This is a genomic window from Paenibacillus hunanensis, from assembly GCF_014645615.1.
GTDB classification, from domain to species: domain Bacteria; phylum Bacillota; class Bacilli; order Paenibacillales; family Paenibacillaceae; genus Saccharibacillus; species Saccharibacillus hunanensis.
This window is the reverse complement of sequence record NZ_BMMB01000008.1, coordinates 288,357-403,699: the sequence shown is the minus strand read 5'-3', so window position 1 is coordinate 403,699 and position 115,343 is coordinate 288,357. Positions and strand designations below refer to the sequence as shown.

The 115,343-nt window shown below is 47.7% G+C and carries 97 protein-coding genes, 2 tRNA genes and 2 other annotated features (1 of these 101 only partly in view); of the genes, 17 read left to right on the top strand and 82 right to left on the bottom strand.

Features of this window, described 5'->3' with window-relative positions; all coding sequences use genetic code 11:
- The 36 genes from thrB to IEX62_RS18805 form a co-directional block, all read right to left on the bottom strand.
- Positions 1–563, bottom strand: the 5' portion of a protein-coding gene (gene thrB, locus IEX62_RS18980; protein WP_188777161.1) for a homoserine kinase. Its footprint begins 436 nt before the window's first position; 563 of the gene's 999 nt are visible here — the first part of the coding sequence; it begins with the start codon at positions 561–563; the stop codon falls past the left edge of the window.
- A gap of 15 nt (positions 564–578) precedes the next feature.
- Positions 579–1,868, bottom strand: coding sequence for a homoserine dehydrogenase (locus IEX62_RS18975; RefSeq protein WP_188777159.1), 1,290 nt, complete (start codon positions 1,866–1,868; stop codon positions 579–581).
- A gap of 106 nt (positions 1,869–1,974) precedes the next feature.
- Positions 1,975–2,412 (bottom strand): ACT domain-containing protein, encoded by a 438-nt coding sequence (locus tag IEX62_RS18970; protein WP_188777156.1) that lies wholly within the window; start codon positions 2,410–2,412, stop codon positions 1,975–1,977.
- Positions 2,413–2,768: 356 nt separating this feature from the next.
- Positions 2,769–4,079 carry a GTPase ObgE gene (obgE, locus tag IEX62_RS18965; RefSeq protein WP_188777154.1) on the bottom strand — a complete coding sequence of 437 codons (1,311 nt, stop codon included), beginning with the start codon at positions 4,077–4,079 and terminating at the stop codon, positions 2,769–2,771.
- Between the two features lie 51 nt (positions 4,080–4,130).
- Entirely contained in the window at positions 4,131–4,943 is an 813-nt protein-coding gene (locus tag IEX62_RS18960; protein WP_229685928.1) for a Spo0B domain-containing protein, read from the bottom strand.
- Positions 4,944–5,137: 194 nt separating this feature from the next.
- Entirely contained in the window at positions 5,138–5,449 is a 312-nt protein-coding gene (rpmA, locus tag IEX62_RS18955) for a 50S ribosomal protein L27 (protein ID WP_188777152.1), read from the bottom strand.
- A 5-nt stretch (positions 5,450–5,454) separates the two neighbouring features.
- On the bottom strand, positions 5,455–5,802 hold the full coding sequence (locus tag IEX62_RS18950; protein ID WP_188777149.1) for a ribosomal-processing cysteine protease Prp: 348 nt from the start codon (positions 5,800–5,802) through the stop codon (positions 5,455–5,457).
- Positions 5,803–5,815: 13 nt separating this feature from the next.
- On the bottom strand, positions 5,816–6,127 hold the full coding sequence (rplU, locus tag IEX62_RS18945; protein WP_188777147.1) for a 50S ribosomal protein L21: 312 nt from the start codon (positions 6,125–6,127) through the stop codon (positions 5,816–5,818).
- Between the two features lie 13 nt (positions 6,128–6,140).
- Positions 6,141–6,226: a sequence feature (ribosomal protein L21 leader region), on the bottom strand.
- Positions 6,227–6,280: 54 nt separating this feature from the next.
- On the bottom strand, positions 6,281–7,528 hold the full coding sequence (locus IEX62_RS18940) for an Rne/Rng family ribonuclease (RefSeq protein WP_188777144.1): 1,248 nt from the start codon (positions 7,526–7,528) through the stop codon (positions 6,281–6,283).
- 348 nt (positions 7,529–7,876) lie between these two features.
- Positions 7,877–9,019 carry an FtsW/RodA/SpoVE family cell cycle protein gene (locus IEX62_RS18935; RefSeq protein ID WP_188777142.1) on the bottom strand — a complete coding sequence of 381 codons (1,143 nt, stop codon included), beginning with the start codon at positions 9,017–9,019 and terminating at the stop codon, positions 7,877–7,879.
- Positions 9,020–9,025: 6 nt separating this feature from the next.
- Positions 9,026–9,820, bottom strand: a complete 795-nt coding sequence (gene minD / locus IEX62_RS18930) for a septum site-determining protein MinD (protein WP_188777141.1) — start codon at positions 9,818–9,820, stop codon at positions 9,026–9,028.
- Between the two features lie 3 nt (positions 9,821–9,823).
- Positions 9,824–10,498 carry a septum site-determining protein MinC gene (minC, locus tag IEX62_RS18925; RefSeq protein ID WP_188777139.1) on the bottom strand — a complete coding sequence of 225 codons (675 nt, stop codon included), beginning with the start codon at positions 10,496–10,498 and terminating at the stop codon, positions 9,824–9,826.
- A gap of 107 nt (positions 10,499–10,605) precedes the next feature.
- Positions 10,606–11,136, bottom strand: coding sequence for a rod shape-determining protein MreD (gene mreD, locus IEX62_RS18920; protein WP_284446301.1), 531 nt, complete (start codon positions 11,134–11,136; stop codon positions 10,606–10,608).
- Positions 11,136–12,011, bottom strand: a complete 876-nt coding sequence (gene mreC, locus IEX62_RS18915) for a rod shape-determining protein MreC (RefSeq protein WP_188777137.1) — start codon at positions 12,009–12,011, stop codon at positions 11,136–11,138. Before mreC ends, mreD begins: the two co-directional genes overlap by 1 nt.
- Before the next feature lie 55 nt (positions 12,012–12,066).
- On the bottom strand, positions 12,067–13,101 hold the full coding sequence (locus tag IEX62_RS18910; protein WP_188777135.1) for a rod shape-determining protein: 1,035 nt from the start codon (positions 13,099–13,101) through the stop codon (positions 12,067–12,069).
- A gap of 39 nt (positions 13,102–13,140) precedes the next feature.
- Positions 13,141–13,830 (bottom strand): RadC family protein, encoded by a 690-nt coding sequence (radC, locus tag IEX62_RS18905; RefSeq protein ID WP_188777133.1) that lies wholly within the window; start codon positions 13,828–13,830, stop codon positions 13,141–13,143.
- Between the two features lie 25 nt (positions 13,831–13,855).
- Complete coding sequence (locus tag IEX62_RS18900) at positions 13,856–14,467, bottom strand: Maf family protein (RefSeq protein WP_188777131.1); 612 nt, start codon at positions 14,465–14,467, stop codon at positions 13,856–13,858.
- Between the two features lie 63 nt (positions 14,468–14,530).
- Entirely contained in the window at positions 14,531–14,773 is a 243-nt protein-coding gene (locus tag IEX62_RS18895; protein ID WP_188777129.1) for a DUF4321 domain-containing protein, read from the bottom strand.
- 194 nt (positions 14,774–14,967) lie between these two features.
- Positions 14,968–16,353 carry a UDP-N-acetylmuramate--L-alanine ligase gene (gene murC, locus IEX62_RS18890; protein WP_188777226.1) on the bottom strand — a complete coding sequence of 462 codons (1,386 nt, stop codon included), beginning with the start codon at positions 16,351–16,353 and terminating at the stop codon, positions 14,968–14,970.
- 6 nt (positions 16,354–16,359) lie between these two features.
- Positions 16,360–17,736: a bifunctional folylpolyglutamate synthase/dihydrofolate synthase gene (locus IEX62_RS18885; RefSeq protein ID WP_188777127.1), complete on the bottom strand. Its 1,377-nt coding sequence runs from the start codon at positions 17,734–17,736 to the stop codon at positions 16,360–16,362.
- A gap of 11 nt (positions 17,737–17,747) precedes the next feature.
- Entirely contained in the window at positions 17,748–20,414 is a 2,667-nt protein-coding gene (locus tag IEX62_RS18880; protein ID WP_308422660.1) for a valine--tRNA ligase, read from the bottom strand.
- Between the two features lie 90 nt (positions 20,415–20,504).
- Positions 20,505–20,817: a binding site (T-box leader), on the bottom strand.
- A gap of 178 nt (positions 20,818–20,995) precedes the next feature.
- Positions 20,996–22,054, bottom strand: coding sequence for an RluA family pseudouridine synthase (locus IEX62_RS18875; protein ID WP_188777125.1), 1,059 nt, complete (start codon positions 22,052–22,054; stop codon positions 20,996–20,998).
- A 15-nt stretch (positions 22,055–22,069) separates the two neighbouring features.
- Positions 22,070–23,371 carry a glutamate-1-semialdehyde 2,1-aminomutase gene (hemL, locus tag IEX62_RS18870; RefSeq protein ID WP_188777123.1) on the bottom strand — a complete coding sequence of 434 codons (1,302 nt, stop codon included), beginning with the start codon at positions 23,369–23,371 and terminating at the stop codon, positions 22,070–22,072.
- A 414-nt stretch (positions 23,372–23,785) separates the two neighbouring features.
- Complete coding sequence (gene hemB, locus IEX62_RS18865; RefSeq protein ID WP_188777121.1) at positions 23,786–24,799, bottom strand: porphobilinogen synthase; 1,014 nt, start codon at positions 24,797–24,799, stop codon at positions 23,786–23,788.
- 185 nt (positions 24,800–24,984) lie between these two features.
- Positions 24,985–26,535, bottom strand: coding sequence for a uroporphyrinogen-III C-methyltransferase (gene cobA / locus IEX62_RS18860; RefSeq protein ID WP_188777119.1), 1,551 nt, complete (start codon positions 26,533–26,535; stop codon positions 24,985–24,987).
- 4 nt (positions 26,536–26,539) lie between these two features.
- Positions 26,540–27,490 carry a hydroxymethylbilane synthase gene (gene hemC, locus IEX62_RS18855; protein WP_188777117.1) on the bottom strand — a complete coding sequence of 317 codons (951 nt, stop codon included), beginning with the start codon at positions 27,488–27,490 and terminating at the stop codon, positions 26,540–26,542.
- 4 nt (positions 27,491–27,494) lie between these two features.
- Complete coding sequence (locus IEX62_RS18850; RefSeq protein ID WP_188777115.1) at positions 27,495–28,247, bottom strand: precorrin-2 dehydrogenase/sirohydrochlorin ferrochelatase family protein; 753 nt, start codon at positions 28,245–28,247, stop codon at positions 27,495–27,497.
- Positions 28,244–28,945, bottom strand: a complete 702-nt coding sequence (ccsA, locus tag IEX62_RS18845) for a cytochrome c biogenesis protein CcsA (RefSeq protein ID WP_229685926.1) — start codon at positions 28,943–28,945, stop codon at positions 28,244–28,246. The genes IEX62_RS18850 and ccsA overlap by 4 nt, the downstream gene beginning before the upstream one ends.
- Before the next feature lie 140 nt (positions 28,946–29,085).
- Entirely contained in the window at positions 29,086–30,471 is a 1,386-nt protein-coding gene (gene hemA / locus IEX62_RS18840; RefSeq protein ID WP_188777111.1) for a glutamyl-tRNA reductase, read from the bottom strand.
- A gap of 991 nt (positions 30,472–31,462) precedes the next feature.
- A complete protein-coding gene (gene yihA, locus IEX62_RS18835; RefSeq protein WP_188777110.1) occupies positions 31,463–32,173 on the bottom strand; it encodes a ribosome biogenesis GTP-binding protein YihA/YsxC in 711 nt (236 codons plus the stop codon).
- A 58-nt stretch (positions 32,174–32,231) separates the two neighbouring features.
- Entirely contained in the window at positions 32,232–34,568 is a 2,337-nt protein-coding gene (lon, locus tag IEX62_RS18830) for an endopeptidase La (RefSeq protein WP_188777108.1), read from the bottom strand.
- 547 nt (positions 34,569–35,115) lie between these two features.
- Complete coding sequence (gene ispG / locus IEX62_RS18825) at positions 35,116–36,237, bottom strand: flavodoxin-dependent (E)-4-hydroxy-3-methylbut-2-enyl-diphosphate synthase (protein ID WP_188777106.1); 1,122 nt, start codon at positions 36,235–36,237, stop codon at positions 35,116–35,118.
- 175 nt (positions 36,238–36,412) lie between these two features.
- Entirely contained in the window at positions 36,413–37,669 is a 1,257-nt protein-coding gene (gene clpX, locus IEX62_RS18820; protein WP_188777104.1) for an ATP-dependent protease ATP-binding subunit ClpX, read from the bottom strand.
- Positions 37,670–37,683: 14 nt separating this feature from the next.
- Positions 37,684–38,274 (bottom strand): ATP-dependent Clp endopeptidase proteolytic subunit ClpP, encoded by a 591-nt coding sequence (gene clpP / locus IEX62_RS18815; protein ID WP_188777103.1) that lies wholly within the window; start codon positions 38,272–38,274, stop codon positions 37,684–37,686.
- A gap of 270 nt (positions 38,275–38,544) precedes the next feature.
- A complete protein-coding gene (gene tig / locus IEX62_RS18810) occupies positions 38,545–39,858 on the bottom strand; it encodes a trigger factor (RefSeq protein ID WP_188777101.1) in 1,314 nt (437 codons plus the stop codon).
- Between the two features lie 280 nt (positions 39,859–40,138).
- A complete protein-coding gene (locus IEX62_RS18805; RefSeq protein ID WP_229685924.1) occupies positions 40,139–41,131 on the bottom strand; it encodes a hypothetical protein in 993 nt (330 codons plus the stop codon).
- A 496-nt stretch (positions 41,132–41,627) separates the two neighbouring features.
- Here IEX62_RS18805 and IEX62_RS18800 point away from each other — a divergent pair.
- Positions 41,628–41,701 (top strand) — tRNA-Arg (locus IEX62_RS18800).
- Between the two features lie 271 nt (positions 41,702–41,972).
- Here the strand turns inward: IEX62_RS18800 and IEX62_RS18795 are convergent.
- Both IEX62_RS18795 and IEX62_RS18790 read right to left on the bottom strand, forming a co-directional pair.
- Positions 41,973–42,986: a DNA-3-methyladenine glycosylase family protein gene (locus IEX62_RS18795; protein ID WP_308422659.1), complete on the bottom strand. Its 1,014-nt coding sequence runs from the start codon at positions 42,984–42,986 to the stop codon at positions 41,973–41,975.
- A 647-nt stretch (positions 42,987–43,633) separates the two neighbouring features.
- On the bottom strand, positions 43,634–44,935 hold the full coding sequence (locus IEX62_RS18790; protein ID WP_188777098.1) for a Gfo/Idh/MocA family protein: 1,302 nt from the start codon (positions 44,933–44,935) through the stop codon (positions 43,634–43,636).
- Between the two features lie 152 nt (positions 44,936–45,087).
- Between IEX62_RS18790 and IEX62_RS18785 the strand changes: the two genes are divergently transcribed.
- Positions 45,088–46,029 (top strand): AraC family transcriptional regulator, encoded by a 942-nt coding sequence (locus IEX62_RS18785; RefSeq protein WP_188777096.1) that lies wholly within the window; start codon positions 45,088–45,090, stop codon positions 46,027–46,029.
- Between the two features lie 312 nt (positions 46,030–46,341).
- On the opposite strand, the gene IEX62_RS18780 is transcribed toward IEX62_RS18785, so the two are convergent.
- Positions 46,342–46,785, bottom strand: a complete 444-nt coding sequence (locus IEX62_RS18780) for a hypothetical protein (RefSeq protein ID WP_188777094.1) — start codon at positions 46,783–46,785, stop codon at positions 46,342–46,344.
- A 69-nt stretch (positions 46,786–46,854) separates the two neighbouring features.
- Positions 46,855–47,268 (bottom strand): phosphate-starvation-inducible protein PsiE, encoded by a 414-nt coding sequence (gene psiE, locus IEX62_RS18775; RefSeq protein ID WP_188777092.1) that lies wholly within the window; start codon positions 47,266–47,268, stop codon positions 46,855–46,857.
- 383 nt (positions 47,269–47,651) lie between these two features.
- On the opposite strand from psiE (IEX62_RS18775), the gene IEX62_RS18770 reads away from it, so the two are divergent.
- Complete coding sequence (locus tag IEX62_RS18770; protein WP_188777090.1) at positions 47,652–47,999, top strand: aegerolysin family protein; 348 nt, start codon at positions 47,652–47,654, stop codon at positions 47,997–47,999.
- A gap of 100 nt (positions 48,000–48,099) precedes the next feature.
- Here IEX62_RS18770 and IEX62_RS18765 read toward each other — a convergent pair.
- Positions 48,100–48,173: transfer RNA gene (locus tag IEX62_RS18765), tRNA-Arg, on the bottom strand.
- 458 nt (positions 48,174–48,631) lie between these two features.
- Between IEX62_RS18765 and IEX62_RS18760 the strand changes: the two genes are divergently transcribed.
- On the top strand, positions 48,632–50,506 hold the full coding sequence (locus IEX62_RS18760; protein WP_188777088.1) for a FapA family protein: 1,875 nt from the start codon (positions 48,632–48,634) through the stop codon (positions 50,504–50,506).
- Between the two features lie 311 nt (positions 50,507–50,817).
- Here IEX62_RS18760 and IEX62_RS18755 read toward each other — a convergent pair whose 3' ends face one another.
- The 7 genes from IEX62_RS18755 to rph form a co-directional block, all read right to left on the bottom strand.
- Positions 50,818–51,726, bottom strand: coding sequence for an STM4011 family radical SAM protein (locus tag IEX62_RS18755; RefSeq protein WP_229685922.1), 909 nt, complete (start codon positions 51,724–51,726; stop codon positions 50,818–50,820).
- Positions 51,723–53,165, bottom strand: a complete 1,443-nt coding sequence (locus IEX62_RS18750; protein ID WP_188777086.1) for an STM4012 family radical SAM protein — start codon at positions 53,163–53,165, stop codon at positions 51,723–51,725. Before IEX62_RS18750 ends, IEX62_RS18755 begins: the two co-directional genes overlap by 4 nt.
- 106 nt (positions 53,166–53,271) lie before the next feature.
- A complete protein-coding gene (locus IEX62_RS18745) occupies positions 53,272–54,060 on the bottom strand; it encodes an STM4013/SEN3800 family hydrolase (protein ID WP_188777084.1) in 789 nt (262 codons plus the stop codon).
- Positions 54,050–55,420, bottom strand: coding sequence for an STM4014 family protein (locus IEX62_RS18740; protein WP_229685920.1), 1,371 nt, complete (start codon positions 55,418–55,420; stop codon positions 54,050–54,052). The genes IEX62_RS18745 and IEX62_RS18740 overlap by 11 nt, the downstream gene beginning before the upstream one ends.
- A 5-nt stretch (positions 55,421–55,425) precedes the next feature.
- A complete protein-coding gene (locus IEX62_RS18735; protein WP_188777082.1) occupies positions 55,426–56,283 on the bottom strand; it encodes an STM4015 family protein in 858 nt (285 codons plus the stop codon).
- 443 nt (positions 56,284–56,726) lie between these two features.
- A complete protein-coding gene (locus tag IEX62_RS18730) occupies positions 56,727–57,356 on the bottom strand; it encodes an XTP/dITP diphosphatase (RefSeq protein WP_188777080.1) in 630 nt (209 codons plus the stop codon).
- The gene (gene rph, locus IEX62_RS18725; protein ID WP_188777078.1) at positions 57,353–58,111 is read right to left on the bottom strand and encodes a ribonuclease PH; all 759 of its coding nucleotides are present in this window, start codon (positions 58,109–58,111) and stop codon (positions 57,353–57,355) included. The genes IEX62_RS18730 and rph overlap by 4 nt, the downstream gene beginning before the upstream one ends.
- A 189-nt stretch (positions 58,112–58,300) precedes the next feature.
- On the opposite strand from rph, the gene IEX62_RS18720 reads away from it, so the two are divergent.
- Positions 58,301–58,879, top strand: a complete 579-nt coding sequence (locus IEX62_RS18720) for a phosphatidylglycerophosphatase A family protein (RefSeq protein WP_188777076.1) — start codon at positions 58,301–58,303, stop codon at positions 58,877–58,879.
- A 378-nt stretch (positions 58,880–59,257) separates the two neighbouring features.
- On the opposite strand, the gene IEX62_RS18715 is transcribed toward IEX62_RS18720, so the two are convergent.
- The 3 genes from IEX62_RS18715 to IEX62_RS18705 all read right to left on the bottom strand — a co-directional run bounded on the left by IEX62_RS18715 (position 59,258) and on the right by IEX62_RS18705 (position 61,763).
- The gene (locus IEX62_RS18715) at positions 59,258–59,911 is read right to left on the bottom strand and encodes a hypothetical protein (RefSeq protein WP_188777074.1); all 654 of its coding nucleotides are present in this window, start codon (positions 59,909–59,911) and stop codon (positions 59,258–59,260) included.
- A 260-nt stretch (positions 59,912–60,171) separates the two neighbouring features.
- On the bottom strand, positions 60,172–61,158 hold the full coding sequence (locus tag IEX62_RS18710; RefSeq protein WP_188777071.1) for an MBL fold metallo-hydrolase: 987 nt from the start codon (positions 61,156–61,158) through the stop codon (positions 60,172–60,174).
- A gap of 173 nt (positions 61,159–61,331) precedes the next feature.
- Positions 61,332–61,763 carry a hypothetical protein gene (locus tag IEX62_RS18705; protein ID WP_188777069.1) on the bottom strand — a complete coding sequence of 144 codons (432 nt, stop codon included), beginning with the start codon at positions 61,761–61,763 and terminating at the stop codon, positions 61,332–61,334.
- Positions 61,764–62,843: 1,080 nt separating this feature from the next.
- Between IEX62_RS18705 and IEX62_RS18700 the strand changes: the two genes are divergently transcribed.
- Entirely contained in the window at positions 62,844–63,596 is a 753-nt protein-coding gene (locus IEX62_RS18700) for a DeoR/GlpR family DNA-binding transcription regulator (protein WP_188777067.1), read from the top strand.
- Positions 63,597–63,996: 400 nt separating this feature from the next.
- Here the strand turns inward: IEX62_RS18700 and IEX62_RS18695 are convergent, their stop codons facing one another.
- The 6 genes from IEX62_RS18695 to iolA form a co-directional block, all read right to left on the bottom strand.
- On the bottom strand, positions 63,997–65,994 hold the full coding sequence (locus IEX62_RS18695; RefSeq protein WP_229685918.1) for a DUF2961 domain-containing protein: 1,998 nt from the start codon (positions 65,992–65,994) through the stop codon (positions 63,997–63,999).
- Between the two features lie 254 nt (positions 65,995–66,248).
- Positions 66,249–67,127 carry a class II fructose-1,6-bisphosphate aldolase gene (gene fba / locus IEX62_RS18690; protein ID WP_188777066.1) on the bottom strand — a complete coding sequence of 293 codons (879 nt, stop codon included), beginning with the start codon at positions 67,125–67,127 and terminating at the stop codon, positions 66,249–66,251.
- A 194-nt stretch (positions 67,128–67,321) separates the two neighbouring features.
- Positions 67,322–69,235, bottom strand: coding sequence for a 3D-(3,5/4)-trihydroxycyclohexane-1,2-dione acylhydrolase (decyclizing) (gene iolD / locus IEX62_RS18685; protein WP_188777065.1), 1,914 nt, complete (start codon positions 69,233–69,235; stop codon positions 67,322–67,324).
- A 37-nt stretch (positions 69,236–69,272) separates the two neighbouring features.
- Positions 69,273–70,262 (bottom strand): 5-dehydro-2-deoxygluconokinase, encoded by a 990-nt coding sequence (gene iolC, locus IEX62_RS18680; RefSeq protein WP_373289159.1) that lies wholly within the window; start codon positions 70,260–70,262, stop codon positions 69,273–69,275.
- A gap of 99 nt (positions 70,263–70,361) precedes the next feature.
- Positions 70,362–71,183 carry a 5-deoxy-glucuronate isomerase gene (gene iolB / locus IEX62_RS18675; RefSeq protein WP_188777064.1) on the bottom strand — a complete coding sequence of 274 codons (822 nt, stop codon included), beginning with the start codon at positions 71,181–71,183 and terminating at the stop codon, positions 70,362–70,364.
- A 45-nt stretch (positions 71,184–71,228) separates the two neighbouring features.
- Positions 71,229–72,704: a methylmalonate-semialdehyde dehydrogenase gene (iolA, locus tag IEX62_RS18670; protein ID WP_188777063.1), complete on the bottom strand. Its 1,476-nt coding sequence runs from the start codon at positions 72,702–72,704 to the stop codon at positions 71,229–71,231.
- Between the two features lie 365 nt (positions 72,705–73,069).
- Here iolA and IEX62_RS18665 point away from each other — a divergent pair, with 365 nt between their 5' ends.
- A complete protein-coding gene (locus IEX62_RS18665; RefSeq protein ID WP_188777062.1) occupies positions 73,070–73,819 on the top strand; it encodes a DeoR/GlpR family DNA-binding transcription regulator in 750 nt (249 codons plus the stop codon).
- A gap of 662 nt (positions 73,820–74,481) precedes the next feature.
- Here IEX62_RS18665 and iolG read toward each other — a convergent pair.
- The 4 genes from iolG to IEX62_RS18645 form a co-directional block, all read right to left on the bottom strand.
- A complete protein-coding gene (iolG, locus tag IEX62_RS18660; RefSeq protein ID WP_188777061.1) occupies positions 74,482–75,519 on the bottom strand; it encodes a bifunctional inositol 2-dehydrogenase/D-chiro-inositol 1-dehydrogenase in 1,038 nt (345 codons plus the stop codon).
- Between the two features lie 224 nt (positions 75,520–75,743).
- The gene (gene iolE, locus IEX62_RS18655; RefSeq protein WP_188777059.1) at positions 75,744–76,646 is read right to left on the bottom strand and encodes a myo-inosose-2 dehydratase; all 903 of its coding nucleotides are present in this window, start codon (positions 76,644–76,646) and stop codon (positions 75,744–75,746) included.
- 224 nt (positions 76,647–76,870) lie between these two features.
- A complete protein-coding gene (locus tag IEX62_RS18650; protein ID WP_188777057.1) occupies positions 76,871–78,241 on the bottom strand; it encodes an Nramp family divalent metal transporter in 1,371 nt (456 codons plus the stop codon).
- A 403-nt stretch (positions 78,242–78,644) separates the two neighbouring features.
- Positions 78,645–79,769 carry an NAD(P)/FAD-dependent oxidoreductase gene (locus tag IEX62_RS18645; RefSeq protein WP_188777056.1) on the bottom strand — a complete coding sequence of 375 codons (1,125 nt, stop codon included), beginning with the start codon at positions 79,767–79,769 and terminating at the stop codon, positions 78,645–78,647.
- Positions 79,770–80,137: 368 nt separating this feature from the next.
- On the opposite strand from IEX62_RS18645, the gene psiE (IEX62_RS18640) reads away from it, so the two are divergent.
- Positions 80,138–80,566 carry a phosphate-starvation-inducible protein PsiE gene (gene psiE, locus IEX62_RS18640; protein WP_188777055.1) on the top strand — a complete coding sequence of 143 codons (429 nt, stop codon included), beginning with the start codon at positions 80,138–80,140 and terminating at the stop codon, positions 80,564–80,566.
- A 78-nt stretch (positions 80,567–80,644) separates the two neighbouring features.
- Here psiE (IEX62_RS18640) and IEX62_RS18635 read toward each other — a convergent pair whose 3' ends face one another.
- Positions 80,645–81,529 carry a fumarylacetoacetate hydrolase family protein gene (locus IEX62_RS18635; RefSeq protein ID WP_188777054.1) on the bottom strand — a complete coding sequence of 295 codons (885 nt, stop codon included), beginning with the start codon at positions 81,527–81,529 and terminating at the stop codon, positions 80,645–80,647.
- A gap of 479 nt (positions 81,530–82,008) precedes the next feature.
- Between IEX62_RS18635 and IEX62_RS18630 the strand changes: the two genes are divergently transcribed.
- The gene (locus IEX62_RS18630; RefSeq protein ID WP_188777053.1) at positions 82,009–83,373 is read left to right on the top strand and encodes a dipeptidase; all 1,365 of its coding nucleotides are present in this window, start codon (positions 82,009–82,011) and stop codon (positions 83,371–83,373) included.
- Positions 83,374–83,689: 316 nt separating this feature from the next.
- On the opposite strand, the gene IEX62_RS18625 is transcribed toward IEX62_RS18630, so the two are convergent.
- The 3 genes from IEX62_RS18625 to IEX62_RS18615 all read right to left on the bottom strand — a co-directional run bounded on the left by IEX62_RS18625 (position 83,690) and on the right by IEX62_RS18615 (position 87,240).
- Positions 83,690–84,916 (bottom strand): MalY/PatB family protein, encoded by a 1,227-nt coding sequence (locus tag IEX62_RS18625; RefSeq protein WP_188777052.1) that lies wholly within the window; start codon positions 84,914–84,916, stop codon positions 83,690–83,692.
- Between the two features lie 541 nt (positions 84,917–85,457).
- The gene (gene pgmB / locus IEX62_RS18620; RefSeq protein WP_188777212.1) at positions 85,458–86,096 is read right to left on the bottom strand and encodes a beta-phosphoglucomutase; all 639 of its coding nucleotides are present in this window, start codon (positions 86,094–86,096) and stop codon (positions 85,458–85,460) included.
- Between the two features lie 301 nt (positions 86,097–86,397).
- Positions 86,398–87,240 carry an IucA/IucC family C-terminal-domain containing protein gene (locus IEX62_RS18615; protein WP_188777051.1) on the bottom strand — a complete coding sequence of 281 codons (843 nt, stop codon included), beginning with the start codon at positions 87,238–87,240 and terminating at the stop codon, positions 86,398–86,400.
- A 205-nt stretch (positions 87,241–87,445) separates the two neighbouring features.
- Here IEX62_RS18615 and efeO point away from each other — a divergent pair, with 205 nt between their 5' ends.
- From efeO to IEX62_RS18575, 8 genes are all read left to right on the top strand, one after another.
- Positions 87,446–88,366, top strand: coding sequence for an iron uptake system protein EfeO (gene efeO, locus IEX62_RS18610; protein ID WP_188777050.1), 921 nt, complete (start codon positions 87,446–87,448; stop codon positions 88,364–88,366).
- Between the two features lie 127 nt (positions 88,367–88,493).
- The gene (efeB, locus tag IEX62_RS18605) at positions 88,494–89,753 is read left to right on the top strand and encodes an iron uptake transporter deferrochelatase/peroxidase subunit (RefSeq protein WP_229685942.1); all 1,260 of its coding nucleotides are present in this window, start codon (positions 88,494–88,496) and stop codon (positions 89,751–89,753) included.
- 200 nt (positions 89,754–89,953) lie between these two features.
- On the top strand, positions 89,954–91,888 hold the full coding sequence (locus IEX62_RS18600; RefSeq protein WP_229685915.1) for an FTR1 family iron permease: 1,935 nt from the start codon (positions 89,954–89,956) through the stop codon (positions 91,886–91,888).
- A 748-nt stretch (positions 91,889–92,636) separates the two neighbouring features.
- On the top strand, positions 92,637–93,497 hold the full coding sequence (locus IEX62_RS18595; RefSeq protein ID WP_188777048.1) for a MurR/RpiR family transcriptional regulator: 861 nt from the start codon (positions 92,637–92,639) through the stop codon (positions 93,495–93,497).
- Between the two features lie 3 nt (positions 93,498–93,500).
- Entirely contained in the window at positions 93,501–94,232 is a 732-nt protein-coding gene (gene nagB, locus IEX62_RS18590) for a glucosamine-6-phosphate deaminase (RefSeq protein ID WP_188777047.1), read from the top strand.
- On the top strand, positions 94,229–95,605 hold the full coding sequence (gene nagA, locus IEX62_RS18585; RefSeq protein WP_188777046.1) for an N-acetylglucosamine-6-phosphate deacetylase: 1,377 nt from the start codon (positions 94,229–94,231) through the stop codon (positions 95,603–95,605). Before nagB ends, nagA begins: the two co-directional genes overlap by 4 nt.
- Positions 95,606–96,079: 474 nt before the next feature.
- On the top strand, positions 96,080–97,465 hold the full coding sequence (locus tag IEX62_RS18580; protein WP_188777045.1) for an N-acetylmuramoyl-L-alanine amidase family protein: 1,386 nt from the start codon (positions 96,080–96,082) through the stop codon (positions 97,463–97,465).
- A gap of 31 nt (positions 97,466–97,496) precedes the next feature.
- Complete coding sequence (locus tag IEX62_RS18575) at positions 97,497–98,039, top strand: GerMN domain-containing protein (RefSeq protein WP_188777044.1); 543 nt, start codon at positions 97,497–97,499, stop codon at positions 98,037–98,039.
- Between the two features lie 63 nt (positions 98,040–98,102).
- Here the strand turns inward: IEX62_RS18575 and IEX62_RS18570 are convergent, their stop codons facing one another.
- The 17 genes from IEX62_RS18570 to IEX62_RS18490 all read right to left on the bottom strand — a co-directional run bounded on the left by IEX62_RS18570 (position 98,103) and on the right by IEX62_RS18490 (position 114,708).
- Complete coding sequence (locus IEX62_RS18570; RefSeq protein ID WP_188777043.1) at positions 98,103–99,170, bottom strand: DUF4340 domain-containing protein; 1,068 nt, start codon at positions 99,168–99,170, stop codon at positions 98,103–98,105.
- A gap of 65 nt (positions 99,171–99,235) precedes the next feature.
- Positions 99,236–100,645, bottom strand: a complete 1,410-nt coding sequence (locus IEX62_RS18565) for a GldG family protein (RefSeq protein WP_188777042.1) — start codon at positions 100,643–100,645, stop codon at positions 99,236–99,238.
- A 5-nt stretch (positions 100,646–100,650) separates the two neighbouring features.
- Positions 100,651–101,370: an ABC transporter permease subunit gene (locus IEX62_RS18560; protein WP_188777041.1), complete on the bottom strand. Its 720-nt coding sequence runs from the start codon at positions 101,368–101,370 to the stop codon at positions 100,651–100,653.
- Positions 101,370–102,473 (bottom strand): ABC transporter ATP-binding protein, encoded by a 1,104-nt coding sequence (locus IEX62_RS18555; protein ID WP_188777040.1) that lies wholly within the window; start codon positions 102,471–102,473, stop codon positions 101,370–101,372. The genes IEX62_RS18560 and IEX62_RS18555 overlap by 1 nt, the downstream gene beginning before the upstream one ends.
- Before the next feature lie 553 nt (positions 102,474–103,026).
- Positions 103,027–103,740 (bottom strand): pilus assembly protein TadG-related protein, encoded by a 714-nt coding sequence (locus tag IEX62_RS18550; protein WP_188777039.1) that lies wholly within the window; start codon positions 103,738–103,740, stop codon positions 103,027–103,029.
- A gap of 131 nt (positions 103,741–103,871) precedes the next feature.
- Complete coding sequence (locus tag IEX62_RS18545; RefSeq protein WP_188777038.1) at positions 103,872–105,359, bottom strand: S-layer homology domain-containing protein; 1,488 nt, start codon at positions 105,357–105,359, stop codon at positions 103,872–103,874.
- Between the two features lie 80 nt (positions 105,360–105,439).
- Positions 105,440–105,631, bottom strand: a complete 192-nt coding sequence (locus tag IEX62_RS18540; protein WP_188777037.1) for a hypothetical protein — start codon at positions 105,629–105,631, stop codon at positions 105,440–105,442.
- Between the two features lie 54 nt (positions 105,632–105,685).
- Positions 105,686–105,943: a hypothetical protein gene (locus IEX62_RS18535; protein ID WP_188777036.1), complete on the bottom strand. Its 258-nt coding sequence runs from the start codon at positions 105,941–105,943 to the stop codon at positions 105,686–105,688.
- A gap of 47 nt (positions 105,944–105,990) precedes the next feature.
- The gene (locus tag IEX62_RS18530; RefSeq protein ID WP_188777035.1) at positions 105,991–107,787 is read right to left on the bottom strand and encodes a hypothetical protein; all 1,797 of its coding nucleotides are present in this window, start codon (positions 107,785–107,787) and stop codon (positions 105,991–105,993) included.
- 33 nt (positions 107,788–107,820) lie between these two features.
- Positions 107,821–108,264, bottom strand: a complete 444-nt coding sequence (locus IEX62_RS18525) for a TadE/TadG family type IV pilus assembly protein (RefSeq protein WP_188777034.1) — start codon at positions 108,262–108,264, stop codon at positions 107,821–107,823.
- Positions 108,265–108,270: 6 nt separating this feature from the next.
- On the bottom strand, positions 108,271–108,498 hold the full coding sequence (locus tag IEX62_RS18520) for a hypothetical protein (RefSeq protein WP_188777033.1): 228 nt from the start codon (positions 108,496–108,498) through the stop codon (positions 108,271–108,273).
- 363 nt (positions 108,499–108,861) lie between these two features.
- Positions 108,862–109,785 (bottom strand): type II secretion system F family protein, encoded by a 924-nt coding sequence (locus tag IEX62_RS18515; protein ID WP_188777032.1) that lies wholly within the window; start codon positions 109,783–109,785, stop codon positions 108,862–108,864.
- A 7-nt stretch (positions 109,786–109,792) separates the two neighbouring features.
- Positions 109,793–110,734, bottom strand: coding sequence for a type II secretion system F family protein (locus IEX62_RS18510; RefSeq protein ID WP_188777031.1), 942 nt, complete (start codon positions 110,732–110,734; stop codon positions 109,793–109,795).
- Positions 110,724–112,070, bottom strand: a complete 1,347-nt coding sequence (locus IEX62_RS18505) for a TadA family conjugal transfer-associated ATPase (RefSeq protein ID WP_188777030.1) — start codon at positions 112,068–112,070, stop codon at positions 110,724–110,726. The genes IEX62_RS18510 and IEX62_RS18505 overlap by 11 nt, the downstream gene beginning before the upstream one ends.
- Positions 112,036–113,253, bottom strand: a complete 1,218-nt coding sequence (locus tag IEX62_RS18500) for a CpaE/TadZ family protein (protein ID WP_188777029.1) — start codon at positions 113,251–113,253, stop codon at positions 112,036–112,038. Before IEX62_RS18500 ends, IEX62_RS18505 begins: the two co-directional genes overlap by 35 nt.
- A 125-nt stretch (positions 113,254–113,378) precedes the next feature.
- A complete protein-coding gene (cpaB, locus tag IEX62_RS18495) occupies positions 113,379–114,242 on the bottom strand; it encodes a Flp pilus assembly protein CpaB (protein ID WP_188777028.1) in 864 nt (287 codons plus the stop codon).
- Entirely contained in the window at positions 114,235–114,708 is a 474-nt protein-coding gene (locus IEX62_RS18490; protein ID WP_188777027.1) for a prepilin peptidase, read from the bottom strand. Before IEX62_RS18490 ends, cpaB begins: the two co-directional genes overlap by 8 nt.
- Positions 114,709–115,343 lie beyond the last annotated feature (635 nt).

Genomic DNA, 115,343 nt, shown 5'->3' with positions numbered 1-115,343 from the left:
GTAGACAATTGGAAATCAGGAATAATCACCAGCGCTTGTAGCTCTGTTGGCGGTGTAATTCGCAAACAGTTTGCCTGCTGACCATCCCATGTCGCTACTACAATTCCACCATAGAGAGATGCACCCACATTATCAGGATGCTTTTCAAAGGAGGTCGCCATATTCAGCAGCTCTTCATCAGGAAGCGCATGTCCGGTTAAGGCATTTGCTGCGGCTAAGGCACCGATGAGTGCTGATGCGCTACTACCTAATCCCCGAGTGAGCGGAATATCCGAATACATGGTAATTTCGAGCTCCGGCATCGATACGTTTGCTTTACGGAAAACAGCCTGTGCCATTTTATAAATTAGATTCGTTTTATCCGTAGGGATGCCATATAGCTGGTCACCTAGCAATATGATACGAGTCTGCTCTGCTTCTTTCATCTCAATCCAGGAGTACAAGCCGAGTGCCATACCAAGTGTATCAAAGCCAGGTCCTAGATTGGCAGTACTCGCTGGAACAGCAACACGAACTGCTTTACGAGGTGTATATACTTTTTGCAAACCTTCATTCGTCATCATCACTACATTGCTCCTTTAAATATCTTCGACCCGATAGATACTCTTGATGCGCTGAATCACATCGAGATTCTCGAAATGCTGCAATACCCGGTCAAAGCTGGCTTTGCTCGCACGGTGGGTAATGATCACAATCTCTGCATCCGGATTAGTCGCATTGGGCTGCTGAACAACGGATGCCAAGCTTACATTATACTCGGCAAATACCTGAGTGATCTGAGCAAGCACCCCTGCTTTATCATCGACGTGTAGCAGGATAAAGTTTTTGTACATAACCTGATCATCAGATTGAAGCTTCTTCGTCTTATAGGGCACGATCGCCTTTAGTCCATTGACACCTAGCTTGAGATTTTTGATCACAGCGATCAGATCAGCTACAACCGATGTCGCTGTCGGCAATTCACCTGCACCTGCTCCATAGAACATCGTCTCTCCTACGGATTCACCATGCACGTATACGGCATTGAATACTCCGTTGACCGAAGCAAGTGGGTGATTTTTCCGGATCATGGTTGGCTGCACGCTGATCGTAATATGATCATTTTGACTTGTAGCGATACCGAGCAGTTTCATTTCATAGCCTAGATTTTTGGCATAGTTAATGTCTTCCTTCGTAATCGAAGAAATCCCCTGTACCGTTACATCGGACAGCTCCACGTTCGTACGGAAACCCAGCGTACCGAGAATCGCCATTTTACGTGCTGCATCCAGACCTTCCACATCACTTGTCGGATCGGACTCCGCATAGCCAAGCTCCTGTGCTTCCTTCAGCACATCGGCGTACGAGGCACCTTCCTGACTCATTTTGCTCAAAATATAGTTGGTCGTACCGTTGACGATCCCCATAATTTTCACAATACGGTCAGAGGAAAAGCCTTCAATCAACGTACGAATGATCGGAATACCACCCGCAACACTTGCTTCATAAAATACATCACACTGCTTTTCCTGCGCCTTCGCCAGAATTGCACTGCCGTGTAGTGCCATCAGATCTTTATTCGCCGTAACGACATGCTTACCGCGCTCTAATGCTTCTAGAATATATTCACGTGTCGAATCAATACCGCCCATTACTTCAACGATTACGTCAATGTCTGGATCGCGGATCACTTCCCACGGATCCGTTGTCAAACAAGCTGGATCAATATCGATGTTACGCGCCTTATCGATGCTACGTACAGCAATCTTCTCAATCGTAATCGGTGAACCTACCTGACTGCTCAAGTCTTCCTGGTTTCCCTGTACGATACGTACTACGCCCGTTCCTACTGTACCTAATCCTAATAAGCCTACTTTTACTGGTTTCATCTTGCCCTTCCCCTCCTGAGACGATTTCTGCTCATTTGTTGTCTGCTCTGTTATATACGGGATACCATGCTTCCATCCATTGTATAGTAGTCCGCGACAGTCTGCATCAGCCTTGACCAATAATATGAATATGCCGTACACCAGCTACATTTTGCATCGCTTCTACCATCGTATCCAGATCCTCAGTCAAACGCGTCGTCTCTACGGACAGAACAACGTTCGCTCTTCCCTGCAAAGGGATACTCTGATGAATGGTTAGTACGTTTCCTCCATATTCAGCCATCAAGCCCAGCACATGAGACAAAATGCCAGAACGGTGATCCAGATCAAAGGAGACGGTAATGATTCGATCCTTTTCCAAACGGTTAAGCGGATGAATTCCGTCCTTGTATTTATAAAAAGCACTACGGCTGAGACCAATCTTTTCGACTGCTTCATTGATCGTGCGTGTATCGCCGGAAGCTAGAAGCTCCTTCACACGCATCGTCTTCAGCACTGCCTCAGGTAAAATATCTTCACGCACAAGATAGTATTTTTCTTTCACAGCGTCCTCTCCTCAAAGACTCATGTTTTCGTATAGTGGACATTATAAAGTAACTGTCCATGTCAGGCAACCACTTTTTCCTTGATAAGGCTTACATTGTAGCTGAAGTAAGGCAAGCGGTATATCTGGCGGTATATAAAATAAAAAGCACGATCTCTGCGTTACAGTGTGAAGAAGGTCTATTCTTCAACCTGTTATTACAGAATATCGTGCTTTTTAGTAATATAATTCGCTATAGCTAATCAAGCGACTATATATTTAATCTATCGCGTCATCGCCAAGTTGACACTAACATAACGGATCACAGCAAGTAAGCCAAATCTCACTCATGATCTTAGAAATACATGCTAATCGACTTAGAAATAGCTGCTTCCTTCAACGAACTCAAATTCCAGCTCGCCAATTCGAACGACTGTGCCGTCTTTGGCACCGCGTTTACGCAGCTCGTTGTCGACGCCCATATGACGCATCGTACGACCCAGCTTCATAATCGCATCCTCGGAGTTCAGCTGCATACGTTTCATGAGGTTTTCGATCTTCTTGCTCTCCACCACGAAGATTTCGTTCTCGCGGTAGATTTTGAAACCCTCGTCTTCTTCTTTTTCCAAACGATATACTTTACGCTCAGCAACCTGCTGAACCTCTTCAACAGCAACAGCCTCAGGCATTTGATCCAGTTGATCCGCCGCTTTGTAGAGCAGCTCCTGAATACCCTGACGTGTTAATGAAGAAATCGGAATGATCTGGATATCCGGTCTTACTTCAAGCACCTGGCGAGTGAACTCCTCCAGATTTTGCTGTGCTTCTTCCATATCCATTTTGTTAGCTGCTACAATCTGAGGACGCTTTTCCAGCTCCGCACTGTACAGCTTCAGCTCTTCATTGATTTTCACCCAATCCTCAAATGGATCGCGTCCTTCCGAGCCAGATACATCTACCACGTGAATGATAACGCGTGTACGTTCAACGTGACGCAAAAACTCATGACCCAGACCGATGCCTTCATGAGCACCCTCAATCAGACCTGGCAGATCCGCCATAACAAAGCTGCGATCATCGCCTACAGCCACTACACCCAGGTTTGGCGTAATCGTTGTAAAATGATATGCACCGATCTTTGGTTCTGCTGCGGATACAACAGACAGCAGTGTCGATTTGCCGACGCTTGGGAAACCAACCAGACCCACATCAGCCATGACTTTCAGCTCAAGCACAATGTTACGCTCCTGGCCTTCTTCACCATTTTCAGCCAGATAAGGCGCTGGGTTCGCAGGGGTAGAGAAACGAGTATTTCCGCGTCCTCCACGTCCTCCTTTTGCAACGACAATCTCCTGATTGTGGCGCGTCAGGTCAGCCAGCACTTCGCCGCTATCCTCATCAATAATAACGGTACCTGGTGGGATACGAACGATTGTGTCGTCTGCACCTGCACCATGCTGGTTTTTCGTACGTCCTTTTTCACCGCGTTGTCCCTTGAAGTGACGCTGATAACGGAAATCCATCAGCGTACGCAGACCTTCATCTACACGGAAAATGACATCGCCGCCGCGACCACCGTCACCACCTGCTGGTCCTCCGTTTGGAACGTATTTCTCACGACGAAATGAGATCGTTCCGTTACCGCCGTCGCCGCCTTTTACAAAAATCTTCGCTTTATCTACAAACATAATTGCACCTCTATTTTCAAAATACTTTCCCTATTCGCTAAGGGAACCCTACTATTCTATATGCAGTGTAATCGATGACGGATCTTCCTCTAATCGAGAAGCCCGCATATCTGTCGACTGCACATAACGATTCACTTCAAGCCATAGTGTCTCCGCATCAGGATACTCACCCTCTGGCTCGAAAATCACTTCCATGCCATCATCGCTACTACGAATCATAATAAACAGTGTGGGGCATTCACCCCAGGACGATCCTCCATATTGTTCATAAGCGGAGATCGTCTGCTGCATCACTCGGGTCAACGCCTCACTCTGTTCCGGCGTAAGCCGTGCGGCGAGCGTCATTCCATCCTCGATCTCCAATTCTAGCTTAATGTTACGATTAACGGCTGTAAATGTCTGCAAATAAAATATGAGCTGTGGAATTCCCAAGCGAGAAACACGGCTATCCGCATTCATTTGCTCCTTAATACGTTCGATATTTTCAACGAGTCGTTCACGATTACCTAGCTGAACATAGCCATATAACAGCTGTAAATCATTCATCCAATCATGACGATGATGACTGAATGCTTCAATGGCTGTCTCATAAAGCTGCTCCAGATTAGCAGATGACTCTGCTGGGGTAGCCACAGAAAGGGATGCCGTTGAGGCTTCCTCGTTCTTGATCCGAGCTGCCAACCGCTCTAACCGATGCTGCTCTGCCAGTTCACCATGTACCATTTTCAAACCAAGCCAGTAGACGAGTGCGATCCATAATCCCAGCAAAATAAAAGCAGGGAGCGTATTCCAGCGATATGCTGCTGCTAATGGTAAAATAATCGTTCCGGCAAGCACAGCCGGACGCCAGCCAAAATGCTTCATCGTTTCGCTCCAATCGTTAAGTGCTTATTCTCAACACTAAGTATAACACAACCCACGATTTGTCAAACGAGGAAAACGAAGGAGATTACTACGAATCTCATCTCCACCCTACACTAGATAGAGCTTCCATAAATACAACAAGCCTCCGGCACTGACACGTACCGGAGGCTTGCTCATCCTATCCGAAGAAAGGATTATTGTTCGATTGCTGCTGCTACTGGAGCAACGTCAACCGGGTAGACGCTCACTTTTTTGCGGTCACGGCCCCAACGTTCGAATTTCACGACGCCGTCAACTTTTGCAAACAATGTGTCGTCTTTGCCGATGCCCACGTTTGTTCCTGGGTGGATTTTAGTACCGCGTTGACGGTACAGGATGTTGCCACCAAGTACGAATTGACCATCTGCACGTTTTGCTCCCAGACGTTTGGAGTGGGAATCACGACCGTTCTTCGTGGAACCTACACCCTTCTTCGAAGCGAACAATTGCAAATTAAGCTTCAACATGTTGTCTACCTCCTTTTTTCCGTTAATGTAACTTGCTTTATTTTGATATACTCACCGTAAGACTCTTCGATAGTTACAAGCATAACCTGCATTGATTCCAGTAACAATTGAATCTTCTCATGCGGCGCATCCTCTGAAAGATTCCGCAATCGCGCACTTAAAAATCCATCCTTCATCTTCGACTTCATCACTATACCGGTCAGAGATTCAATCGAGTTCACCGCTCCAACCGTAATGGCAGAAACAGCTGCACATACAATATCTTCTCCAGGATCCGCATAGCCTGCATGTCCACGTGATGAAAAACCTTGAATTGTCCCATCCTCAAGCCGTTCTATACGCACGATAATCAATTACCGCACCTTCTTACGCCTGGATTTTCTCGATAGTCACTTTAGTATAAGGTTGACGATGACCTTGTTTTTTGTGGTAGTTTTTCTTAGGCTTGTATTTGTAAACTACAATTTTGTGCCCTTTACCGTGTTTTTCAACTTTCGCTGTTACGGTTGCGCCTTCTACCAGTGGCAGACCTGTTACCAGACCGTCCTCTTTGGATACCGCCAGAACGCGGTCAAAAGTTACGCTTTCGCCGTCAGTAGCTTCCAGTTTCTCGATGAACAATACGTCGCCTTCTTGCACTTTGTATTGTTTACCACCTGTTTCGATAATTGCGTACATTCTCTTGCACCTCCTCATGTCTCAGACTCGCCTAATGCAGGTGTCTGTTATGTAAACATAACAAAACTTATAACCCGATCGGAGCGGTTACAGCATGTGAGGGAGTTATATCCGACACATACCAAATGATTGTAGCACAGCCATCTCAATAAATCAATCCCTAATCCATGATGCAATTTTCCCGGTACCATGACAGACGGAACAGGTCTGATAAGCAAAGCTAGCAGTTTCCTCACGAGCCTTTTTCCGTGTCATTTCCAGTAGTCCAAGCCTTGTCCAGCCTACGATGTGAGCTTTGGTGCGATCCTGTATAAGCACCTTCTCCAGCGCTTCAATAACAAGTCTGCGATTACTGTCCTGATCCATATCGATAAAATCAATAATGATAATACCGCCTGTATCGCGTAACCGTAGCAGGCGAGCAATCTCCTGAGCAGCCGCTATATTCGTCTGTGTAACCGTCTCCTCTAGTGTAGCTCCACCTGTGAACTTACCGGTGTTCACATCCACCACCGTTAATGCCTCGGTCTGATCCCATACGATATAGCTGCCACCTTCCAGCCAGATACGGCGTTGAAAATCATGATACAGCTTCTCTTCTACACCAAAGCGCTGCAAAATCGGCTCGGAATCACGGTATAGCTCAACCTGTGCTGCTTCCTTAGTAGAAGTAATGCCTGATAAAAACTGCTTTACACGCTCCATGCATGCAGTATCATCGGTAATAAATTGATCTTCCTCCGGATGAAATACATCGCGCAGCATTCGCTCTACTAGCCCGAGATCACGATGCAGCTCTGCTGGCGGACGCTGACGCTCAGCTCGAACAACAATTTGCTTCCACAGACCACGCAGCATCAGCAAATCACTAGCTATGGCGTCGTCATGCTCCCCTTCAGCAACCGTTCGCAAAATCAGTCCTTCTTCGTCCTGACGTAGCTTCTCACCAAGATGTCGCAATCGCGTCCGCTCCTGATCGGTGCTTACTTTTTTCGATACTGCAATATAATCCGCATAGGGCATATAAACGAGCCAGCGACCTGGCAAGGAATAATGCGTGGTTAGCTTGGCGCCTTTACTACCAGATGGCTCCTTAGTTACCTGTACGATCAGCTCCTGACCCGGATGAATCAGCTCTGCGATATTCGGCTTCACGCTGGGCTGCTTATCCATATGCGGGTGTAGCACATCATCAATATATAAAAAGCCATTTTTCTTCTGTCCAATATCTACAAATGCCGCCTGAATGCCAGGCAGTACATTCATCACTTTGCCTTTATAAAAATTACCGGCGATTCCTTTGCCAGATGAACGCTCCGAAGCGAATTCTACCAGTTCACCTTTATCCAATAATGCCATCCGTGTTTCATTAGGATCACAGCTCACGATCATTTGCTTCATCAGGATAGTTCACCTCTATCTTCTCAGGCTGTGTTCACATGCTAGGCTAGCCAATATTAAGCAAGAATCGGAAGGATACACGACATGTGCTCAAACAACAATGTCGTCGATCTGTCCCCTTACAGACGACAGTTGTCTCCTTTTACAATAGACGACCAGCGTGTATAAAAGGTTTCAATGAAAACAAGGCTAACACGTGCAGCTACCGGTTCGCAGACGCATAATTATTATATAAATGTATAAAAAAACAGCCGGCTTGGCAGCCGACTGTTCAGTTAACTTTTTGCGTAACGCTATACCGTTGCTATGACACAGCTTGCACCGCGCTACTATGCATTTGTATACACGCTACTCTACTTCATACTTTTCCTGATAAATCTTGATGCTGAGCACTAGCCCGATACTGAACATATTCAGCAACAACGATGTACCACCGTAGCTGATGAACGGAAGTGTAATCCCCGTGATCGGCATCAGACCAATCATCATCCCCACGTTCTCAAAAATCTGGAACACGAACATGCTGACGACCCCGACGATGATATACGAGCCTCGTCGATCATAGCATTGTAGTGCTATCAGAATCATCCGATAAATGAGCAGGAAGTATAGCATTAGTAAGATCGATGCACCAACAAAGCCAAACTCCTCCCCGATTACGACAAAGATCGAATCGGAATACGGGTAAGGGACGAATTTATTGTTTTTCAACTGCCCTTGCATGTAGCCATCACCGAACAGGCCACCTGAGCCTACCGCGATTTTCGCATAGCTGGACTGGTGCTTCGCATCATCCGATGCCTGACTTGGATCAACAAAGGTATTGATCCGCTCGTACCAGTGATACTTGTTATGTGAATAGAGATAGTCATGAATTTGCTGATTAAAGCTTGTAAACAGCACCATGACGAGCACTAATGCACCGATAACCGCTCCAAGCCCGATAATAACATGCGTATACTTTGTATTACCGATCCAGAGCATACCGACGAGAATGATCAGATAGATGATTGCATTCCCAAGGTCAGGCTGAATGAGAACGAGTAAAAACGGTATAAATACGACAAATCCGGTTGGCAGCAAATCCGAGCGAAACCGTAGCGGGTCACCGTCACGTTTACCGAGCAGATAGGCTGTTGATAAAATGACGACGATCTTTACCATTTCAGCAGGCTGGAATTGAAAGCCCGGGAAATTGTACCAGGACTTCGCACCATTAATCTCTGCTCCAAGTGGATACAGCAGCAGCAAGGATAGCAAGCCTACTCCATACCAGTACCAATGCTTACGCAGCAAAAGACGATAATCAAAAATGCTCGTTGCAAACAAAACGACAAACCCAACAATGTAAAAGATTAACGTACGTCCATCATAACCCGCAAACTTTGGATCTGGTGCAATCGCACTGCGTACAAGCAATGTGCTAAATACCATGAACACACCGAGCAGAGCAACAATTCCCCAATCCAGCTTTTTAAACTTGTTAAGCAAAATCCATCAACCCATTCCAAAAAACTTCTTAAAGCGAGAAAAGGCACTTTTCTTCTGATCCATGGGCATGAGTGGAACCGTGTCGCCCAAAATACGACGAGCGATATTACGGTACGCAATGGCAGCTTTGGAGTCAGGGTTCATTACGGTCGGCTCTCCAGAATTGGCAGCCTTAATGACCAGTTCATCATCAGGTACGACGCCAAGCAGGTCGATATTCAGCACCTGCAACACTTCATCAATGTCCAGCATATCTCCCGACTTCACCATGCTATGACGAATGCGATTCACGATTAGCTTGGGTGAGGTAATATGGGAGCTTTCCAGCAAACCAATCACGCGGTCAGCATCACGCACCGAAGCGTTCTCCGGTGTTGTCATGACGATCGCCTGATCAGCTCCAGCAATTGCATTTTTGAAGCCCTGCTCGATCCCAGCAGGACAATCAATTAAAATATATTCAAAATCTTTCTTTAATTCTTCGATAATTTCTTTGACCTGCTCTGGTGAAACGGCATTTTTATCTTTGGTCTGTGCAGCAGGCAGCATATACAGCTCATCAAAGCGCTTGTCTTTAACAAGTGCTTGATTGAGCCGACAACGGCCATCGGCAACGTCACACAGATCATAGATGATCCGGTTTTCCAGGCCCATCACGACATCGAGATTACGCAGGCCGATATCGGTATCAACCAGGCACACCTTTTTGCCGAGCAGCGCGAGCGCGGTACCTATATTTGCGGAAGTGGTTGTCTTTCCGACTCCGCCTTTGCCTGAAGTGACGACAATAGCCTCTCCCATGTACTACACCCCTTTAAACACATTAAAATCCCGACCTAGCCGAGCGATATTTGCCATTTTATCAATCTTCATCACACCATCCTGTAAATACGCAAATTCCATATGGGATTCACGATTCTCGCCTTCATCCGGCGGACGGCTGATCAGATCGGCAATACGCAGCTGTGTCGGTGAAAAGAATGAAGCAGCGATAACCGCATCCTCATTGCCGTTAATACCGGCATGCGCCATTCCACGCAGAGCTCCGAGGATGTAAATGTCATCTGTGCTCGTAATTGTACCTCCTGCATTCACATCACCCAGAAACAATACAGGCCCTTCATGCTGAAGCACCTGACCGGATCGCACCATACCCGTTACGATTTGAACGCGATTACGATCATAAATCTCAGGCTCTGGCTCTGCTAGTGCAGGCTCTTCAAAGGAGCGAACCAGCAAATTACCCTTCTGACTTAAAATGTCGAGCAAAATATCCTTCTGCTCTTCCGTCAATTCTCGTTCACCTGTACGAATATCCACATGCACAAGTGGCCCGGTCAAAATATTCTGATGTGTATGCTCCAGCTTGAAGCGAAGATCGGTGACCAGGTCTTCAAAATCACATGTATCATCAAATTGGAATGTTAATCCATCTTTTATCCCTTTAATCGTTACAAAGCGTGAAGCTCTTACAGCCATTCATCGCTCACCCCCACCTACTATCAGTTCGTGCTGACGGCGGGAAATCCTGCCTGAACCAATAATTAAGACCGCGACCTATAAGGCCACGGCCGCTACGCACGCGCCTATTCCTCTTCGGCAGCGCGTCTGCGCAGCTTTGCAACCTCTTCGAGCTGACGGCGCACAGGCACACAAATGATAAGTGCAAACACAAAATGCAGCAGCAGATTCGGGAACATATAATGTCCGAGTGCCCACGCATAAGGCTCACGCGTCAATCCGAATACGAGATAGATACCGTACAGCAAATGATCCAGCAGCAGGCTGCCGATCAGAACGACTGTCATCATCAGCGGATACGGGGCTTTGGTGGATTGAAAGAGTAGTCCAAGCACATAAGCCGACAACCCCATCGCAAATGCATAAGCCCCGATCATATCACCGTAAAAGACTACATCGTGCAGCAAGCCGAAGATTAAGCCGAGCACAAGTGCAGTATGACGATGATAATAGATCGAAACAAACAAAATCAAAATGTACGCCAGATGTGGAATCAGACGTCCATGCATCGCATCTGGAATAAGCCAGGGCACGATTGTGCCCTCCCAGATAAAGACGAAGAATAACAGCAGCAGCAACACAATACGGCGCACCATTATTCCTGCGCCTCCTTCGTATAAACGACAAACACTTCTTTCCAATCCTTGAAGTCTGCCGAAGGATCAATCGTAGCTGTGTTAGTTAGACCGAAGTCACCCACCTGACGGCTGACGACCTTACCGATGATCATGCCGCGTGGGAACAAGCCACCACTACCGGAGGATACGATCGTATCGCCAACGGCGAGCGGATCATTTTCCTTGATCTGCGTCATTGTGAGCATACCTGTCGCCTTGTCATAGCTCTCTACCATACCGAACGATTCGTTCTCTTTGCCGACTGCGGTTGCAGCAATCGCCTTGGAGTTCGGATCGAGTGGATCCAGTGTAGTTAGCAGCTTAACCGTCGCATGGTAATTGCTCGTCTGACTTACGATACCGACCATACCTTGCAGCGAGATGACCGGCATATCTTTACGCACGCCATCCTTGCTACCCAGATCGATCACAATCGTACCGGTATCTTCATCATTGTCCACACTGGTTACGTTAGCAATGTGTAGATCAAATTTGTTTTGAGCGAGCTGACTTTGTGTAAACTTCAGCTGCTCCTTATAGCGTTCATTCTCCTGCACCAGACGGCTATAGTTGGCTTGCTGCATCATGTATTGTGCAGCCGTCAGCTTTAATTGCTGATTCTCCTCATATACTCCGTTCAGGTCGCTGATATCTTCAAAGAAGCCCGCTATGTAAGAAGCGGGCTTGTAAAATACACCTTGCACAAAACCGACGGTATCCCGGGTGAATTTCTCCGGCCAGGATATCGAGCCGCGGTTGGTCAACGTATATCCCATTAACGCGATGAATAAAATCAGTCCTACCAGCAGGATAAACAGTTTCTTGTTACCCAGCAGCTTAAACAGTTTCAACACCCTCTTAATTAACGGTTATTCTTCCCTGATAGGGGTTGACCATAATGGCCGTAAATTATCGTTTGGAACGGACGGCCGAGCTGCTGCGAGCTTTCAACATGTCGATATTTTCAAGCGCTTTACCTGTACCGATCGCTACGCAATCCAGCGGATTCTCAGCGACGATAACCGGCATGCCTGTTTCACCTGCAAGCAGCTTGTCCAGGTTACGCAGCAATGCGCCGCCACCTGTCAATACAATACCACGATCCATAATGTCGGCTGCCAGTTCTGGCGGACATTTTTCCAGTGTAACTTTGACCGCTTCTACAATTGCAGTAACCGTATCAGACAGCGCTTCTGCAATTTCGTCAGAGGTAATGGTCAGTGTTTTTGGCAGACCTGTTACGAGGTCACGACCGCGAATCTCAAGTGTTTCCACTTTCTCAAATGGAGTGGCAGAGCCAATGTCCATTTTGAGTTGCTCGGCTGTACGCTCACCGATCATCAGGTTGTACTGACGCTTGATGTACTGGATAATCGCTTCATCCATTTCATCACCAGCTACACGCACAGAGCGGCTTGTTACGATACCGCCAAGGGAGATTACCGCAACCTCGGTTGTACCGCCACCGATGTCAACGACCATGCTACCTGTCGGTTCCCATACTGGCAGGTCTGCACCAATTGCTGCTGCAAACGGCTCTTCGATCGTGTACGCTTCACGCGCACCAGCTTGCTTGGTTGCATCCTCAACAGCACGTTGTTCCACAGCTGTAATGCCGGAAGGCACACAAACCATTACGTATGGATGTTGCGGGAACATCGAACGCTGCTTTTGAGCTTGACGAATGAAATATTTGATCATCGTCGCTGTTGTATCGAAGTCAGCGATAACGCCATCCTTCATCGGACGAATCGCACGAATGTTACCTGGTGTACGACCGATCATTTTTTTAGCAGACTCACCAACAGCTTCAATCGTATTCGTATCGGTACGAATGGCTACAACCGAAGGCTCCCTAACAATAATTCCTTTTCCTTTTGCATATACGAGTGTATTCGCGGTTCCGAGGTCAATCCCCAGATATTTTGTAAAGCTCCCAAACATAACTTTTAACTCCCTTTCCTCTGAATCTCGACTATTATATTACATTAGGCCCTGTTCCTTCAAACTTACGAATCTTGTGTCCCCGATTACGAGATGATCCAGCACTTCAATACCGATCAATTGTCCCGCTTCCACGAGTCTACGAGTTAGTGCAACATCCTCCGGGCTTGGCGTTGGATCACCACTTGGATGATTGTGCGCACAAATCACGGATGCGCTGCTGCATTTGATCGCAGCACGAAATACTTCACGTGGATGAACAATCGACGCATTCAGACTGCCCATCGATAACGTTTCCTGGGAAATAATATGATTCTTCGTGTTGAGAAATAGGCATACAAAATGTTCTTTTTGCAAATAACGCATCTGTTCCATTAGAAAATCTGCCGCATCCTTCGGCGAGCGTACAATACGTGCTTCCTCGCGTCCAGTACGGGCAATCCGTCTTCCCAGCTCAATACCAGCCTTGATCTGAATCGCTTTGGCAGTACCGATGCCACGTATGGCGGTCAGCTCCTCAATGCTCATATCGACCAATTGACGTATACTACCGACCTGCTGCAAAATGCGCGCAGCGAGATGAACAGCAGACTCGTCCCTCGTACCGGTTCGAAGCAAAATCGCCAGCAGCTCGGCGTGACTTAGCGATTCCTCCCCATAGCTCATCATACGCTCACGCGGACGATCTTCAAGGGGAATATCGCGCAAAAGATATTGTGGCGACTCCATGCGCGGCCCTCTTCTCTTTAAGGAATCAAGCTTCAAGTACAGATACGCCAAATTCCTCCAGCATATCGCTTAATACAGGTACAGGCAATCCGACCACAGTGAAATAACAGCCTTCAATCCGCTCAACCAGGGTAGAACCTAATCCTTGAATAGCATACGATCCCGCTTTGTCGGCAGGCTCCCCACTACGCACGTAAGCGTTGATTCGCTCAGGCGTAAGAGACTTCATATGTACGGCGGTACGACTGTATTCAGTACGTGTATGTCCAGTTGCTGCGTCTACACAGGCAATGCCTGTATATACATGATGCGTCCGACCTTGAAGCGTCTTCAGCATGTCTGCGGAATCGGCTTCATTCACTGGCTTACCAAAAATTCGCCCATCCAGCACGACAATCGTATCGCTACCGATAATCAGCGCATCCTGCCAGCGTTCAAGCGCCTGTTGCCGTACGGCTTCTGCCTTACGTACAGCAAGCTCTGTCACCACCTGCTGGGGTGACCACTCGGATGGAACGGATTCGTCCGCATCGCTGGGCAATACCTCAAACTCCAATTGCAAAGAGGCCATCAATTCCTTTCTCCTTGGAGACGCGGACGCCAGTACAATCGTGCGACGTGAAGATTGTCTGCTCATAAGAAAGGCCCTCTCCTTTTACCATGTCAGTAAGTTATTCAAGCATTCATGCTTCATCTGTCATCAGAGCTTACGATACAGCCAGATTGAGACAATAACGCCAATCAGACTGAGCAGGCTCATTTTCAAATGAAGATCGATATTGTAACGAATAATGTTCAAATTCGCACTGGGAGACCAATCGATTGTCGTCGATTTGGTCAAAAAAGATAACATCGTTACGGGTTCCAGCAATGTAGACACCCACGTGCCTAGCAGCCAGCCAAGCAACAAAAATAAAATCAACGTTCCTGCATTCTTTTTCATACGAGGATTCCCCTGCCTTTAATTTGACACCACATTATTATACGTTGATTCCAGCGGCAATACAAACAAAAAAGAAAGCTGGCACTTATAAGTGAATACGCAGTGAAAAAGACTGCCAGACGACAGTCTTTTTCGCATATCCGTTCCTATTGTGCATATATCAGCTGATGAATAGCTGATCGATCCGTAACAAATCAATCGATCGTTTCTGTGGATTGCAGCTGATCAGCGAGTGATTTGGCTACTTTCCAGATGTCACCTGCACCCATCGTAATGATCAGATCGCCCGATGTCATACGGGTAGACAGATCATTGATCACGGTCTGCTTATCCGCCACATAGACGGCATTTTCATTGCTATGCTTGCGGATCAAATCGACCAGCACCGATGAGTGTACACCCTCGATCTGCTTTTCACCTGCTGGCGCGTAAATATCCGTAATGATTACTTCATCCGCTTCGCTAAAGGCACGGCTGAATTCATCCAGTAAGAAATACGTACGTGAATAACGCTGTGGCTGGAAAATTGCAATAATGCGCTTGCCCGTCGCACGCGCTGCCTGCAAGGTCACTTCAATCTCTGTCGGATGGTGAGCATAGTCGTCCACGATCAAAATATCGCGCGCTTCGCCCAGCACCTGAAAGCGGCGCTTTGCCCCCTGAAAGCGTACAATCGCTGCCGCTGCTTCGGTAAAGGAAAGTCCAGTTTGCAAACAAGCGATAATCGTTGCCATCGCATTGTACACATTGTGAATACCAGGTACAGATAGATGTACCGTACCAAGCTGCTCTCCCCCATGATGCATGACAAATGAAATGCGACGATCGCCAGGCTCGATATCAGTTGCTGTATAATCCGCATTCTCGTCTATACCGAATGTGATCGTATCGCCTTCGATATTCGGCAGCAGCTCACGGATATTTTCGTCATCTGCATTAACGATCGCTTTACCACCCGGCTGCAATTGACTCAAAAATTGCACATAGGCTGCCTTGATATTAGCAAAATCGCCATCATAGTTTTCCAGATGATCGGCTTCAATATTGGTTACAACGGCAATTGCTGGATGATATTGCAGGAATGTACCGTCACTCTCATCCGCTTCGGCAACGACATAGTCGCTTTTACCCGCCTTGGCATTGGTGCCCAGATTGACGATCTCACCGCCAATAATATAGGTCGGATCGGTTGCACATTCTTCCAGTACGAGTGCAATCATCGAAGATGTTGTTGTTTTACCATGTGCGCCTGCAACAGCGACACCCTTACGTTCATTAAGCAGACGTGCTAGCATTTCCGAGCGATGCAGCACGGGAATGTTCAGCTTGCGTGCTTCAACGAGCTCTACATCATCCTGCGCTACAGCAGAGGAATAGACGAGCAGGTCTGCACCATGCACCATTTCCGGCGAATGCCCAATATGCACCTCTGCCCCTTGTTGCTGTAGCTTTTGCGCCAGTGCACTCATCGCTACATCGGAACCGGTAACTTTATATCCCATTTCCAACAGCACCTTGGCGATCGCGCTCATGCCGTATCCACCAATACCGATAAAATGTATATGTTGTGTTTTATTCATCATGTCTCACCAGCCCTTTTCAGAATCGGTTTGATGCAAAAGAGTCGCTCTTACATCTGAAATTAAATACAGTGTTCCGGTAACGACCCCTAGATCTTCCCGTTCTGTCTGCGACTGTAGCAGCTCGATTGCCTGCTTCCAGTCGGGTTCTACTGTAATTTGTACGTGTGTTCTGCCCATGTCTGCTGCCAGACGGCGCACCAGAACCGCCAGCTCCTCAGCCGACATTTTACGGCGGAAATCCGGCTCCGTCAAAATAATACTGTCTGCAATGGACAGCAGCTGGCGGAACACCGGCTCATGCTGTTTATTTTCAAGCATTCCGGCAAGGAAATGCAATTTGTTATAGGTATACGTCTGCGGAATGCTCTTCACGAGCGATGCAGCACCTTCAGGATTATGCGCACCGTCCAGCACGATATGCGGCTCGGTTCGTACCGTTTCCAGTCGTCCTGCCCAGAAAGTATGACGAAAGCCTTGCTGTAGTGGTTCATCATCCAGCACAAACGCCATATACTGACGCAGCACCTCCAATGTCATCATCGCTAGTCCAGCATTGGCACATTGATGCTCACCCTGCATACCAATCTCCAGCTCCATTTCACGAAACGGGCCTTCAAAACGGAAACGCTGGCTATGCTCATCACCGGATACGCGAGTCGCACGATAATCACGATTTGCCAAATACATACGGCTACGGCATTGGTCTGCGCGCCCAGCCATAACCTCGATGACTTCAGGTTGATCTACACTGGTAACGACAGGAACACCTGGCTTAATAATGCCCGCCTTTTCGAACGCAATCTTCTCCAGTGTATCGCCAAGAATGTCAGTATGATCGTAGCCTACATTCGTAATCACCGATACGACGGGATGCACAATATTGGTCACATCCATACGTCCACCAAGACCGGTTTCCCAGACGACAACATCAGGATAGCATACTTCTGCATAATACAGAATTGCCAGTGCCGTTGCCACCTCGAACATCGTTGGTGAACCAAGCTCGGTTGAGGCAATCTCTTCAACTAGCGGCTTCAAACGATTGGATAGCTGAAGCAGTGTCTCCTCCTCGATATCCTGCCCATTGTACTGAAACCGATTCGTAAACTTCGTAATATACGGTGAAGTGAATGTGCCTACATCATATCCGCAAGAGAGTAACGCACTTGTCAGAAAAGCGCAAGTACTGCCTTTACCATTCGTACCTGCGACATGGACAAACTTCAGTCTGCGATGCGGATGACCGAGCAGCTCCATCAGCCGCTCGATCCGCTCCAGCCCCGGTCTGATACCAAATGGAATCAGTCCATTAATCCATTCCACTGCCTCATCATACGTATGTAGAGGGGCAAGCTGCCCCTCCGCAGAATCATATGTCATCGTCATCACCCTTAACCTTTCAGTTCGGCAATACGGGCAAGAACCTTGTCACGCTTGTCGGAATAGTCAGCCTGCTTGGCGCGTTCTTCCTCGATGACTTTGGCTGGTGCTTTGGATACGAAGCCTTGATTGGACAGCTTCTTCTCCACGCGCTCCACTTCGCTGTTCAGCGTCGCCACTTCTTTTTCCAGACGAGCGATTTCCTGACTAATATCGAGCAGACCTGCCAGTGGCAAGTACAGCTCTACACCTGTAACAACCGCAGACATCGCTTTATCCGGTGCTGCAATATCGAGTCCTGCTGCATATTCAGATGTGTTACAGAAGCGACGGATATAGTGCTCGTTCGACGAGATAATATCCAGAATACGCTGATCGCCTGCTTTTACAAGTAATTCGATCTTTTTGCTCATCGGTACGTTCACTTCAGCACGGATGTTACGAACCGAGCGAATGATCTCGATCAGCAGTGTCATTTCTTCTTCTGCTGCTTTATTTTCCAATGCTGGATCGAAGGTTGGCCATGCTGCCAGTGTAACGGTATTACCTTCGTGCGGCAGATGCTGCCAGATTTCCTCCGAAATAAACGGCATAAATGGATGGATCATGCGCATCGTGCGATCCAGTACATAGGCGAGTACGGATTGCGTCGTTTTCTTCGCTGCTGCATCTTCTCCGTACAGAGACAGCTTGGCAATCTCGATATACCAGTCACACAGATCATCCCAGATGAAGTTGTACAGCAAACGTCCGGTTTCGCCAAATTCATAGGAATCGATCAGACGCGTAATATCGCGTGCTGTTTCATTCAAGCGATGCAAAATCCAGCGATCCGCAGTGCTCAAGTTGCCGGACAGATCGATATCTTCAAAGGTGAAGCCTTCCATGTTCATCAATGCAAAACGGGAGGCATTCCAAATTTTATTCGCAAAGTTACGGGATTGCTCTACACGCTCCCAGCGGAAACGAAGATCCTGTCCTGGTGTGCTGCCCGTCGAAATCATATAACGCATTGCATCCGCGCCATATTGCTCGATCACGTCGAGCGGATCCACACCGTTGCCCAGCGACTTGGACATCTTCTGACCATCAGCTGCACGAACGAGACCATGCATGAGTACATCCTTAAACGGAATCTGATCGGTAAACTCCAATCCGGTAAAGATCATACGCGCAACCCAGAAATAGATAATGTCATAGCCAGTTACGAGCAGATCGGTCGGATAGTAGCGTTTTAGGTCTTCCGTTTGATCTGGCCAGCCTAGTGTGGAGAACGGCCACAGCGCAGAGCTGAACCATGTATCCAGTACGTCATCATCCTGGCGCAGCGTTTTGCCTGCATGCTCTGGCAAGCCTGTTGGGTCTTCAGCCGAAACGATAATTTCGCCAGTTTCCTCACAGTACCATGCCGGGATACGATGTCCCCACCAGAGCTGGCGGGAAATACACCAGTCACGTACATTTTCGATCCAGTTCAGATAGGTTTTCTCAAAACGATCCGGTACAAAGTTCGTACCATTGCCACTGCGTTGTGCTTCGATCGCTTTATCTGCCAGTGGTTTCATTTTAACGAACCATTGGGTGGACAGATACGGCTCAACTACAGCGCCTGTACGCTCGCTATGACCTACCTGATGCAGGTGATCTTCGATTTTGATCAATACGCCAGCTTCTTGCAGGTCTTTTACGAGCTGCTTACGTGCATCGCTGCGATCCATGCCCTGATATTTATCCGCATTTTCGTTCATGATTCCGCCTTCGTCCATCACAACGATCTGTTCCAGATCATGACGTTGACCCATTTCGAAGTCGTTTGGATCGTGCGCAGGTGTGATCTTCACCGCACCACTACCAAATTCGCGATCTACATAATCGTCAGCAATAATCGGAATCTCACGGCCCGTAATTGGCAATACGAGCATTTTGCCGATCATGTCGCTATAACGCTCATCCTTCGGATGAACAGCAACCGCTGCATCGCCCAGCATCGTTTCCGGACGGGTCGTTGCTACGACAATAGAGCCACTGCCGTCTTTGAGCGGATACTCCAGATGATACAGATGACCGTTCACTTCTTTGTATTCAACCTCAATATCGGACAGAGCAGTACGCGCCTGCGGATCCCAGTTGATGATGCGTTTGCCGCGGTAGATCAGCCCTTTTTCATATAGGGTTACGAAGACGTGGCGAACCGCTTTGGACAGACCTTCATCCAGCGTAAAACGCTCACGGGAATAGTCCAGCGAGAAGCCCATTTTCGCCCATTGCTCATGGATCGTCTCGGCGTATTTATCCTTCCATTCCCATACCTTCTCCAAAAACTTCTCGCGTCCCAGATCATGACGTGTGATGCCTTCGGCACGCAGATTTTGCTCAACCTTGGTCTGTGTCGCAATCCCTGCATGGTCAGAGCCTGGCAGCCAGAGTGCGTCATAGCCCTGCATACGTTTCGTACGAATCATAATATCTTGCAGGGTGAAATCAAGCGCATGACCGATATGCAGCATACCGGTTACGTTTGGCGGTGGAATTACGATCGTGTATGGTGTAGCATCCGGGCGCTGACCCGCTTTGAAAAACTCATTTTCCATCCAGTAATCGTACCATTTGCGTTCGGCCGCTTTCGGGTCGTACGTCGTTGGCATCGAGGTTGTTGCTGTGTTGTTCATCTCTGTCATGCAGATCCCTCCATCAAGTTTCGATCTTTAGTATTGGACAAGCGTGTATTCATACCCTTTCGGCGCATAAAATAAAAAAAGCCCTTCGTCTCAAAGGACGAAAGGCATTGCTCTCGTGGTACCACCTTTGTTTCGTTACCTGCTGAAGGGCAGTGCAATTATAGCTTTATCCATATGGATCGCTATACGCGTGGTAACGACACTCGAAGGCAGATAACGGCTGCTACCGGTCTATTCTAGCTCCGTCTGTCGCCTGCCATTTGACTATGCAGGAACAAGGATGGGATTCAAATAAACGACTTCCGGGCGACTTCGACGTCTCGTATCCTGCAGAACCTTTCAGCGCAGCAGTTCCGCTCTCTAGAGGCCGATAACATCTACTATTCCCGTTCATAGTCTGTATGATTGATCAAGCTATATGGTGCAATAATTTCACTCAACATCATAACTTGGTAACCGTGGAAAGTCAATATAAAGCTAACATGAGTACGGATGCTTGTGTACTTCTCGCAGTGCGGTTTGGCTCTCATCACTAGATACACCAATAAAAGAAGTACCTATACCTAGTTCTTTAGCTATCTTTACAGTAATTTCAATACCCTTGCCGCTTGTTCCAGATCAGCAGGCCACGGGTCGTTGATGCTCAACGGCTCGCCTGTCCATGGATGGGTGAAACCAAGCTGTTCGCCGTGCAGTGCCTGACGTGGGAGCAGGTCAGGTTTGCCGCCGTACAGTGTGTCGCCGATTAGAGGGTGACCCACATAGCTCATATGGACTCGAATCTGGTGTGTACGGCCAGTTTCAAGCTCGAGCTGAACAAGACTGGCTTTAGGAGTTGTACGTAAGCATTGGACATGCGTGATCGCTGCCTGTCCGCCAGGTGAGACGCGGCGGCGTTGCTTATGATGGCGGTCTTTGCCGATCGGTTCATCAATCACGTTTAAGCGTTCATTTACTTTGCCATGTACAAGCGCGACATAGCGGCGATGAATGGATTTGCTGCGCATTTGCTCATCGAGCAGGTAGAGTGCAAGCTCGTTTTTGGCATATAGGACGGGGCCAGTTGTATCCTCATCCAGTCGATGCACATGACGAACGGCACAAGATTGACCTGTTTGTTCGTAGTAAGCTGCAACTGCGTGGGCGAGCGTAATCGTTGCGTCATTGGCATCGGATGGATGTACATTCATCCCGGCTGGCTTGTGGACAACGAGTACATAATCATCCTCATATAGCACTTCAAGACTATAGCTATAATCCGGCTGGAAACCATACGGAGTATTAGGAAATACGCGTAGGCGGATATGATCACCCTGTAGCTGAATTTCACCACGTGATTGCAGCAATCCAACAATTTTAGCTGGAAATGCTTCGCTTTTAAGCCATTCCATCATCCGTACATGTCGACCCTCTGGCTGTTCGAGATCAAGGCTACGATCTGGTATGATCTCCAGCCACTCTCCGCGACGAACCGCATGCTCAGTCGGTAGCCAGCGCTCAGGACGAGGTATAGCGACAGGCTTCGTTTGATCCGAACACTGGAAAGAGGCAGTGGGTGCCACTGCCTCTTCCTGTGGTGGATGTCCAGCTACGGATGATGCTGCTTCTTTCGCAGATTTATTTTGATCTGCATCCGTCATTTTCATCTTCCTCCATTAGAGCGACTTCATCACTTCACGATGAGCCGCGATTGTTGCATCAATATCCTCGTCACTGTGTACAGCCGAGACGAACATGCCTTCAAATGGAGATGGAGCAACGCTAATGCCGTGGTTCAGCATGCCGCCAAAGTAGCTCTTAAAGCGCTCCATATCACTCAGCTTGGCTGTATCGTAGTTCGTTACCGGCCCTTCAGTCAGGAATGGGCACACCATCGAGCCTACACGATTGATCGTGAGCGGAATTCCTGCTTCTTTTGCATTTTGTTCAAAACCAGCTTGCAGCCGTGCCGCAGCCGTTTCCAGACGATCATATACTTCCGGTGTGAGCAGGCTAAGTGTCGTAAAACCAGCAACCATGGCCAGCGGATTCCCACTCAGTGTACCTGCCTGATAAATTGGGCCTGTTGGCGCGATCTGCTCCATGATTTCACGTTTACCGCCATACGCTCCTACAGGCAAACCGCCGCCGATCACTTTACCCAGACAGGTCAAATCTGGTGTTACACCGTAGCGTCCCTGTGCACAGTTCATGTGTACCCGGAAGCCAGTCATAACCTCATCGAAAATGAGCAGAGCGCCGTATTGTGTAGTCACATCACGCAGTCCCTGCAAAAAGCCATCCTGCGGTGGAACAACGCCCATATTACCAGCAACGGGTTCAACGATCACACAGGAAATGTCTTCACCGAATCGTTCAAATGCTAGCTTGACCGCTTCCAGATCGTTGTAAGGAATGGTAATTGTATTCGATGCGATCGATTCCGGTACACCAGGGCTGTCTGGCAATCCCAGTGTTGCAACGCCAGAGCCTGCTTTGATCAGCAAGCTATCGCCATGCCCATGATAGGAGCCTTCAAATTTTAAAATTTTATTACGCTTGGTATAACCACGAGCAAGGCGAATCGCGCTCATCGTTGCTTCTGTACCCGAATTGACCATGCGCACAATATCAATCGATGGTACACGCTCTACGACAAGCTTGGCCATCTCCGTTTCGATCTTAGTCGGTGCACCAAAGCTTGTTCCGCGTGCTGCTGTTTCTTGCAACGCCTGAACGACCTTCGGATGCGCATGACCCATAATGAGTGGACCCCATGAACCGACATAATCGATAAACGAATTACCATCAATATCATATAGACGCGAGCCTTCGCCACGTTCAGCATAGACAGGCGTCAGCCCTACCGTTTTAAATGCACGTACCGGACTATTTACACCGCCGGGAATATAATGTTTTGCTTCCTCAAACGCTTCGCGTGAAAGTTCATCACGGCGTACAGATTTCATTTGATTCATTGCACAAGCACCTCCAGAACATAGTTATCATTGCCAGTCATTATAGTTTCATAAATACATCGAATGTGAAGTCAAATCGGGGTTAAAGCATGCCGCTTGTCTGCAAAGCACCCAGACAGTAGCCAGCTATTCCAACACCAATTGCAGCTGGCAATCTGCGCTCATCTTTACCTTTACCCGATTCCTGACACTTCTGCACAATGGATTAGTGCATAAGCTGATTAGCAACTACGCGAATCTAATGCGAATCGGCTCAAGCGGTATGTAATGCGGCGCCTTTACCTCATAAAGGCACCGCTTTTTCTCGTTTGCATCATAGGTGAGGGTTAGCTGATAAAACCAGCCAAGCGCTACCGATCCTTTGCTACCGATCAATATGCTTCTAGCTTAATTGTTGGATATCACAGCTAGAACTTACACCCATTCCTCACGCAGCCAACGTACAACATCCTTGGAAAAATACGTGATAATCATGTCAGCACCGGCACGTTTCAGACCTAGCATCATTTCAGTTACAATGCCGCGCTCATTGATCCAGCCCTGCTGTGCAGCTGCTTTGACCATCGCGTATTCACCGCTCACATTATACGCCACAAGTGGCAGATCGAAGTTGTCACGCACTACACGCAGAACATCCATATACGCCAGTGCTGGCTTTACCATCAGCATATCTGCACCCTGCTGTACATCACTCTCAGCTTCGCGCAGAGCTTCACGCACATTAGCCGGGTCCATTTGATAGGATTTGCGATCGCCAAATTGTGGTGCCGATTGTGCAGCTTCACGGAATGGGCCGTAGAACGCGGACGCATATTTCACTGCATACGACATAATTGGAACGTCTTCAAAGCCTGCTTCATCCAGCGCTTCACGGATCACCTGAACGAATCCGTCCATCATATTGGAGGGTGCAATAATATCAGCACCTGCTTGGGCCTGTGATACGGCTGTCTGCGCAAGCAGGACCAGCGATTCATCATTGTCCACATCCGCATGAATATGACCATCATGCTCATGCGTGTGCACCACACCACAGTGTCCATGATCGGTAAATTCGCACAGACAGGTATCTGCAATCACAACCAGTTCTGGATAGTTTTCTTTGATCATTCGAATCGCTTGCTGCACGATGCCTTGATCGGAATAAGCACCTGTTCCCAGGCTGTCCTTCGCTTCGGTTTCTGGTACACCAAATACCATCACGGATGGGATACCCAGACTTACGATCTCATCAATTTCTTCGCCAAGACGATCCAATGAAAAATTGAATACGCCCGGCATTGAGGAAATTTCCAGCTTCACGTCTGTTCCGTACGTTACGAATACAGGCTGAATAAAATCGTTTTTGTGTAATTGTGTTTCTCTAACCATGCCGCGAATAGCGGGGGTTTTACGTAGACGACGGTGTCTTGCAAAAGATTGACTCATCACTTTATTCCTCCATGTTCATTCTATTTTTAGATGATCGATCACGAAAAAGAAGGCCGACCTGCTTATCGCTCTGGTCGGCATACGAGGATGTCGATCATCAACATCGTTGCTGTTGGTTATAGCGTATCACTCAACCTTTTTCAAAGCTGAGCTATACTCATCGCAATTCTTAGGTATATCGCTTATATCGATGGCAAGCTGTCTTTATTCCAGCGGCATAGCACATCGATCAAGCCATCAATCGTAGAAGATTCAGCTAGCAGGTCTACCTTGAGTCCCTGCTCCTCAGCCGTTCGTGCCGTCTGAGGGCCAATGCATGCAATCGTGCTATGAGCAAGTGCAGCCACTGGATCCTCAAAGCCCAGCTTGCGTAGCGCTGTGATCAGATTGGTCACTGTAGATGAGCTGGTAAAGGTTACCGCATGAATCGCCTGTTGCTCCAGCAGCTTTTTCAGCTCCATGTCCTCTTCGCCCACAAGCACGGTTTCGTACGTATCGATCTCGGTAACATCTAAGCCCATCTTTGCTAGCTCCTGTGGTAACCAGACACGCGCTAGATCGCCACGAGGGAGCAGCACCTTTTGCCCGGCAGATAACTCATCTTGCAGATGCTCAAGCAAGCCCTCAGCATGAAATTTTTGCGGTAAGGCGGTAGCCACAATGCCGTGGCTGCGCAGCGCATCTCGTGTTGCCGGGCCAACCGCTGCGATTCGAGCACGATGCAGTGCACGAATGTCCTGACCTTGCTCCTCCAGATGACGGAAGAAGTACTCGACTCCATTAACGCTTGTGAAAAAGACCCAATCATATTGCTCCAGCTCATTCAATGCCTGCTGAATCTGTACGAGCTTTTCCGAAGAAGTCGGCATGACCGTTTCGATAACTGGATATTCGTAAGGCTCTCCGCCCAGCTCATCAATTCGATCTACCAGTTCGCTCGCCTGGCTGCGAGCACGGGTAACGAGAATTCGTTTACCGAATAAAGGCAATTGCTCTGCCCAGTGCAGTCGCTCACGCAGGTTCACCACCTCGCCGACAACAATGACCGCAGGTGGTTTGAAGTTCGCCGCTTCAACCTTGGCAGCAATATCCTTGAGCGTGCCGACAAGTGTCTCCTGTTCGGCACGCGTCCCCCAGCGTACAAGCGCGACTGGCGTATCCTCGGGGCGACCGTAGCGAATCAGCTGCTCGCTAATATAGCCAATTTTCGCCACACCCATCATGAACACAAGCGTACCCGTTGCATGCGTAACCTTGTCCCAATGAATACTGTGATCCAGCTTATCCGGGCTTTCATGCCCGGTAATGATCGACACGGATGACGCCCAGTCCCGATGTGTAACGGGAATACCCGCATACGCAGGCACAGCAATTGAAGATGTGATGCCAGGGACGATCTCATAAGGAATATCGTGCTGTCGCAAAAGCTCCGCTTCCTCAGCTACGCGTCCGAAAATGGTCGGGTCGCCGCCCTTCAGACGGACAACCACCTTACCTTGCAGCGCCAGATCGACCAGCAGCTGATTAATCTCCTCCTGCTTCATCGTATGACGATCAGGCAGCTTACCGACATAAATCTTCTCCGCTCCCGGCTTCGCCTGCTTGAGCAAACGAGGACTTGCCAGTCGATCATATACGATCGCATCTGCCAATGCGATACATTCCCAGCCACGCAGTGTAATCAGCTTCAAAGCTCCAGGACCTGCGCCTACTAGATACACCTTGCCGGTCATTCCTTCATCCCCTAACTTCCGCCAAAATCTGATCCGCGCCACGACGCTTCAGCTCATCAGCTACAGCTATACCAAGCTGTACAGGATCATGTCCCTGTCGTGTCTCCTTGAGCATCGTTATTCCATCAGGTGAGGCTACCATTCCCGTTAATTGTATAACGTTTTCGTCCTGACCGGAATGGGAAGGATGCAGACGTACTGCATAGGCTCCGATTGGAACCTGACAGCCACCGTTTAACTCTGCCAAAAAGGTACGTTCCGCGATAACCGTTGTTGCTGTAAGATCATCATTATACAGTGACAACAACCCGAGCAACTCCAGATCATCACCGCGGCATTCAATACCGAGCGCGCCCTGACCGACCGCTGGCAAACAAATATCGGCTGGCAAATACGCACTAATACGATCTGTCCAGCCCATCCGCTCTAAGCCTGCCGCAGCCAGCATAATAGCGTCAAAGCCTTCCGTTTCCAGCTTGCGCAAACGCGAGTCGATATTACCACGAATCGATTGAATATCGAAATCCGGACGATATGCCTTGAGCTGGCTCGCACGTCTCAAGCTGCTTGTACCGATCTTAGCCCCCTGTGGCAAGTCGTCCAAGCCTTTATCTCCGCGTGTAATAATACAATCGCGTGGGTCTACACGCTTCGGAATTGCGCCATTCACCAGACCTTCTGGCAATTCGGAGGGCATATCCTTCATACTGTGTACAGCCATATCGATCTCGCCATCGATCAGCGCCTGCTCAATCTCCTTCACGAACAGACCTTTACCACCGACCTTGGACAAGGTTACATCCAGAATGCGGTCGCCCTTGGTGACGATCTTTTTAACTTCAAATTCGAACTCCAGCCCCTGGCTAGCAGCAATCTGCTGTAGCGCATCGATGACATGCCCTGTCTGGGTCAATGCAAGAGCGCTCTGTCGACTTCCTACGATAATTTTGCGCATGACATTATCTCCCCCGATATTGTATGATCCATTGCTCGATCTGTTCTTCATCCCACCATACAAATTGCTTATGTCGGATTTGAGCCAGCACATCAAGTGCCGCCGCCTGTTCAAGTAAGCGTCTGCGCTCCTGCGGATCATGCACCACCCGTTTAATATGGTGACGCAGATGATACATGAACTCCATATACAGCTCATAATCCTCGTAAAAATAGTTTTCCAGCTCGCTCACAATCCGGCGACTAATCGCAGGCCCTGCACCCGAAGTCGATACCGAAGCAACCAATCGTCCACGCCGAATGACCGCTGGATTAATAAAAGTGCCCCGTTCATGTCGATCGGCTACATTGACCGGAATGCCGTAGCGCTGCGCTTCTTCTGCAACCGATTGATTCACATCCGGTAGGGATGTAGCAGCATATACAAGCAGGTAACGCTGTGATTGATCGAGCGAATGGGCTGTTGTATCAGAACGTTCTGCGATACTCGCATCCACTGTTGCTTCCGTTGTTAAAGGTGAACAGATACCTTCACTCAGATCACCTGCTCGATATTCACGCTTCAACCAGTTTAATTGACCCTTTTCAGCCAGTTGCTGTATAGAAGCGGTCACATCTGGACTAATAACGGTCACTATCGCTCCTGCCTCAAGCATATGGATAATTTTACGTTCGGCTACCTTGCCCCCGCCAATGACCAGTATAGGTCGGGCGCGACAATCCAGCATAATCGGCAAATACGGTACATATTCACTCATGAGCCCACCCATTGATGAAACGCTGACCATGAATTGGCTACAAAGTTTAAAATAAACACGATATATCCTGCAATCGCCCAGCGTGCCATAATGACAGGCGAGTAGCTACGCAGTCTGCGTGTTGCAAAATAGGCAATATACACACATAATGCCAGCAGTGTAAATACAACCTTCAAATCAAGTAGCAAAATATACCGACCTTCCGAGAAAATAGACATTAACGCCACGATCAGTGATACGATCAACAGCGGTGTACCGATCAGCATCGAGGTGTAGGTGTATTTTTCCATACTTTCCAGGCTTGGCAATCTGCGTACGGTATTATCCCACTTTTTCCGCTTGAGCTTGCGATGTAAAAATAAATACATTGCCGCAAACACCGCAGACACTGTATAAAAGGCAAAGCTCAAATTCGCCAGTACAACATGCAAAATGAGCAATCCATGCACCGTATCCCAGCCGGACGGCAATGCGCCTTCACCAGGAGAGTGCAGTCGATTTTGCACCATCGCACAAAAGCCGATCACATTTAGTAATAACACCGCATATTCCGTCTTGAGCACCTTTTCGATAAAAAAGGAAATCAAAATCAAAATAAACGTTAAGAAAAAGAAAAAGTCATACGTTGAAAATAGGGGTAATGTCCGTTCATCAATCGTACGAATCGTAATACTAATCGCTTGAATGGCACTTACCATAATAAGAAACCCTGTGCCAATCCGCTTCGCCCTCGGATTGCGACGAATGCAATCCGAGAAATAAAACAGAAGGCTCAGGGCGTATAGGTAGATAATTACATCATATAACAGGTTGAACAGTGTCAACACGAATCACCTGCCTACAGGGTTGCGGAAGCAAAGTAAGCCAGGCTTCCTTCAACAACCGGTGGATGGGAAGAAATCGGTGCACGTTTTGGCACTGCCTTAAGCTCCGCAGCTGGCTCGGATGCAGTCTCCACCTCATCCTCAAGCGCAAACATACGGGTAAAAAGTTCAAGGGTGTCGGCGCCATTTTTCTCGGCTGCCATTTCTTTGATCCGGTTAATCGGATCGTGATTCATCTGGTTCACAATGCTCTTGGTCAGACGGCTGATTACCTTACGCTGACGCTCGTCCAGCTCAGGCAGCTTGTTAAACAAGCTTTCCAGTGTATCCTCGTGAATACGTGCTCCACGCTCCTGCAACGCACGAATGACCGGCTTCACACCGAGTGTTTTCAGCCATTGCTGGAACACCTCGATCTCTTCACGGATCATACGTTCAATCTTGATCGCTTCTGCACGGCGCATCGCCATATTGCTCTCCACGATGCCTTCCAGATCATCAATATCGTACAGGAATACATTCGATACTTCAGCTACCGATGGATGAATATCACGTGGTACAGCAATATCAATCATAAACAGCGGACGCGATTTGCGCTGCTTCATACTGCTGGAGATCACATCCTGCCCCAGTACATAGCCCTGCGCTCCCGTCGAGCTGATCAAAATATCCACTTCATGCAGACGCTGCAAGCCTTCCTCGATCGTACATGCTGTACCATCGAACTTGTGCGCCAGCTCCTGTGCGCGACCAATCGTACGATTCGCCACAATGACCTCTGCCGCACCGTTTGCATACAGATGCTTCACGGTCAGCTCGCTCATTTTGCCTGCGCCCAGAATCATAATTGTTTTGTTATGAAAAGCACCAAAAATCCGCTTGCCCAGCTCGACAGCTGCATAGCTAATCGATACTGCGCTCTCGCCAATCATCGTCTCCGCATGAGCACGTTTGCCCAGCGTCACCGCTTGCTTGAACAGCATATTGAACCATGTTCCAGTCGCCTTGTTTTCTTGCGCGAGCTGGAACGCACGCTTCACCTGACCCAGAATCTGAGTCTCGCCGATCACCATAGAGTCCAGTCCACAGGTCACACGGAACAAATGCTCAATCGCCTGCTCATCTTCATATATATACAAATGCTGGGTAAATTCCTCACGGGAAATACCGAACCATTGCTCCATGAAATTACGGATATAATGACCGCACATATGCAAACGATCCAGAACAACATAGATTTCTGTACGATTGCACGTTGCGACGATGGTGCCTTCCAATACACTTTGCGTGCTTTTCAGCTGCCGGAGAGCTTCCGGTAAATCCTCATCCGCAATGGCAAACCGTTCTCGTACCTCAATCGGTGCTGTGCGGTAGTTGAGTCCGACAACAACAATGTGCATTGCAAGTTCACCTGCCTAGTCTAAAAGTTGTAACTACATCTTCTCACGTTTTAACAATACGTTAATTATATCACATTGATTTGCCCAATTTCGGCGTTTTTATGAAATGTTTATGAAATCCAGATGCAGATTTATAAAATGCCATCAGTTCGTCACACCCATTGTATACGTACCCGAATATGACTTATTTGCTACTTATATCGGCACGCAGAGATGAATAGAACAGAGGGACTGCCGAAAAAAAAGCATCCATTCGTCGATTGATGACGCGATCAGATGCTTTTTTCTTATTTTAACATATTCAATTTGAAGGTAAACCATTTGAGGGAAAACTTCACTGGATATTCAGAATCATATAGTATTCAGAATCATATAAGAATCATATAGGGGTTGTAAGTTTGAGCGTTGAGGTAACTTAACTAATATTATAGAACAACTATATAGAGCAACTTTATATTCATATGTTATATCGAGGCGGTGTGATGACCACTTCGATGCTGAGGCAACCACCACTTCCGGTAAGGAATGAGGGGACATCCTCAGGTGGAGCCCAGGAATCTACCGATTAGGAGTGAATGTAGATTCCCGAGCTCCAAAGAGGTAAGATATTTTGCTTCGCAAAAATCACTTTTTATTGAACCTCGTGTTAGAAGATCACTAACACTGTAAGTCGTCCTTTTCCCTTATTTCCTTTCCTCTGTTCTGTGCGGGTTGCAACATACTTATTCTTGGATAGTTGAATTAGCAACATTATTTCTAAATCATCTTTTTCTTTATCTATTTCACAAAATCAGCTGCTAACTCACCTTAAAATTTAAATCAACATATCTTAGTTTTACAGCATTTATTTTATGATTATGTTATTACGAATATTTAAAACTCCAACTTGATCAATACCTTAAAAATAAGCGGTCGAGGGAATAGTACCCTGACCGCTTATTTTTAATAATCATAACACGTAGTGAACAATTAACTGTACGATATGACTCGCTTATTGATCGGCAGATTTCTCTGCTTTATCATTCAGCTCATCTTCACCATCAGCGATGTCTTCACCTTCAACGGGTTCTTCGTCAACCTGGACATCCTGATCGTCTTCATATTCCTCTTCATCGTTGCCAAATGCGTGGCGTTCGATGATTGCCCACAGCTCGTCTTTGCCCAAGCCTGTTTCTGAGGAGAACATCACGAAGTCGTCTTCAGGGACGAAGCCGAGTGCTTGTTTGACGATTTTGACGTGCTTTGCCCATTTGCTACGTGGGATTTTGTCGGCTTTGGTAGCTACGACGCAGATATTGCAATCGTAGTGCTTGAGCCAGTCGTACATGAGGATGTCGTCCTTGGACGGCTCGTGGCGCAGATCGATGACGAGCAGAACGAGCTTGAGCGGTTCGCGCTCGAGCAGGTAGCGTTCGATCATTTTGCCCCATGCTTCGCGTTGGGACTTGGACACTTTGGCGTAGCCATAGCCCGGGAAGTCGACGAAATACATCATCTCATTGATTTTATAGTAGTTCAAATGCTGTGTTTTACCCGGTGTTGAACTGGTACGCGCCAGATTTTTGCGATTGATCATCCGATTCGTTAGCGAGGACTTACCTACATTGGATCGTCCCGCCAGTGCTACTTCCGGCAAGCCGTCTTCGGGATATTGATCCGGTCTGACGGCACTAATAATAAATTCTGCTTGATTAACTTTCATTCGATTCATTTCCTTCCTGTTCTACGTGGCGCGTTCCCAGCTAACAGCCGGGCTTCCACTAATGCAGTCCGCTTTTCTGAACCAGCGCGTGCTCCAGCACCTGATCCATATGAGCAACCGGCACAAGGGTCAGTTCATCCTTGATGCTTGCCGGAATATCCTTCAAATCACGTTCGTTATCCTGCGGTAGCAGAATTTTTTTGTAGCCTGCACGATGCGCTGCGAGCGTCTTTTCCTTCAAGCCGCCAATCGGCAGCACACGTCCGCGCAATGTAATCTCACCTGTCATCGCTACTTCTTTGGATACGTGACGACCCGTTAAGGCAGAGATCAATGCTGTTGCAATCGTGATTCCTGCTGATGGCCCATCCTTAGGAATCGCACCTTCAGGAATGTGAATATGAATATCATTTTTCTCATGGAAATCAGTTGCAATACCTAGCTCTGCGGCTTTGGAACGTGTGTAGCTGAATGCCGCCTGTGCGGACTCCTTCATCACATCGCCCAGCTTACCCGTCAGCATTAGCTTGCCGCTCCCCGGTACAACGGTCACTTCAATAGTCAGCGTCTCACCGCCAACCTCTGTCCATGCCAGCCCGGTTACACTACCGATCTGATTTTCCTTTTCGATCAGACCATAACGGAATTTTGGCGTGCCGAGGAAGTCCTTCACATCGTCTGGAGTAATCACGACTTTGTCCTTCTCTTCTCCAACGATTGCACGGGCAGCCTTACGGCAGAGCGCTGCGATCTGTTGCTCCAGATTACGCACACCGGATTCGCGTGTATATTCACGGATTACCTTGAGCAGTGTATCTTCGCCTACTTCAAGCTGTTCCTCAGTCAAGCCATGCTCTTCTGTCTGCTTTGGCAGCAAATATTGCTTACCAATCTGTAGCTTCTCCAGCTCTGTATAGCCCGGAATGTACAGCATTTCCATCCGATCGAGCAGCGGTCTTGGAATGCTCTGTACACTATTCGCTGTCGTTACAAACATCACATTAGAGAGATCGAACGGAACTTCGACAAAATGATCGCTAAATGTATTGTTTTGCTCTGGATCAAGCACTTCAAGCAATGCCGCAGATGGATCACCACGGAAGTCAGATGCCATTTTATCGATCTCATCCAGAAGGAACACCGGATTCATACTGCCGGCATTACGCATACCTTGAATGATACGACCTGGCATCGCACCTACATACGTACGACGGTGACCACGAATCTCTGCCTCATCTCGTACACCACCAAGCGAAATGCGTACAAACTCACGCCCAAGCGACTTGGCAATCGAGCGTGCCAGCGACGTTTTACCAACACCCGGAGGGCCGACAAGACAGAGAATAGGGCCTTTAAGCTTCTTAACCAGTTTTTGTACTGCCAGATATTCAAGCACGCGTTCCTTGGGCTTATCCAGACCATAATGATCCGCATTCAAAATATCCTCTGCATGCTTCAAATCCAGATCATCCGTTGTGCGCTGATCCCATGGCAGACTAAGCAGCCAATCCAGATAGTTGCGAATAATCCCGCCCTCCGCAGAATTGGCAGGCGTTTTTTCCAGACGATCGATTTCTTTCTCGATCTTCTCCAGCACCTTCTCCGGTACGGTCAGCTCAGCTAGTTGCGCACGCAGCTCCTCCGCTTCGCCAGCACGTCCTTCCTTCTCTCCAAGCTCCTTCTGGATCGCTTTCATCTGCTCACGCAGATAATACTCACGCTGCGTCTTTTCCATTTGCTTTTTCACGCGCTGGCTAATTTTGCGTTCCAGCTCCAGCACTTCGCGCTCACTATGCAAAATGTCCAGCAGACGTTCCAGTCGAGTACGTACCTCAATCGCTTCTAAAATATGCTGCTTATCCTTGATCTTGATCACCAGATGACTTGTGATCACATCCGCAAGGCGTCCAGGCTCCTCGATATCAGACACAGCAGCCATCGTCTCTGGCGTTACCTTTTTCGACAGATTGATATAATGCTCAAACTCATTCAATACGGTGCGCATCAGGGCAAAGACCTCAGGGTCGTTCGTCTCTACCTCGGACAGCTCACGCGCCTGAACCTCGTAAAATTCATCATTCTCTGTATATTCCAGAATCTCAGCACGCTCCAAGCCTTCAACCAGCACTCGAATCGTACCGTTAGGCAGCTTGAGCATCTGTCTGACTTTAGCTATCGTACCGATTCTGAAAATCTCATCCTCACTCGGTTCCTCAATATTCACTTCAGACTGAGAGCAGAGCAGAATCAGATTATCATCCACCATCGCCTTTTCTAGAGCCTTTACGGATTTATCTCGCCCGACATCCAGATGAAGCACCATGCTTGGATAGACGAGCAGTCCTCTTAAAGGCAGCAAAGGAAAACGACGCGCCTTATTTTTATGTGGTCCCATCGCTTTCTTACCTCCTGTAATGTGCGTATCGTACTGCGTATATAGTTAGCGTGTATGCGATTAGATGCGATAAAGCTTTAAGCACTCTGATAAGAACTAAAGGAACAAGCCCCGTTCCGGGCTACTCGCCGCATACGAATATGCGCACACCGATCGCAATATCCTCCCCAACCGACCTGAGAAATAACGAAAATCAACTCAGACCATTTTATGAGTTTGCGTATAAGCCCTAGTTTATCAAATATCCCATCGAAACACCAATCATTGAGGAAAAAGCAGTATGGATTGAGATTCTATTTTTGGGCTATCCTGCTATGCTTCTGTATCTAGCTATTGCGTCATCGTTTTGATCCACTTGTTTGTTTAAACTTATCCATATAAAAAGGATACTGATGAACGAGTATTCATCAGTATCCTTTGATTATATATAGGATAAAAATCTGTTGCGAAGTTTGCTTCGCAAAAATCACTTTTTATTGCACCTCGTGTTAGGAGATCGCTAACACTTGATACAACCAATTTAAGTAGTCCAATTTTGATCTTTTAATCAGGATTGGACAGCGGGCTGATGGCGTTCTTCGCGACCCGGGATTTTGCCAGTTGCTTCGAAGGCTTCAACGATCGCGTCGATTTCCTTTTTCAGCTCCTGTACCATGTCAGCCTCCGGTACTTTACGGATCATTTTACCGTAACGGAATAGCAAGCCTTCACCACGTGCACCGGCGATACCGATGTCTGCTTCTTTGGCTTCGCCTGGGCCGTTAACCGCACAGCCAAGTACCGATACTTTAATAGGTACCTTCAGCTTGGAGATATACTCCTCTACCTCGTTCGCAATCGAAAACAGATCGATATCCAAACGTCCGCAGGTTGGGCAGGAGACGAGTGTAGCTGCGTTAGAGATCAGACCAAATGTTTTCAGCAGCTCACGCGCTACCTTCACTTCCTCAACCGGATCCGCACTCAGCGAGATACGTACGGTTGAACCAATTCCCATCGACAGCAATGCACCGATACCCGCAGCACTCTTGATTGTACCGGAATGCAGTGTTCCTGCTTCGGTAATACCAAGATGCAGTGGGTACTTGATTACTTCGGCTGCTTTGCTGTAGGCAGCAATCGCCATCGGTACATCAGATGCTTTCAACGATACGATAATATCGTGGAAGTCCAGCTCTTCCAGAATACCGATATGATACAGCGCACTTTCAACCATTGCTTCTGGTGTTGGATAGCCGTATTTCTCCAGCAAATGGTTTTCGAGCGAACCTGCATTCACACCGATACGAATCGGAATATTTTTCTCTTTACATGCACGCACAACCGCTTCGACCTTTTCACGTTTACCGATATTACCCGGGTTAATCCGAACTTTATCGATACCGTTTTCGATCGCCATCAATGCCAGCTTGTAGTTGAAGTGAATATCCGCTACGAGTGGAATATGAATGCGCTTCTTGATTTCCTTGATTGCAGCAGCAGCTTCTTCATTGTTGACCGTTACGCGGACAACCTGACAGCCTGCTTCTTCCAAACGCAAAATTTCGGCTACAGTTGCCTCGACATCTGCCGTTTTGGTCGTACACATACTTTGGATGATAACTTCATTGTTGCCACCAATTGTCAGGTCGCCAACTTTGACAGGTCTCGTGTTTTCTCTCAAAAACATGGTTTCTTCTCCCTTGCATGTGGGCTTAATTGCAAACCAGCCTTTATCCTGCAAAAGGAAAAAGGCCGGCGCAATGTTGTATACATCTATACATACAGAAGAGCCGCACAAAGCGGCGGCATCGTGAGTCCGTTCATACCGTTATGAACACTGTATCCCACGATGCCGTATACGCTTAGGCGCTTTCTTCTTGTTTTTTATCTTTGCCGGTCTGGAGCTCAGGTACAACCTTGCTCTCCACAACCTGCTCTGTGATCACACAGCGAGTCACATCGTCACGGGATGGCACTTCGTACATCACGTCCAGCATAATGCCTTCGATGATCGCACGCAGACCACGCGCACCTGTGTTACGCTTGATTGCTTCGCGAGCGATCGCTTGCAGCGCACCTGGTTCGAATACGAGCTCTACGTTGTCCATTTCCAGCATTTTGGAATACTGCTTGGTCAGCGCATTTTTCGGTTCGGACAGGATACGTACCAGCGTCTCTTCATCCAGTGGCTCCAGAGCGGAGATCACTGGCAGACGACCTACGAACTCCGGAATCAGACCGAATTTCAGCAAATCTTCTGGCAGTACCATGCTCAGGTACTCACCTGGTTTCAGGTCTTTTTGACCCTGATTATCGGAGCTAAAGCCGATAACTTTTTTACCGATACGACGTTTGATGTACTGCTCCAGTCCGTCAAACGCACCACCAACGATGAACAGAATGTTCGTTGTATCGATCTGAATAAATTCTTGATGCGGGTGCTTACGTCCACCTTGTGGCGGAACAGAAGCAACTGTACCTTCCAGAATTTTCAGCAGGGCTTGCTGTACGCCTTCACCAGATACGTCACGTGTAATGGACGGATTCTCGGATTTGCGTGCAACCTTATCAATTTCATCAATATAAATAATGCCACGTTCTGCTTTTTCCACATCATAGTCAGCAGCTTGAATGAGCTTGAGCAGGATGTTTTCCACGTCTTCACCGACATAGCCGGCTTCCGTCAGGGAAGTTGCATCTGCAATTGCAAACGGAACATTCAAAATGCGAGCCATTGTTTGTGCAAGCAGCGTTTTACCGGAACCTGTCGGTCCTACGAGCATAATGTTACTTTTTTGCAGCTCAACATCTTCGATCTTGCTTTGTGTGTTCACACGTTTGTAGTGGTTGTATACCGCTACGGACAAGGATTTTTTCGCTTGATCCTGACCGATAACGTACTGGTCAAGAATGGAGCGAATTTCCTGTGGCTTCGGAATATCCTTCAGATCGAGCTCTTCTTCGTGACCGAGCTCCTCCTCTACGATTTCTGTGCACAGTTCAATACACTCATCGCATATATATACACCAGGACCTGCTACCAGTTTGCGGACTTGATCCTGAGATTTGCCGCAAAAGGAACATTTCAACTGTCCTTTTTCATCGTTGAATTTAAACATGTTTACACCCCTTTTTAGCTTGTGAGCGGACGGGTAATCACCTGATCGATCAAGCCGTATGCTTTTGCATCCTCTGCATCAAGGAAGTAGTCGCGATCGGTATCACGTTCGATTTTGTCCAGCGACTGGCCTGTGCGCTCCACGTAAATCTGGTTCAGCTTCTGACGCGTCTTGATGATCCATTCTGCATGAATCTTCATGTCGGACGCCTGTCCACTGATGCCGCCAAGCGGCTGGTGAATCATAACTTCGCTGTTAGGCAACGCAAAACGCTTGCCTGGTGCACCTGCTGTGAGCAGGAGCGAGCCCATACTTGCAGCCATCCCCATGCAAATCGTGGAGACATCTGGCTTCACAAATTGCATTGTATCGTAAATACCCATCCCTGCCGTAACAGAACCACCCGGCGAGTTGATATACAAATGAATATCCTTCTCCGGATCTTCGGCAGCGAGAAATAGTAATTGTGCAATAACAAGATTGGCTACATGATCATCGATTGCCGTATTCAGGAAAATAATACGGTCCTTGAGTAATCTTGAGTAAATATCGTAAGATCGTTCACCTCTACTGGTTTGTTCAACAACCATAGGTACCAGACTCATACAACCAACCTCTTTCTTATCCAGGAATATGACGACAGATAGTACTTTAAAATACGATGCAGTTCCTATTTTAACATGTACACTGTCCCATGTCATTTTTTCAAAGGTAAAGATTTGGAAAATATTAATGAACAAATGAAGGAACGCGATGAAGATACAGATTATGCGCTACGTTTTATGTCCATATATAGGTAAAAATAAGGCACGCAAGTAATACGTGCCTTATTCCAAATGGTAGCAAAAGACGCTACCGGATTATGAAGTTTGAAATCACTCAGCTTTTTCAGCCACTGCTTCAACTTCTTTGCTGTTATCAACCAGCAGATCGATTGTTTTACGCAGTTTGATTTCTTCGGACAGGCTTGCAAGGGAACCGTTCGCTGCCAGAATGCTGCGAACTTCCTCTGCACTGCGCTGGAATTGGGAAGCCATTTTCTCCAGCTCTGCACTTACTTCGTCTTCAGAAACTTCGATGTTTTCTTCTTTTGCGATTTGCTCCAGAACGAGGTTGTTACGTACACGTTTTGCAGCTTCTTCTTTCATTTGCTCTTTCAGGTCATCTGTTGTTTGACCGGAGAAGCTAGTGTACATTTCCAGGTTCATACCTTGTTGACGCAGACGGTTGTCGAAGTCACGAACCATGTTTTCGGTTTCGGAATTCACCATTGCATCTGGAATTTCGATTTCTGCATTTTCAGCCGCTTTTTCTACAGCAGCAGCCTCTTTTGCAGCTTTTACTTCGTTTTCTTTACGGGAAGCGATTTGTTGTTTCAGGTCTGCTTTGAATTCGTCCAGTGTGTCGAATTCGCTAACATCCTTCGCAAACTCATCGTCCAGTGCTGGCAGGTTTTTGCGTTTGATTTCGTGCAGTTTCACTTTGAATACTGCTTCTTTACCAGCCAGTTCAGTTGCATGGTATGTTTCTGGGAATGTTACCGTTACGTCTTTGAAGTCGCCAGTAGCCATGCCAACTACTTGATCTTCAAAACCTGGGATGAAGGAGTTAGAGCCCAGCTCCAGGGAGTAACGCTCTGCTTGTCCACCTTCAAATGCTTCGCCATCAACAAAGCCTTCGAAATCGATCGATACCGTGTCGCCGTTTTCAGCAGCACCCTCTTCGATTACGGACAGCTCAGCGTGACGCTGTTGCAGACGCTCCAGCTCGCTGTTGATGTCTTCTTCAGAAACTTCAACCGCGGATACAGGAACTTCTACGCCTTTGTATTCACCCAGTTTAACTTCTGGTTTTACAGTTACTTTTGCTTTGAATTTGAATGGTTGACCTTTTTCGAATTGCTCGATTTCGATCTCAGGACGATCAACCGGGAAGATGTCAGTCTCATCGATTGCTTCGGAGTATGCTTCCGGCAGCAGGATGTCGATTGCATCATTGTACAGGCTTTCGATACCGAAGCGTGCTTCGAAGATCGAACGAGGTACTTTACCTTTACGGAAGCCTGGTACGTTCAATGTTTTTGCTACTTTGTTGAATGCTTTATCAAGCGCTGCGCTTACACGCTCTGCAGCTACTTCTACTTCAAGAACGCCAAGGTTCTTTTCTGTTTTTTCCCATTTTGCTGTCATTTCGAGAATTCCCCTCCAAAAAATATTAACATGAATGATTTCGATGAAGTTGTATCGTTTTCACGTGCAGAATAACCACTATAGTATATACAACTATTCGCTTTTTATCAAGTTCGTTTCTTTATCTGCTACGTACAACGAAAATAGCTACGGGATCCAGCTCGGAATGAAGCAAACAAGCGACTGTCGTTCGTTGCTTTATTCCGCATTATGGTAACCCTCTTGCCTTAATAAAAGGTAAACACAGCTTCTGTGATCGCCGCAATGCTACTGGGCAGGATTAGCATGGCATCTGCCCGGAAACGAACTGCTGCAATGCGCGATGCGCCTGCTCATAGCGAAAACGAATACTGTCGGTCACACCGTACAATCCGCGTATCTCTTCTTCATCTGCTGTGCCCTCCAGCGTCATGGCAACAGTCTGGTGCAGCGCTGCTGCCCAGATATCGATCTCCGCATCATCACCGCGGGAGATCCAGAGATAATTTTGCGTACCATAGATGCTCATGATGAATTGCGACCACAGCTCCTGGGCAAAGTAGAATAGATTCGGCGCAGTCACCTCTGCCTTATCTGCCACACGCTCCAGAATCTGAATAAATGGAATCGGAAATTCAGTCGGGTCAAGCGGAACCGTTTCTACTTCTACATCGATACGCTCCTGCTGGTGCATATAATGTACATTTCCACGATATCCGCGTCGACGTAGCGTCTGTAAAATGCGGAACTGAATCAGCGGATGAAGCTGTGTGTCCGTTTGGAGCCATTCGATGATCTGCTCATCGATCTCAGGCTGCTCCAAATACGCAAGCTGCTCTAATGCAAGCAATGTACGCTCCGATACGGGGCGCTCCATCGCAGTACGTAGTAGCTTCTCTTCATAGTCACGATCCTCGGCTTGCTTCAAGCGCACCTTATCACGCATCATATGCTCCTGCGTATGAGTCGGTTCGTCCAGCTCTACCTCGTCGCCTAGCTCGGTAGCCTCGCGGTCATTGTACGCTGCTTCTGGAAACGTCGTTCGCAGCCAGCCGAGCAATGATTGCCACTCTTCCAGCTGGCGCTCATCCTGCCCCTGACATTGCAGTAAAAATTCAAGCAATTCGATCGCTTCATGATAGCGTTCGGTCTCTAGCATACGCGTGAGCTCAATCTGATAAAAGTCGAGCGTCTTGGGAAACAGCACAACATTGCGGTTCTGCCCTGTATGTGAATGGGTTGAATCAGCGATAACGGCACCTCCTAATTCATCACTTCTTGCGCGTGACTTCATGATTATAGCACAGCTGTTCGTTGCTGACAGCCATTGGGGAATGTTCGTGCGGTATGGTTTTATTTACCTTTTAATTAACACGCGCATTAGCGTTGAAACGTGAAGCTGGATGGATGCATAGAGGTGATGGATGAAGATGGTCATTTTCAAATCAGAATCGATAGAATACACAGCCAAGTAATAGCTATTGAAGATTAAAAATTGTAGCTTCGTATGCGTAGTATAGGTATATAAGTTTATACATGTTGTAGCGTATACAAGCACTTCAACAATTTCAAAGCCATCATCTATGTGAGATAACCTCTTTTTAATCCGTCGCACTCTACCTGAATCGGTCGTGCCACTTACGTCATTTTGGCGTTATCACTACTATGTTGTTTGGCATCATGGTAGATGTTTAAGAATGGCAAAAGCTGATTTGGGCAAAAAGAGCTTGCTTTCTTTTTGTGTACATGCTAAGATATTTTTGTTGCGCTCGAAATGGTAATTATAATTTGTCCCAGTAGCTCAGCAGGATAGAGCAACGGCCTTCTAAGCCGTCGGTCGGGGGTTCGAATCCCTCCTGGGACGTCACACAAAAAAGCATTTCCACTTGGTGGAGATGCTTTTTTTCTTTTTCCTGCCTCTTCTATTTTTATACTGCTTAGCTGTTATTATTTCGTATCTTCGTAATTCTTCTTCGACTACCTTATTTACTTGAGCTTGTAGGGCATATGCTTTGATCTTACACATATAGATAAATTTAGATACATGTGGCTGGTCGGGCACAAGAAATGTCCTCGTTTTTAGTTACTATTTTCCAATACCAGACTTGAAAGATGGTGCCGATTACACCCTATCATCAGTACAGCACACGCCATAAATAGAAGGTTGCGTACGACTCCCAGTTGCTCCAGCCTGCGGCAAGCTTTAATAATTCTTCTCGAGTAGGCTTGGCTGTTGAGCCGGTCAGGTGGCGGATTACATTGTGCAGACCTACGTCGTCGATGGGAAATGCTGTCGGGATGCGTAAGCAGCGCATGAGTACATAGTTAGCTGTCCATGGGCCGATGCCGCGAATACGGGTAAGCATCTTTTCGGCTTCTTTGTAGCCACCTGCGGCAAGCAGCTTTTCTTTGCTCAGCTCGCCACTGGCAACTAATCGGGCGGCGTCGAGGATGTATTCGCATTTTTTTACGGTCATATGCATCAATTCCAGATCCGACATCGTCAGGGCTGCAATGCGTTCGGCTGTTGGAAATATCCAATAGCGCTCTCCTTCATAATCGACGTACTCGCCAAATGCTTCGGTCAATCGGCATTTGAGCGTATGCGCATAACCTAGGTTAATCTGCTGACCCAATATGCCCCAGCATAAGGTTTCAAACAAATCCGGTATGCCCATATTGCGTAAGCCATAAAAGGACTCTACCGCATGTCCAAGCAAGGCATCACTGCTGGCTAGCTTGTAAAAGGGCAATAGATCAATCCCCAGATCAAACCAGTCACTCACATAAGCCGCTACTGCGACACGCTCTAGATCATTCTCTGGTGCACTATCGCCGAGAAATTCCACCTCGATCTTACTAGGCTCCTTCTGTGTAATACGCAATAGTGGACGGGAATGACCGACTGCTAGCGCCTTGTATATTTCCTGCTTGTGTACGACAAATAGGCATTCATTAGGTGAGCTTCGTAAAAAGTCCACATTCATCGCAAAGCTGAATTCGGCAGGTACAGGAAGTAGCAGTCGATCCCCTTCATCCTGCCACTTGCCTTGCTGTTGAAATTGCTGGATTTCGTTTAAAGATAAGCCAGCATAATAGGGAGTTTCCGATTCTTGTACGCTTTCTAGATGCTCAGCTTTCGATGTCACTTTCCCATTCTCCACTAGATCTGAATTGGAAGAGACGTTTGCTGATGATGTGATGCTATGTGGATGGAGCGTAGACTGCTCCTGTTCGTTTGAGCTACTGGAAATAGGATCTGCTTGTGATCGCGAATGATGCTCGGTCATGGATGAGTGCCTCCTATGTGATCGGACTAGGGAACAATCGCTGTAGGTGTTGGATGACGAGCAGGTCAGGTCACTGAATAATGGCGTAGTACAGGGTGTTTTATAATCAGGCAAGTGATCGCACTGTACATTATTATTCACCCTGTTTTTGCATTTTTTTATGCTATATTTCTATTCGTGCTCCATCCTGATCGTGCTTCATCGATGTCTGCCGATGCTAATTAAAGTGTGTATTTATGCCGATACGTATTTCAACATTTATATGCATCGCCCAGCGCATCGACATTAGATGATCGTTTCCAACCTATCCTATACAGCCATGCTCCTGTTCTTCCTATATACCCGATTGTCAGCTTCATTCAGCAGACATTCATCCTCACATCATTTTCAAAGTTCTATTCCTATAGTTCAGTCCGTTGCCTCTGTGCAATTCCTTGATCATCCAATTCTTTAATGCCTCATTTAATGACTGGCTTTTAATATCTCACTTACGTCCTTCCATCCTGTCACTTACCTTTATTATAAAAATGCACCAGCTGATCCACCTTCACTGGCAATCCTGTACGAATCGACTGATTGGCAGCAATCCCTGTTAAAATCGAACGTGCTCCATCCGTATGATCGGCTGCACGATGAAAAGGGTCTTCTTCTGGCTCTCCGAACAGATCATTCAGCAGCACCGGATCACCACCGCCATGACCGCCTTCACGTTCCTCCACCTGCACTTCATACGGCTTGCCGAACATCGGATAGACGGTAATCCGTTTCCCCTCAAGCGCGCCTTCATCTGCCTTTTCGCCACCCGCATTCACATAAGACTTCTCCACAATCTCCATTTCAATCCGTCCAGTTGTGCCGTTAAAAGCAATCCGATATCCTTCCCACGGCATATAGGCATTGAGCGAATAGGTGAGCATCGCTTTATTTTTGTAGCGCACTACGACACTCATCGTATCCTCAATGCTAATTCCGTCGCCAAATACACTTTGATCGCGCTGGTAACCATCCTCATGTTCGGCATCGAGATACATCGCTTTTAGATTCGGATTGCGATCCAGATGCAGGGCAAACGGATCATGCTGTGCATTCGCATTTCCAGTTGCGCGATTGTAAAAGTCGGTCTGTCCACGCTGCTCTGCATTTTCTCGTCCATAAAAGAGCAGATCGCCAAACGCAAATACCGTATCCGGCTGCGAATCGATCCAAAAATTAACCAGATCAAAATGGTGGGTTGATTTGTGTACGAGCAGTCCGCCGCTATTACGCTTATCCCGATGCCAGCGACGGAAGTAGTCTGCACCATGCTCCGTATTGAGCAGCCATTCAAAATGTACGGACGTCACCTTACCAATCGCACCGTCACGAATCAGTTCCCGTGCCTTTGTATGATGAGGCGCATAGCGATAATTAAAGGTCACACGTACCTTCTGCCCCGTACGCTCCACAGCATCCAGAATCTGCTGACATTTCTCTTCATCCACGGTCATCGGCTTTTCGGTAATCACGTCACAGCCAAGCTCCAGCGCGCGAATAATATAATGATGATGCGTACGATCCACACTGGTCACGATCACTGTATCTGGTTGCTTGTCCTTAATCATCTGCTCAAAGTCGGACGCCTTATACAGATCAACAGCTGTACCGCCATACTTCTCCTCAATCAAACGATTCGCATACCGCGCACGCGTTTCATTCAGATCGCAAAAGGCGACCAGCTCTGCCGTTGCTCCAAAATCTCGTACCATCGCTCCATAAAAAAATTCTGCACGTCCACCTGTACCTACCAACACATACCGTTTGCGTTCCATATGCTGCTCCCTCCGCTTCGTCTTATTCTTTTTCAGCATAATAAAAAAAGCGGGATCATTCGCCGCTATTCTTGCTTTCTTTTGTTAACCCCGCTTATTTTGTCATGATATACTGAATAAAAGATAACGCTTACAGAAAAGGAGCTGCTGCGATGTCATCTGATCGTTCTGTTATTGATTCTGTATCCTCCTCTAGTACGGACATACGTATAGCGGCTATGGAGACTACGCATACGTCAAGCAATCTAACGGATCAACGGATGCCGGATAGATTGATCGCTGAGCATACATCGCGCAGCGATTATTTTACAATGCCGAGCGATCATCTGCATCCTCATTATGAGCTGTATATATTGTTGTCTGGAGAACGCAGCTACTTTGTACGAGATCGGGTATATGAAATGCATGCCGGTGATATTGTGTTTATCGGCAAGCATGAGCTGCATCGTACCTTACCTGGCAAGCTACCCGAGCATGAACGAATTGTGCTTTATTTTGGTGATGGGTTTGCGGAGCGGCAATTCGGTCAGCATCGCGACTGGCTACTCGCCTTGTTCAGCCAGACCTATCCGGTATTACATACTAGCAGTAAAGATAGCAAGGATTCGATCATCTCCAGCATCATTCAGCAGCTTGTTCGTGAGCTTACCCTACAACCTGAGGGCTATATGCTAATGGTAGAGCAGCTTGCCGTTACATTGCTGCTTCACTGCGCACGTTTGCCAGGTCGTACGGCGACTCCAGCCTCTACGTTGCAGCACGCCGCACAGGAGCAGATTACTGAAGCGGCTCGTTATATTAAGGAGCATTATCATACCGATCTATCCCTGCCCAAGCTGGCAGCCCATGTGCATCTTAGTTCGGCGTATCTCAGTCGTACATTCAAGCGCACGACTGGGTTTCATTTGACCGAGTATGTGAACATGGTACGGGTGCAGGCTGCTCAGCAGCTATTACGAGATACCGATATGAAAATTATTGATGTGGCAGCAGCTACTGGCTTCGGTAACTTTTCTCATTTTGGAAAAATATTCAAGCAGCTCTGTCATGTGAGTCCGCGTGAATATCGGCAGTCTGCAAAAGAACGTAAATAAAGGGGCACTGGTGCTGTACGATGAATACGCTCTACGATGAGCAAGCTTTACTATGATTTATGATGATTCATGGGTAGATAACGCGATCATACAGCATATAACAATAAAAGCGACTGGTGCCGAAGCCCAGCCGCTTTTCGTTTGTATCGCTAATTTGGAATCACCGATGTTCTGTATGATTTTTTATGATGTTCTCTATGATCCTTCATGTCGTTATGCTCTTATGAGCTTCTGCGATTCCATGCACTATAGATTCCATGCACTATACATCCTAATCGCCAGTGACAGATCATTCTCAATCACACTCGTCGATTATTGCAGAGACTTCAACATCAAGGAAGCACTGCCATTTGGCTGACGTACCAGCACCCAGTTCATTGCCATCGCATCCGCAATGCGCTGGAATTGCATTTCGTCCAGCTGCAAGTCATCCATCCGACCTTCCTCCGGTACCGTATAATGCTGCCCTTCCTCTAATCCCAGTGCAAAGCGCAGCCAGTTGCCTGCTCCTGGCACCGTAGTAAATGTCATACGGTATCCCGCTCGTATCGCATCGGCAAGCTGCTCTCCATGCTCAGCAGCATAGTCAATCCATTCATCCAGATTCATCCCGGCAGCTGTTTCTGAGCCTGCCAGTGGTTCGGTACTGCGTTCCTGTATCGCTTGCAGGAGCTGTTCATTTGTAATACCTTCACCGCGCAAACGTTCAATTAGCATTGCGCTACGCTGTGAAATTTTAATGTTAGATTGTGTCATTGTGCTGCCTCCGTCTTCGTAAATAAATGAATAAAATTCCCTTCATGCTCGTTCGATCTTTTTTTACCCTTAATCATGATCTCGCGTTGGACGCGAATTCGCCAGAAATAAAGCACCCAGCAAAATCAAAATCGACAGCGACCACATAACCGTATTCGTCGCATTATCATAGTCGACAATAATAAGCCGAATAATCGCGGTAATACCAATGTAGATAAAATAACGTAAAGGAAAATGAAATCCACTTTTAAAATATTTAATAATGAGGGCAATAAACTCAAAATACAGAAAAAATACGAGCAAGCGCGCAGCCAGCTCATAAGCCGTTACATCCGACTCCTCCAGAAAGATGAAGCTGAAAATGTGCCATGTTTCTTTAAGGAGAAAAAAGCATAGTGTCAGTGCAACTAGAGCGAGCGTCACATTGAGAATTGCTTGCAGGAAGGTTGGAATTTTGTGCACATAACGCATCCACGGATTCATATCGTCGGCTTCTCCTTTTGATAGCATTTAGATATAGAACGATTAGATATGGAAATAATTGAAGTGACTAAAGTATACATTTTACTAAAAAATGCTGCAATGGAATGCTATTTTCGACCGCAAGAAATAGGCAAGTACATTATTGTTATACTGTATGATCTGCGAGCACTATTTAATAGAAGATAGTAGTGGCATGAAAAACTTCCATTTATTCGTTTATGGTTGCTTTGTACCTAATTATGGCTATGATCTTGGGGTGACTATTTACCTAACTAGAATGTTATATATTGTAATTTATAGCTTTATTTTCTTATATATACTTATTATTCTATCTGGATTAAACTGAGCGTGTACGAAAATATAAATCAAGGAGTGATTGGTCAATGTCCCAACGTGAAGTTCATATTTCTGTCATTAATGTAACGGATAGTGAAATGGTACTGGAGAGCAAAACAAACCTTGCTCATGGAGAGTGGGTAGTTTCCCCAACGAATGTTCCGAACAATGCCAAACCTGCTACATTCCAAGCAGATTCAGATGGCTTTGCAACGGGTGCAGAAGGAACAATCTATTACAAGCTCCCACAGGGCGAAGTCAGCCTGTACTTTGATAATCCATTTGTTGGCTCGGACGGATTCTCCGCGCAAAGTAGCTCCCCTGCCTATAATATTCAGGTAATCGGCGGCAGTGGTAATGTATGCAATGTCACATATCTGATTTCCAACAGCTAATTGGACAGTTAGAGCTTCCTTCATCCATAAGATCCTATAGCCTCAAGGCACAGCACACACAAAAAACACCTTCATATCCTATGAAGGTGTTTTGCTTTGACGTCCCAGGAGGGATTCGAACCCCCGACCGACGGCTTAGAAGGCCGTTGCTCTATCCTGCTGAGCTACTGGGACATATTTATGAAGACGTGCGATACATATGTAAAAACAACCTTAGAACAACAAAAGATATTATACATCAACTCATTCATTTTTCAAATAGGATTTTATTTTACGAATCAGGCTAAAAGACCTAGAAATATCTGGACATCCACCTTGTAAACGGTTACGATAACAGAGCACATAAAACTATTTTACTAAGCTTCCTAAAAAAATTAGTGTTTTCTATCCAAATATAAGTTTAAAATGGGAAAATGTGTATTATATTATTCCTATATCCATTTAACTAATTTACATAGTCCGCTTGATTGGTTTTGGCCTACATCATTGTAAGCGTACCCACTACAAAAAGTCGAAGCGATTCAGGCAAGCCGAACCATTTCACTTTACTACAACCTACAGTAAAATATAGAAAATCCTATGCTCGTTTTAACAAATTTATCAAAAAATGATACCAATTGGAGGGATACGCAATGTCTAGGCCCATCTCCGACGAGGAATTGGGACGCATGATTCAAAACGCTGACGTCAATGACATCGATAGCCAACGACGACAACCGAATGAGCAATCATTCGTGGATGGCAAAGATGGCTGGATCAAAATAAAGGACAACAAGATTCATGTATTCTCTCCTAAATCGGGAGGTAGAATGGCTTCTATTCACGCCCTACCTCCCGTCTCACTGATCGTAAACCAGAATATTATTTCCGGTAAGGCTAATGTGAGTGAAGAGGATACGGTTTCGTGGGAGCTTGAGCATACACCGATGTTCGAAATCAGTGTATCCCCAGATCAGATGGAAGCCTATTTGAACTTACACACACGCGAGCGGTTTGAATGGAATCTGGTTGATGCTCCGGCATCCTCTGCGGTGACTGTACGCGCTGTGCCCAATCGCGATCGTGTAGTGGATACAGTGCAATTCAAGCATGTGATCAATGCGCTAGAACACCGTGGTATTTACAAAAATATTGATAAGGCTGCGATTCTGAATGAGCTGGAATCTCCTACGCATCAGCCGATCGTGATTGCGCGTGGTCAGGCATCGGTGCCGGGTACGGATGCACGCTTGGAGCTATTTTTCCCGGAACAGATTGAGACGATATTTCATGAAGCTGGCGGCGTGGTCGATTATCGGAGCCATCGCCGTATTCCTTCTGTTCATGAAGGAGAAGTTATTGCTACAAAGCATGAGCCTGTGGAAGGCATCCCGGGCTTTGATGTATTCGGTAATGAACTGTTACCTCGTGTAGCACAGGATTTAGAGGTGACAGCTGGTGAATTTACAGAGATGAATCCACTCGGTCAGATTGTGGCGCTTCGTCCTGGTCGACCGCGGATGACGGGTAAAGGGAATCGGCGTCAGATTGACATTTCCAATGCATTTATCGTGGATGGCAATGTGGATCTGCGTACAGGCAATATCGTCTTCGCTGGTGATGTGATTGTGAATGGTGATGTGCAGGAGCATATGATTATCGAATCGCTTGGTAATGTATATGTGCACGGTAATGTGTACAATGCTACGATTACCGCGACTGGAAGCATCTCGATCGACGGTACGATCATCAGTGGTAAAATCTATTCTGGTTATTTTGGCGTGATGTTCAACCGGATGTATGCAGCCTCCAAGCAGCTGAGCCATGAGATTCGTCAACTGGATATGGCCGCGTATAAGCTTGCCGAGGAAGTGGCTGCCCGGCAGCAAACGGTTCGTTACAGTCAGATGATTATGCTGCTAATTGAGCGTAAATTCCGTAATGTGCCTGAGCTGGCTCGTGAATTACTACAGGTGTTCGCCAGCATCCAGCATGTGGAGAGTCGGGAATCGGAGCAATTGAAGGAGCTACTGCATCACTTTCTGAATTCGACTACAATCTTAGAGCGGCTGGATGAAGAAAAGCTGTCCGCGGCTCGCACCTTACTGGAAGGACTGTATGCCAGCGTATGCAGCATGCAGGAGGTTGAGGTTCATGTCGAGCTTGCCCGCTGTCAATCCAGCGAGATCAAGTCAAACGGTGATATTATGATCACACGCGAAGGTGTTGTTCAAAGTGATCTGTACTCCGCAGGCAGTATCGCCTTCCTGCTGGAGAACTCCGTATGCCGTGGCTCGCGCTTGCAAGCCGAAGATCGCATTGTAGCGGGTATGGTAGGTAGCGATGCTAATGCTCGCTGTGTACTGGAAGCGAAGCAGCATGTGTATGTACGTAAGCTATATAATGGATACATTATTATCGGCGACCATCGCCATCATGTGTTTGAGACGATGAAGGATCAGCTATTCGACGCTGAATTTATGAAGAGCCGACAGGCATTACATCCATCCGTAAGTGGTCGAGCTTGATCCTTGTTATCAGAGGGCGACTGTAGGATGAAATGAAAACCATTAACTGAGTATACGTATATAGTAGATGTTTATATTACCCGGCGTTTCGGCTGGTCAGCATGATAATAAAAGCCTGTATGGTAGCGGTTGTCGCTGACATACAGGCTTTTGTTTTAGCTTGTTGCTCATGCTGGTTGATTGAGCGTATTGATTATAATTTTGATCAGGAAAGTTAACGAGGCTACAAAGTAAACCTGAGCTCCATTACACAGCATTACCTCTCCTTGTCGATGGATACATTCTCATTCATCCATCGACTTGCTACACGTCTATACCCCGAGAAAACTCCCCTGCTCATGTGCTTGATATTGCAGCGGAATACGCTCCAGCAATCGATCACCATACTGGTGGGCAAATGGCTGGTCGGGCATATGAATATAGCCGATATAGCACCCGCACTGCTTCATGCCACAGGGACGCTCGGCAGCAATGTCTTCAAGCTGGTGTCGATAAATATTACCGATCACTCGTTTATCCTGATAACAGCGCTTGACCATCCCATTACCCTGCACATAAAAGACCGACTCCCCTGCCAGACAGGATTGTCCGAGACTTGCATAATCGGTAAGATTATATCGAAAATACGGATCAATCGTCTCCAGCTCCTCCACCTCGTCCGGGGTATAATACGCTGGTCGATCTTTAAACGCATTAATCCAGACATACACATCCTCCGGTAGCTGATGCCGTAACGAATGAATCGCCGCAAACGATTCTCGCAAGCCAACCGTACCCGCACTAAAAGCAATTCCTCGTCCATACAATGTCATACACTGGCTGACAAACTGCGCTTCACTCGTCTGCCCCGGATGATACGTCGCCCAGAAAGCAACCTTGTCTCGGTTCAGCTCTGCCGTCCAATCCAGCTTGACCGATAAATTGGTCTGCACTGCGACCTTATCCACATGTGGCAAATGAGACAGCTCCACCATCGCACGTCGATACCAGCCATGCACAAGCGCTTCTCCATACGGATTGAAGAAAATCGACAGGCGATAGGGCTTATCCGCTTGCTCACGCACCCAGCCCGTAAAGCGATCCAGCTGCTGCCGATCTCGCTCCAGCGTTTCGCGGCTATCTACTGTTTTGCTAAATGGACAATACGGACAGGCATAGTTACACGAGGACAGACTGCCTCGATAGTATAGCGATACCTTTGCTGGCATATTTATGTTCATACGCCCTGATATCCTTCCATCAGCGTATACACCTCTGGCGAGATCAGCCAATCCCCGATGCTATCGGATAATGCGAATCCGCGAGCTGTCAGGCGAAGTACATCGTTAACCCCAGTTTCATCAGGACGGCTTGGTTCAGAAATAGAAGTTTCTCCCTCTTTATCACCAGGTACAAGTGTAGCCAGACCTGTCCAGATCAGCTGCTTGAGCTGTGGCAGATCAGCTAGCGGATGCGTGCCGAATCGCTCGACATAAGCTGACTGTTCCAGCCCTTCTCGGTGCAGCAGTGCCTTGAGCACGAATCGACGACGACTTTCCTGCTCATTTAATACAAATCCATAATCCGCTAGATCATGACGCTCGGCACTCACGTAATCAGCGATGATACTACGTGTAGCTGCTGCGCTGACGCCATAGCGTGAGGCATAATGCACATTCCGTGTATATGAGCGTGCTCCACAGCCGAGTCCGACCATCCCTTCCTCCTGACAGCTATACGGTAGAAGTGATTTGTCCGAATGGAATGGCTTGGCAAAACGACGCATCGAATATTGCGTATAGCCTGCTTCTACTAATCGATCGCGAGCTGCTTCGTATAGCTCCATACGAATATCATGCTCCAGGCCGGTTTGACCAGGCTTGAGGATCGTATTTTCACGTACATACAGTGGATAAATGAAAATTTCACCTGGATCGTATGCTAGTGCCTCCTGCAAGGAATACAGCCATGAATCGACCGTTTGCCCGGGTAATCCGTAGATCAGATCGACATTAAGCAGAGGGAAATCATACTGCTTGAGCAGCTCCAGCGCTTGCCGCGCCAGATCGGGATTTTGCGGACGATAGATTGCCTTGCTCTCCGCCTCGATAAAGCTCTGAATGCCCATACTCACTCGATCCACACCATATGCTTTTAAAATGTCCAATCGATCACGTGTTACGGTATCCGGTGACGTCTCTACTGAGATCGAGGTCTGATCCAGCTTCGCACCCATCACGCGCTCCGCAATCGTGAATAAGCGCTCCAATTGATCCGGTGCCAGCAGTGTTGGTGTACCACCGCCGATGGCAAATCTCGAAAATGGCGTATCCTGCATCAATGGTGCCCACTGCTCTGCCTGACGCTCCAGTGCGTCTACGTATTCTTTATGTACATCCAATCTTTTATCCGGTAACGTAAACAAATTACAAAATCCACAGCGCGCCGCACAAAACGGAATATGCATATAGAGAAAATAGCTTTCCAGCTGCTCCTGCGCCCATAATGATTCTAATGGAAGTGGAGGATTCAGCTCACGATACGCAGTCTTGTGCGGATACGAATAGAGATAAGAGCGATACGGCGCTGCCGTTAGCTCCTGCTCCCATGTCCGCAGCTCGGGTGTCCATTCTTCTGATGGTAGCGCGTGTAGCGGCAAATGTGCCTGCTTTTGCATCATGAGTGCTCACTCCTTCATTTCAATATTGTATACCTCATTGTGTAGCTGATCGTTATTGCAATGGTGAGGATCACCATCAGCTTACAATGCAGCTCACGATCTTAATTTACAAGAAAAATTCCCGATACGGCACATTCCAAACGACTTCATGAGCGAGTCGATGCCCTTCATAGCCATCCTCACCATACGCGGTGCCATGATCTGAAAACACAAGGCAAAACACCGGACGCTCCCGCTGCCGCAACGCTTCAAATAAACGTCCCAGCTCCCCATCCACATAGCGTAATGCCGCTCGCTGACTATCCACCGAATCACGATGATTACCCGGAATAAAATAATGATTCGGTCCATGAATCGCCGATACATTCATAAATAAAAACAATCGCTCTTGCTCCTCGATCTCATCCAGTAGCCGCAACGCATGATTAACCTGATTCGCAGTCGAATTCGGATTCGTCACGCCAAAGTTCATCCGCCAGTAGCTCTGCTGAAAATAACCGGGTAGAACGCGAGATAGCTTATTTTTCTTCGTAAAAAAGATGACACCACCGATACAAATCGTCCGGTAGCCCTCCTGTGCAAGTCCAGTAACTATATCCGGTGCATCAAACAACCATGTATGCGGATGGGTACGCAGCCCGCTATGCTTACCATGGAACAGACGCACATGAGAGGACTTATCGGTATTTGCAGGTGTCGGCAGGAATCCGCCAAAAAAGGCATGATGCGCCGCATAGGTGAAGCTTCCGGGTGTATGACGCTTCTCCCAGGAGCCGGTGCCGCATAGATTCGGACAATTCGCTTCCTCCAGCACGGCAGCATCATAGCGCAGTGTATCCAGCGTAATCATCACGATATCGTGGCTGCCTACCACTTCATTCATATTAATCGACATCCGTCATTTCCTTTCTCCATTGCTCCAGCCAGCGCGATAGCTCCCACTCATACGTGCCAAGCCCTTCATGCTGGACACGATACAGCAAATCTCCAAATGGATTCACATCCATAATTAGAGGTTCTTTGCCACTTCGAGGCACCAGCACATCCAATCCCGCGCAAAAGGAATCGGGAAAAGCTGCCAGTGCATGCTGTGCCGTACTACGGATCGAAGCATATATAGCTTGAGATAATCCTGCTTCTGCTAGTAGCAAGCGCTTATTACGCAAATGTAAATTCGTGATCGGTGTGCGACTCAGGCGCAGCACGGCATGACCTGCCTGCTCGCGGCAGACAAGCTGGCGCACATCATATGCCTGTCCATCCAGCGATGCCTTACTCACCCAGCGCTCCACATGCATTCCTTCACCAGCCACCCAGTCTACAAGCTGCTCAATATCCGCAGTCTCTGTATAGCGAATAAGCCGACCTGAATTGTAAAAGATCGTCTCGCCGCCAATCTGCTCCTTACCGATCGTCGTCATCGCAATCTCTGCCCCGGTACGAGGCTGATACTGATACGCGATCACACCCGAAGCTGCCGAACCGCAAAACAGCTTTACAAAGACGCGATGCACCCGCTGCGCCTCCATCTGCTGTCGTAGCTCCGCATAACTACGGATCGGCGTATACGTAGTTGCCGTTTGCGATAAGGTCGCTGGAACAGCAATGCCCGCTGCATGTAGATGCAGCGAGCAAGCTCTTTTATCAAACATCAGCGCAATCTCTGCTGGAGCATTCATCCACTGCGCCTGCGGCAAATATTGCTCGACCTGTGCATGAAGCCACGATAACAGACGACAGTATCCACGAAACCATTGTGCTGGATACAAGATTCGACCATATTGTCCTTCCAAACGACGCGCCGCTGTATACGTTAGATCCCCCTGATTCGTATGAGCAGCCAGCGGTAGCAGTGAATCGTCATGCGCATTCACTGCATCGACTGCACCGAGTGCGATTAAGCCTCGCTCGACTGCTGCATTCTCACCGGGCGCATCCAGCCGCAGCAGAACAGGCTGGCTAGCTATCCATTTGTAATCGGATAATAGACCTGGTGCTGTTACCCTACTTCGCCGTATAGCTGTAATGCCTACTGCTTCACGCGACTGCTTATGCTGACTCCGTCTGTACATGCTATCCAGCACCTCGGGCAAAGTTTCGCCCGCGCGAATCGCATGTAGCAGACGAGCGTACGACAGTTCCAGTGCACTCCGCTGTCCCTGTGACCGCAATGCCTGTTGCCAACCCAATGTACGTTTATTGCCCGGGTTACCGATCAGAATCGATGTGATCATAGCTGAATGCGAATCGATCACTGTTATTACTCAGTCACTGATGGATAGCGCCATTCTTCTTCCAGATCCTGCTGCTCATCCATCGTGATCGTAATGCCCGTTTCTTGCGAGAACCGATGTAGCTTATTCATCATGTCATCCGACATATAATGATAATTCAAATTCAAACGCTTGAGCTTACGCACGCCTTCACTATTCAGTAGCGCCTCTGCTCCGGTATCCGATAAGGTTCCTTCAGACAAATCCAGCTCTTCCAGCTGTGCCAGTACCGGAGCTTTCGCTGCTGCCACCGCAATCTCATCCTGAAGGTCGCTATCCTTTAAGCCGAGTGACACGAGCTTAGGGAACGGATTATTGTACAAAAACGGTAAAATATCATCTTCCAGATTGCCATCAAATCCATAATCGTCTACACCGATATACAGCTCTAGCTTACGCAGATTAGGCAGCTTTGCCTTTTGCACCGATTGCAATAGCATAGATGACAAGCCACCACTGATAATGACAAGCTCCTGTAAATTCTCATGCTCCAGTGGCTCCAGTTCCAGATCGACCCCGCCTTTAATATAAAACGATTCAATCTGCGGATAAGCGGATAGTAATGGCCCTAGATTGGTTTGTCTAATCCACGATACTTCACATTGCTCCGAGTCCATATCGCCGATAAATATATGGCGCAAATTCGGAAACTTCGGTGCCGCAGCGATCAAAACAGGCAAAAATTCATCCGGTGTATCTTCATACGCACCGCCCCAATCTCCAATGATGAGGCTGGTCAGCGCTTGACTTTTCTCTTCGTCTGCCACAAGCTGCTCAATTAATGGTGTTAACGTCTGTCCATCCTCGTGTTCCTCATAGCCAATCTCAAGTCTTACTTCTGTCATTATGTATACCTCCCTGTTGCCCGACATCGCGGGCAGTTATGGTTACTCTATGTATATTTTACAACACGTCTATAGCCCAAAGCAAAAGCCTATAGACCGATTACACTGCGTTTTTACACCCTTTTTCTTATGTACTCGATAGGGCTTACAAACTTTATTTCAATAGTGACATAACAACCAACATAACAGAAAAAAAGCCATACGATCTGTGACACTATCGATGGGTTGATCCGTCTGCTCGCTATACAGCTTACAGCAGTGATATCCATCAACAGCTACACAGGATCGTATGACCTCTGTACGCTATAGATCATGCTTCTATATCGACCATTCATGATGCTTGTCTTGTCCAATTCGTCATCTTATCTTATAGGATTAGTGACGATGGTATGATGCTACTGGCTAATGCTGTGAAGACAAGCTGCTCCGTATTCTGTACCGATTCAGCCTGCTTGCAGGGAAGCGATCAGCTTGCGCAGTGCTTCGCCACGATGACTAATCGCCTGCTTTTGCTCAATAGTCAGATTCGCCATCGTCTGCTGTTCATTCGGCAAATAAAACAGTGGATCATAGCCAAAGCCGCCTGCACCGGAAGGTGTAGCAGTAATCCAGCCTTCTACTGCACCTTCTGCTGTCCAGATATGCTCAGTAGCTGGATCATACAGAGCCAGACTGCATACAAAGCGTGCTGTACTGAGCAGCGGCTGCTCGGTATCCTCACCTAGCTGTAGCTCACTTAGCTCGCGCAGCAGCTTGGCGTTGTTGTCCGCATCCGTAGCGCCTTCTCCAGCATAACGCGCCGAATAGACACCCGGTGCGCCATCCAATCGATCTACACATAGACCAGAGTCATCAGCGAGTACGGGTACGCCAAGCGCGTCGGCTACCGTTTTCGCTTTTTTAAATGCATTCTCGGCAAAGGTGGTTCCATCCTCCACAATATCCGGTAGCTCCGGATAATCGAACATGCTGCGAACCTCAAGACCAAGTGCGGCGAACGCGTGCGCGAACTCCTTCACCTTGCCTTTATTTTTGGTCGCCACGATCACGATATTGCTGGTCAGTACACTCATACCTGTGCTCCGGCCTGTCCGCTAGCAATTTTCAGTGCGATCGGTCCGAGCACTTCCTTTTGCAGCTCAATCATGCGCAGTACGCCCTGTTCGCCCAGCTCCAGCATTTCATCCAGCTCCTTGCGGTTGAATGGACGCTCTTCACCGGTGCCTTGCAGCTCGACAAATTCACCTTTGCCCGTCATAACGATATTCATATCGACCTTTGCCTTGGAATCCTCTTCATAGTTCAGATCCAGTACAGCACGGTCACCTACGACCCCTACGCTGACAGATGCCAGATAATCCGTAATTGGGAAACGAGCCAGCTTATGCTGTAACGCAATCTTATCCATTGCAATCGCCAGTGCGACAAATGAACCGGTAATCGATGTGGTACGTGTACCACCATCCGCTTGAATTACATCACAATCGACAGTAATTGTACGCTCGCCCAGCGCTTGCAGATCGACAACCGAGCGCAGTGCGCGTCCGATCAGACGCTGAATTTCCATCGTGCGTCCGCCCAGCTTACCTTTTGCTGCTTCACGCTGATTACGCGTTTGAGTGGCGCGTGGTAGCATGGAATATTCGGCTGTTACCCAGCCTTTTCCCTGCCCTTTCATAAAATGAGGAACGCGTTCTTCAACCGATACCGTACACATAACCTTCGTGTCACCGACCTCGATATAGACAGAACCTTCCGCGTATTTATTCACATTTGGGGTTATTTTCAAGGGGCGCAGCTCATTCGTCTGCCGTCCGTTGATTCTCATGGTTGTATGCCTCCTGCTTCGTATTCGCATTCTTATTCTAACAAACCTCCCCTGCAAAAGCACCCTAAACCGCAAATTGGCTTCCTACTGCTTGATAACCTGGACGGTTGTCGGGTTAAATAAGAGTACGGCTCGTTCTAGCCGCTTTACCCAGCGTTAGCAGTTTATCCGAAAAAGAGGTGTTCAAGCATGGAGCATAATCAACCGGAAAAAGTGCCGTACAGTCTGAGCAGTCTGAACGTAGAGCAAGCTACTCGCGAATGGCTTGAAAAGCGTGGGGTCACCATTCGAGAAATCGCAGAACTGGTGCTATTTCTACAGCAAAGCTATTTCCCTAATCTGACGATTGAGGAATGCGAAGCCAGCGTGGACAAAGTACTAATGAAGCGCGAGGTACAAAACGCATTGCTGACCGGTGTGCAGCTGGATATTCTTGCCGAGCAGCGCCAGCTCATCTCTCCCCTTCAGGAAATGATCGAAAATGATGAAGGTCTATACGGGGTCGATGAAATTCTTGCGTTTGCCATCGTTAATGTGTACGGCAGCATTGGATTTACGAACTATGGATATGTCGATAAATTAAAGCCCGGTGTACTCGGTCGATTAAATGATAAAAGTTTAGGGCCTATTCATACGTTTTTTGACGATATTGTTGGCGCAATCGCCGCGGCAGCAAGTAGCCGCATCGCCCATGGACGCAGACTGGATCAGGAGCAGCAAGCAGACAGCTCGGATATGGAACTGCCTGAGGATGATGAGACTAAGTAAGGCATAGCTGTCGAATGGTTATATCTTGCTATACTGTCTGCATCGATTCTCAATGGAGCTAAGCTGCTCACCGTTAAATGGTTAAAGGATCACGCTATACCGTTATCGTTATATGGAATACTCGCTAACTATCCGCTGTTCCTTTCATTTAAAAATTGTATTAGCGGCTCGATCATCCGCTGCACGATGTACAGATGCGTGACGATGGTACGCGAATCATGATAAAACCAATCGATAAAAGCCCGATTCTTTCCGCTTATTACAGCGATAGAGTCGGGCTTTTCATCATAAAAATAAAGAAGGTATCGACAATATAGCGATACCTTCTTCATATCTACATACTAACTATACGTTCAATGAACCTGTCTACATGTGCACTCAGCGTGGCAACGGACGCGATTCTTCCTCATGCGTCTCATGCTCTTCATTTTCACGACCGGTTAGTCGGATATCTGGACTACGCAGATTGAAGCGACTGCGTTGACGTTCCCGCTCTGTATCATCACTTGCCAGCCAGCGCAGCACAGTCAGCCAGACCAGACATACACCGGTAAATACATAGATAAGCAGTAGCGGCAGCAGACCCTCATAGCTTCGAGTCAGCAAGCCGGACAGGAGCAGCAGCGCCAGTGTTGGAATTAGCAACGCCGATAAAAAGCGCGGCGACAAGCCTGCACGATTACGACTGAATAATAATGTCGGCACGATATACGCAAGCGTGGTATAAAAAGCAATCAGGGCAAAGCCATTACTCAGCCTTCCTGCATAGGTAGTGAACGGAATTAACGCCGCCGACCACCCCTGATAATAGGCAATATTAAGTACACTAACAATCCCCTGCAGTACAGTAAGCATCACACCACAATACACAAGAAGTGTACGTGTTCGATACCACAACGGACGCCGGTTTTCTTGCAGCATCGCCAGACCGCCAAACAAACCAATAATGGCACTGATCAGGAGCGACAGGTACGCGATTAGACGGACGCCTTGTATCGTAATATCGATCCATGTGCTGTCTGCATTGTTCATGATGAAGGCCCCTTTCATCCTCGGGCTAAAATAAAACAAACGTCGGCTACGAATTAACCTTATTATAAAACCATTAGCTTAATCTCTGATGAAATTGGTGTTAATTCCAGTTAAATCCCGTTCCACTTGTTCCAACATCCATTCGTAAAACAAACACTGTTTGCAGTCTATCATTCGGCACAATGAAATTCAACTTGCCACTATTGTGCTTCACAGCGGCAACGTCAGCCTGGACCCGCAACCAGTGGATAGCTTTATAATTAATGCTTCGCAGACTCATAATAAATAATGCTATCACGCTCTATAGCAATAGCGCGCCCGGTTTGCTCCAGCTCAACCAGATGTGCCAGCGTCTCCGACATGGCAAAACGAAGCTGATGCAGCGTCAGCTTGCTACTAAATATACTCATGCAAATGTCATAGCCTGTACGCGGCTGCTCCTCCAGTCTGCCCAGCATTGCATTCAAACGCTCCTCATGATGCTCAAGCAGCTTGATCGTACGTTCACGGAAGCCACCAAATGGACGGCGATGACCCGGTAATGCTTGCTCCACCTCATAGCTTCCCAGTTGGCGTAACCCTTCCAAATACGAGGCAAGCGGCTTGGGATCACTTTCAGGTACAAGGCTAATATTGGGTGAGATTTGCGGGAGAACCGCGTCTCCACACAGCATCAGCTTATGCTGTGGATCATATAGCGATACATGCCCGGCCGCATGACCGGACGTTTCAATCGTCTGCCAGCTTCGTCCACCCATCATTACAGCTTGTCCAGGCAGGATAAAGGAAGGTACGGGCGGTGGTGTCACCTGCAACAAAAAGCTATCCAGATGCGCAGGTAATAGATCAGTAATATCCTGTGGCATTCCATTGTTGCCAAACATCTCTACCAGATCAGCGGAGGCGGTATTGCCAGCTCCCCATGAACGCAAAAATTCACTCCATGCTACCTTAGATATCCAGACAGGAATGCCCGTGCGTTCCTGAAACCAGCCCGATAAGCCAGCATGATCCGGGTGATGATGCGTGAGTACAATCGATTCCAGCGCAGACCACGGAATATCCAACTCCTGTAGCACCTGCTCCCAGGCTAGCTCATTTTCTGGATTACGCGGTCCCGGATCAACAATCGTCCATGCGGTTGTACCACCGATCAGGTAGCTGTTCACCCAGCGCAGTGGATAGGACATCGCGATTTTCACCTGAATGATATGGTCATCCAGCTTTGTGATTTCAGGTAATTGCATTGTAGGTAGCCTCCATACGATCAAGTTGATTATGTATATCGCTCGTGTATTCCAAACGGCGTGTTCCATATTTGTATCTATGCCGTATGTTACACAAAAACCCTTCCGTTGCACAGTCTACAGATGCAGACTGCCGCAGCGAAAGGGTTCGTTATAGCTCAGGTAACGATCAATCAATAGCTTTCTTCCCAAGGATTGAACATTTCGTGCTTGAAGTACGTTGTATCTGCGGACTTGTCTTCCCAGCTCCACATTTTTTGGCTTGCTTTCTCCATCTCTTCGCTTTTGATTTCACGAATTTGATCGAGGATGGTGTATTCCTTACCCATCTCTTTTTGGTGCTCCCAGATCACGAACATGATGCCGTCAAGGTTTTCACCGTAGCCAACCAGGGATACACGGCCAGCAGGATCGTTCAGACCTACATTCAGAAAATCATTTGTTACGATATATTTGTCATTCTCTTTGTGGTAGATAGCAGCCCATTGCTCTTGCTCGTTTTGACCTTTCGTTGTTTCAGTGCTTTCTACAAAGCGGAACCAACCACCAGAAACCGGTTTTGCTTTCTCCATAATTTTCACGTCAGTCAATTGATTATAATTCATAAGGTTAGCCCCCTTGATTGGCATCATTTTATATTGTTGATAGTCAGGTGTCAGATCATCACTTTACTTGTCTCGTCATGTGCTTGTTACTATACTTTATCGGAAAATATTAGATATTCTTTATAGCTTCTTCCTCTTTTTCGTCTTTTTCCGACAATTTATTTGGCGAATCGTGTTTTTGTTTGTGACTTAAGTATGCCTCTAGAACCATAGTTTCTACAATAGGAAATGGTTCTTAATACTTAATAGTAATCAAGCTGCTTTATCCTACCTTTTTCCTTCGCAGCGCGTTTGCGTTATTACTATATTTATAACCAGCATGAGTGAAATCAATCGATTTCAGCGCTTTTCAGGCAAGGAACAGGCTTATTTTACGTACGACCGTACCGTGAAATTAGCCAATTATAAGGGAATTTATTCATATTTTCGTAATTTTTTTAATTTAGGTTCACTTTTAGCGGCAGAATAATGTCGATTGTTTTCTTCATTTTAGAGCTGTGGGGGTACTACTCACTTTCTCTCTTTTTCGACATTTCGCAAAAACGTTATTTTTTTATGCAAATGACGGGTAATCGCCATCTGGATTTTTTGCTAAAAAAGTGGATTTTGCCGCTAATACACGGAGGTTTGAGGGTGAAATCGGCGCTCCTGGGTCATTCTGAAGAGAAATGTAGGAGATTCATCGACTATGGAGAGTTCGAGTAGGAAATAAACGGACTAATTAGTGGATTATAGCGTCTAATATAGTTCCTAGTGCTTGAATGAGGTGGGAGGTGATCATGGACTATATATAATAAGTAGCAGATCAAAGAACGGTACATACTAAGAAATATCCTGAAATTCCGCGGAATGAGGGGCTTTATAGCGATGATGCTTGATTTTACAGCAGTTTCCTATACCAGAGCGGTGGTTTCCTATATTGAAATATACATATAGGTCATGCCCTACCTATAATGAGCATGTAACGCCGTGTACGCTGAGGGGACGATAATCTTTGCCATTTACCAAATAACGTTTACAATAATAGCGGACAGCATTACTTATTCGATATCGTCACTTTGACCATAGGAGAATCAACAGATGATCAAATCGCAACGTATTAATCAGATCAAGGAATATGTATTCGAGCATGAGTCCGTTTCGCTGGAAGAGCTGGTAGAGCATTTTGGTGTATCGAAAAACACGATTCGCCGTGATGTGCGGACGCTCGTCGACTCAGGCATTTTAAATAAAGTATATGGCGGCGTATCCGTCAATCATTCGACTCTTGTCGGCTTCAACGAGCGCAAGGATCGCAATCTGACCAAAAAGCAGGAGATCGGACAGCTGGCAGCACGCTTTGTCGAGGATGGCGATGTGATTTTCGTCGATTCTGGTACGACTACGCTGGAGCTGTTACCGTATATTCGTGAGCGTCAGGTGACTATCGTGACTAACAATTTTGACTTTATTCACGGTGCAAAGCCGTATCCGAATCTGACGATCTTTTCGACAGGTGGGATGTTTGAGCGTCGTACCGACTCGTTCGTGGGATTTCAGAGTGTGGAGCTGCTGAGTAAGTATAATATCAACAAGGCATTTCTCGCTTCAACTGGCATCTCGATTATGAATGGAGTGACCAACTCATCGCCGCTAGAAACGGATATTAAAAGTACAGTCGTGAAAAAGAGCTCCAATGTGCTGCTCATGATCGATGATAGCAAATTCGACAAATACGCACTCACGACGTATTGTGCGCTGAGTGATATTGATTATTTGATCACGAATAGTGAGCCGAGCGAGGAATATCGACAGTATGCAGGACAGCATGGAATTGTGATTGTCACTCCATAAAGCAGTAGAGTGTGTTTAACACATCTATTCATAGCTGTATTCGTAGTTCTATGCGTAGTTTTATTCGTAGTTCTATTTGCAGTTCTATTTCTACTTTTACTCTCAGTTTTATTTTCGCTTTCATTTTTAGTTTTAATTTTACTATGAATGTTTACACGGAATAGTTACTTCCGGGATCAGGGAAGCTTGGAGATGGGCTAACCTGAAGAAGAATAATGAGGCTACATGCGAATAAAGCTATGCTAATCTACCTTGATTTTGGATACAGTAGATTAGCGTAGCTTTATTATTAGTGCCATTGTATGTGGAAATGGTATTCTAGCCTCCAACCGCTTAGGTTAGACCTATCCTTTACAACACATCCTTTAAGACATCCATTCATATTACCCCGGCTTGTCGATCACTTCAGACTGTAGATCCAGTAGTAAAATTCATTCCAAACTCGGGACTCGCCCTCCTGCACGTATTCCAGTCGAATCGTTAACTGCTCCTTGCCTGCTGTATAGGCAATCGGAATATCAAACTCATCCTCTAACCAGCGTTTATACGGATTGCGATCCGCGACATACCAGCTACGCTCCTGCACCAGCTGATCGTCTACATATACCATCGCTCGTTGTCGCCCGGTGATCTGGTCAGAGCGTCGGCGTAGCCGTACACCGGAATGGTCTGGCGATACGGATACTGTAAATTGACTCCAGCCTTCGGTTTCATGCCCTTTATCTGTAATCAGCACATCATCCGCATCGCCCTCATAGCTTGACTCCAGCGTATAATAACCTCGACTGCCCTGCGTATGATACGTATGGATGCCTTCGGATGCCGAATTTCCCACATCCAGCTCATCGGTAAGCACCATGCCCTCTTCATCCTGACCGTAATAAAACAAAATGCCCGAATGCCGCAAATATTGATTGTTGTATTCTCCTGCTTCGATGCCAAATATCAATTCCTTGCGAAACGGATAACAATCACCACTGCATAGCCGTACCATCGACCACGGATTATCAGGCAAGCCATCATAGGCAGTAGCTGGATTCATCTCCGGTGGTGTCGGAAAGCCCCAGCCATAATTCACCCAGCTCTCTGAGCCATCGCTCTCCACCTGCGGTGTAGCATTACCATCAATATAGACGCGTACATCCCCTTCACAGCTAATGATGCCCGGTGTACGTGCGAATGCAGTCACCTGCCCGGCGACCAGATGTCCACGACCCGTAATGCGCCCGATGATACTGTCTGCCCCATGTGTCGCTTGCAATGGATAATACGTAGACGTACGGAAATATCCGGTATCATGCTGTGGATACAACGATTCATTTAATGTAGTGTAGCGAATCTCCCACTGTGCAAACTCCACCGCATTAGCTCCCCGATTTTCCAGCCGAATATGTGCTGCGCTCCAATATGGCATCGGTAAATAGTGATACCACTGCCCATCCTGACGCTGTCCATGCGATAGAATTCCGATCCGATTATAGCCGAGTTCATTACCGAAAAAAGCCCCCAGCGGACATTCCACATCTGGCTGCTCATGACTATCCCAATGCGCCACAATCCAGATGTCGTGCAGCAAAGAGCGCGGAATCTCCAGTGTCGAATCATGATGCCAGCGTGCTTTGATCGATACGATACTGCCCTGCTCACTCTGCTGGAGCAGTGTCGTACTTTGTCCGGCTTCTAGCTGTAGCTGTTCTAGCGCTACGGTCTTCCCTTCCACCTCTGGCTTCGGATCATCCCCTACAGCTCTCCACTGATTCAGCAGCTCGCTATAATCTTCCTGTCCGGTAAAAGTATGAATGCCGATTGCACTGGTATACGTATGGTACATCACATGTCCCCAGCCACCGTCTCCCTTGGCAGCCCCCTTCAAACGAATATCCGTCGTAATCCGGCATGACCGCGCAAATGGCATCGGCACAAAGCTGCGTACGACTCGAATCGGCCCCCTGCCATGATCATCCGGTCCCATATATTGATCGGCGAGCGGCGCAATCAACGGAGCCTTCTGTCCAAACTCCGAATGCCGAAGCTGAAAACGAGGCTGTTCTTCTCCATCAAAATAGAAGAAAAAGGTCGGCTCCTCACTGTCTGGATATCGATGCTGCACCAGATTGTAAATACAGCCTGGCCCATCCACGTCAAAAATCACCCATTCCTTGCCTTCCTTATATAGCCACCAATCCCAATCCGCATTAAAGCCCTGCTTATCAATACTGCCTTCATAACGCACCTGCACATCATGACGTAGGCGTGGCAGCAGCTCCATGCGTAATAAGCTATCGATGCCTGGTATCATGATTGGACGTTCGGGTATCACTTTTGTTAGATGAGCGGTCGCTTCATCTGTTACTGCATGTAGCTGAGATGGTTGCTCATGTATCGTTTCCTTCATCATTCATCACCGCGTTTCTTCATATAAATGCAGCATCGCCACAGAGCACATCCACAGCCATTGGATGGGCGGTGAATCGCTCTGCGGCGACGGCTTTACGGCTCATTATATAGAAGGAAGTGGCGAACGAGATTGAAGGATTTTCAGATTAAATTGAAAATTCTGCTGGTTTTGCGTCCCATGTCTACTATAGATATAGTCAGGTGAACTTCATCCATTATCCAATGGGATGTATAAGCATCATTCGTTCGTTTCATTCACTCCACAAGCTGAGTGGATATGGCGGCTTTACCGCTGGAGCGGAACTCGCGAATTTTGGCGCGAACGCTATCCTCGATCGCCTGACGCGCTGGCGTAAGGATCGTGCGTGGTTCGGTCGTATCGGGATGGTCTGCCAGTGTTTGTCGTAGTTGTAGTGACCAGGCGGTGACACTTTCAGTATTGATATTCACCTTGGCATGACCAAGCTCGATTGCACGCGTAAGCTGATGTAGTGGGATACCGGATGCGCCATGCAGCACGAGCGGGATACCAATAGCCTGCGAAATGGCTTCCATTTCGGTAAAGCCGAGCTTCGGTTCGCCGATATATTTACCATGAACTGAGCCAAGTGCGGCGGCAAGTGCATCAATGCCTGTTTCCTCAACGATGCGTACGCATTCGTGCAGATCGGCATATTGGATGCCACCAATCAATCCGTCCTCTATACCGCCTACGGTGCCAACCTCCGCTTCGACAGAGATTCCATGCGGTGCAGCATATTCAACGACCTGACGCGTCTGCTTGATATTTTGATCAATCGGACCATGTGAGCCGTCGAACATGACCGAGGTGAAGCCAGCATCGATCGCGCGCAGGCAACTGTCGACCGATTTGCCATGATCCAGATGTAAGGCAACTGGTACAGTTATCCCCTTTTCCTCCACCAGTACACGAACAAGTGTGGCAATCGTGCGATAACCGCCAAGAAAGTCGATCAGGCGATCCGATGCCGCTACAATGACTGGCGCCTGTTCTGCCTGTGCCGCATCCAGTATCGCATGTACCCACGACAATCCGTTGACATTAAATTGACCAACTGCATACTGGTGCTCGCGTGCCTGTTGCAGCATTTCCTTCATGGATACCAGCGTCATGCGTGAGCCTCCTCTTTATAGAACAGGCGCAGGTAAGGAATACCGTGCGCCTGTCTCGTTTGCTTATTTGTTTATTTAAAATGAGTTTGTCGCTTGCCTTCATTACAATCGCTAGAACAACAATAGCTGGAATACTGGAACTAGCTATAACACTCCTAATATCTGGTATGCATGTGTTATTCGCCTGATACTGTTTAATACTGCTTCGCCTTCTCCAGCATCTGCTGCTTGCTGGCGTGCGCTGCCTGAATACTTTCACGCTCCGACACAGCCGCTACGCCGACATGCCACCAGCTTTCGTAGCCATCGGTCATCGTTTTCGGCAGAACCTTCATTTCGATCAGCGTGCAGCCATCATAACCTTTTGCATCCTCAATCGCAGCACGAATCTCTTCTGTCGTATTTGCACGATACACCTTCGCTCCATAGCCCTCAGCTACTTTGGCATAATCGATATTCATAATCCGATTGCTCGTATCGCGGAATTCGCAGTAGAAGCTACCGCCACCGTTGCCCATTTGCAGATTGTTAATACAGCCGAAGCCCGAATTATCGAACAGCAGAATGTTAATTTTGTAATTGTACTGCATCGCTGTAATTAGCTCCGAATGTAGCATCAGGAAGCTGCCATCCCCGACAAGCGCATATACTTCGCGTTCAGGATGAGCAATCTTGGCACCGAGTGCGCCAGCAATCTCATAGCCCATACATGAATAGCCGTACTCCAAATGATACGTATTCGGTGAATCTGCCTGCCACATTCGCTGCATATCACCTGGTAACGAGCCTGCCGCTGCGATAACAATACTATCGCTATCTACGGCTTCGTTGACCATTGCAAGCGCGGTCGTCTGTGCGAGCTCCGTTTGCAGTGCATCTGCATATTCATTCAAGCGCTCCTGTGTAAAATGTCCCTTGATCTCTGGATCAAAGCCCTCGCGCTGGAAGCGAATCTCTGCCAGACGCTGGCGCTCTGCTGCCCATTCCTGACGCCATTGTCCGATCTGTCCGCCCCATTCACTGCTATATCCAGTCAGACGCTCCTGCAAGCGCTGAATTGCTTGCTTGGCATCCGCAACGACGGTTACCGCATCCAGCTTGTACGCCTGCACCCGGCTTACGTTAATGTTTAGAAAGCGAGTATGTTCAGGATCGAATGCTGTTTTGGAGGAGGTTGCAAAGTCGGTATAACGCGTGCCCACTCCGATAATCAGATCGGCTTCGCGCGCTGCCTTATTGGCAGATAATGTACCTGTCACACCCAGACCGCCTAGATTGTGCGGGAAACTGTATTCTACTGTCGACTTCCCAGCTTGTGTCTCGACGAGTGGAATACCGTACGTCTCCGAAATGTGAATCAGCTCTTCGCGTGCACCGGAATACTTCGCGCCGCCACCTACGACAATCAGCGGCTTTTTACTGCTACGAATTAATTGCTCGGCTGCGGTCAGCTCACGCTCATTCGGCTCTGCACGATCCAGATAATGAACACGCTTCTGGAAAAAGGCTTCATCATAATCATAGGCTTCACCTTCGGTATCCTGACAGATACACAGTGTGACCGGGCCGCCCTTTGCTGGATCAGTCAGCACCTCAAAGGCGCGGATCAAGCTGCTCATCAGCTGCTCTGGACGGGTAATCCGATCCCAGTAACGCGATACTGGCTTGAGCGCATCATTGGTCGTTACAGCTGGACTGTAATCCTGCTCGATCTGCTGTAGCACCGGATCCGGCTGACGGCTGGCAAACGTATCCGCAGGTAGTAGCAGTACAGGAATGTTATTCGCTAGTGCTGTACCGGCAGCTGTCACCAGATTGGCGGAGCCAGGGCCCGAGGAGGAGGTCACCGCGAAAATTTTACGGCGTAGCATTTCCTTGCTATAGGCAATTGCGGCATGCGCCATCCCCTGCTCATTTTTCCCCTGAAAAATTTTCAAATGTCCGGCGTCCTGCTCCAGCGCCTGTCCGATCCCAAGCACGTTACCATGACCAAATATACTAAAAATCCCTTCTACAAACGGTGTTTCCACGCCATCCACTTCGATATGTTGCTGATTCAAAAAGCGGATCAGCGCCTGTGCGGTTGTGAGTCTGATTTTATTTCCCATTAGGAGTCTCCACCTTCGGTTAGAATATAGGGGCTGCTCAGGACGGAATCACCGGTTGCTGTCCGATCAGCGTCTCAATCTCATCTACAGTTGGCATAGCATCCGAGGAGCTATGCTTGCTCACAACGATCGAAGCGGCAGCGCTTCCATATTGCAGTGCCGTACCGATATCCTTGCCGCGAATCGTGGCATACAGGAATGCCGCTGCATAAGAATCACCTGCACCGAATGTTTTCAGCACTTTCGTTCGGTAGGCATGTCCACGATACGTTTCTCCTGTACGGGTATACGCATAGGAGCCTTCTACACCATGCTTGATCACAACCAGACTGGCACCAGCTGCGAACAGGGTAGCTGTCGTTTCTTCATTCGAGCCGTTCATTCGATTCTCCATCACATCGTATTCATCACGTGTACCGATCACGATATCGCATTGTGCCGCTACGAGCAAATAATATACGGCTGTCTCCGCAGGAGATGTCCATGTGTACGGACGATAGTCCAGCTCGAACGCGATCTTCACACCATTACGACGTGCATAGTGAATCGCCTGTAATGCCGCTTCACGAGATGGACTTTGCGCAAGTGCCGTACCGGAAATGAGCAATAGCCCTGCATCACGAATATAGCTTTCTTCGATCTCCTCCGGGCGTAAGTATAGATCAGCCACATCATCGCGATACATCAAAATGCTGCATTCCTCTGGACTTTTGATCTCGGTAAATGCAAGCCCGGTCTTATGCCCTTCCGTATCCACGATAAAATGACCTGCATCCACACCTGCACGCTCCATATAGCTACGAATAAAGCGTCCATGCTGATCATCTGCAATTTTACCGATAAAGCCAGTTGTCAGTCCGAGACGGGCTGCACCAATCGCAATATTGGCAGGTGATCCACCTACATATTTGGAAAAGGTCATCGTTTCTTCCATCGGTCGGTTGTATTCCACTGCGTTCAGATCAATACAAGCACGTCCGAGAGTCACGAGTTCAAAACGCGGTGTGCTGCTGGGTGTATCCATCATTTGCTTCAACGCTCCTTTATCGATTGGCAGTCAGTCTGGCAGGCGAATAGCGGTGCCACGGCTACTCCGAGCCGCTATAGCACCGCTTGTTCATACGGCTCAGTCGCGATTCAAAATCCACTCATGATCCGGCTCATTATAAAATTTCCATACACGCTTCGGTCCAGCCATAACGTTCAAATAGTACGATGTATAGCCGTCCGGTACACCTACCGGATGATATCCAGCAGGCACGATCACGACATTACGATGCTCGACAGCCATCGTCTCGTCGATGCTACGATCATCTGTATACACACGCTGGAACACAAAGCCTTGTTTCGGTGCCAGCTCATGATAATACGTTTCTTCGAGTAACGATTCCTCAGGCAGCAGATCGCGATCATGCTTGTGTGGTGGATAGCTGGAGAAATTACCACCTTCCGTATAGACCTCAACCACGAGCAAGCTACTGGCAGACGGATCACTATCCGGCAAAATGTCATGTACCATGCGCTGGTTATTGTATTTACCGCGATGCACCACCCCTACGCCTGAAGCAGGCAATAGCTTGGTCGGTCTTGGTTCTACCGCTGGAGAATAACATAACGCTACCGTTGCAGGCGTGACAGCTTCAACGGTAAAGCTAGCACCACCGGATACAAACACGCTGTCCGTCGGCTTTTTCTCAAACACACTCTCCCGTGTCCCGATGCCTTCAAAGCGATGCTCGCCCTCGGTCACAGTAATCTTGCCTGTTAATGCAACAATACAGCATTCATCCTGCTCCAGGGGCTGTTCGTACACAGCACCGACAGCAAGATCGATCAGCTTGAAGCCTACATAGTCTAGCGGCGAATCAGAGGTAAGTACCTCCTGAATCAAGGTGATCCCTTCGCCGATGGATTGAGATTGGGGTTTGCGCAATAGATGACTGGTCACTTCGGTTCCTCCTGTATCGTTCCCGTAGGATGATAGCCTATCGGATTATTGAAAATCAGGTTCTGGGTAACGTGCGGTTACCACCTTTTTGCGTGTATAGAAGTCAACGCTATCCTTGCCGTTCGCATGCAGGGTACCATAGAAGGACGATTTCCAGCCTGAGAATGGGAAGAATGCCATCGGTGCAGGCACACCCAGATTGATGCCCAGCATACCTGCATCGATATTTTCACGGAAATAACGGATCGCATTCGCATTGGAAGTAAACAGACACGCTCCATTCGCAAATTCAGATTGGTTCGCAATCTCGATCGCTTCCTTCAGATTCTTCACTCGAATCACCGACAAGACTGGCGCGAAAATCTCATCCTTCCAGATCGTCATATCCGGTGTCACATCCTCGAAGATCGTTGGGCCGATAAAGTAGCCGTCATCAGGCATCCGTTCACGTCCATCGAGCAGCAGGCTTGCCCCTTCCTCGATTCCTTTTTCGATATAGCTTACGGTACGCTTCTTGTTATCTTCACGAATGACCGGGCCAAGGAAGACTCCATCATCCAGACCGTTACCGATCTGCACCTCTACAGCCTTTTCCTTCAGACGAGCGATAAACTCATCTGCAATGCCCTCCTCTACCGTCACCACTGCACATGCCATGCAGCGTTCACCAGCCGAGCCAAAGGCTGCGGATACGACATTGGTCAGCGTATCCTCCATATGAGCATCGTTCAGTACGATCGTATGGTTCTTCGCACCTGTCAGTGCCTGTACACGCTTGAGGTTTTCACTGCCTTTTTTGAATACATATTCTCCGACTGGCTTGGAGCCGACAAACGAAATCGCTTTGATCTCAGGATGCTCCAGAATGCCATTTACTACATCATGGGCGCCATATACCATATTGAACACGCCGTCTGGCAAGCCAGCTTCTGAAAATAGCTCTGCCAGCTTCTCGGTCAATAGCGGTGTACGCTCAGACGGCTTGAGGATAAAGGTATTACCCAGTGCAATCGCCATCGGGAACATCCAGCATGGCACCATCATCGGGAAGTTAAATGGCGCGATGCCGCCTACAACGCCAATTGGATAGCGGTAATTCGCCGCTTCTACATCCGTTGCGATCGATGCGAGCGAATCACCCATCATCAGTGTAGGTGCGCCTGCTGCGAACTCTACATTTTCAATACCACGTCCAACCTCGCCCAGTGCTTCGGTTAAGTTTTTACCGTTTTCAATCGTAATCAGACGTGCCAGCTCTTCACGATGCTGACTGAGCAATTGCTGAAAGTTGAACAGGATGCGTGCGCGTCTTGGCACAGCGACTTGCTTCCATTTCTCAAAAGCTGCCTTGGCTACCTCAGCGGCATGCTCAATATCCTCGCGGGTCGAGATCGGTACCTGACAAATCAATTCCTTTGTCGCCGGATTGTAAACGTCTTCATATACAGTAGTATTGCTCTCTACCCATTTGCCGCCGATATAGTTTTTCAGCTTTCTCGCCGTGCCTGTCAGTGTACTCATACTTCCTGGCTCCTCTCAACATTGCAAATTTGAAATGTTGCTGTGCATCACTGCATCAGCTTCACGAATCATCATTTGGTTATATTTTGGTTATATTCGTATGATATATAATAAACATTTTAACGTCAACCCTGTTGTAGGTGTAAAAGTAGTCCTCTCGTTAGTTATTACATGAAAACGGCTGAAAAACATTGATGTATAAGTAAATAAATAAAGTGTGCTGTAGCAAAATTAGCGTTTATTCTCATATTTTCATGGATTTGCAGCTGAATACTTACCCATTCTATTCAAATTTTTAATCATATATTGATTATATTTTGGTTATATTTTATATTAGAGGCATCATAAGTTATAGGAGAATGTGTATGAAGGCGAGACGGCTACAGGATATCGAGGCTTACATCCATGCTCGAAAAAATGTCACACTGGATGAGCTGTGTGACTATTTTGATGTATCCAAAAATACAATTCGTCGCGATATTAATCAGATCGTTGGCAAAGGCTCTATTGAAAAGGTATACGGTGGTGTGACCTCGACTAACGAGCTGGTGCCCTTTGAAAATCGTACCACCCGTAATCAGACAAAAAAGAACGATATCGCTCGTCTAGCTGCTGCCTGTATCGAGGAGGATGATCTGGTATATATCGATTCCGGTACGACCACACGTACGATCGCCGAGCATCTGAATCCCGAGCTACGGCTGACCATTTTGACGAATAGTCTGGATGTGATCAATTCGGTCGCCGATATGCCGCATGTGAGTCTGCTTGTGATCGGCAATACGTATAAGGCGAATACGCGCTCCTTTGTCGGCATGGATAATCCGCTCTCGTTGCAAAAATACAATGTGACCAAGGCGTTTATGGCAGCGACCGGGGTGAGCATTAGTCATGGCTTGACCAACTCGGATCTGCTGGAATACGAGATTAAAAAGTCGATTGCGAGCAAGGCGCAGAAGCTGATTGCGCTGGCGGACAGTAGTAAATTTGGCAAATCGACGTTGCTGACTTATGCACCGCTGGAGGATGTGGATATTTTGATCTCGTCTGAATCGCCGGATGAGCAGTATGCGGAGTTTTGCTCGAGGCATGGAATTGAGCTACGCTACCCTTAAAGGGGGCGCGCAAACTTTATTGCTGGGCAGTAAGCCGCTGCGGGAAGGAATAAGGGGACGGACTCGGGTGGAGCCGCGGGAATCTACTGGATTAGGAATTACATGTAGATTCCCGCCCCTCCAAAGTCGTCCTTTCCCCTTATTTCCTTCCCTCCGCTCCGTGCGTACTGATCGCAATAGCAGTATTGACGCGCCTAAGGGCGCGTAGCGGCAGGAAAAGCTTTGGGTACTTGGAGTTCAGTTGATGCTTATATTCAATTATTATTTGGTATTCCATCATTAGTTTGTATTTAATTATTAGTTTGAATACAGTTATTATTTTGATTGTAAGTTGTTTTGATTTTAATTTTGACTGTGGTTGTTTATAATTTTTCTTTTTGTAGTTAAATAAATACAGCCTGTTGGAGTTAAGGGAAGTAATCCCTGCTCAACAGGCTGTTTTTTTGTTGTTTTTCTTTTCTCTTTTTTCTTTTTTGTTCTTTATTCTTGTTTTTTTGTTCTTCTGTTATTTATTATTATCATTTTATCGTTTTTTAAAATGAAAATTGAATTTAGTTTATATACCAAGCATCACGATCTATTAGATACTGTCTTGGTTCATGTATGATGCTTGGTGCTTTACTGTGTAGTATGTGGGATTTAGAGTGCGTATTTTCCCTATTTTATACACTACGTAGTGCGACACCACCGTAAAATTCTGGTTTTTCGTCTAGCTCGATTGCTTCCTCTTGGCCGGATTCCTGGGCGCGTACACAGGCGTCGGCGGTAACGGCTGCGACGTAGCCGTCCCATGAGGTTGGGCCTTGTAGGTCGCGGTTCTGGTTGATGCAGTCGATGAAGTCTTGCAGTTCACGGTCGTAGGAATCGATAAAGCGGTCTTTCCAGTCCATGAGCAGGTTCATGCCGAGCTTGGCATCTTTGCGGTAAGTGATGCCTGCCACCTCGGGCAAGCGTACGATGCCTTCTTCGCCGATGATCTCGCATTGGATATCGTAGCCGTATTTACAGTTGACGAAGATTTCGGTTGTGATCAGGATGCCGCCGCGTGTTTCCAGTGTGATCACCTGGGGGTCGCGCAGATGGGGTAGCGCGTTGCGGGTTTTTTTCGGGAAAGCGACGCGTGCGGATACATAGTCGTCATTGACGAGCCAGTGTAGCACATCGATCTCATGGATAAAGGTATCGGTCACTGCCATATCAGTTGTGTACAGGTCTGCTGAGGAAGGGTTGCGATGGGCGCAGCGAATCATTAGCGGTTCGCCGATAAAGCCGGATTCGACCGCCTGCTTGAGCTGAATATAGCCGCTATCGTAACGGCGCATAAAGCCGACCTGAACGAGCTTTTTACCATGCTTGATCTCGGCTTCGACGATCTCGCGACAGCCGGCTGCTGTCGTTGCCAGCGGCTTTTCACAAAATACGTATTTGCCTGCCGCAATACCTGCCAGTACGCTCTGCTGGTGAGCAGGCCCCCAGCTTGCTACGAGGATCGCGTCTACCTCAGGTGCAGCGATGAGTGATAGATCATCTGGATAGATCTTCGCGTCGGTTAAGCCATAGCTTTCAATCGCCAGCGCGGCTGCGTCTGCATTCACATCGGTTACTGCGACAATCTCCGCTCCGCTCAAATTGCATGTAATCCGGCGGATATGATCCCGTCCAATCGCGCCTGTTCCGATAACTCCAATACGTAATGTCATTTTGCTTGCCTCCTGAATAAAATTGGCTTGGGGGTGTACAACTTTGTGTCTGCCGAAGCAGCTCCATCTTGCTACAGGCTATCTGTCGCTTATTAAATGTATGCTTTTTGTACGCTTCATTCGTTCTGTATCCTACAGGCATACTTTCGATAGCATTGTATTCTGTCTGTATTCATATCGAACGACTCTCGTCTATAATAACCACGATTAGTGCTGCATGATCCTCAATGAGGTGCTGCCGAGCGCAGTAGCTGCTCATCAATATACCGCCGCGCGATCAGCGCATACTCCAGCGGATGCGCTACATCCGGGTCCTGCTCCGCTTCAATCACGATCCAGCCGCTATACCCATTCTCTATTAAAAAGTCATAGGCTTCACTAAAATCAATACAGCCATCTCCAGGCACGGTGAACATGCCACTTAAAAAGCAATCGCGGAACGATCTGCCCTGCTCCCGACAATCCGAAAGCACCTGCAACCGTGCATCTTTAAAATGCACATGACGCACACGATCAATATGCTTGCGCAGAACAGACATATATTCGCCATCTGATACATAAATATGCCCGGTATCATACAACAAATGCACGTGCGCCGCATCCGTACCTGCCATCAGACGATCGATCTCCTGCGCGGTCTGCACACCGGTACCCATATGATGATGATATACAAGCTTCAGTCCGTATTCCTCGGCTACCTTGCCCAGCTCATTCAGACCGCTGCACAGCACTTCCCATTCCTCATCGTTAAAATAGGGCTTTTGCGCGAATACATCCCGATCCAGTCCTTGCACGCTGTATGTCTGCTCGGAAATGACAATCACACTCGCTTCCACATCCTGCAAATACAGGCATTGCGCACGAAATGCAGGCAGTACCTGCTCCAATCCATCACGAATCAGATAACTGCTAAACCATTGCCCGGCGATGCGAAGCTTACGCAGCTTCAGCTCACGCTTTAACACCTCTGCCGATGGGAAAAAGCCGCCTACCTCTGTCCCTTCAAAGCCAGCTACGACAATATCGCTCAATAGATGCGACAATGTGTTCCCTGCCCCGATCTCAGGTACATCATCATTACGCCAGCCAATCGGCGCAATCCCCCAGTGAATGCTCTGTGCTGTCATGTCCGTCCCCCTTGTCCTCGATAAATGAGTATATTGGTGAAATAATGATTAACTTTTGATTATAATATGATTAAATACTATTACTAAAAGCGCTTACAGTCAATTGCATTTTATATTTTTTCCGCTTGTCTCTACAAACGCTATTCAGGTATAGCAAAAAGACCGCTCTGTGCATATGCCAGAGCGGTCTTCCTATAAAACGATGAATTTTATATCACATTCATTTACCCTAATTGCTCACCTGTTAAGAACAGATAACCGATCAGGAACAGATTCAGTGCAACGATCACACCTGTCGCTGTCCATGCCAGCCATTTGGTGGCGCGTGAGTTTGCAAAGCTACCCATTTTCCCCTTATCACTGGTAAAGCGTACGAGTGGAATAATCGCAAATGGCAGCTGCAAGCTCAGTACGACCTGACTCCAGAGCAACAGATTCCCTGTACCACTCGAACCGTACAGCCACGTAACGATGAAGGCTGGTACAACCGCCAGCAGACGTGTGATCACACGACGCAGTACAGGCGATATGCGCAGTCGTACAAAGCCCTCCATCACGATCTGTCCTGCCAGTGTACCCGTAATGGTCGAGTTCTGACCCGAAGCGAGCAGGGCAACAGCGAACAATGTGCTGGCAATGCCGACACCGACCGTTGGACTGAGCAGCTGGTAAGCCGCTTCAATCTCAGTAACCTGCAATCCACTACCATAAAAAGCAGCGGCTCCAAGAATCAAAATAGCCGAGTTGATCAGAAATGCCACCGTAAGTGAGGCAACCGAATCGAGTCTGGCAAATTTGACGGCTTCCTTTTTCCCTTCCAGTGTGCGTTTATATTGACGCGATTGGATGATCGAGGAATGTAGATACAGATTGTGCGGCATCACGGTTGCACCGAGAATACCCAGCGCCACGAATAGCATTGACGAGTTGGTTACAACCTCAAGCTTGGGAATATATCCGCCAAACAGCGCTGCTACATCAGGACGTGCAGCGATCATTTCAAAGCCAAAGATCACAAAGATCGTAGCCATCAGTACGATAACGATCGATTCAATAATCCGAAAGCCTTTTTTCTGCAATAACAGCAGTAGCAATACATCAAAGGTGGTAATCAGAATGCCCCATAACAGCGGAATACCGAATAACAGATTCAGTGCAATCGCTGAACCGATCACCTCCGCTAGATCGGTGGCAATAATCGCAAGCTCGGTCAAAATCCACAGAAATACAGCGGTCTTAGGGCCAGTTGCATCCCGTGTAGCCTGCGCTAGATCCTTCCCTGTCACGATCCCGAGCTTGGCAGCGAGTGTTTGCAGTAGCATCGCTACCAGGCTGGAGATAAGCACGACCGATAGCAGCGTATAGCCGAATCGTGAACCACCAGCAATCGAGGTTGCCCAGTTCCCCGGATCGACGTAGCCGACCGCTACAAGCGCGCCAGGGCCAGCAAAGGCAAAAAATTTGCGCCAGAATCCAGCATTTTGCGGAATTTTGACTGTATTATTCACTTCCTCCAGACTGATCGATGAGCTGCTACGCAGCCAGCTATTCTTTTTGATACCGGAGGTAGGTTCCAGCTCTACTTCAGAATTCATGTTCTCTCCCTCATTTCTGTCTCTATGTTTCTATAATGGTGTCATTGCGTCTATGTTGTTCGTATGTCGATTCATCATCATGATTTGCATCAAAATATACATTAAATTGTTTCTGCCCATATTTTGCCTCAGGGAAACTTATTTGTCAACGGGTAATTTTTATGGTGTTTGGCAAGTTATAGAGGATGGGAATCGATCCTCTTTTTGATTAACCGTTAGTACAGATGTTGTATATACCATTTTATATTTATGATGATGAAACTAAAAAAGACGCTTCCCAATTAATAATTGGAAAACGTCCTTTGATCAGATCGCAACATCTATGAAGAAGCATGTATGAAGCATATATACAGATATTCGGATTTTGAGCTGAATAAGGTTGATGAAATGCACCATACGGTCATCAACCAAGCGCCTTCGCTACCGTATAATCCTCCACCGGAAGCTCGGGCTGCTCGCCAAGGACAAGCTGAGCGAGTAAGTATCCAATATACGGCCCCATCGTCAATCCAGAAGCGCCTAATCCGTTCGCTATGAATAAGCCGCTCCAACCCGGCATTGCGCCAAATACGGGCAAGAAGTCTGCTGTAAACGGACGGAAGCCTACTCGCATCTCAGTAAATGTGCTATTTGCAAGCTGTGGCGCTAGCTCCAGTCCCTTATTCAGCACCTCCTGCATTCCGCCCGGTGTCACCCGTGTATCATAGCCAGTCACATCATTCTCATGTGTAGCCCCAATGACGATTCGTTGCTGCTCAAAGGCAAGCAAATATTGATCGGTCGGCGGCATGACAACAGGCCAGCTACCTGTGTCGTAGTCCGTTTCCAGCTTCACATGCATAATCTGTGCCTTCTGATAATGCATCTGAAATGTAATGCCGATACCAGCGAGCAGTTCGGTTGCCCATGCGCCAGCACAGATGACCACCTCATCGGCTGCATATCGCTGTCCAGCAACTTTTACACCAACAACGCGTTGCCCCTTCTGCTCCAGCACCGCTTCTCCATGTAATAGGGTCGCTCCATGACGCACAGCGGCACGTAGCAGCGCATCGCGTAGCAAGCGTCCATCGATTCGCGCCGCACCACTCACATGCACCGCTTCATAGCCTTCATCCAGTAAAGGAAATCGTTCGCGCACCTCATCTTCATTGAGCAAGGTAATCTCACCGATCTCGGGTGCTGCTTCGAGCCGCTTGAGTGCGCGTTTTTGCATAGCGAGTATTTTATCATGATCATGGTGCAGGCTAAGCGCACCTACACGTGCATAGCCTGTATTATGCTCGCCATGCTGCGCCAGTTCAGCGATGAATTCAGGATAAAAGCGCGCCCCTCCACTGGCCAGTCGATACCAGGTCTGATTGCGACGCTGCGATAACCACGGGCAAATAATCCCTGCCGCTGCATCTGTCGCCTGACCTGTATGCTGCCGATCGATCACAATCACATCGACATCCTGTTTACTTAATTGATACGCAGTCGAAGCGCCTAGAATGCCGCCACCGACTACAATGACTGTTTTACGCATACCTGCATTCCTTTCTTCCCTGCGCCTTACGAGCGAATGACCATCGATTCGCTGGCAGGACAGATTGCTTCCCTTCATTATACAACATGAGCAATCCAGCCGCCGTTTAGCAGCAATCGAGCGGCCACTCGATCCGCTCCATACCCCCGTAGCAAGAAAACAAATGCAAGGACACACGAGCGACAAATCGCTCAGCTACACTAACCGTATTCACCAGTAAGCCACCGAGAGGATCACACTGGAATGATCTTGCTGCATCGGCTAACAATTGATTTTTCGCGTGAGCTTCAAGCTTATCGATGCTAACTGCTTGCCTGAACAATGCAGGGCTATACTGGAACCATTTTTAACAGTGAAGAGGGATTACAATGACAATCAAAGACCTATCCACTAAATTGCGTATGCACCATGTACCGATCGTTTTGCAAATGGTACTGAATGTATGTCTGATCGGGATGGCACTTGTGCTAAGTGTATTGCTGATCTATGAGACATGGTCGATATTTTCGCTTATTTTTCTAACGAATGACACGACGGTTAGCTATTATCAGTTCACCGATGAATTGCTCGTATTCTTTTTGTACTTTGAGTTTCTGGCATTAATTATCAAATACTTTGAAGCCAAATTCCATTTTCCATTACGTTATTTTATTTACATCGGTATTACCGCGATCATCCGACTCATTATCGTGGATCATGACGATGCGCTGCATACGCTCGGCTGGTCACTCGCCATTCTGGTGCTGATCGGTGCGCTGTTCTTATCCAATCTGAGACAAACGAAGGAAAGTCATTGATCCATCCACGCTGCCTATCTGGAGACTCCATCTAAGCGACGATTAGCGCGTTGATGAACGCATTATACTGAATGATGATCAAGCCTGTAAACGAACTTGATTACGGACAGTCTCTAACAGGGGCTGTCCTTTTTCGTCCAAAATGGAGCAGCCCACCGTATCGCCCTCACGGATAACGACGGCACCCGGCGTTCCGGTCATAATGATATCGCCGGGCAGCAGCGTCATCACCTGCGATAGAAACGACACGATATACCACGGGCGAAACTTCATATAATAGGTGCGATTATGATGCACCAGCTTGTCATTATGATGGGTCTGTACCGTCAGCTGCAATAGATCGGGGACTTCATCCAGCGTAATCAGCTGTGAACCCAAGCCGAAAAAAGTATCAAAGCTTTTCGCGCGCGCTAGAAAACGTGGATGCCGTGCGTGAATATCGGCTGCGGTCACATCCAGTGTAGCGGCTAAGCCTGCTACATAAACAGGTGCATCCTGCTCTGTTATATGACGACAGGTCTGACCGATAATAATAGCAAGCTCGCCTTCTGCGGTTACCTTTTCCGATTGCAGTGGTAGCTCGATATGATCCTCTGGCCCGATGATCGTCGTATCTGGCTTCATGAAGCTTACAGGTTCTTCATCTCGATCAGACGCGTTTAGCTCGACTTCATCTGCTACATAGTTCATGCCAATGCCCCATATTTTGCGTGGATGACGATACAATGGAGCATGCACAATCTCTGCCGCAGGTATAGCGGTTAACCTTTCTAGCTGCTCTGGACTAGCTGTAGCAAGACCCTGCGCCAGCGATTCTAGCTGTGAGCTGGTAATCAAGTCGAACATCTCTGTTGCCCACTGCTCTCCCCATGCATCGTTGATCTGCTCCAGCAATATGTATTTCCCTTCCAGTACGACGGCTACTTGCTCTTTACCCTGAACGTTAATCGTTGCTAGCTTCATCGAATAGCCTCCTGTTCGTTGGTCATCATCGGTCGTATGACTGTATAAATTGCAATTATTATAGTACAGCGTATAGGCACAAATATAGCTGACGCTTCCATTCCTCCTATTAAGCATGATTGCAGCTTCATTATTCATGCACCGTGACAGTAGGCGGTGTAGCTGTGCTGGATTCAACTACATTTTCAAGCACAACTATTCCACTGGCGAAGATCGGGGAATCAACAGGCATTGACTACAAATGGAACAGTTCTGACAAACAGGTCGAGATCACTACCAAATAAATCCACCTCTACGCAATTAACAACACACCCGATATTCACAAAAATAGCGGCTTCTCTGTACAGAGAGGTCGCTATTTTTGTGTTCTTATTTTCGTCCAGTGGTTAAAAGGTGTACAATGGAATCCATAACGTTGCAAGCGATACTTATCGTCTTGTATGGATCATTGCCATGATCAGTTGAGGAGGAATTCAAACATGACTAATTATGCTACATATTTTCAGGAGAACCGCGAGCAGCAGCTCGCCGAGCTGAAGGAATGGTTGTCCATTCCGAGTATTTCCGCGCTGTCCGAGCACAAGCCGGATATGCAGCGTGCAGCTGAATGGCTTGCAGACAAGCTGACTGCGGCTGGACTTGAAAATGTAAAAATCAATCCGACGAACGGTCATCCGATCGTTACTGCGGATCATCTACATGCACCAGGCAAACCAACGATTCTCGTGTACGGTCACTACGATGTACAGCCGGTTGATCCGCTGCATCTGTGGCAGTCGCCACCTTTTGAACCGGAAGTACGTGGGGACAAGCTATTTGCCCGTGGCGCAACCGATGATAAAGGCCAGGTGTTCTTACATGTGAAGGCGGTTGAAGCGATCCTCAAGCAGGAAGGCAAGCTGCCTGTTAACATCAAGTTCTGCATCGAGGGTGAAGAGGAAATTTCCAGCGCTCACCTGCCAGCATTCCTGGAAGCGAATCGTGAGCAACTCGCAGCGGACGCGGTACTCGTGTCTGACACCTCACTATTAGAGCGCGGCAAGCCAGCGATCAGCACCGGTCTGCGTGGTCTGTGCTCACTTGAGGTTGCGATCCATACCGCCAATACCGATCTGCACTCCGGTTCCTTCGGTGGCGGCGTACCGAATGCGCTGCATGCAATGGTGGAGCTACTGGCAACACTGCATGATCGCGATGGTAAGGTGCTCGTCGAAGGCTTCTATGACGAGGTATTGCCACTATCCGATGAGATGCGCGCGGAGTTCGAAAAGCAAGGCTTTAACGAGCAAAAGCTGCAACAGGATCTGGAGCTGACGGCACTGCACGGCGAAGAAGGCTACTCCTTCGTAGAGCGCATTGGTGCTCGTCCAACACTGGAGCTGAATGGCGTATACGGCGGCTTCCAGGGCGAAGGCAGCAAAACTGTTATTCCAAAAGAAGCCCATGCCAAAATCACCTGCCGCCTTGTCGCTGACCAGAATCCACAGGATGTAATGGATAAAATTATCACCCATCTGGAAGCTGTGAAGCCAAACGGTGCCAAGCTGACCATCACACCAGGCGAGAAAGCACGTGCTTTCAACATCGATCCGTCCGAAAATGAACTGCTGCAAAAAGCAGCGGATGCATACACTTCCGTTTACGGTACACGCGCATTGTTCACCAAGGATGGCGGCTCGATCCCAATCGTGGAGGAATTCTCCCGTGTGATCGCTCCAACCGTCGTCCTGATGGGCTTCGGCTTGCCAGACGAAAACCTGCACGCGCCGAACGAGCATTTCAATCTGGAAAACTTCGATAAAGGTCTGCTGACCATCGTGGAATTCCTGAACAGCGTGGATTAAGTGTCCTAGCTTGTTTGCTACCTCTTCATAAAAAAGCGCCTGTCGTTTCACATATGGTGGAACGACAGGCGCTTTTTAACGTTTTATTCAATTGGATATGAACGTAATATCAAGGTCTTTTACATATACAGAGCAGATTACCTATACAGGATAGATTAGAATAGTTAAAGTTGGAGGGTTAGCTACCTATGGTTCACGGAATCTATCATAGCGTTTAAGCTGGGTACGGTTAGAATCGCTCTTTGCGCTATTCAACTATCTTTTCGCTGCTTCTTAAACTTACCTTTAACGTATCCTTAATCTATCCGCAGTCGACTTAATTATTCGACGATGCCTCTACCAGCTCGCCATTTTCATGCTGACGACGCTTCGCGATGGCGTTATGAATCCGATTCATCGCTTCTTCCAGCAGCTGACGTGAGCAAGCTACATTCATACGCAGGAAGCCTTCTCCCGTTGTACCAAAGGCACGACCATCGTTGAGTGCTACCTTGGCTTCATGCAGCATGAAGTGTACGAGATCCGTTTGCTCCATACCGAGACGACTGAAGTCGAGCCAGAGCAGGTACGTCGCTTCTGGCATCCACACCTTCACCTCTGGCAAATGCTCCGCAATATACTGCTGCACATATTCCATATTGCTACGTGTATAGGCAAGACACTGGTCGAGCCATTCTTTGCCGCCATTGTAGGCTGCCTGTGTGGCAACCACACCAAACTGGCTAATATGACCGGTGCCGAACTTGTTCACCTGCAAGGCAAATGCGTTGCGTAGCTCTTCATTCGGAATAATAATATTCGACGTATTCAACCCGGCAATGTTAAATGTTTTACTTGGGGCGGTACAGATGATACTACGATTGCGTGCACGCTCGGATAGCATCGCAAACGGAATATGCGGCTCTTCACCGTATACAAGATCACCATGAATCTCATCGGAAACGACTAGAATATCATGCTTCGCGCACAGCTCCTCCAGACGTTCCAGCTCTTCGCGAGTCCATACACGTCCGATCGGATTGTGTGGACTACACAGAATGAACATTTTGATGCTGCTATCCAGCGTACGCTCCAGATGCTCGAAATCCATCGTATAACGTCCAGCCTCATCGCGTTGTAGCGGATTCTCTACCACTTCGCGTCCATGACCTGTAATAACACTATAAAATGGTGGATAGACTGGCGTCTGAATCATTACACGGTCGCCCGGCTCGGTAAAGGTATGCACAGCAAAATTAAGCGATGCGACAACACCCGGTGTGAACACGACCCAATCCTTTTGAATTTCCCAGCCATGCTTACTACGCATCCAACTCTGTAAAGCTTCGTAATACGCGTCTGATTGGAAGGAATAGCCGATTACGCCATGTTCGGCGCTTTGCTTGAGTGCATCCTGTACCGGCTGAGGTACAGCAAAGTCCATATCTGCTACCCACAACGGCAAAGCCTCTTCCGTGCCAAATAGATGCTGTAGCTTATCCCATTTCTCCGAGTTCGTGCCTGTCCGCTGCGGCGGGTGATCAAATTGTTCTGTATAGTCCATTGTGTTGCCTCCACTTCTGTGCGCAGGTGAAGTTGATTGGATAGTCTACTGGCCTACGCATCGTTATATCGTTTGTTTTTGGTGCATTTCATCGTTATGCAGTCAGATTTCATCTGGCAAGCGATAGGTTGAGTAGATCGAAGTCTAAGCTGAATACAATACTGCTTAATCCCAAAATGAAATCAAGAATATATCCATCATAACATGTTTGCCAGAGGGGGCAAGTGGCTTAATTCCGGTAGGAATAGTCAATTGCGCGGAGATATTCTTTTGTAGGAGCGACTCTGTTTTAGAGCGATGTAGCGGAAAATGATTCGAGGAAGTAACACCGTTACAGCACGGAATAAAGCAACAGATTCAGAGGGTGCGCTACGAATCGACGTAATACGAATCAACGTAAAGGGAACCCATCATAAATTCTTAACGCTCCAAAAAGGCTACGACAAAAAAGCCCTTCTCCACCGTATGGGGTCAGTCCATAGGTGACAGAAGGGCTTCATAAAGAATATTCTGCATAGAATACGCAGCAGCTAAAATTAGCTTAGATCAAATCCAGAATCTCATCCACGCGCTCCAGACGATAGTCTGCATCCTGTGAATGCAGACCCGCATCGCCAACAGCGGCTACGTTCATACCACCTGCGATAGCAGCTTGAACACCGGCTTCGGCATCTTCGACAACGAGGCATTCTTCGGGCTTAATATCCAGTCTCGATGCGGCTAGCAGGAATACCTCAGGATCTGGCTTGCTATGGGTAATATCGTTGCCATCGGCAATGGCGTCGAAGGCGTCTGCCAATCCGATTTGTTTTAAAATGGTAGGTGTATTTTTACTGGAGGAGCCGATAGCGATTTTGACTTTACGTCGTTTCAGCTCGTCGATCGTATCCTTGGCACCTGGGAGCAGATCATCCGGGGTCAGGTTGACGAGTGATTTTTTGTAATACTCATTTTTGCGCTCGGCGAGCTCCTGCTTTTCCTCCGGGCTGTACTCGCGCTCGGCACGCTCCAGAATGATATTCAGACTTTCCATTCGGCTGACGCCGCGTAGTCGATTGTTAATCGTGTGGTTAAAAGGAATGCCTTCTTCATCGCTAATCTTTTTCCATGCCTCATAGTGAAACTCATCTGTCGATACAATAACGCCATCCAGATCGAAAATTACTGCTTTGATTGTCATCATTGCTTCCTCCTCTGTATCGGTTATCACGAAAGCGACCACTCGTTCCTTGAGCCGCATCGCTGCGACTCGGGGCATCACCTGCAACAGGCAACCCGGAAGTCTCTCAGCTATTTATAAACCGAAACGGTAGCCTCTGCATCCGGTAATTTGAAAAAGTCCTGTCTATTTTTGCAGATTTACGAGTGTACAAGCGCGTAGCTATGCCCTCTCAAGCCCTATCATAGGACGTAAAAACACACCCCATCCTGCCTTTCTCGCACATCGACCCGGATTGAGCAAACGCTTGGAAGCTATACGCTTATGCTTCACGCTTGGGGCAGACGGAGCAATATCCAGCATCCTCACCGGATAAATAATACAGACAGCAGGTTTTGCGAATACGCTTGGGCTGATCCGAGCCTGCGGATAGACGCTTCGGTGTGTTGAAGCGCGCAAGTGGATTCCATTTTTCACCGAATAGTGAAGCAGGTGCTTCTTCCGTCAAATAAGCAAAATCAGCTTCGATTCGCTCGCGATACGCATCGTGGCTCGGATCAGCAAGCAATGTCTCGTACACATAATAGACATAGATCGCCGCATTTTCCCACAGAATAGCACGCGATACTCCTGCCGCTCGCGCCAGACTGTTCCATACCGGCTGCAAATGTCCAGCAAAAATCGTCGCCAGATACTGCTCACGTTGGCGCTGAGCGGCATCAGCGTCTACACATCCACAGTCCTGCTCGGACAGCACTTTCCCAGCTTCTGGCTCCAAGTGTAGCGCCATCGGCTCAGGCTTGTCCAGTCTCACATGCGGCAGCCAGATATCGCCTTTAAAATGGGATTCCAATGTACAGTGCTCTGGCGTCACATCGATCCCTTTACCAAATACCGTCATCGCATATAGCGCAGGTGCTACAATCATATAGCTGTAACGCTTTGCCAGCATGGAGGTGATAAATGGTAGGTCTTCACTTTCATAAATATCCCCTAGCTGCTGTACATAGCGCAGGGCTCCTTCTTCATCTAATAACTGCGCTATAGACACACTATGCTGCGGATCATCCGATGGTGTAGTCGTCAAGCGTAGCTGTTCTGTTAACACCTTCCACTGCTCTGCTGTCCAGCCAGCAGGCAGCGATTGATAATGCTGATCATTCATACAATACTCCTCCCTCATTCCCTGCAAACGCATACTTGTGAGCAAGTATAGCGGCTATCCTTTCAACTGTCTAATTTGCAGGCTCATATGAACGCCAGGATACAGTCTCTTTTTACATAAAATAATGATTGACGCCGTGCAGGTTCGCCCGTATTATATATACATTATTGAGAACGATTATCATTATTAAGGAGTGTCTCTATTCATGAAAGCACGCTACACTTTACCTGCAACAATCTTGCTATCCTCCGTTCTGTTCGCTGCATGCGGTAACCAGCAGCCAGCAGCAACAGCTACCAGTGGAGCAGCAACTTCAGAAGCAACCGCTTCCGATTCCTCTACCGCTTCAACCAATGAAACGACATCCTCGAACGAGGCTGCTTCCACCGCGACAAAAGCGGATTTCTCTGCCGAGGTGGAACAGTATCGTACGTATGCGATATCTGAAATTGATGCCTTTGTTACGCAGACAGAGAAGTTCACGGAGGCGGTCAAAGCAGGCAAGCTCGATGAAGCGAAAAAGCTATATGCACCTGCACGGATGCATTATGAGCGCATCGAGCCGATCGCCGAAGCGCTGGGTACACTCGACCCGGATATCGATGCACGTCAGGGCGATGTAGCCGAGGCTGATTGGCGCGGTTTCCACCGGATCGAGCAAGGTCTGTGGGAAAAGAAATCGACAGACGGAATGAGCGAATATGCAGATCGTCTGCTACAGGATGCCAAGCTGCTGCGTGCTAAGGTCGAAACGGTGGATATTGATGCCAGCCTGCTCGTTACGGGTGCAGTTGAGTTGCTGAATGAAGTATCCTCCTCCAAGGTGACAGGTGAAGAAGAGCGTTATTCTCACACCGATCTGTATGACTTTGTAGCCAACGTGGAAGGCGCTCAGAAAATCTATGAAATTTTGAAGCCAAGTCTGGCAGCTAAAGATCCATCACTGGAAAAGCAAATCGGCGAGAAATTCGATGCGCTGAACAAGGAACTGGCTCCATTTGCAACCAAGGATGGCGGATACGTAACGTATGATAAGCTGTCCAAAGAGGATGTGCGCACACTGAGTCAGAACCTCGATGCGCTCGCCGAGCCGCTGTCGCAAATGGGAACCATTCTGGGAGTGTGAGACGATGAGCAAGGATAAATTAACTCCACCTTCTTCAGAGCAAACGCCAGCAGAACAGCTTCCTACAGAGACATCTCATTCCGAGCCATCTCCATCTGTATTTACAAAACCTGTAAGCCGCCGCGATATGCTGCGGCTTGCTGGTGCGTCTGGCGTTGGATTACTGCTGGGCGGTACAGGTGCATTCGGTCTGATGGCAGCGACAGGGGCTTCGTTACAGCCTGCGTATGACAAGCCAGGGAGCGATGCGAACGTAACGACTGGCGCTGAAGGCTCTGCGAACGATCGGTATGACTTTTACGGCGAGCATCAGGCTGGCATTGTGACACCAAACCAGAACTTTATGTGCTTCGCTTCTTTTGATGTGACCGCTACAGATGCTAGCAGTCTGAAACGGATGCTACAGGCCTGGACAGTAGCGGCGGCAGCTCTTACCTCCGGACAATTGCTGGATGGACAAAATGAAAATACACATTTGCCACCTGCCGATACGGGTGAAGCAGCTGGCTTATCACCTTCGCGCATGACGATCACCTTTGGTGCAGGCCCGAGCCTGTTTGACGGTCGCTTTGGACTGGCGGGTAAACGCCCGGCTGGCTTTACCGATCTGCCTCCATTCAACGGCGACAATCTACAGCCCGAATGGTGCGGTGGTGATCTAGCCGTACAGGTCTGTGCGGACGATATGCAGGTCGCTTTTCACGCGATGCGCAATCTGATTCGTATTGCTCGTGGAACGGCAGTGCTGCGCTGGAGTCAGGAAGGCTTCCAGCGTAGTACTGCGGCTGATCCGAACAATGCGACACCGCGCAATCTGATGGGCTTCAAGGATGGCACAGCCAATCCGAGCGCCAAGGATGCCGCGATGATGAATGAAGTCGTCTGGGTACAGCCTCAGGATGGAGCGGGCTGGATGACCGGCGGTAGCTATATGGCAGTACGCCGCATTCGGATGCGGATCGAGGTATGGGATCGCTCCAGTCTGGGCGATCAGGAAAATACGTTTGGACGTTATCGGGTGAGTGGTGCGCCGCTTGGATCACAGCATGAATTTGACCGTGGCGATATGGAAGCAAAGGACGCATCAGGCAAGCCCGTCATTCCGATGAATGCCCATATGCGGGTCGCTCGTGGCGATGGCAAAATGCAAATTTTGCGCCGTCCGTATTCGTATTCCAGCGGTATGGATAAGGTGACGGGACAACTGGATGCTGGACTCTTTTTCATCAGCTATCAGCGTAGTCTGCAAAATCAGTTCATCCCGATGCAAAAACGCCTTGCTGAGATGGATGCATTAAATGAATACACCCAGCATATTGGCAGTGCTGTATTCGCCTGCTTCCCTGGTGTGCGTCAGGGTGGATATATTGGAGATACGCTGCTGTAAGTTCAACCGTTAATCGTTATTTGGGGATACATCGTTTATCCTGTTATGAGCCATTCTGCTATATCAGGATAAACAGTGTTCTGTATAGGATATGCACAAGTATGATATGCGTTAGGTTACTTTCAACAGGATTGCGTAGCTCCGGTGTAGCCGGTATATTAATGAATGCTATTTATTGAGTGAAATGAGGAATGCGGGTCATGTGGAACCATCTCCTGAATATACGTACAGTATGCCGCACGGTTAGTGTGGTCGTTATGGGCGGCACACTGCTGCTAGGTGGATTAGGCTCATATGGAGGTACGGCAGCCGATCGATGGAGCGATTCATCCGCTAACAAGGGGACTGTAGCTGCTAGCTACTCCTCGATGCTCTGGTCAACTTCGATCGCATCTGCTGCTCAGCCGGATGTGAATCAGCTACTAACGATTGTAGGTAGCGCACTGGTCGATGCCGGTCAAAAGAAATGGTCGGATGCGAATGCAGAGCTGAATCAATTCGCCAGCGGCTGGTCACAGCTTGATACCTCTGCGTTGCCACAGCAGGCAGCCGATGTGAATGCAGCACTGGCGAGTGCACAGCAAGCGCTCCAGACCGCTGGATCACAGCCTGATGCAGTAACGAGTGCACTCGGCAAGCTGGCGCGTGCAGTCAATACGTATGCAGAGGCACAGCAAAAGGGTACTGGCACGTCAGCTTCATCCAGTGCGAGTAAGAAGGGTGCTCCCTCTGCGGAAGGTCAAAAGGCAGTCCAAACTATCCTGCCCCTTGCTGAGGCAACCCTGCAAAAGATCAATACAGCAGATTGGTCAGCTGCACAAAGCAGCTATAAACAGATCGTTGCCGCATGGCCAAATGTCGAAAATGCGATTCGTGCGGATAATTTTACCGTGTATAGTCAGCTCGAAACGACGATGAGTATGATCCGAGTTGCTTTACAGGCAGAGCCACCGCGTGCAGATCAGGCCAAGCAGCAAACGCAAAAGCTGATCGATCTGTTCCATGAATATACGTCCGGGCAAATCGCTAATAGTGCCCCTGCGCAGGGCAATGTGCATTTGAGCGATGCGGTTGCGTTGCTCCAGCAGGCACAGTCCTCGATCGGACAACAGCAAGCCGAGCAGGCAAGCACGCAAATGCAGCAATTCATTACCATGTGGCCGCTGGTCGAGGGCGAAGTGCAAATTTCCTCTTCCTCTACGTATACGGCTGTAGAAAATGAAATGGCAGAGGCGCAGGGCTATCTAGTATCCACGCCGCCAAATTGGAATGAAGCCAGTACAACGGTACAGACGATGCTGGATCAGCTGACACCGATCACAGCTAAAACGTCGTATACCTTTTGGGATGCGGCTGTTATTTTGCTCCGTGAAGGTCTGGAAGCGATTCTCGTGCTGGCTGCACTGCTCGCTTATGCGAAGCGCAGTGGTAGCCGTCAGGCAGGTGCATGGATCTGGGGCGGTGCGTTTGCAGGTCTGGCACTGAGCGGCATGATCGCTGCCATTTTTGTATATGCCTTTGCGCAGATGGCAACAAGCGGCAGTACACGCGAATTGATCGAGGGTATTACGGGACTCGTCGCTGTCGTGCTTATGCTTAGCGTCGGGAACTGGCTACATCAGAAGGCTAATTTGCAAAATTGGAATCAATATATTGAAGGTCAGATTAGTGGTGCACTGGCACGCGGTAGTTTATTTTCACTAGCTGCGGTGTCGGGGTTAGCGATTTTGCGTGAAGGTGCGGAGACAGCGATCTTCTACGTGGGGATGGCGCCAGCGATTGCGTTATCTCAGCTATTGCTGGGGATCGGTCTGGCACTCGTTATTCTGATCGTGATCGCAGTGCTCATTATCCGGTTCAGTGTGAAGCTGCCGGTGCGTCCGTTCTTCCTGACAGCGACCGTGCTGATCTACTATCTCGTCTTCCGTTTCCTCGGTGAAAGTATTCACGCGCTTCAGGTGTCTGCTTATCTGCCTGCGCATACGATTTCGGGAATGCCATCGGTAAGCTGGCTCGGCGTCTATCCGACCTGGGAGACACTGATTCCACAGATGATTGTACTTGTCTTTTTACTGTGGAGACTGGTATTACCGCAATATCAAAGCAAGCGTAAGGCAACAGCTTCATCACGATAAGATTAAGGCACTCTGCGATGGCAGGGTGTCTTTTTTTGTGTTGGTATAGTGTGTACTTATGATTTTGTCTGCGTGTAGGTGAATAGTGACCGGGGTGTGAATGAGGAATGATGTGATTGGAGGAGGAATACAGTGATGTATTTCGATGTATGACATGATCACCTGATGAACTGATGAACTGATGAACTGATGAACTGATGAACTGATGAACTGATGAACTGATGAACTGATGAACTGATGAACTGATGAACTGATGAACTGATGAACTGATGAACTGATGAATGATAATCGGTATTGAGCAGGATGTCTATTTTATTTCGTGACGAGTAGATGGCTATCCTATGGATTTTACACTGTCAGAACTGGCTTATTGCCTTCAATATCAGGCTATTTGTTAAACTCCTTTACAAAATTTTTGCTTTTTATCGAAATGCTATTGCAATTACATACACCGTGAATTAGTATATTCTCAAGAAAAAAATTTTCTTTTATTTGAAAGAAGAAAAGATTTATTTCCGCTTCTCTATTTCTTTGTAAATATGCGGTAAAATAGCCTGTTAATTATTTCATCTCCTGTAAATCCTGCAATAGCGAGATGTTTATTATCGAGTATTCTCATAAATAATCGATATAATTATGAAATTAATTTTCATAATTATTCGCTTTATTTTTCATATTTATTCGCTCTATATTGTTAATTGTTATAGATCATCCTGACTCTCAGTCGAACTCGAAAGGAGTGAATCTATTGTCCCCGATTCTTCATGTGCTGGAGCAAGGGCTTGGTAAGCTATCTCCACAGGAACGCAGACTTGCTAATTATATTTTACAGCAGCCCTCTTCCATTAGCCGAATGGGCATTACACAGCTAGCTACGCAATGCGGAATAAGCCCGGCTACCGTTACACGCTTTTGCAAAACCTTTCATTTTGAAGGCTTTCCTGATTTTAAAATGAAGCTAGCAGCCGAGCTTGCCCAGCAATCGATTCCTGGCTCGTATCAGGATATTATCGCAGGCAACCCACTGTCAGAGATCGTGAAGGCGATTGAATCGAATCATGTGAGCTCGATCAACGATACGACCCGGCTGCTGAGTCTGCCACGACTGGAGCAAGCGATCGGTTATCTGATCCGCGCGCGCCGCATTGATCTGTACGGTATCGCCACATCCTCGATTGTGGCGCAGGACTTCTACCAGAAGCTGATTCGTATCGGCAAAAATTGCACCGCCTTTGCTGATTCTCATATGCAGATCACCTCCGCCTCTACTCTATCGTCAGACGATGTCGCGATTGCCATCTCCTATTCAGGTGAAACGAAGGAAACGATCGATGCGCTTACCTGTGCAAAGGAAAATGGCGCTACAACGCTATCGCTCACGCAATACAGCTCTAATCCGCTGGCAGATATCGCGGATATCGCCCTCTTTTCCTCATCGCTTGAAAAAGGGATTCGCCGCGGCGATATGGCATCTCGCATCGCTCAGCTTCATATTATCGATATTTTATTCACCGGTATGATCAGCGCCCAGTTCAATGATTCCGTCAAAAAGCTGGAGCTGTCCTATAAAAATGTGCGGCGTTACCGCAAAGACTCAGGAGGGTTATGATTCATGGTTAATTTGGTCAAGGTAGGCAATGAAAAAGATTTTGGCAAGGTTGCCGCGTACATTGTGTCCAGTCTGGTGCAGACCTCTCCACGCTGTGTGCTCGGACTCGCCACAGGCGGAACACCGGTCGGTTTGTATAAAGAACTGATCGAGATTTACAATCAGGGTGTAATCACCTTTGAAAAGGTAAAAACGTACAATCTGGATGAATATGTTGGATTGCCAAGCGATCATCCGGCTTCGTATCGTACCTTTATGAATCAGCATCTGTTTAACCATATCGACATTTTGCCAGAAAATACACATGTACCAAATGGACAGGCCGACGATCTCGATCAGGAGTGCAAGCGATATGATGAAATGCTGTCTGAGGCGGTAATCGACTTACAGGTGCTGGGCATCGGGCATAACGGACATATCGGCTTTAACGAGCCAGACGACCAGCTCACACCGGGCACTCATGTCGTGGAGCTGTTGCCACAGACTCGCGAAGCGAATGCACGCTATTTTAACTCCATCGACGAAGTACCACAGCGTGCGATCACAATGGGCGTTGGTACGATTATGAAGGCGCGCCAGATTCTGCTCATGGTACGCGGCGCAGACAAAGCAGAGATCATTCATCGTGCACTAACTGGCCCGATTACCACGCTCTGCCCTGCATCGCTGCTGCAATTGCATCCAAATGTAACCGTGCTGATGGACGCGGAGGCTGGGAGGTTATTTCAGCAATGACACATCCAACAGAAGGTACATCTGCGTCATTCCGCATTGTGAATGGACGCATCGTGACACCAGAAGGAATCATAGAGCAAGGTACGTTAATCGTAGAGCATGGCGTGATTCAGTATATCGGTTCGGATCATGGCGCTACCGTTGCTCATACTGGCAATCGGGCTGTTCATTCCATGGACAATGAAAACGCTGGCGATTCTGCTACTATTTCTGCCGATAATGAGGGCGCTAGTCATTCCACTTTACAACGCGACAATGCGGATCATGCAACTATTGCGAATGAGCCAAATCGAGCGTCCTCTACAGGGAACGCCCAGCCTGCCTTTCGCCAGGATATTTTACAATACGATGCCAGAGGGGGACTCGTCCTACCCGGCTTTATCGACATCCATGTGCATGGCGGGATGGGCCAGGACTTTATGGATGCAAGCCCTGAGGTACTGGATACGATCACTCGTTTTCATGGAAGTCAGGGAACCACGTCCATGCTTGCTACAACGATGACTGCACCGCGTGCGGCTATCGATCATGTGCTGGAGCAGGTACATGCTTATATGGAGAAAGGCGAAATGCCTGGCGCACAGGTTGTCGGTGTGCATCTGGAAGGCCCATTTATTAGCCCGAAATGGCCTGGGGCGCAAAATCCGGGACATATTGTGCTGCCCAATGTGCAATGGCTGGAAGAATGGCATGCTGCTTATCCGGGTCTGATCAAGCAGCTCACACTGGCACCGGAACGTGAAGGTGCACTGGAGGTTATTCGCTGGCTGCGTGCGCATGATATTACTGCTGCGGCTGGTCATACAGATGCAACCTATGAACAGATCATGGAAGCGGTCGAGGCGGGGCTGAATCATGCGGTGCATACGTTTAATGCGATGACCCCGCTGCATCATCGGAAGCCGGGAACGGCTGGTGCAGTGCTGGGTACGCCTGCAATCTGTGCGGAGATTATTGCGGATGGTATTCATGTGCATCCTGCCGCGGTTGCGCTACTTGCGAAGCTCAAGCAGGAGCATAACCTGATTCTGATCACGGATGCGATGTCCGCTGCTGGACTGGGCGATGGGGATTATATGCTGGGCGATCAGCCGGTGAAGGTGATCAATGGTGTAGCCACTTTGCCAGAGGATAGCGGTACACTGGCAGGTAGTCGGTTGACGATGATTGAAGGGTTCCGCTTCTTGATCGAGAAGGCTGGATTATCGATTTTGCGCGCTTCGGAGGCTGCCAGCGGCAATCCAGCGCGTCAGCTTGGATTGTATGAGCGGACTGGGAGCTTGGAGGTTGGGAAGCAGGCGGATGTGCTGGTGTTGGATGGGGATATGGGGTTGAAGGAGATTTTTGTTAGAGGGGTAAGGTTGGAAGGGTGAATATCTAACGTATTCAAGTAACGATTTGATCTCTTAAACTGTTATTCTAATTCCGTATCAAAAGTGACACTTTATAATTACTCAAATATGACATATAGATTCTCACGCCAGTTCCAGCGTGAGAATCTATATGTTATTTTTTTGGAAGTGAAATAATATTGTATTTAAACCATTTTTTCACAACTTTTACTTTTGGGTTGCGTCTAATTTTCGATAAGACTATCCAGATTTGCAGGACAAATATAAAGTTTGACATCATATTAAGTGTAGCGTTAATCAATTCATCTGTGGACTGATTATAAAGCATCAAGAGGTAGATGCTACTCTGCATTAACTCATTCATCATTTTATGTGATCTGATATAAATGTGCCATTTACATGTATTGTCCTGCGATCTCTTACATATAAATACAAACCTATTTCATCATGTTCTAACCAAAATTAGGATGACTCCAATCTAACCCGAGGTGCAAAATGAAAAATGCTATAGCTGTATTTCTACTCAGTGTACTTTTAGTACTACTTCTTCCTCTACATACTCATGCTGCCACAAATCAAACTAGGATTATTTTAAATGGCCAAGAGTTAAGTCTACCTAAAGATGCTGAAGTCGTTAATATTGAAAATAATATTATGATTCCGATTCGAATCGTCGCTGAAAATTTAAAGTTTAATGTAGCTTGGGATCAAGCTAATCAAAATGTGAATATTCAAGAGGGAGATCATTCTATTTTATTAACCGTTGGAAAAAATGAGGCTTCTATAAGCAATAATATAGTGCGCCTTAATGCAGCTCCTCAAATTGTCCAAAATAATGTTGTTGTTCCCCTACGCTTTGTTAGTGAACAGATGGGACTGGGAGTTGCTTGGAATAATAGCGATAAAATTGTTACTTTAGCTAGCATGAAGCCTGCACCTCCATCACCTGCTCCAGAAAATACAACAGCGATTAATTTGATTCACGATATTACTTATGTGAATAATCAGCTTATCGTCTCATTAGATCATGAAATTAATCCAGTCATAACAACTCTTAAAAATCCTGAACGTATTGTGATGGATTTTCCTGCAACTGATTTTGGCGAGATAGAGAATAAGCCCGTGGCGGGAGCTATGGCTAGCCTGGATACTAGCGGTTCTCCCCAAATTAAAGATATACGCTATTCGCTTTACAATAATAATCCTGCTCAGGTACGAATAGTGATTGAGCTTAATAATGCAACTGCTTCGAACTATACACAACAAACCAGCACAGGTAAGTTTATTCTTGATCTAAGCATGGTCAATAGCTCTGTACCCACTTCTCCTATACATAATGGCAAAAAGATCGTCGTTATCGACGCAGGCCATGGAGGAACAGACCCGGGAACTACTAGTTTTACACAGAATCATGAGAAGGATTTTACGCTTGCTTTAGCTCTCAAGGTTCAAAAGCTTCTACAAAATGAACCTAATATTGAACTGATTATGACACGCGATACGGATGTGTACCCTACTAGATCCGAAAGGGTTAAGCTTGCAAATGATCTCAAAGCAGATGTATTCGTCTCTATTCATGGTAACAACGCGCCACTTTCTTCCCAAGCCAAAGGGACAGAAACCTATTATTATCAACGTGCAAGCAGTAAGGAATTAGCCACGATCATTCATGGAAAATTGATACAAGCTTTAGGATTTAGTGATCGCGGCGTTAAAAATGAAAGCTTTCAAGTGATACGAGAAACAACAATGGCTGCTGTTCTATTGGAAATTGGTTTTTTAAGTAATCAGGAAGAAGAACAAGCGATGATGTCAGAAATCAATCAAAATAAGGCAGCCCAAGCGATTGTGGACGGAATAAAAGAATACCTGGGATTATGAACTACGGACTAATTCACAAGGATGTGTTTTGATGAAAAAAGGAATATATCTCTTTATACTCATCTGTACTTTATGCGCGTTTTCAATAGGCTGTGATCATCATCCTTCTTCTAGTAAGGTTCAAGGCTCCAAGCTTGATCTGAATGAAGCATCGACAGAAAATAATGAAGCTGAAAAACAAAAAAAATCGCAAAAAATTGAAGTGTACTATGCTGATGTTCAAGTCTCAAAACTAGAAAAAAACGTGCAAAGTATCACCTTTACGGACGCAACTCATAAATACAGTGAAACGTATACGGCTCTGCAAAAAAGTGATCAAGACAATCTAATTCCTTTATGGGGAAATATTGATTTGTTATCTGTTGCTTTTAATGAGGGCAAATTAACACTAGATATCCATATTCCAGATGAAGCACGCTTAGGTTCTGGAGGAGAAGCTCTAGCTATGGAAGCTCTGACCAAAACATTTTTTCAATTCAGTGAAATAAACAGTATAGAGTTACTTGTAGATGGAAAAGAAACAGACAGCTTAATGGGACATACAGAGCTAGACAACCCTATCCTACGTCCGTAACATAAAAGAAGCCGAATCCATTTTAGATTCGGCTTCTTTCTTTGGTTACTTTAATAATTCCACTCAATCACTCTTCCCACTCAGCACATCCGCCGCCGTCTTCGCTGCCCTACTGATACTATCTGCTGGCAAGCGATATGCCCATTTACCTGTTGGTTCTACAATCCAGATATGCGTTGCATCATCTGCTGCTTGCCAGCCTGTATATTGTGATTGGCTGGAAGTCGCTTCTGAGCCTGTATTGTCGTCACCATTTGTAGCCATCAGCTGTATCTCCAGTGTCAGCACGTGCTTGTAGCCCTTGACCTTATCTGCTGCTACGGGTAGCTCGTCTGTAGGGATGTTTTTGATCGCATCGGTGATCGAGCCTGCCTCGGATGGGGTGATGGAGTGGTCGTTCAGGCTCCATTTATCCTGATTCGGATCGCCACCGCTGGATAGCTGGTGAGTCAGTGTCCATGTAGTCGTTGACGTATTGCCCTTCCAGACCAGCTTGCTGAGCTGCTGATCATCCCAGCCGAATGGAGTTGTATCGATAAAATGGAACGCAGTCGCGCCTGCCAGATCATTGATCGTCTGCCCTGCCACCTGAATGATCGGGCCATCGTTCACTCTCACGTAGTCATATTCACGCTCTGGTGTTTCGCTACCAAACGATATTTCGAGCTTTTGCCCGTCCTTTGTTGTTAACACGATGCCCGGCTGTCCCTGCTTCATCCCGTATCTGGACACATCCTGTGGGGACTGCTCAACTGTACCGTGTACAGTCGCTGATTCTAGCGTACTCAGCCAGTCCTCGATCATATACGTATTCGCAGGATACGCTCCCGGCTGTGTAATCGTCCACTGATTATTATCATGCACCAGTGTTACATCCGCGGTGCTATTCGCCTTATCCGATGTACCACTGGTGCTTGCTTCTGCGTTACTATTCGCTGTGTCGTCCCCTGTACCAAGCGCAGACGGATGAATGACAATCTGCTGTAGCTCATTTGTACTCACGGTCAGTAGCTTCGTTTCCGCAGATGTAGTCTCGTCTTTCTTTTGAAAAAAGTGCTGCGAATACGCATAGCCCATACCTGCTACCAGCACTAGCAGCAGGATGATAGAAGGCAGTAGCTTTTTAACCATTCCGCTCTCCCCTTTCACACGATCCGTATGCGTAAAGCACAGGGTTTATCCACTGTATCCAACCTTTACACACGACGACGTCTCCACCACAGGAATACACCTGCCGCTACAAACAGAAGCGGGAAGACGATTACAGTTGAGATGAGGATTGCCCGTGCCTGTGGCAGCGTTAGTGTCGCTGTCTGATATTGATCCTGTGTCTTCGGACGGATCGTTACCTGACTATCGTTGCCCACCAGATAATTAATGCTGTTCACTGCAAAGTCGAGATTACCCTGCTGCTGGATCGATTGATCCATCATAAAGGTGGAACCGCCGAGTACGACTGCCTTAGGCTTCCCATCTGAGCTCCCTACCGCAAAACCCAGATCAAATGGTCCTGCCAGATCATTATTATCATGCTCGGTCTTCGATTCGAGCAAGCCACTCAGATTCGTTTCACCATAGCTATTCGATGTAGTCGTTAATAGCGGTGTGACGGTCAGACCCTGCTTAGCCTCCTGCTTGAGTGCAATCGAGAGTGACATGATCGTATACAGATTGCTGGATGCCAGCTTATCTGTAATCTCGTGGTTGCCGTATTCCGGTACGATCGTCAGTGGATCATATAGCGATTGACCCTTTGGTTCGACCGCTACGGCATGCGTATCGGTAATTCCATAGTCGCTCATTAACGAATCGATATTTTTCCAATCGGTTTTCGCCTTTTCGTTAAAGCCCAGCGATAGGAATAGCTTGCCGCCTTTATTCATATATTCACGAATGACCTTTGTCTCTGCATCGCTCAGATCGGTCTGCGGAGCAACGATCATCAGCACGCTCGCATCTGTCGGAACCGCGCCCTCCTGTGCAAGAGATAACTCGGACATATTAATATTTTCTTCGCTTAATTGCTGTGCCAGTAAGCTGAGTGTAGCGGTATCGAATTCATTATGGCCGTTGAGCAGGTAGGCTTTGTACGTCTTGCTAGATGTAAGTGATAGTAAGCCAGACGTTAGCTTTTGCTCACCGGTAAACTGATATGAGCTTGCTTCGGATGAAGCGTCCTGTCCATCCTGCTGATCCGGGCTGGTGAACATATTGTAGATCTGAATCGCTTTGGTGCGTTCGCCTTGCTTGAGCACAACCGTGCTTTCAGCGACGCCATATTGACGTGCCAGCTCTGGATTTTGCAGCAGATCGTATTGCTTGACCTCCAGCTTGTTGTTAATTTTATGATATTCCTGTAGCAGGTCGGTCACTTCGCGTGTATATACCTGTGCATCCTGTGGATTGATGAATACCATCGCTTCCACTGGCTCGTTAATTGCCTTTAATGTACTGATCGTCTGATCGGACAATGTATTTTGCCGATTTTGGGTCAGGTCCACCTGAAAGGTGCCCAGCGAATTTAGAAATAAGGTTAATACGATAAAAATGCCAATCGCCGCAATAGAAATGACGGTTGCGTTTGTACGAGAAATCCATTTGCCCATTTTCATTACCTCCACCGCTTCCGTTCCACAATCTGGATGCTCAGTACAAGGAATAATGCAGCCAGTGTGATGTAATACAATAGATCAGGGCCATGCAGCACGCCTTTGATCATATTGTTCAGGCGACCGGATAATGAAAATGGAGCCAGCCATTGCTGTAAGCTGGAGCCTGTCGCGCCGGAGGCGAACGAATCCATCAGCCATAATGTAAGCAAAATGACAAAGCCGATCACTGCCGAGACCATCTGATGCTGTGACAGACTCGATGCGAACAGACCAATCGCCATCATCGCTGCACCGAGCAGGAAGACACCTAGCACGGATAAGAGCAGCAATGTAATATCCAGCTTGCCGAAAAAGGACATCGTCAGTGGATAGACCATATTGCACAGGATAAGCACGATCAGCAGTCCGAGTGAGGCGAGATACTTGCCCAGTACAATCTCGGTTGCTGTCACAGGCGAGGTCAATAGTAGCTCATCGGTTCCCTGCCGAAACTCCTCCGACATAAGTCGCATCGTGAGCAGTGGAATGACAATCAGCAGCATGAATATCGTATCTCCCAATATGAGACGATAATCGATAATGCTCGGCTGATACACGACAAAGCTCACATAAAACATAATGCTGGATAGCAGCACATAGACGGCTATCGCAAAATAGGAGGTCGGATTAAAAAAGTATAGCTGTAGCTCTTTGGAGCAAATCGCCCACATTCGTTTCATCAGGCGCGATCCTCCTTGTTATTCATTTTTTTAGAAGCTTTGTTAGAAGTTTTGGTGAGTGGAGTGAGTTCATCCTTCGCGGGTGTTGCTTCCGTCGCTGAGGATTCCTCAGCAGATGATTCGCTGGATGAAGGTAGCTCGACTGTAGCCGACTCTGGCGCTGATTCGCTTGTTAGCTTCAGGAACACATCCTCCAGACTCATGCTTTCTCGGCGCAGCTCCAGAATCGGAATACGTGCTTCGCCCAGCGCCAGCGATAGGCGCTCACGGAAGTCGGTTCCGTCTTCACCTTGCAGACGGACACGAATAAGCTGCTCCTGCTGCTCATCAGGATCCGTCAGTACATAATCGGTCTCTGACCAGCCCCATCCGTCCAGCAAGGTATGCAGTACGGCAGGACGCGATTTTACTTCTAGGGCAACCTGGAACTTATCGTTCAAGCTACTGTCTAGCTGATTCGATGGGCCATCTGCTACGAGCTTTCCTTCATTAATAATGAGCACACGACTGCACAGTGTACTCACCTCCTGCAAAATATGTGTACTTAGCAATACAGTATGCTGTTCGCCTAGCTCACGAATCAATTGCCGAATCTCCACGATCTGACTTGGATCGAGCCCAGAGGTCGGCTCGTCCAGTACGAGCAGATCGGGCTTGTGGATAATCGCCTGTGCCAGACCAAGACGTTGTTTATACCCTTTGGACAGGGAGCGTACAACTTGTCGCTCGCGTCCTTCCAGACCGAGTCGGTCGATCATTTCGCTAATGCGTAGCTTCTGCTGACGTGCAGGCACATCACGCAAATCTGCCACAAAACGCAAATAGGACATGACGGTCATGTCCGGATATAGAGGCGGCGTCTCCGGTAAATAGCCGATTTTGCCACGCGCCTTGCGAGATGGCTCATGCATCGGCAATCCGTCGAGCCAGATTTGTCCTGAGGTTGGTGTTAAATAGCCTGTAATCATGCGCATCGTCGTCGTTTTGCCCGCACCATTCGGACCGAGAAAACCAACGATCTCACCGCGTTCCATCTCAAAATCAATTCCGTCCACACTGCGTCGCCGATCAAAATGTTTGCTGACTTGCTGGACTTGAAGCATCGTTATTTCCCCTCCTGCCAATTCCTGCCCGGATCGCTTCTACCTAACCGTTCGTACACCGGGCATGGATAAGTTCCAAAAACCTATTTTACTATATCCGACAAACTATAAAAACAGCTTAAAATACAATAAAGGAAAGCTTAAAAGGTCTGTTCTCGTAAAAAGTAGTGAATGGAAGCGATATTCAGGAGGCAATACGAGCCTTTTGTATGACAAATTGGGCGTTGTAACAGAGGTTATGAAAGACTTTATGACAGACGTTATTGCGGAGAGTGGAGGGAGCGTGTAGCTGTTTGGCTTTATTTTATGTAATGGTGTGATATATCCACTGGTCATGGCTTGCAATATCGATCATATGTCTATAAATCAGACGCGATGCACGTAACATCATAGTCCGACTAGCACCAAACAATAACACAAACAGCCCCCAGGGGAGAGAGCCTGCGAGCTGTTATCCGTTTACATCTAACTGGATGTATAGAGTGTGCAGATCGATATACTTGCGTACATCTGTCGGTCTGTTGTTGTATTTGTACAAATGGCAGTCACCATTCTACCAGCGGATCACAATCGGTGTCTTTGTGCTCACATCAATCGGAATATCCTTGGAGCCGATGCCTGCTGCTGAGGCAGCCATAATATTTTCCTGTAAACCGATGCTATCCAGATTAAGTGTGCGCGCAGCGGTTAGCTTGAACTTGGGCTCACGCTCTACTGGAAATGTCATGCTTCCCTCTGACGTGTCGCCTCCGTTAGCATCAATCGCCGCACTTGCTGCTGCGGAGATTTGACTGGAATATTGTACAATGCGCTCGTAGAGCAGATCGCCATTTTTACTGGCGGTGAATTCCTCTGCAAAATGAGGCTCCTTGACCACAAGTGGCCAATCCTTTTCCGAATCGTAATCATCGTCGAGCAATACCTTTTCTAGCTCCGGTGTCTCGATATCCTTTTTGATCAGATCATCCAGCGCGCCACCTGCTTCGGCACCAGCTTGCTCCTTCGCATCCTTCAAGTACTCCTCCAGCGTCTCGTCAGCACGCTCTTCCAGCCCAAGCTCATATTGCTTCTTCACTTCCTGAATGGCGGTGAGTGATGCGGCATCGGCAATATTTTGCGCCTGTCTTTTCTCGATGAATACGGTGAAATAATAAAACATGAACGCACTACCTAGAATGACAAAAGCAAGCGTGGCAATCGTCAAAATCGACATACTGCCTCGCTCATTGTGCATCCGTTCACGGCAAATGGTGATCCATTTGTTCATACATATCCTCTCCATTGTTCGTCATCCGGCACAAGGTTAGTTCAGCAGCCCGTCAGTAAACGAACAACCGCTCATTGGCCTGTACTGCGGTGACAGATCGACTGCTACTACCGATATGTTTACTTACACGTTTATGACTCGGTATATTCGACCAGCCACTGTGCTGCTTCCGCGCGCGATACTGCTGCCTGTGGTTTCAGTAGCGTCGTGAAGCCGAACACATTGCGATAGGTTGGCTCTCCATACACAAATGTCGCCACCGCACGAATATACGGTTCCTTGTTACTATAGGATGTGCCAATCTCCTTCCCATCGCTAATCGTAAACAGCGAATCCTGCACCGTGGATAGCGCAAGTATAGGCTCGCGGACGTTATCCATCTGCTGATACCATGCCCACAATACCGTAAGCTGCTCACGAGTAAGCGGCTGATCGAGCTTCAATTCATTGTTATCTACAGCAGGCAGCAAGTCAGCCTGTCTCAGCTTATCTACCAACGTATAGTCTAGATCGGTATTTTGCACATCGGTAAAGGCTGGCGGTGGCTGATCCGCTGGTGTTAACTCCTTCGGATCGTACTGATACATCCAGCGGATAAAATCACGCCGTGTAATCGACGTATCCGGCTGAAAATGACCCTGCCCATCCAGAACAGGGATACCGGAGCTAATCAAGCGCCTGATCTGCCATTGTACCGGACTGGTGGCAATATCATTGACGGTCACGGTCTGTGTCGCCTGCTGTGCTGCCATCGCTTCTGTGGCTTCAGTTTGCAACTCTTTGGTCACTTCATTCTGCTCCTGTTGTTGGTCTGCAATCGTCGTGTTTTCCACAATCCAGCGCGCTGCCTGAGCACGTGTAACAGGTTGCTGCGGCTCCAGCTTATCCTTGACCCCAAATGTCTGCTCCAGTGGATGCTTATCCTGATTAGCATAAAAACCAACCGCCGCTACATACGTATCCGAGATTTGCGCTCCATCTTTATACTTCTTGAGTGCAAACTGTGTCACTGACAAATCGACAATCGGATTCGTCACACCGCGTTCGCGCTCATACCAGCCCCACAGTAGGGTTAGCTCCTGACGGGTTAACTCCTTATCCAGTTGCATCGTACCATCCGGGAAGCCGGTAATCACGCCAGCAGCCTGCAAGCCTTCGATCAATGTATAATCTGGATTGCTTGAATCCACATCGCTAAAGCTTGGCTGACTCGCCAGCTTCGGCTTGATATGCTTATTATCATAGCCATACATCCAGCGAATGAATTCAGAGCGAGTGATTGGCTGACTTGGTTCAAAGCTAGCTGGATTGTCTAGCTTCACCGCGCCGGATTGCAGTAACTTCGTGATCTGTTGCTTTTCCGGTACGTTGCCAATATCATCAGGCAGCTCCGATGCAGGAGAAGAATCACTGGAGGAGGCTCCTTCCACGACAACCTTAACCGGAGTTGGAGCAGCCAGCGGATCCGCTGTAGTCGTACCTTGCTCCTCTGCACCTGTTGCTTCTTGTCCCGTAGCCGTTTCACTCGTACTGGTTGCTGATGGTGCAGCCTTATCTGTACAGCCAGCAAGTAAAGCAACGACCAGTAGTAGTCCTAGCGATAATCTTTTTTTCATCATACTCACTTCCTGCCGTTTCATGAATGTAGCTAATCCTCGCACTCCTACATTAGCCGTTGATCCAGCATCTGCGAGCTACATCAATATCCATAATAGAGTAGAGCAAACAACACCAGCGCCAGACTCGCAGATAAAAATGCAACCTTGCGACTGCCCGACTTGCGCGTAGCTTCATCTACAAGTACGCTACCTCCGCATTTGCTACAGGTGATCTCCTTGCGATGAATAGCTCGGCTTGAACGATCTCCGCAAGACTCACATCGGTATTCCATTCGTTCACTCCCTATCTTCGCTTGGCTTACTCAGGTTACATTTGAAAACTCGCCCTATTGGGATAGCCGCCAGATCAGAACAAAGGTATAAAAAACCGCTGCCAGAATGAGCTGAATACGATAACGCTGTTTATCATGCGAATCTGCCTGAATGTAGATGCCGATACTGACGAGCAGATTGGGCACGTAAGCAAGCCCTAATAGTATGATTCCCGTTGAAAAGCTAACCAGCTTTAAATCCCCGCCAATATAACTAATCACAAGTAAACCCAGAACAAACAAGATCAGGGTTGCGATCTGCCATCTGTCCATCGTTTTCCTATCTATATTCTTAATCGACTGAATCATCATTCATCACCTCATTTAGCCGAAGGCTTGGATTCACCTTTGTTCTGAATATCCCCTCCATTTTGCGGGGTCTGGGAGGCTCTGTCCAGTATTTGATTTACTTCATTGTTCGTTGCAAAATTCGCAATCTTTTTCACCGCATCCAGCGTTTGCGTTAATGTCTGAACAGGTAAATCATTTTGACGCAATAAAGCTTCCTGGCTTGGAGTAATCCGCATTAAGCCTTGTTGATTTTTAATCTTCTGTTCATTATTCCATAGCGTGATAAGTCCTTGATTGGTTACACTTCTCTGACTTGATGAGAACGGACGCGTAACGACATCCACTTTGGATTTTTCCAGGTCGAAGTGTGACGTACCGATGTTAAACTTTATTCTGAATTTCTTTAAAGCTGAACTAAAAGCTGGCGTAAACATAAGACTTGAAATAAAGGTACCTTGAACTTGCTCTCCCAACGATTTATCTTTGTTCGTTTTCGGATCAATCTGGTGCTTGGCAAACGTTGTAATCACGGATTCTACGAGTCCAGATGTAAAGGCAGATACGTTTTTACCAAGTGTGCTTTTGACGCCCACTTTTAGCAAGTCACCCACTTTGGAAAAGAGCAGCGAGCTTGCCAAGCTTTGTCCGATAATGACACCCGACTCAGATAACGTTGGTAACCTTGGATTAGCCATAAAAAAAGTAGCTGTGTTAAAGCTCAAGTTGAGCCCAAATGTCCAACGAAATGCTCTACCTTTGATCGTCGTAAGAAGAGATTTGACGGGTGAACGTAAACCCTGCATAAAGCTACTACCGAGTCCTCGGAAATACGTAAGAGCTCTCGTTCCCGCTGTGCGAAGCGCTCCTTTAATTCCTTGCTGCGTAACCAGCTTCCATGCTCCTCTAAACGCAGCACCAACCCCGGACGTTCCAATCGCAAGTGTAGCTGCGGCTGCAAAACCGCCGATTTTGAAAGCATCCCAGAATTCAAAATTGTTACCTGCTACAAGGGCATAGATACCGCCAGCCACGGCGCCCACGACCAGCGCAGCGATTAGCACAGGAACGGATATCGGTGCACTCAGTACAAATGCTGCGACAAGAGCGACTGCACCTACGACAACGACAGCACCGAGTAAACCAGCACCTGCTCCTTTGAAGAAGTTACCTACACTTCCCCATGGATCGGCGTTGATGTTGGAAACTGCCTGATTAAAGCCATCTGTGATCTTATCCCACCAGGAACGATTGTCCTGATTGGCTCCATCTTGATTAGCACCATTTTGATCGGCACCGTCCTGATTATTGCTGGATTGATCGTTATTCGGTGTAGTTACTGAATTTGAATCATTGTCTGGCGTCTGTACGCCATTCGGATTCGTACCAGAGCCGTTATTTCCATTTCCAGCAGGGGGTGTGACTACACCGGTTCCTGGCGTTGTCACGCCTGTTGAACCGTTACCACCAGACTGTCCATTGCCACCTGTATTCCCCGCATTCGGATTCGCGGGCAATGTGCCTGTTCCAGAGGAATCGGAGTTACCATTTTGCCCATTTCCATTGCCCGGTTGACCGTTGCCATTGCCTCCATTTCCAGCTCCATCCTGACCGGATGGCTGCTGAGACGGCGGCGGTGGGATCGCCACATCAGTCGACGTATCCTGCGGCGTCTGGTTCCGATCCTCGATCTTCATTTCACTCAAATGCGAATTGATCGGCGACTCGGCTGGAGCAGCAATGACGAACCCTGGCATCAACATCAAGACGAATAGCACAGCTAACGCTGCCGCTCCTATTCGGGATGTGAAGCTTCGGATAATAACCACTTCCTTTCCGCCTGTCTTATGATGGAATCAGCCTTATTCATTATCATCGGGTAATTCTTCTTTTCGTACCGTTGCACTGGACGAGATTGGAATCGACAGCCCGGATGTATCGAACAGATTGCTCGATAGCATCGGCGATTCCAGTGTGACCTTGACGGTGACGTATGTATCGCCGCCAGAGGAGTATTCGGACTTGCTCATCTCGGCAATTTTATAATTTCCTGCAAAATTACGCACAGCTGTCTGGTAGCCAGATTCACCGGATTGCTCAACCATCGCGGCGCGTGCGCCCTCCATAACTGCCTGCTTCACGGTGACGGCAGTAATGGCTGCTGAGGCGAATTGAAAGACGATCAATACCATTAAAAAGAACAACGGTAGCACACCGACGAACTCAATCGCCTGCGCGCCCCGTTCATTGCCCAGATGTTGCCGGACGATCTGTACGCTATGTTGAATCTTTGTTTTGATTCTCATTTGGAATCAGCCACCAATTTTAATTTTGTCGATTGCCTCTTTCACTTTATCTACCAGCGTGGAAGCAATACCTCCGCTTTCTTTACCAAACAGACTCATCAGTGCAATGATCAGCACGACAACAACCGCTGCAACGCCTACGTACTCAATCGCTTGTGCACCTTTTTCGTTACGAGTGTATTGACCGATTGTCGAAGCTTTTGCATACAGGTAGGAGCATACTTTGTTCATCATTTGGGTTCACCCCCTTTCAAGTGTGAGCTGTATTAAGATCGACCACTTCGGAAAGGAATAAGGGAACGGACTCGGGTGGAGCCGCGAGAATCTTTGGGTATTAGGCGATAATGAAGATTCTCGCCCCTCCAAAGTCGTCCTTTTCCCTTATTTCCTTTCCTACGCTCCGTGCTTATTACAGCGGGTGTGGCGGCAATTTTAAAATCTAACGTTCTTTTGAATTCTTATTTTACTTAGCAAATCAAGTTATTGGACTGACTATGTGCTGATAGAACTTTGGATATCTTCACGACAGCTTATATGTTCACCTCTTAGTCTGATGAGCATTGAGTTGTGAACTAGATTAAAATTATCAATCTCTCCTTACTGCAACGCGTCCCAGGAGATGCCGATGCCTTCTGGGTTGTAGATGAAGTTGAGGACGAGCAAACCGACAATGCAGAGTAGGACGGCGGGTAGGATTAAGAAGCTGGTGATCAGGGTGACCTTTGGGCCGGCTTTGGCTGCTCGTTCTTTCATGGAGCCGATTCGTGTCTCACGCATGTCGGTGGATAGGAGCTGGAATGTTTGTGAGATCGGTACGCCGAGTCGGCTTCCCTGGACTAAGGAGGTGACGAGTGTTTCTAGCTCGCGGCTCTGGTTGCGGTTCATGAGACGGACGTAGGCGTCGTCTCTTGCTACGCCGATGTCTAGCTCCTGCTGGAAACGAACCAGCTCTTCCTTGAGTGGGCCTTCCATATGGGAGATGATCTGGCGCATTGCGGGTTCCATGGGGACACCGGCTTGTAGCGATACGCTCATCGCATCCATAAAGTCTGGCAAGTCCAAACCGAGTCGTTCCTGACGTTCCTTTGCCGCTCCGCTTAGCCAGAGGGATGGGAAGACCAGTCCTGCCAGAATGAACAGGATGAGCACCAATCCGTTGCCGAAGCCGAGCCAGACGAGCAGTGTTCCGAATAATAGGCCAGCGAACACACACAGAAAGCGAAAGCCATAAAAGGAATCCAGTCGCAAGCCGCCGGGATGTCCGGCGAGCTCGATCTGACGCTCAATCCGTGTAGGATTAGTGAACAAGCGGAATCGTAGACCGAGCGGAATGAGCTTTTCTGACCAGGAGAAAATTCTTTTTTTAAAGCGCTCGCTCAGGGTAACCTTTTCTTTCTTTTCCTGCACCATGCCGAGCTTTTTGCGCAGGTTCAGCCGTTTTAATTGATAGCGCCAGTAGAAAAAGACGGCGGCTCCCCACGATAGCAGCGCTGTATACAAAAATGTATTCATCCATATCATGATGTATTCACGCCTTTATATTGGTTACTCTGCGAATCGCCAGGAAGCCGATCAGCATCAGGATGACAACGACGACGAGCAGGATCAGACCGGGAATCGTAAATAATGGTGTAACAAAGCCTTTGAACACGATATTAAAAGCAACGACGAGAAAGACAGGCATCAGCGCCAGTGTGAGCGCGATATAGCGCGATTCTGCGGTCTGGTTGCTCAGCTCCTTGTTCATACGCTCGCGTTCCTCCAGCGTGCGTGCCAGCTGATCCATCGCTTTCGCCAGATTACCGCCCGCCTGTCGCTGAATGGTGACGGTCTGAATGAGTAGACGGATATCTCGACTTTGCAATCGTTCGCCTAGCTCGCTCAGTACGGTGTCGATATTACTACCGAGCTTGAGCTGACGTGACATCTCCTGAAAGAGCGGGCCAGCCGGTGCTTTGAGCTCACTGGCTACCATGCCAATCGCCTGCTGGATACTCATGCCGGCACGAATGGAGCTGCCGAGCATACGGCATACTTCAGGCAGCTGACGATCAATCTGAGCGGCGAATTTACGCCGTCTTGCTTTGAGCCAGCGCGAGGAACCGATCGTGACAACAAAATAGGCAACGATCATATCCATTGGAAAACGCAAGCCCAGCAGTACATTGAGCAGATACGTGATCACGAATAAAAGTACACATTGCAGCAACACATAATTAAAGCCTGACATACGTACATCGGCACCCATGAGCTTCTGCTCCCATTCCTTCCCATAGTCAGAGCCATGAAAACGAGTTGCCAGACGCAGGTACATATTTTTGCGGCTTTTCACTTCGTCAGTGTGTAGCTCGGCTAAGCGTTTGCCGAGCTGCTTACTCTTTTTGCGTACACCGGATAATTCAAATACAGCCAGTGCACCTGCAACTACAGTTAGAAACAGTACGATGAGAAAGCCTGTCTCAACCGTCATGAGTAACCGCCTCCTCTGCTGGAGCGAAAAAGTCTTCTCCTAGCTCGTAGCCGAATACAGATAGCTTCTCCGCACAGCGCGGTACATAGCCTGTCGTGACAAAGCTACCTCGGATACGTCCGTTCGTATCCGTCGATAGACGGCGGAATCGGAAAATGTCGTGCAGCTGAATTTCGCCATTCTCGCTAACCGCTTCAGCAATCGACACGACCTTCCGCGTACCATCCGATAAGCGAAGTGTCTGAATGACGAGCTGAATCGCAGACGAGATAAACGGACGAACGACCTCAGCGGTCATCGAAGCATTATTCATCAGAATCATCGCTTCCAGCCGGGACATCGCATCCTGTGCGCTATTAGCATGAATCGTCGTTAGAGAGCCTTCATGACCGGTATTCATCGCCTGTAGCATGTCCAGCGCTTCACCGCCGCGCACCTCACCGACAATGATGCGGTCAGGACGCATACGGAGTGCGTTTTTCACGAGCTGACGAATCGTAATCTCACCGGCTCCCTCCATATTGGCAGGGCGTGCTTCCAGCGATACGACATTTTTCCGATTCAAGCGTAGCTCTGCCATATCCTCAATCGTGATGATACGCTCACCGATTGGAATGGCTGCGGATACGACGTTGAGCAATGTCGTCTTACCACTACCTGTACCACCGGAGATGATAATGTTCATTTTGGAGCCAACCGCGGCTTCGATAAAATCTGACATCTTCGATGTTAAGGTACGAAAGCCCATTAGATGATCGATCGTGTACGGGTCTTTTTTAAATTTACGAATTGTAATGACCGGGCCATGCAGGGCAATCGGTGGAATGGCTGCATTGACACGACTGCCATCCTCCAGGCGTCCATCGACCAGCGGCGAGCTTTCATCGATGCGCCGTCCGATCGGTGCGACGATCCGATCGATAATGTTACGGATATGCTCATCATTTTTGAAATTGATCTCGGATAAGGTGATCTGTCCCTGGCGCTCGATATATACTTCGTTCGGGCCGTTGACCATGATCTCGGTAATATCATCATCATGCAGCAACGGCTCTAATGGGCCGAAGCCGACGGAATCATCGAGAATCATATCGAGCAGGCGCGTTTTGTCCATCTGAGTAATGATGACCTTTTCCTGATCCATCATCTCGGTGATCAGCTTCTCAATCGCACGCCGCTTCTGGTAATTGGGCAGCTTGATCAGCTGATCGAGATTCGTTTCCTTGAGCAACCGACCCTTGTAATGATTGAACAGATAGTCAATGTAATCGAGCGGCTTCTGCTCCTCGACCTGCTGTTCATCAAGCCTGCTGCTGAGCTTGCGGAAGATCGACACGGCGTTCGCCTCCTTCCCGTCCGGTCAGTGCCGATTGCAGCTCAATGAACTGCTTGATGGGACCTTTCAGGCTTTTCAGCTTTTCCTGACGCTCCATAATGAGAGGAAGCCCCAGATTCGCACTGGTCTGTAGCTGTCCCTTCAGATCCTCGGAGATCGAGCCGAGCACAGGCAGATTAATGATCTTTTCCAGATCGTCACGTGTCACATCGGAGCGACGACTATGCTTATTAAGGATCAGCGCGATCTGACTGGTATCAATCAGATGATAGCGATCCAGAATATTCAGTACACTTTTCAGGCTCAGGATCGACGCACGATCCAGATTCAGCACATAGGCAAGCTGATCGGTCTGACTAATCGCACTAATCGACACTTCATTCAGCTCATGCGGCAAATCCAGAATGATATAGTCAAAATTCTGACGACAGACGCTGAATAGTAGCTCCATATCGTCACTGGTGAAATTCTCTGCTTCCTGCGGGTGAGCAGGCGATAGCAGCAAGTTCAGATTGGACGAATCGACCCGATATAGCACACTACTGAGCTGGCTAAAGGTAAGCTCGTGCAGTACGGACTTCAAATCTCCTAGATTCCGTTCAAACGCAATGTCCAAATAATGCTGAATGCCACCAAATTGTAAATTCAGGTCAACCAGCAGCACGCGTGCATCTTGATTTTGCAATGCCATCGCCTGGGCGACGTTCACCGCAATCGTCGTCGCTCCAGAGCCGCCTTTACTACTATAGACCGAAATGATTTTGCCACCTGTGGCTCCCTGCTGTGCATGTGGACGCTGATCGGCTCCGCGTAGGGCAAGCTGCGTTGCCTTGGTCAGTACCTGCTCCAATTGCTCCAGCTCATCAGGAATGCGCAGGATGTCCGCCGCTCCTGCACGATACATTTCCCGAATACGTTCAAAATCTCCAGTGCGACTGAGGAAAATGACTGGCGCGCCTGCATTCACCTTTTTGAGCTGCATCACAATCGGTGCCAGCTCCATCGTCTCTTCTGGCTCCGCGAATAAAATAATGCGTGGTTCACGCGGATGAATATGCATATAGGCTTCTCGCGGCTTCTCAATTACCTCACCCGTCTGCATGTTGTAAAAATGAATACTTTGCACAAGCTGCTGGGTGAGACGCTCATTACTCGAAATGATCGTGACCTTTACCGTAGACAAGTGAGTCCCTCCTTTAATTCCGTAATGCTTGATCTGCTATGCGTATGGATGTGTGCTTCCTAACTCCTAACATCAGTTGGAGCAATATTCGCTCCTGAATCGGACAAAATGGTGTTAGCGTTAGACTATTTGCTGCCAGATGCCGCTGGCGCCTGCGAGCCATTCGCATTCTGCTCTTGATTCGACTTGGCTGCATTGGCACTGGATGGATTCGTTGTCGAGCCCTGGCTTGCTGGAGCTTTATCTTTGGCTGCGTCTGTACTGCTCGTATTACCTGTAGCCCTACTGCCTATGCTGCTCGTAGCAGAATTGGTGGCTGCGCCATCTCCAGTCGTAGCTGCGCTGTCGCTACCAACATCCTTGCTGCTGCCACTCTTGAGCAAACGAACCTCTTTGGCATAATTCAGCGCCCAGATCACCGATTTGGAATCGCTTAGCTTAACGAGTACCCCGATGGCAGTAATATCATTGCCCGTCTTCTGTACGCTGTTAACGGTGACATTTTTGAGTAGCACATCGGTTACGCGCTTATCACCCTTGTTCCCTTTGGAATCATTGGCATTGGAATCATAGGAATATAAAATATCCACTTTATCGTATGCATCAATCTGTTCATCAAATACAGCCATTGGCGCTCTCAGCATAACCTGTCTATAGTCGCCTTTTACAAACGTATTATTTCGCAGTACTGATGTGGTAATGACGGAACCTTTCGTAATCGGAACAACCGAAATTTTATTCTCCAGCTGCTGTGGAGAGGTGATCAGGGAGTCCAGTATGTACTTACGTGGAACCTCCTGATCCGTCAGTAGTGACGGTTGAATGACCGTACCAGCAGGAATGTCCTCCGCCGCAACCTGTACGGTAACAAACTCACCCAGACTGGCACGTGTTTCCTGCATATAGGTCGAAAACAGGATCACAGCTACCGCTCCCAGCACGATCGCCAGCAGCATAAATACAAATGCTCGTTTTTTCGATTCAAACATGAGTCTCGGCCACCTTCTGTAATAATGCTATAAGTAGTATGGTGCTTGTTGCTATAAACGGTGCCAGTGGAAGCTCCTCTGGCAGCTTAATCGTTGGCGGTGCTATTTTCTTCATCAGTAATACCGGGCAGGCGATTAACGCTGCGATTGGAAAGGTAAAGAGCAATGCCCATATACCTGCCGACCAGCCCAGATAGGCGCCTACCATGGCAAATAGCTTAATATCGCCACCCCCAAGCTTTCCCCTACTAATGATGGCAAGCAGTAAAGCAATAGCGCCTAATCCAAGCGCTCCCACCAGCGGCTGCCACCATGCAAGTGTGCCTGTGATCGCATGAACGATGATAAAATAAAGCGTTCCAGGTAAGGTGATCGCGTCTGGAATGATTCGTTTCCAGCAATCCATCACGATACAGATCAATAGTAGAATCCAAAAGGGCAGCTCGATCGCATATTCAATTGTCACTGTAGATCCCCCCGCTTCAGGCTGGATTCGCCTGTACTGCATGCTCAGATGTCAGCGTCTAATCGCTTTTCATCCAATCTACGTTCTGCCTTTTGTGTTCTCAACGTTCTGCGTTCTGATGTACCCTTTTATTCAAAAGGAAATGGTATGGCTATAGAGCGATAAAGCTATACATGAATTTCGTATGATTCTTAAATTACTGATTGGTCGATAAGTTATGCTTTTCGTATACAATTGTGTCTGATTGATGGCAGGGGGTAAATAGAGCCGTCTTCCTAATAAAAGGAAAATATAGATAGTTACTTATAGTATATCTTACGTAATATGAAGTTTTTTTACCAATAAAAGGATATTCGGCATTCGTTCCTGGTGCAATCGAAGTAATTTCGACAAATTTCGTTAAATTGACTGAAAACGGTTAAGGCTATGGTTTGAAATGAGAAAGGTTCGATCAACCTAGTCGCATAGTATGAAAAAACGAGAATTTTTATTATTTTTATGGCAAATAAGAGGATGTAAACTAATTTTTATATGTAAATATTTATTTATAGAAAAGGATGGAATTTAATCATATAGTCTCTTTCTTTTCACAGAGCTGATTCGTTGACAGGGTGATTCTTATGTTTTTACTACGT

Coding starts and splice junctions, on each gene's coding strand:
- IEX62_RS18975 (WP_188777159.1), bottom strand. CDS start 1,868: ATGAAACCAGTAAAAGTAGGCTTATTAGGATTAGGTACAGTAGGAACG.
- obgE (WP_188777154.1), bottom strand. CDS start 4,079: ATGTTTGTAGATAAAGCGAAGATTTTTGTAAAAGGCGGCGACGGCGGT.
- IEX62_RS18960 (WP_229685928.1), bottom strand. CDS start 4,943: ATGAAGCATTTTGGCTGGCGTCCGGCTGTGCTTGCCGGAACGATTATT.
- rpmA (WP_188777152.1), bottom strand. CDS start 5,449: ATGTTGAAGCTTAATTTGCAATTGTTCGCTTCGAAGAAGGGTGTAGGT.
- rplU (WP_188777147.1), bottom strand. CDS start 6,127: ATGTACGCAATTATCGAAACAGGTGGTAAACAATACAAAGTGCAAGAA.
- IEX62_RS18940 (WP_188777144.1), bottom strand. CDS start 7,528: ATGAAGCAAATGATCGTGAGCTGTGATCCTAATGAAACACGGATGGCA.
- minD (WP_188777141.1), bottom strand. CDS start 9,820: ATGGGAGAGGCTATTGTCGTCACTTCAGGCAAAGGCGGAGTCGGAAAG.
- minC (WP_188777139.1), bottom strand. CDS start 10,498: ATGGCTGTAAGAGCTTCACGCTTTGTAACGATTAAAGGGATAAAAGAT.
- mreD (WP_284446301.1), bottom strand. CDS start 11,136: ATGGTGCGCCGTATTGTGTTGCTGCTGCTGTTATTCTTCGTCTTTATC.
- IEX62_RS18910 (WP_188777135.1), bottom strand. CDS start 13,101: ATGTTTGGGAGCTTTACAAAATATCTGGGGATTGACCTCGGAACCGCG.
- radC (WP_188777133.1), bottom strand. CDS start 13,830: ATGGAGTCGCCACAATATCTTTTGCGCGATATTCCCCTTGAAGATCGT.
- IEX62_RS18900 (WP_188777131.1), bottom strand. CDS start 14,467: ATGAGCAGACAATCTTCACGTCGCACGATTGTACTGGCGTCCGCGTCT.
- IEX62_RS18895 (WP_188777129.1), bottom strand. CDS start 14,773: ATGAAAAAGAATGCAGGAACGTTGATTTTATTTTTGTTGCTTGGCTGG.
- murC (WP_188777226.1), bottom strand. CDS start 16,353: ATGAATAAAACACAACATATACATTTTATCGGTATTGGTGGATACGGC.
- IEX62_RS18885 (WP_188777127.1), bottom strand. CDS start 17,736: ATGACATATGATTCTGCGGAGGGGCAGCTTGCCCCTCTACATACGTAT.
- IEX62_RS18880 (WP_308422660.1), bottom strand. CDS start 20,414: ATGACAGAGATGAACAACACAGCAACAACCTCGATGCCAACGACGTAC.
- IEX62_RS18875 (WP_188777125.1), bottom strand. CDS start 22,054: ATGACGGATGCAGATCAAAATAAATCTGCGAAAGAAGCAGCATCATCC.
- hemL (WP_188777123.1), bottom strand. CDS start 23,371: ATGAATCAAATGAAATCTGTACGCCGTGATGAACTTTCACGCGAAGCG.
- hemB (WP_188777121.1), bottom strand. CDS start 24,799: ATGAGTCAATCTTTTGCAAGACACCGTCGTCTACGTAAAACCCCCGCT.
- cobA (WP_188777119.1), bottom strand. CDS start 26,535: ATGACCGGCAAGGTGTATCTAGTAGGCGCAGGTCCTGGAGCTTTGAAG.
- hemC (WP_188777117.1), bottom strand. CDS start 27,490: ATGCGCAAAATTATCGTAGGAAGTCGACAGAGCGCTCTTGCATTGACC.
- IEX62_RS18850 (WP_188777115.1), bottom strand. CDS start 28,247: ATGAGTGAATATGTACCGTATTTGCCGATTATGCTGGATTGTCGCGCC.
- ccsA (WP_229685926.1), bottom strand. CDS start 28,945: ATGGTAAGTGCCATTCAAGCGATTAGTATTACGATTCGTACGATTGAT.
- hemA (WP_188777111.1), bottom strand. CDS start 30,471: ATGCACATTGTTGTTGTCGGACTCAACTACCGCACAGCACCGATTGAG.
- yihA (WP_188777110.1), bottom strand. CDS start 32,173: ATGAAAGTTAATCAAGCAGAATTTATTATTAGTGCCGTCAGACCGGAT.
- lon (WP_188777108.1), bottom strand. CDS start 34,568: ATGGGACCACATAAAAATAAGGCGCGTCGTTTTCCTTTGCTGCCTTTA.
- ispG (WP_188777106.1), bottom strand. CDS start 36,237: ATGTTTTTGAGAGAAAACACGAGACCTGTCAAAGTTGGCGACCTGACA.
- clpX (WP_188777104.1), bottom strand. CDS start 37,669: ATGTTTAAATTCAACGATGAAAAAGGACAGTTGAAATGTTCCTTTTGC.
- clpP (WP_188777103.1), bottom strand. CDS start 38,274: ATGAGTCTGGTACCTATGGTTGTTGAACAAACCAGTAGAGGTGAACGA.
- tig (WP_188777101.1), bottom strand. CDS start 39,858: ATGACAGCAAAATGGGAAAAAACAGAAAAGAACCTTGGCGTTCTTGAA.
- IEX62_RS18805 (WP_229685924.1), bottom strand. CDS start 41,131: ATGAAGTCACGCGCAAGAAGTGATGAATTAGGAGGTGCCGTTATCGCT.
- IEX62_RS18790 (WP_188777098.1), bottom strand. CDS start 44,935: ATGGAACGCAAACGGTATGTGTTGGTAGGTACAGGTGGACGTGCAGAA.
- IEX62_RS18785 (WP_188777096.1), top strand. CDS start 45,088: ATGTCATCTGATCGTTCTGTTATTGATTCTGTATCCTCCTCTAGTACG.
- IEX62_RS18780 (WP_188777094.1), bottom strand. CDS start 46,785: ATGACACAATCTAACATTAAAATTTCACAGCGTAGCGCAATGCTAATT.
- psiE (WP_188777092.1), bottom strand. CDS start 47,268: ATGAATCCGTGGATGCGTTATGTGCACAAAATTCCAACCTTCCTGCAA.
- IEX62_RS18770 (WP_188777090.1), top strand. CDS start 47,652: ATGTCCCAACGTGAAGTTCATATTTCTGTCATTAATGTAACGGATAGT.
- IEX62_RS18760 (WP_188777088.1), top strand. CDS start 48,632: ATGTCTAGGCCCATCTCCGACGAGGAATTGGGACGCATGATTCAAAAC.
- IEX62_RS18755 (WP_229685922.1), bottom strand. CDS start 51,726: ATGAACATAAATATGCCAGCAAAGGTATCGCTATACTATCGAGGCAGT.
- IEX62_RS18750 (WP_188777086.1), bottom strand. CDS start 53,165: ATGATGCAAAAGCAGGCACATTTGCCGCTACACGCGCTACCATCAGAA.
- IEX62_RS18745 (WP_188777084.1), bottom strand. CDS start 54,060: ATGTCGATTAATATGAATGAAGTGGTAGGCAGCCACGATATCGTGATG.
- IEX62_RS18735 (WP_188777082.1), bottom strand. CDS start 56,283: ATGACAGAAGTAAGACTTGAGATTGGCTATGAGGAACACGAGGATGGA.
- IEX62_RS18730 (WP_188777080.1), bottom strand. CDS start 57,356: ATGAGTGTACTGACCAGCAATATCGTGATCGTGGCGACCAAAAATAAA.
- rph (WP_188777078.1), bottom strand. CDS start 58,111: ATGAGAATCAACGGACGGCAGACGAATGAGCTGCGCCCCTTGAAAATA.
- IEX62_RS18720 (WP_188777076.1), top strand. CDS start 58,301: ATGGAGCATAATCAACCGGAAAAAGTGCCGTACAGTCTGAGCAGTCTG.
- IEX62_RS18715 (WP_188777074.1), bottom strand. CDS start 59,911: ATGAACAATGCAGACAGCACATGGATCGATATTACGATACAAGGCGTC.
- IEX62_RS18710 (WP_188777071.1), bottom strand. CDS start 61,158: ATGCAATTACCTGAAATCACAAAGCTGGATGACCATATCATTCAGGTG.
- IEX62_RS18705 (WP_188777069.1), bottom strand. CDS start 61,763: ATGAATTATAATCAATTGACTGACGTGAAAATTATGGAGAAAGCAAAA.
- IEX62_RS18700 (WP_188777067.1), top strand. CDS start 62,844: ATGATCAAATCGCAACGTATTAATCAGATCAAGGAATATGTATTCGAG.
- IEX62_RS18695 (WP_229685918.1), bottom strand. CDS start 65,994: ATGATGAAGGAAACGATACATGAGCAACCATCTCAGCTACATGCAGTA.
- fba (WP_188777066.1), bottom strand. CDS start 67,127: ATGACGCTGGTATCCATGAAGGAAATGCTGCAACAGGCACGCGAGCAC.
- iolD (WP_188777065.1), bottom strand. CDS start 69,235: ATGGGAAATAAAATCAGACTCACAACCGCACAGGCGCTGATCCGCTTT.
- iolC (WP_373289159.1), bottom strand. CDS start 70,262: ATGATGGATACACCCAGCAGCACACCGCGTTTTGAACTCGTGACTCTC.
- iolA (WP_188777063.1), bottom strand. CDS start 72,704: ATGAGTACACTGACAGGCACGGCGAGAAAGCTGAAAAACTATATCGGC.
- IEX62_RS18665 (WP_188777062.1), top strand. CDS start 73,070: ATGAAGGCGAGACGGCTACAGGATATCGAGGCTTACATCCATGCTCGA.
- iolG (WP_188777061.1), bottom strand. CDS start 75,519: ATGACATTACGTATTGGAGTTATCGGAACAGGCGCGATTGGACGGGAT.
- iolE (WP_188777059.1), bottom strand. CDS start 76,646: ATGACAGCACAGAGCATTCACTGGGGGATTGCGCCGATTGGCTGGCGT.
- IEX62_RS18650 (WP_188777057.1), bottom strand. CDS start 78,241: ATGAATTCTGAAGTAGAGCTGGAACCTACCTCCGGTATCAAAAAGAAT.
- IEX62_RS18645 (WP_188777056.1), bottom strand. CDS start 79,769: ATGCGTAAAACAGTCATTGTAGTCGGTGGCGGCATTCTAGGCGCTTCG.
- psiE (WP_188777055.1), top strand. CDS start 80,138: ATGACAATCAAAGACCTATCCACTAAATTGCGTATGCACCATGTACCG.
- IEX62_RS18635 (WP_188777054.1), bottom strand. CDS start 81,529: ATGAAGCTAGCAACGATTAACGTTCAGGGTAAAGAGCAAGTAGCCGTC.
- IEX62_RS18630 (WP_188777053.1), top strand. CDS start 82,009: ATGACTAATTATGCTACATATTTTCAGGAGAACCGCGAGCAGCAGCTC.
- IEX62_RS18625 (WP_188777052.1), bottom strand. CDS start 84,916: ATGGACTATACAGAACAATTTGATCACCCGCCGCAGCGGACAGGCACG.
- pgmB (WP_188777212.1), bottom strand. CDS start 86,096: ATGACAATCAAAGCAGTAATTTTCGATCTGGATGGCGTTATTGTATCG.
- IEX62_RS18615 (WP_188777051.1), bottom strand. CDS start 87,240: ATGAATGATCAGCATTATCAATCGCTGCCTGCTGGCTGGACAGCAGAG.
- efeO (WP_188777050.1), top strand. CDS start 87,446: ATGAAAGCACGCTACACTTTACCTGCAACAATCTTGCTATCCTCCGTT.
- efeB (WP_229685942.1), top strand. CDS start 88,494: ATGCTGCGGCTTGCTGGTGCGTCTGGCGTTGGATTACTGCTGGGCGGT.
- IEX62_RS18600 (WP_229685915.1), top strand. CDS start 89,954: ATGTGGAACCATCTCCTGAATATACGTACAGTATGCCGCACGGTTAGT.
- nagB (WP_188777047.1), top strand. CDS start 93,501: ATGGTTAATTTGGTCAAGGTAGGCAATGAAAAAGATTTTGGCAAGGTT.
- nagA (WP_188777046.1), top strand. CDS start 94,229: ATGACACATCCAACAGAAGGTACATCTGCGTCATTCCGCATTGTGAAT.
- IEX62_RS18580 (WP_188777045.1), top strand. CDS start 96,080: ATGAAAAATGCTATAGCTGTATTTCTACTCAGTGTACTTTTAGTACTA.
- IEX62_RS18575 (WP_188777044.1), top strand. CDS start 97,497: ATGAAAAAAGGAATATATCTCTTTATACTCATCTGTACTTTATGCGCG.
- IEX62_RS18570 (WP_188777043.1), bottom strand. CDS start 99,170: ATGGTTAAAAAGCTACTGCCTTCTATCATCCTGCTGCTAGTGCTGGTA.
- IEX62_RS18565 (WP_188777042.1), bottom strand. CDS start 100,645: ATGGGCAAATGGATTTCTCGTACAAACGCAACCGTCATTTCTATTGCG.
- IEX62_RS18560 (WP_188777041.1), bottom strand. CDS start 101,370: ATGAAACGAATGTGGGCGATTTGCTCCAAAGAGCTACAGCTATACTTT.
- IEX62_RS18555 (WP_188777040.1), bottom strand. CDS start 102,473: ATGCTTCAAGTCCAGCAAGTCAGCAAACATTTTGATCGGCGACGCAGT.
- IEX62_RS18550 (WP_188777039.1), bottom strand. CDS start 103,740: ATGAACAAATGGATCACCATTTGCCGTGAACGGATGCACAATGAGCGA.
- IEX62_RS18545 (WP_188777038.1), bottom strand. CDS start 105,359: ATGATGAAAAAAAGATTATCGCTAGGACTACTACTGGTCGTTGCTTTA.
- IEX62_RS18540 (WP_188777037.1), bottom strand. CDS start 105,631: ATGGAATACCGATGTGAGTCTTGCGGAGATCGTTCAAGCCGAGCTATT.
- IEX62_RS18535 (WP_188777036.1), bottom strand. CDS start 105,943: ATGGACAGATGGCAGATCGCAACCCTGATCTTGTTTGTTCTGGGTTTA.
- IEX62_RS18525 (WP_188777034.1), bottom strand. CDS start 108,264: ATGAGAATCAAAACAAAGATTCAACATAGCGTACAGATCGTCCGGCAA.
- IEX62_RS18520 (WP_188777033.1), bottom strand. CDS start 108,498: ATGATGAACAAAGTATGCTCCTACCTGTATGCAAAAGCTTCGACAATC.
- IEX62_RS18515 (WP_188777032.1), bottom strand. CDS start 109,785: ATGATATGGATGAATACATTTTTGTATACAGCGCTGCTATCGTGGGGA.
- IEX62_RS18510 (WP_188777031.1), bottom strand. CDS start 110,734: ATGACGGTTGAGACAGGCTTTCTCATCGTACTGTTTCTAACTGTAGTT.
- cpaB (WP_188777028.1), bottom strand. CDS start 114,242: ATGTTTGAATCGAAAAAACGAGCATTTGTATTTATGCTGCTGGCGATC.